Source organism: Candidatus Limnocylindria bacterium (assembly GCA_036523395.1).
Lineage (GTDB): Bacteria > Chloroflexota > Limnocylindria > P2-11E > P2-11E > CF-39.
Genome location: DATDEH010000122.1, coordinates 1 through 115,343 on the forward strand (window position 1 = coordinate 1; position 115,343 = coordinate 115,343).

The 115,343-nt window shown below is 68.0% G+C and carries 112 protein-coding genes, 3 tRNA genes, 1 pseudogene and 2 riboswitches (1 of these 118 running past the window's edge); of the genes and pseudogenes, 71 read left to right on the plus strand and 45 right to left on the minus strand.

Annotation, left to right across the window (positions count from 1 at the left end; translation table 11 throughout):
• Window positions 1-178: 178 nt before the first annotated feature.
• The 5 genes from VI056_14970 to VI056_14990 all read right to left on the minus strand — a co-directional run bounded on the left by VI056_14970 (window position 179) and on the right by VI056_14990 (window position 5,617).
• Complete coding sequence (locus VI056_14970; protein HEY6204323.1) at window positions 179-1,864, minus strand: S8 family peptidase; 1,686 nt, start codon at window positions 1,862-1,864, stop codon at window positions 179-181.
• 217 nt (window positions 1,865-2,081) lie between these two features.
• The gene (locus tag VI056_14975) at window positions 2,082-3,092 is read right to left on the minus strand and encodes an inorganic phosphate transporter (protein ID HEY6204324.1); all 1,011 of its coding nucleotides are present in this window, start codon (window positions 3,090-3,092) and stop codon (window positions 2,082-2,084) included.
• A gap of 12 nt (window positions 3,093-3,104) precedes the next feature.
• Window positions 3,105-3,722 (minus strand): DUF47 family protein, encoded by a 618-nt coding sequence (locus VI056_14980; GenBank protein HEY6204325.1) that lies wholly within the window; start codon window positions 3,720-3,722, stop codon window positions 3,105-3,107.
• Window positions 3,723-3,827: 105 nt separating this feature from the next.
• Window positions 3,828-4,898, minus strand: a complete 1,071-nt coding sequence (locus tag VI056_14985; GenBank protein ID HEY6204326.1) for an ABC transporter permease — start codon at window positions 4,896-4,898, stop codon at window positions 3,828-3,830.
• Entirely contained in the window at window positions 4,898-5,617 is a 720-nt protein-coding gene (locus tag VI056_14990) for an ABC transporter ATP-binding protein (GenBank protein HEY6204327.1), read from the minus strand. The genes VI056_14985 and VI056_14990 overlap by 1 nt, the downstream gene beginning before the upstream one ends.
• 193 nt (window positions 5,618-5,810) lie before the next feature.
• Between VI056_14990 and VI056_14995 the strand changes: the two genes are divergently transcribed.
• Window positions 5,811-6,002, plus strand: coding sequence for a hypothetical protein (locus VI056_14995; protein HEY6204328.1), 192 nt, complete (start codon window positions 5,811-5,813; stop codon window positions 6,000-6,002).
• A gap of 82 nt (window positions 6,003-6,084) precedes the next feature.
• Here VI056_14995 and VI056_15000 read toward each other — a convergent pair whose 3' ends face one another.
• On the minus strand, window positions 6,085-6,537 hold the full coding sequence (locus tag VI056_15000) for a hypothetical protein (GenBank protein HEY6204329.1): 453 nt from the start codon (window positions 6,535-6,537) through the stop codon (window positions 6,085-6,087).
• Between the two features lie 46 nt (window positions 6,538-6,583).
• Here VI056_15000 and VI056_15005 point away from each other — a divergent pair, with 46 nt between their 5' ends.
• The 6 genes from VI056_15005 to VI056_15030 all read left to right on the plus strand — a co-directional run bounded on the left by VI056_15005 (window position 6,584) and on the right by VI056_15030 (window position 12,108).
• Window positions 6,584-7,606, plus strand: coding sequence for a gluconeogenesis factor YvcK family protein (locus VI056_15005; GenBank protein HEY6204330.1), 1,023 nt, complete (start codon window positions 6,584-6,586; stop codon window positions 7,604-7,606).
• 5 nt (window positions 7,607-7,611) lie between these two features.
• Complete coding sequence (argF, locus tag VI056_15010; protein HEY6204331.1) at window positions 7,612-8,547, plus strand: ornithine carbamoyltransferase; 936 nt, start codon at window positions 7,612-7,614, stop codon at window positions 8,545-8,547.
• Window positions 8,544-9,005, plus strand: coding sequence for a hypothetical protein (locus VI056_15015; GenBank protein HEY6204332.1), 462 nt, complete (start codon window positions 8,544-8,546; stop codon window positions 9,003-9,005). The genes argF and VI056_15015 overlap by 4 nt, the downstream gene beginning before the upstream one ends.
• A 106-nt stretch (window positions 9,006-9,111) precedes the next feature.
• Window positions 9,112-10,170, plus strand: a complete 1,059-nt coding sequence (locus VI056_15020) for a FecR family protein (protein ID HEY6204333.1) — start codon at window positions 9,112-9,114, stop codon at window positions 10,168-10,170.
• A gap of 77 nt (window positions 10,171-10,247) precedes the next feature.
• A tRNA-His gene (locus VI056_15025) sits at window positions 10,248-10,318 on the plus strand.
• A gap of 155 nt (window positions 10,319-10,473) precedes the next feature.
• The gene (locus VI056_15030; GenBank protein HEY6204334.1) at window positions 10,474-12,108 is read left to right on the plus strand and encodes a FecR family protein; all 1,635 of its coding nucleotides are present in this window, start codon (window positions 10,474-10,476) and stop codon (window positions 12,106-12,108) included.
• 4 nt (window positions 12,109-12,112) lie between these two features.
• On the opposite strand, the gene VI056_15035 is transcribed toward VI056_15030, so the two are convergent.
• The 8 genes from VI056_15035 to ccmA form a co-directional block, all read right to left on the minus strand.
• The gene (locus VI056_15035; protein ID HEY6204335.1) at window positions 12,113-12,916 is read right to left on the minus strand and encodes a tetratricopeptide repeat protein; all 804 of its coding nucleotides are present in this window, start codon (window positions 12,914-12,916) and stop codon (window positions 12,113-12,115) included.
• Window positions 12,913-13,395, minus strand: coding sequence for a cytochrome c-type biogenesis protein CcmH (locus VI056_15040; protein ID HEY6204336.1), 483 nt, complete (start codon window positions 13,393-13,395; stop codon window positions 12,913-12,915). The genes VI056_15035 and VI056_15040 overlap by 4 nt, the downstream gene beginning before the upstream one ends.
• Complete coding sequence (locus VI056_15045) at window positions 13,392-13,925, minus strand: TlpA disulfide reductase family protein (GenBank protein ID HEY6204337.1); 534 nt, start codon at window positions 13,923-13,925, stop codon at window positions 13,392-13,394. Before VI056_15045 ends, VI056_15040 begins: the two co-directional genes overlap by 4 nt.
• A complete protein-coding gene (locus VI056_15050) occupies window positions 13,925-15,931 on the minus strand; it encodes a heme lyase CcmF/NrfE family subunit (GenBank protein ID HEY6204338.1) in 2,007 nt (668 codons plus the stop codon). The genes VI056_15045 and VI056_15050 overlap by 1 nt, the downstream gene beginning before the upstream one ends.
• Window positions 15,928-16,344 (minus strand): cytochrome c maturation protein CcmE, encoded by a 417-nt coding sequence (locus VI056_15055; GenBank protein ID HEY6204339.1) that lies wholly within the window; start codon window positions 16,342-16,344, stop codon window positions 15,928-15,930. The genes VI056_15050 and VI056_15055 overlap by 4 nt, the downstream gene beginning before the upstream one ends.
• A gap of 99 nt (window positions 16,345-16,443) precedes the next feature.
• The gene (gene ccsA / locus VI056_15060) at window positions 16,444-17,145 is read right to left on the minus strand and encodes a cytochrome c biogenesis protein CcsA (GenBank protein ID HEY6204340.1); all 702 of its coding nucleotides are present in this window, start codon (window positions 17,143-17,145) and stop codon (window positions 16,444-16,446) included.
• Window positions 17,142-17,810, minus strand: a complete 669-nt coding sequence (locus VI056_15065) for a heme exporter protein CcmB (protein ID HEY6204341.1) — start codon at window positions 17,808-17,810, stop codon at window positions 17,142-17,144. Before VI056_15065 ends, ccsA begins: the two co-directional genes overlap by 4 nt.
• 72 nt (window positions 17,811-17,882) lie before the next feature.
• Window positions 17,883-18,503 (minus strand): heme ABC exporter ATP-binding protein CcmA, encoded by a 621-nt coding sequence (ccmA, locus tag VI056_15070; GenBank protein HEY6204342.1) that lies wholly within the window; start codon window positions 18,501-18,503, stop codon window positions 17,883-17,885.
• Window positions 18,504-18,510: 7 nt separating this feature from the next.
• On the opposite strand from ccmA, the gene VI056_15075 reads away from it, so the two are divergent.
• The 5 genes from VI056_15075 (at window position 18,511) to VI056_15095 (ending at window position 24,273) form a co-directional block, all read left to right on the plus strand.
• Window positions 18,511-18,885, plus strand: a complete 375-nt coding sequence (locus VI056_15075; protein ID HEY6204343.1) for a cytochrome c — start codon at window positions 18,511-18,513, stop codon at window positions 18,883-18,885.
• Between the two features lie 3 nt (window positions 18,886-18,888).
• Window positions 18,889-19,482: an RNA polymerase sigma factor gene (locus VI056_15080; protein ID HEY6204344.1), complete on the plus strand. Its 594-nt coding sequence runs from the start codon at window positions 18,889-18,891 to the stop codon at window positions 19,480-19,482.
• A complete protein-coding gene (locus VI056_15085) occupies window positions 19,479-20,219 on the plus strand; it encodes a DUF5667 domain-containing protein (protein HEY6204345.1) in 741 nt (246 codons plus the stop codon). The genes VI056_15080 and VI056_15085 overlap by 4 nt, the downstream gene beginning before the upstream one ends.
• 352 nt (window positions 20,220-20,571) lie before the next feature.
• The gene (locus tag VI056_15090; protein ID HEY6204346.1) at window positions 20,572-20,958 is read left to right on the plus strand and encodes a response regulator; all 387 of its coding nucleotides are present in this window, start codon (window positions 20,572-20,574) and stop codon (window positions 20,956-20,958) included.
• A 9-nt stretch (window positions 20,959-20,967) separates the two neighbouring features.
• Window positions 20,968-24,273: an AAA family ATPase gene (locus VI056_15095; GenBank protein HEY6204347.1), complete on the plus strand. Its 3,306-nt coding sequence runs from the start codon at window positions 20,968-20,970 to the stop codon at window positions 24,271-24,273.
• Here VI056_15095 and dxs read toward each other — a convergent pair.
• Window positions 24,270-26,168 (minus strand): 1-deoxy-D-xylulose-5-phosphate synthase, encoded by a 1,899-nt coding sequence (gene dxs, locus VI056_15100; protein ID HEY6204348.1) that lies wholly within the window; start codon window positions 26,166-26,168, stop codon window positions 24,270-24,272. The two genes, VI056_15095 and dxs, sit on opposite strands and share 4 nt — an antisense overlap.
• Window positions 26,169-26,188: 20 nt before the next feature.
• Here dxs and VI056_15105 point away from each other — a divergent pair, with 20 nt between their 5' ends.
• Together VI056_15105 and VI056_15110 are read left to right on the plus strand one after the other, a co-directional pair.
• On the plus strand, window positions 26,189-26,911 hold the full coding sequence (locus VI056_15105) for an SDR family NAD(P)-dependent oxidoreductase (protein ID HEY6204349.1): 723 nt from the start codon (window positions 26,189-26,191) through the stop codon (window positions 26,909-26,911).
• Between the two features lie 10 nt (window positions 26,912-26,921).
• A complete protein-coding gene (locus VI056_15110) occupies window positions 26,922-27,374 on the plus strand; it encodes a DUF2269 family protein (protein HEY6204350.1) in 453 nt (150 codons plus the stop codon).
• On the opposite strand, the gene VI056_15115 is transcribed toward VI056_15110, so the two are convergent.
• Window positions 27,355-27,966 carry an SGNH/GDSL hydrolase family protein gene (locus tag VI056_15115; protein HEY6204351.1) on the minus strand — a complete coding sequence of 204 codons (612 nt, stop codon included), beginning with the start codon at window positions 27,964-27,966 and terminating at the stop codon, window positions 27,355-27,357. The two genes, VI056_15110 and VI056_15115, sit on opposite strands and share 20 nt — an antisense overlap.
• A 52-nt stretch (window positions 27,967-28,018) precedes the next feature.
• On the opposite strand from VI056_15115, the gene VI056_15120 reads away from it, so the two are divergent.
• Entirely contained in the window at window positions 28,019-29,341 is a 1,323-nt protein-coding gene (locus tag VI056_15120; protein HEY6204352.1) for an FAD-dependent oxidoreductase, read from the plus strand.
• A 16-nt stretch (window positions 29,342-29,357) separates the two neighbouring features.
• Here VI056_15120 and VI056_15125 read toward each other — a convergent pair whose 3' ends face one another.
• The 3 genes from VI056_15125 to VI056_15135 all read right to left on the minus strand — a co-directional run bounded on the left by VI056_15125 (window position 29,358) and on the right by VI056_15135 (window position 32,011).
• Entirely contained in the window at window positions 29,358-29,756 is a 399-nt protein-coding gene (locus VI056_15125; GenBank protein ID HEY6204353.1) for a response regulator, read from the minus strand.
• A 141-nt stretch (window positions 29,757-29,897) separates the two neighbouring features.
• Complete coding sequence (locus VI056_15130; GenBank protein ID HEY6204354.1) at window positions 29,898-30,290, minus strand: response regulator; 393 nt, start codon at window positions 30,288-30,290, stop codon at window positions 29,898-29,900.
• Window positions 30,290-32,011: an NYN domain-containing protein gene (locus tag VI056_15135; protein HEY6204355.1), complete on the minus strand. Its 1,722-nt coding sequence runs from the start codon at window positions 32,009-32,011 to the stop codon at window positions 30,290-30,292. Before VI056_15135 ends, VI056_15130 begins: the two co-directional genes overlap by 1 nt.
• 300 nt (window positions 32,012-32,311) lie before the next feature.
• Here VI056_15135 and VI056_15140 point away from each other — a divergent pair, with 300 nt between their 5' ends.
• The 5 genes from VI056_15140 (at window position 32,312) to VI056_15160 (ending at window position 37,109) form a co-directional block, all read left to right on the plus strand.
• Window positions 32,312-33,748, plus strand: a complete 1,437-nt coding sequence (locus VI056_15140; protein ID HEY6204356.1) for a TldD/PmbA family protein — start codon at window positions 32,312-32,314, stop codon at window positions 33,746-33,748.
• A complete protein-coding gene (locus tag VI056_15145; protein ID HEY6204357.1) occupies window positions 33,745-35,109 on the plus strand; it encodes a TldD/PmbA family protein in 1,365 nt (454 codons plus the stop codon). The genes VI056_15140 and VI056_15145 overlap by 4 nt, the downstream gene beginning before the upstream one ends.
• A gap of 124 nt (window positions 35,110-35,233) precedes the next feature.
• Window positions 35,234-35,977 carry a hypothetical protein gene (locus tag VI056_15150; protein ID HEY6204358.1) on the plus strand — a complete coding sequence of 248 codons (744 nt, stop codon included), beginning with the start codon at window positions 35,234-35,236 and terminating at the stop codon, window positions 35,975-35,977.
• A 72-nt stretch (window positions 35,978-36,049) separates the two neighbouring features.
• Complete coding sequence (locus VI056_15155; protein ID HEY6204359.1) at window positions 36,050-36,604, plus strand: hypothetical protein; 555 nt, start codon at window positions 36,050-36,052, stop codon at window positions 36,602-36,604.
• 97 nt (window positions 36,605-36,701) lie between these two features.
• Window positions 36,702-37,109, plus strand: coding sequence for a cytochrome c (locus tag VI056_15160; GenBank protein HEY6204360.1), 408 nt, complete (start codon window positions 36,702-36,704; stop codon window positions 37,107-37,109).
• Window positions 37,110-37,149: 40 nt separating this feature from the next.
• On the opposite strand, the gene VI056_15165 is transcribed toward VI056_15160, so the two are convergent.
• Together VI056_15165 and VI056_15170 are read right to left on the minus strand one after the other, a co-directional pair.
• Window positions 37,150-37,689, minus strand: coding sequence for a cytochrome c (locus tag VI056_15165; GenBank protein ID HEY6204361.1), 540 nt, complete (start codon window positions 37,687-37,689; stop codon window positions 37,150-37,152).
• On the minus strand, window positions 37,686-37,859 hold the full coding sequence (locus VI056_15170) for a hypothetical protein (protein ID HEY6204362.1): 174 nt from the start codon (window positions 37,857-37,859) through the stop codon (window positions 37,686-37,688). Before VI056_15170 ends, VI056_15165 begins: the two co-directional genes overlap by 4 nt.
• Between VI056_15170 and VI056_15175 the strand changes: the two are divergent.
• The 3 genes and pseudogenes from VI056_15175 to VI056_15185 all read left to right on the plus strand — a co-directional run bounded on the left by VI056_15175 (window position 37,843) and on the right by VI056_15185 (window position 39,586).
• Window positions 37,843-38,013, plus strand: a pseudogene (locus VI056_15175) (chromate transporter). The gene VI056_15170 and the pseudogene VI056_15175 sit on opposite strands and share 17 nt — an antisense overlap.
• 226 nt (window positions 38,014-38,239) lie before the next feature.
• Entirely contained in the window at window positions 38,240-38,677 is a 438-nt protein-coding gene (locus VI056_15180) for a chromate resistance protein ChrB domain-containing protein (protein ID HEY6204363.1), read from the plus strand.
• A gap of 189 nt (window positions 38,678-38,866) precedes the next feature.
• Window positions 38,867-39,586: a hypothetical protein gene (locus VI056_15185; protein HEY6204364.1), complete on the plus strand. Its 720-nt coding sequence runs from the start codon at window positions 38,867-38,869 to the stop codon at window positions 39,584-39,586.
• Between the two features lie 6 nt (window positions 39,587-39,592).
• On the opposite strand, the gene VI056_15190 is transcribed toward VI056_15185, so the two are convergent.
• Genes VI056_15190 through VI056_15205 form a run of 4 tightly spaced genes read right to left on the minus strand, consistent with a single transcriptional unit; the run spans window position 39,593 to window position 42,949 of the window.
• On the minus strand, window positions 39,593-41,500 hold the full coding sequence (locus VI056_15190) for a copper resistance protein CopC (protein HEY6204365.1): 1,908 nt from the start codon (window positions 41,498-41,500) through the stop codon (window positions 39,593-39,595).
• Window positions 41,500-42,102 carry a hypothetical protein gene (locus VI056_15195; protein HEY6204366.1) on the minus strand — a complete coding sequence of 201 codons (603 nt, stop codon included), beginning with the start codon at window positions 42,100-42,102 and terminating at the stop codon, window positions 41,500-41,502. The genes VI056_15190 and VI056_15195 overlap by 1 nt, the downstream gene beginning before the upstream one ends.
• Before the next feature lie 58 nt (window positions 42,103-42,160).
• Window positions 42,161-42,526, minus strand: a complete 366-nt coding sequence (locus VI056_15200) for a hypothetical protein (GenBank protein HEY6204367.1) — start codon at window positions 42,524-42,526, stop codon at window positions 42,161-42,163.
• Complete coding sequence (locus tag VI056_15205) at window positions 42,527-42,949, minus strand: Fur family transcriptional regulator (GenBank protein HEY6204368.1); 423 nt, start codon at window positions 42,947-42,949, stop codon at window positions 42,527-42,529.
• A gap of 90 nt (window positions 42,950-43,039) precedes the next feature.
• On the opposite strand from VI056_15205, the gene VI056_15210 reads away from it, so the two are divergent.
• The 7 genes from VI056_15210 (at window position 43,040) to VI056_15240 (ending at window position 48,133) form a co-directional block, all read left to right on the plus strand.
• Entirely contained in the window at window positions 43,040-43,957 is a 918-nt protein-coding gene (locus VI056_15210; protein HEY6204369.1) for a hypothetical protein, read from the plus strand.
• A gap of 24 nt (window positions 43,958-43,981) precedes the next feature.
• Window positions 43,982-44,410, plus strand: coding sequence for a Fur family transcriptional regulator (locus VI056_15215; protein ID HEY6204370.1), 429 nt, complete (start codon window positions 43,982-43,984; stop codon window positions 44,408-44,410).
• Entirely contained in the window at window positions 44,407-45,147 is a 741-nt protein-coding gene (locus VI056_15220) for a ZIP family metal transporter (protein HEY6204371.1), read from the plus strand. The genes VI056_15215 and VI056_15220 overlap by 4 nt, the downstream gene beginning before the upstream one ends.
• 107 nt (window positions 45,148-45,254) lie before the next feature.
• Entirely contained in the window at window positions 45,255-45,632 is a 378-nt protein-coding gene (locus VI056_15225; GenBank protein HEY6204372.1) for a hypothetical protein, read from the plus strand.
• 10 nt (window positions 45,633-45,642) lie between these two features.
• Window positions 45,643-45,810, plus strand: coding sequence for a Trm112 family protein (locus VI056_15230; GenBank protein HEY6204373.1), 168 nt, complete (start codon window positions 45,643-45,645; stop codon window positions 45,808-45,810).
• Window positions 45,811-45,851: 41 nt separating this feature from the next.
• Window positions 45,852-46,871 carry a P-loop NTPase gene (locus tag VI056_15235; GenBank protein ID HEY6204374.1) on the plus strand — a complete coding sequence of 340 codons (1,020 nt, stop codon included), beginning with the start codon at window positions 45,852-45,854 and terminating at the stop codon, window positions 46,869-46,871.
• Window positions 46,872-46,888: 17 nt separating this feature from the next.
• Entirely contained in the window at window positions 46,889-48,133 is a 1,245-nt protein-coding gene (locus VI056_15240; GenBank protein HEY6204375.1) for a hypothetical protein, read from the plus strand.
• On the opposite strand, the gene VI056_15245 is transcribed toward VI056_15240, so the two are convergent.
• Together VI056_15245 and VI056_15250 are read right to left on the minus strand one after the other, a co-directional pair.
• Window positions 48,130-48,780, minus strand: a complete 651-nt coding sequence (locus VI056_15245) for a response regulator transcription factor (protein HEY6204376.1) — start codon at window positions 48,778-48,780, stop codon at window positions 48,130-48,132. The two genes, VI056_15240 and VI056_15245, sit on opposite strands and share 4 nt — an antisense overlap.
• Before the next feature lie 55 nt (window positions 48,781-48,835).
• Window positions 48,836-49,282: a hypothetical protein gene (locus tag VI056_15250; GenBank protein ID HEY6204377.1), complete on the minus strand. Its 447-nt coding sequence runs from the start codon at window positions 49,280-49,282 to the stop codon at window positions 48,836-48,838.
• A 181-nt stretch (window positions 49,283-49,463) separates the two neighbouring features.
• On the opposite strand from VI056_15250, the gene VI056_15255 reads away from it, so the two are divergent.
• The 8 genes from VI056_15255 (at window position 49,464) to VI056_15290 (ending at window position 61,405) form a co-directional block, all read left to right on the plus strand.
• The gene (locus VI056_15255) at window positions 49,464-54,866 is read left to right on the plus strand and encodes a response regulator (protein ID HEY6204378.1); all 5,403 of its coding nucleotides are present in this window, start codon (window positions 49,464-49,466) and stop codon (window positions 54,864-54,866) included.
• Window positions 54,867-54,913: 47 nt separating this feature from the next.
• A complete protein-coding gene (locus VI056_15260; protein ID HEY6204379.1) occupies window positions 54,914-55,303 on the plus strand; it encodes a hypothetical protein in 390 nt (129 codons plus the stop codon).
• Window positions 55,300-55,692: a hypothetical protein gene (locus VI056_15265; protein HEY6204380.1), complete on the plus strand. Its 393-nt coding sequence runs from the start codon at window positions 55,300-55,302 to the stop codon at window positions 55,690-55,692. Before VI056_15260 ends, VI056_15265 begins: the two co-directional genes overlap by 4 nt.
• Window positions 55,689-56,309 (plus strand): hypothetical protein, encoded by a 621-nt coding sequence (locus tag VI056_15270; protein ID HEY6204381.1) that lies wholly within the window; start codon window positions 55,689-55,691, stop codon window positions 56,307-56,309. The genes VI056_15265 and VI056_15270 overlap by 4 nt, the downstream gene beginning before the upstream one ends.
• Before the next feature lie 67 nt (window positions 56,310-56,376).
• Window positions 56,377-56,931: a tetratricopeptide repeat protein gene (locus VI056_15275; GenBank protein ID HEY6204382.1), complete on the plus strand. Its 555-nt coding sequence runs from the start codon at window positions 56,377-56,379 to the stop codon at window positions 56,929-56,931.
• Between the two features lie 110 nt (window positions 56,932-57,041).
• Window positions 57,042-59,075, plus strand: coding sequence for a YfhO family protein (locus VI056_15280; protein ID HEY6204383.1), 2,034 nt, complete (start codon window positions 57,042-57,044; stop codon window positions 59,073-59,075).
• Between the two features lie 129 nt (window positions 59,076-59,204).
• Window positions 59,205-59,279, plus strand: a riboswitch (cyclic di-GMP riboswitch).
• A 13-nt stretch (window positions 59,280-59,292) separates the two neighbouring features.
• Window positions 59,293-60,462 carry a hypothetical protein gene (locus tag VI056_15285; GenBank protein ID HEY6204384.1) on the plus strand — a complete coding sequence of 390 codons (1,170 nt, stop codon included), beginning with the start codon at window positions 59,293-59,295 and terminating at the stop codon, window positions 60,460-60,462.
• Between the two features lie 135 nt (window positions 60,463-60,597).
• Window positions 60,598-60,672: riboswitch (cyclic di-GMP riboswitch) on the plus strand.
• A 13-nt stretch (window positions 60,673-60,685) separates the two neighbouring features.
• Entirely contained in the window at window positions 60,686-61,405 is a 720-nt protein-coding gene (locus tag VI056_15290) for a lytic transglycosylase domain-containing protein (protein ID HEY6204385.1), read from the plus strand.
• A gap of 9 nt (window positions 61,406-61,414) precedes the next feature.
• Here VI056_15290 and VI056_15295 read toward each other — a convergent pair whose 3' ends face one another.
• From VI056_15295 to VI056_15305, 3 genes are read right to left on the minus strand one after another with little or no spacing between them, the layout of a single operon-like run.
• Window positions 61,415-62,095 (minus strand): response regulator transcription factor, encoded by a 681-nt coding sequence (locus VI056_15295; GenBank protein ID HEY6204386.1) that lies wholly within the window; start codon window positions 62,093-62,095, stop codon window positions 61,415-61,417.
• Window positions 62,092-63,759 carry a histidine kinase gene (locus tag VI056_15300; protein HEY6204387.1) on the minus strand — a complete coding sequence of 556 codons (1,668 nt, stop codon included), beginning with the start codon at window positions 63,757-63,759 and terminating at the stop codon, window positions 62,092-62,094. The genes VI056_15295 and VI056_15300 overlap by 4 nt, the downstream gene beginning before the upstream one ends.
• Window positions 63,760-63,775: 16 nt before the next feature.
• The gene (locus tag VI056_15305; protein HEY6204388.1) at window positions 63,776-66,106 is read right to left on the minus strand and encodes a hypothetical protein; all 2,331 of its coding nucleotides are present in this window, start codon (window positions 66,104-66,106) and stop codon (window positions 63,776-63,778) included.
• A gap of 61 nt (window positions 66,107-66,167) precedes the next feature.
• On the opposite strand from VI056_15305, the gene VI056_15310 reads away from it, so the two are divergent.
• From VI056_15310 to VI056_15350, 9 genes are all read left to right on the plus strand, one after another.
• Window positions 66,168-66,773, plus strand: coding sequence for a hypothetical protein (locus VI056_15310; GenBank protein ID HEY6204389.1), 606 nt, complete (start codon window positions 66,168-66,170; stop codon window positions 66,771-66,773).
• A gap of 40 nt (window positions 66,774-66,813) precedes the next feature.
• The gene (locus tag VI056_15315) at window positions 66,814-68,097 is read left to right on the plus strand and encodes an aminotransferase class III-fold pyridoxal phosphate-dependent enzyme (GenBank protein ID HEY6204390.1); all 1,284 of its coding nucleotides are present in this window, start codon (window positions 66,814-66,816) and stop codon (window positions 68,095-68,097) included.
• Window positions 68,098-68,216: 119 nt separating this feature from the next.
• Window positions 68,217-68,921: a response regulator transcription factor gene (locus tag VI056_15320; protein ID HEY6204391.1), complete on the plus strand. Its 705-nt coding sequence runs from the start codon at window positions 68,217-68,219 to the stop codon at window positions 68,919-68,921.
• Window positions 68,922-69,001: 80 nt separating this feature from the next.
• Window positions 69,002-69,601 (plus strand): TadE/TadG family type IV pilus assembly protein, encoded by a 600-nt coding sequence (locus VI056_15325; protein ID HEY6204392.1) that lies wholly within the window; start codon window positions 69,002-69,004, stop codon window positions 69,599-69,601.
• Window positions 69,598-70,203, plus strand: coding sequence for a TadE/TadG family type IV pilus assembly protein (locus VI056_15330; protein ID HEY6204393.1), 606 nt, complete (start codon window positions 69,598-69,600; stop codon window positions 70,201-70,203). The genes VI056_15325 and VI056_15330 overlap by 4 nt, the downstream gene beginning before the upstream one ends.
• Window positions 70,190-71,809, plus strand: coding sequence for a pilus assembly protein TadG-related protein (locus VI056_15335; protein HEY6204394.1), 1,620 nt, complete (start codon window positions 70,190-70,192; stop codon window positions 71,807-71,809). The genes VI056_15330 and VI056_15335 overlap by 14 nt, the downstream gene beginning before the upstream one ends.
• Before the next feature lie 361 nt (window positions 71,810-72,170).
• On the plus strand, window positions 72,171-75,002 hold the full coding sequence (locus VI056_15340; GenBank protein ID HEY6204395.1) for a vitamin B12-dependent ribonucleotide reductase: 2,832 nt from the start codon (window positions 72,171-72,173) through the stop codon (window positions 75,000-75,002).
• Between the two features lie 263 nt (window positions 75,003-75,265).
• A complete protein-coding gene (locus VI056_15345; GenBank protein HEY6204396.1) occupies window positions 75,266-77,083 on the plus strand; it encodes a VanW family protein in 1,818 nt (605 codons plus the stop codon).
• A 137-nt stretch (window positions 77,084-77,220) separates the two neighbouring features.
• Window positions 77,221-78,171 (plus strand): DUF5667 domain-containing protein, encoded by a 951-nt coding sequence (locus VI056_15350; protein HEY6204397.1) that lies wholly within the window; start codon window positions 77,221-77,223, stop codon window positions 78,169-78,171.
• A gap of 203 nt (window positions 78,172-78,374) precedes the next feature.
• Here the strand turns inward: VI056_15350 and VI056_15355 are convergent, their stop codons facing one another.
• Window positions 78,375-79,499, minus strand: coding sequence for a CinA family nicotinamide mononucleotide deamidase-related protein (locus VI056_15355; GenBank protein ID HEY6204398.1), 1,125 nt, complete (start codon window positions 79,497-79,499; stop codon window positions 78,375-78,377).
• A gap of 182 nt (window positions 79,500-79,681) precedes the next feature.
• On the opposite strand from VI056_15355, the gene VI056_15360 reads away from it, so the two are divergent.
• The 9 genes from VI056_15360 to argC all read left to right on the plus strand — a co-directional run bounded on the left by VI056_15360 (window position 79,682) and on the right by argC (window position 86,229).
• On the plus strand, window positions 79,682-79,825 hold the full coding sequence (locus VI056_15360) for a DUF5679 domain-containing protein (GenBank protein HEY6204399.1): 144 nt from the start codon (window positions 79,682-79,684) through the stop codon (window positions 79,823-79,825).
• Window positions 79,826-79,863: 38 nt separating this feature from the next.
• Entirely contained in the window at window positions 79,864-80,307 is a 444-nt protein-coding gene (locus VI056_15365) for a CBS domain-containing protein (GenBank protein ID HEY6204400.1), read from the plus strand.
• An 85-nt stretch (window positions 80,308-80,392) separates the two neighbouring features.
• Window positions 80,393-80,467 (plus strand) — tRNA-Lys (locus tag VI056_15370).
• A 12-nt stretch (window positions 80,468-80,479) separates the two neighbouring features.
• The gene (locus VI056_15375; GenBank protein HEY6204401.1) at window positions 80,480-81,508 is read left to right on the plus strand and encodes an FkbM family methyltransferase; all 1,029 of its coding nucleotides are present in this window, start codon (window positions 80,480-80,482) and stop codon (window positions 81,506-81,508) included.
• A 12-nt stretch (window positions 81,509-81,520) separates the two neighbouring features.
• A complete protein-coding gene (locus VI056_15380) occupies window positions 81,521-81,901 on the plus strand; it encodes a VOC family protein (protein ID HEY6204402.1) in 381 nt (126 codons plus the stop codon).
• 241 nt (window positions 81,902-82,142) lie between these two features.
• Complete coding sequence (locus tag VI056_15385) at window positions 82,143-84,149, plus strand: sensor domain-containing diguanylate cyclase (protein HEY6204403.1); 2,007 nt, start codon at window positions 82,143-82,145, stop codon at window positions 84,147-84,149.
• 40 nt (window positions 84,150-84,189) lie between these two features.
• Complete coding sequence (locus VI056_15390; protein HEY6204404.1) at window positions 84,190-84,354, plus strand: lysine biosynthesis protein LysW; 165 nt, start codon at window positions 84,190-84,192, stop codon at window positions 84,352-84,354.
• Window positions 84,347-85,198: a lysine biosynthesis protein LysX gene (lysX, locus tag VI056_15395; protein HEY6204405.1), complete on the plus strand. Its 852-nt coding sequence runs from the start codon at window positions 84,347-84,349 to the stop codon at window positions 85,196-85,198. The genes VI056_15390 and lysX overlap by 8 nt, the downstream gene beginning before the upstream one ends.
• Window positions 85,195-86,229 carry an N-acetyl-gamma-glutamyl-phosphate reductase gene (argC, locus tag VI056_15400; GenBank protein HEY6204406.1) on the plus strand — a complete coding sequence of 345 codons (1,035 nt, stop codon included), beginning with the start codon at window positions 85,195-85,197 and terminating at the stop codon, window positions 86,227-86,229. The genes lysX and argC overlap by 4 nt, the downstream gene beginning before the upstream one ends.
• Here argC and VI056_15405 read toward each other — a convergent pair.
• Complete coding sequence (locus VI056_15405) at window positions 86,226-86,993, minus strand: hypothetical protein (protein ID HEY6204407.1); 768 nt, start codon at window positions 86,991-86,993, stop codon at window positions 86,226-86,228. The genes argC and VI056_15405 overlap by 4 nt on opposite strands.
• 124 nt (window positions 86,994-87,117) lie before the next feature.
• On the opposite strand from VI056_15405, the gene VI056_15410 reads away from it, so the two are divergent.
• The 7 genes from VI056_15410 to VI056_15440 are packed head-to-tail and all read left to right on the plus strand — an operon-like array spanning window position 87,118 to window position 93,904.
• Window positions 87,118-87,894, plus strand: coding sequence for a [LysW]-aminoadipate kinase (locus VI056_15410; protein HEY6204408.1), 777 nt, complete (start codon window positions 87,118-87,120; stop codon window positions 87,892-87,894).
• 28 nt (window positions 87,895-87,922) lie between these two features.
• Window positions 87,923-88,969: a [LysW]-lysine hydrolase gene (locus tag VI056_15415; protein HEY6204409.1), complete on the plus strand. Its 1,047-nt coding sequence runs from the start codon at window positions 87,923-87,925 to the stop codon at window positions 88,967-88,969.
• A 40-nt stretch (window positions 88,970-89,009) separates the two neighbouring features.
• The gene (locus VI056_15420; GenBank protein ID HEY6204410.1) at window positions 89,010-90,989 is read left to right on the plus strand and encodes an adenylate/guanylate cyclase domain-containing protein; all 1,980 of its coding nucleotides are present in this window, start codon (window positions 89,010-89,012) and stop codon (window positions 90,987-90,989) included.
• A gap of 5 nt (window positions 90,990-90,994) precedes the next feature.
• The gene (locus VI056_15425) at window positions 90,995-91,486 is read left to right on the plus strand and encodes a GAF domain-containing protein (GenBank protein HEY6204411.1); all 492 of its coding nucleotides are present in this window, start codon (window positions 90,995-90,997) and stop codon (window positions 91,484-91,486) included.
• Window positions 91,483-92,712 carry an HD domain-containing phosphohydrolase gene (locus VI056_15430; protein ID HEY6204412.1) on the plus strand — a complete coding sequence of 410 codons (1,230 nt, stop codon included), beginning with the start codon at window positions 91,483-91,485 and terminating at the stop codon, window positions 92,710-92,712. The genes VI056_15425 and VI056_15430 overlap by 4 nt, the downstream gene beginning before the upstream one ends.
• Window positions 92,709-93,539 (plus strand): MBL fold metallo-hydrolase, encoded by an 831-nt coding sequence (locus tag VI056_15435; protein ID HEY6204413.1) that lies wholly within the window; start codon window positions 92,709-92,711, stop codon window positions 93,537-93,539. Before VI056_15430 ends, VI056_15435 begins: the two co-directional genes overlap by 4 nt.
• A gap of 35 nt (window positions 93,540-93,574) precedes the next feature.
• Complete coding sequence (locus tag VI056_15440; protein ID HEY6204414.1) at window positions 93,575-93,904, plus strand: sporulation protein; 330 nt, start codon at window positions 93,575-93,577, stop codon at window positions 93,902-93,904.
• On the opposite strand, the gene VI056_15445 is transcribed toward VI056_15440, so the two are convergent.
• The 7 genes from VI056_15445 to VI056_15475 form a co-directional block, all read right to left on the minus strand.
• Window positions 93,879-94,832 carry a response regulator gene (locus VI056_15445; protein ID HEY6204415.1) on the minus strand — a complete coding sequence of 318 codons (954 nt, stop codon included), beginning with the start codon at window positions 94,830-94,832 and terminating at the stop codon, window positions 93,879-93,881. The two genes, VI056_15440 and VI056_15445, sit on opposite strands and share 26 nt — an antisense overlap.
• Before the next feature lie 226 nt (window positions 94,833-95,058).
• On the minus strand, window positions 95,059-95,217 hold the full coding sequence (locus tag VI056_15450; GenBank protein HEY6204416.1) for a hypothetical protein: 159 nt from the start codon (window positions 95,215-95,217) through the stop codon (window positions 95,059-95,061).
• A gap of 83 nt (window positions 95,218-95,300) precedes the next feature.
• Window positions 95,301-95,621: a hypothetical protein gene (locus VI056_15455; protein ID HEY6204417.1), complete on the minus strand. Its 321-nt coding sequence runs from the start codon at window positions 95,619-95,621 to the stop codon at window positions 95,301-95,303.
• 49 nt (window positions 95,622-95,670) lie between these two features.
• Window positions 95,671-95,754: transfer RNA gene (locus VI056_15460), tRNA-Leu, on the minus strand.
• A 31-nt stretch (window positions 95,755-95,785) separates the two neighbouring features.
• A complete protein-coding gene (locus tag VI056_15465) occupies window positions 95,786-96,427 on the minus strand; it encodes a DinB family protein (GenBank protein HEY6204418.1) in 642 nt (213 codons plus the stop codon).
• A gap of 125 nt (window positions 96,428-96,552) precedes the next feature.
• Entirely contained in the window at window positions 96,553-97,452 is a 900-nt protein-coding gene (locus VI056_15470) for an NAD(P)-dependent oxidoreductase (protein HEY6204419.1), read from the minus strand.
• Window positions 97,452-97,802, minus strand: a complete 351-nt coding sequence (locus tag VI056_15475) for a hypothetical protein (GenBank protein HEY6204420.1) — start codon at window positions 97,800-97,802, stop codon at window positions 97,452-97,454. Before VI056_15475 ends, VI056_15470 begins: the two co-directional genes overlap by 1 nt.
• 23 nt (window positions 97,803-97,825) lie before the next feature.
• Here VI056_15475 and tig point away from each other — a divergent pair, with 23 nt between their 5' ends.
• The gene (tig, locus tag VI056_15480; protein HEY6204421.1) at window positions 97,826-99,286 is read left to right on the plus strand and encodes a trigger factor; all 1,461 of its coding nucleotides are present in this window, start codon (window positions 97,826-97,828) and stop codon (window positions 99,284-99,286) included.
• A gap of 12 nt (window positions 99,287-99,298) precedes the next feature.
• On the opposite strand, the gene VI056_15485 is transcribed toward tig, so the two are convergent.
• Genes VI056_15485 through VI056_15500 form a run of 4 tightly spaced genes read right to left on the minus strand, consistent with a single transcriptional unit; the run spans window position 99,299 to window position 105,343 of the window.
• A complete protein-coding gene (locus VI056_15485) occupies window positions 99,299-100,294 on the minus strand; it encodes a dienelactone hydrolase family protein (protein HEY6204422.1) in 996 nt (331 codons plus the stop codon).
• Between the two features lie 55 nt (window positions 100,295-100,349).
• On the minus strand, window positions 100,350-101,789 hold the full coding sequence (locus VI056_15490; GenBank protein HEY6204423.1) for a response regulator: 1,440 nt from the start codon (window positions 101,787-101,789) through the stop codon (window positions 100,350-100,352).
• Window positions 101,677-102,816, minus strand: coding sequence for a response regulator (locus VI056_15495; GenBank protein ID HEY6204424.1), 1,140 nt, complete (start codon window positions 102,814-102,816; stop codon window positions 101,677-101,679). Before VI056_15495 ends, VI056_15490 begins: the two co-directional genes overlap by 113 nt.
• A 25-nt stretch (window positions 102,817-102,841) precedes the next feature.
• On the minus strand, window positions 102,842-105,343 hold the full coding sequence (locus tag VI056_15500; protein ID HEY6204425.1) for a GAF domain-containing protein: 2,502 nt from the start codon (window positions 105,341-105,343) through the stop codon (window positions 102,842-102,844).
• A gap of 118 nt (window positions 105,344-105,461) precedes the next feature.
• On the opposite strand from VI056_15500, the gene VI056_15505 reads away from it, so the two are divergent.
• From VI056_15505 to VI056_15525, 5 genes are all read left to right on the plus strand, one after another.
• Window positions 105,462-106,124 (plus strand): ATP-dependent Clp protease proteolytic subunit, encoded by a 663-nt coding sequence (locus VI056_15505; GenBank protein ID HEY6204426.1) that lies wholly within the window; start codon window positions 105,462-105,464, stop codon window positions 106,122-106,124.
• 3 nt (window positions 106,125-106,127) lie between these two features.
• A complete protein-coding gene (gene clpX, locus VI056_15510; GenBank protein HEY6204427.1) occupies window positions 106,128-107,399 on the plus strand; it encodes an ATP-dependent Clp protease ATP-binding subunit ClpX in 1,272 nt (423 codons plus the stop codon).
• Between the two features lie 10 nt (window positions 107,400-107,409).
• Window positions 107,410-107,775: a cupin domain-containing protein gene (locus tag VI056_15515; GenBank protein ID HEY6204428.1), complete on the plus strand. Its 366-nt coding sequence runs from the start codon at window positions 107,410-107,412 to the stop codon at window positions 107,773-107,775.
• A 184-nt stretch (window positions 107,776-107,959) separates the two neighbouring features.
• Window positions 107,960-109,150 (plus strand): glycosyltransferase family 87 protein, encoded by a 1,191-nt coding sequence (locus tag VI056_15520; protein ID HEY6204429.1) that lies wholly within the window; start codon window positions 107,960-107,962, stop codon window positions 109,148-109,150.
• Window positions 109,147-109,689: a class I SAM-dependent methyltransferase gene (locus tag VI056_15525; GenBank protein ID HEY6204430.1), complete on the plus strand. Its 543-nt coding sequence runs from the start codon at window positions 109,147-109,149 to the stop codon at window positions 109,687-109,689. Before VI056_15520 ends, VI056_15525 begins: the two co-directional genes overlap by 4 nt.
• A 9-nt stretch (window positions 109,690-109,698) precedes the next feature.
• Here VI056_15525 and VI056_15530 read toward each other — a convergent pair whose 3' ends face one another.
• Window positions 109,699-111,114, minus strand: a complete 1,416-nt coding sequence (locus VI056_15530; GenBank protein HEY6204431.1) for a glycosyltransferase family 39 protein — start codon at window positions 111,112-111,114, stop codon at window positions 109,699-109,701.
• Window positions 111,111-112,280, minus strand: coding sequence for a glycosyltransferase family 87 protein (locus VI056_15535; protein ID HEY6204432.1), 1,170 nt, complete (start codon window positions 112,278-112,280; stop codon window positions 111,111-111,113). Before VI056_15535 ends, VI056_15530 begins: the two co-directional genes overlap by 4 nt.
• 42 nt (window positions 112,281-112,322) lie before the next feature.
• On the opposite strand from VI056_15535, the gene VI056_15540 reads away from it, so the two are divergent.
• Both VI056_15540 and VI056_15545 read left to right on the plus strand, forming a co-directional pair.
• Window positions 112,323-114,035 (plus strand): hypothetical protein, encoded by a 1,713-nt coding sequence (locus VI056_15540; protein HEY6204433.1) that lies wholly within the window; start codon window positions 112,323-112,325, stop codon window positions 114,033-114,035.
• Window positions 114,036-114,097: 62 nt separating this feature from the next.
• Window positions 114,098-115,343, plus strand: the 5' end (the start) of a protein-coding gene (locus VI056_15545) for a GAF domain-containing protein (protein HEY6204434.1). The gene runs 2,387 nt beyond the window's last position; only the first 1,246 of its 3,633 coding nucleotides appear in the window; its start codon is at window positions 114,098-114,100; its stop codon lies off the right edge, out of view.

Sequence of the window (115,343 nt, forward strand, 5' to 3'; positions counted from 1 at the left end):
CAGGAACACCGGCATGCGCTGGGCGGCGGCGGCGAGAGCGATGAGGATCACCAGCATCAGCGGGTCGACGTGCGCGACGTTCAGCGTGCGCAGCGACTGCGCCAGCGCTGCCGCACCCAGCGCGGCGACGAAGAGGACATACGTTTTCATGAGCTGCTTCCGATCCATCGTGCCCCCCTTAATCGACCGGATCCCAGGTCGTGCCGGTTCCTGATAGCGCGCCGCTGGACAGCCAGGTCAGCGTCTCCCAGGTCACGCCTTCCCAGGTCACGCCTTCCCAGGTGAAGCCCTCCCACATGACGTTCTCCCAGGTCACCGCGTCCCATCGCACGGTCTCCCAGGTCACGCCCTCCCAGGTCATGCCACTCGAGTCGACGCCGCCGTTGTATGTCAGGTCGCGCCAGACGAAGGGCTGTCCCAGGATGAACCTCTTCATGTCCTTCGCGAAGGCGTCGCTGACGCGGTCCGGCGAGTACTCCCTACCGACGTCGACCGACTCGGCGGCGCGGTATGCGTTCACCAGACCGGCGCCGCGGTCGAGCGTCGTGCCGAACGCGAGCGGCGTCACCGTCGACTTGAGGCGCTTCTTGATCTGCGCCGGTGAGAGCGTGGGATTGCGCTCGTACATGAGCGCGATCGTTCCGGCGACGACCGGAGCGGCCATCGACGTACCGGAGAGGCGGTAGTAGTCGGCTGACAGCGACCCGGGCACCGTGACCTGCCGATCCGGGAACAGCGAGTCGAGCGTGCTGCCCGGCGAGCGCAGGCTGATCATCCTCCGACCCGGCGCGACGAGGTCCGGCTTCGCGAGCCTGTCGAACGGGGTCTTGCCGCGCGACGAGAACGTGGCCATCAGATCGTCGGCGAGCAGCGGTGTCGCGTTGTCGTCGAGCGCTCCGACGGTGACGACGTATGGGTCGGTGGCCGGCGTCGTGATCGTGCCCGCGAGCGGACCGCTGTTGCCGGCCGAGACGACGACAGTCACGCCGGCGAAGTTGAGGATCTCGGCCGCGGTCGCCATGAGGTCGGACTTGTAGCTGCCGGTCGGCGTCGCGCCGAGCGACATGTTCAGGACCTTGATGTTGTACGTGGCCCGGTTGGCCAAGACCCACTGCAGCCCACGCAGGATGATCGACACGTTCGAGCTGCCATTCGCGTCGATCACGCGGACGTCGATGATGTTCGCGTTCGGAGCGACGCCGGTGTAGAGGCCCGCGGACTGCGTGCCGTCGCCGGCGATCAGGCCCGCGACGTGCGTGCCGTGGCCGCCGAGGTCGTTCAGTGGAATGTTCGAGACCGTCGGTGCGACCGAGGTGAAGTCGATCGCGGCCACGATCCGGCCCGCCAGGTCCGGATGCGGGTAGACGCCGCTGTCCACGACGGCGACGCCGACACCGCGGCCCGTGACGCCGAGCTGTGACCACGCCGTGGGCGCGTCCACCTCGAGGATCCCCGGCGACCCCGCCTTCAGGCTGTCGAGCGCCGGGTCGAACTGCGCCCTGAGCTTCTGATCCTTGACGACGTAGTCGACGTCGTCGTCCCGTGTGAGCTTCAGGATGTGCACGCCCTTGATGCGCGCGGAGATGCCGCCGACGATGCCGAGGACATGCTTGACGCTTCCGCCTTGCTTGGTAACCGACTTCGCCGCCTTCTCGACCCGCCGCTCCGCAGCGCGGCCGGCCCGTCCCTCTTTGTCGAGGGGCACGGAGCGCACGATCACGTCGAAGTCGTCGGTCGGCGCTGACAGGATCTCAGTCAGGAATGACGCGTCGATCTTGGTCGGGTCGAACGAATTAGCCGCGCTCGGTGTCGCTTCGGTCCCGAGCAGCAACGCGACCGTGATCGTCGCGGAAAGCCAACGCATCGCTAGACGCATCACGTTCTCGCTCACTCCCCACACATGCGTGTCGCCACGGCCCACGCCGCAGTAAGGGGGTCAATAGTCCCTTAGGCAATGACTACAGGGACCCAAATGGGGGACCCGATACGTGTCCGAAACGCGCGAGGTTCGCGACTGCGGCGAATTGATGAGAGGGGACTGGCCGTGCGACTGAGAAGGTTACGGACCGTGGCGAGATCCGCTAGGGATGCACTCCGATCGCGCGCATGGCGATCGCGATCACGTAACCGATGACGAAGCAGCCGGGGATCGTCAACACCCAGGCGGTGACGATCCGTCCCGCTATACCCCAGCGCACGGCCGAGAGCCGGCGCGTCGAGCCGACGCCGAGGATCGCGCCCGAGATCGCATGGGTCGTCGAGATCGGGATGCCGAACCGGGTCGCGATCTCGATCACGGTGCCCGCGGTCGTTTCCGCCGCGAATCCCTGGACCGGAGTGAGCTTGGTGATCCGGATGCCCATGGTCCTCATGATCCGCCAGCCGCCGGTCATGGTTCCGATGCCGATCGCAGCGGCGCAGATGACCTTGACCCAATCCGGGATGTAGAAATCCGCGCCAGTGGGCACGACGCCATACGCGGCGAGAGCCAGGGCGATGATGCCCATCGTCTTCTGACCGTCGTTGCCGCCGTGGCTGAACGCCATGTAAGCGCTCGACAGGATCTGGGCACGGCCGAAGAAGCGCTGCACCCAACCGAACGACGTGTTCCGCAGGAGCCAGTAGAGCGACAGCATGAGGAGGTAGCCGACGAGGAACGCGAGCGCGGGCGAGTAGACAACGCCGAAGCTCGTCTTCTGGAGCCCGGCGACTATGACGACATCCGTGCCATGGATCGCGACCGACGCACCGATGATCGAGAAGATCAGCGCGTGGCTCGAGGAGGTCGGCAGGCCGAAATACCAGGTGAGGAGGTCCCACGCGATCGCCGCGATGAGCGCGGCGATCACGAGGTCCTGCGTGACCACCTTCGCGTCGACGATCCCGTTCCCGACGGTCTTCGCGACCGCAACTCCCGAAAGGGCGCCGAGGAGGTTGAGGCTCCCCGCCATGAGCACGGCCTGGCCTGGAGTCAGTACGCGTGTCGCGACTACCGTGGCGATCGCGTTGGCTGCGTCGTGGAAGCCGTTCACGTATTCGAAGATGACGCCGAGGATGACGACGAGCGCGAGGAGGACGAGCGCGTATTCCAAGCTCGGGTTCCCTTAGCTGTGTTTGATCACGATCATCTCGACGATGTTCGCGACGTCCTCACATCGGTCGACGGCCACCTCGATGAGCGAATGGATGTCCTTCCATTTGATTATCTCGATCGGGTCCGTGACGTTCGCGAACAGGTCCCCGACCGCGTCGCGGAAGACCTGGTCGCCCTCGTTCTCGTAGGTGTGGATCCTGATCCAGTGCGGCTCGAGTCCTTTGAGCCCTTCGAGGGCCTTGATCATCGCGACCATCTCGGTCGCCGCGCCGACCAGCGCCTTGGCCTGGCGGGTCGCCTGCGGCCGGACGCTCCGGATCTTGTAGAGCAGAACGAGCTCACTCACGTCGTACGCGACGTCGGCGACATCGTCGAGCTTGGACGCGATCCCGACGATGTCCTCGCGGTCGAGCGGCGTGACGAATGTCTCGTTCAGGCTCTTGAAGATCTCGTGGGTCAGCTCGTCGCCGTAGTGCTCGATCGCGTGGATGTCGCGCACCTTGCGTTCGACTTCGGTGAAATCGGTCAACAAACGCTCGAGCGCGACGGCCGCCTCGAGGCTGTTCGCAGCATGCTTGTCGAACTGGGTGAAGAAGAATCTCTTTTTCGGCATCAGGGACAGCCGCATGGATGTCCTCCTTCTCGGGACATAAAGAGACCGCGCGCCCGCGCGGTCCACTTCGATCGGCTCGGCATTCTGTTGAGGGACTGTAATGGCTCGATCCAGCGTCGGCTACACCACCTCTCGCCTGATCGAGACGACCGCGCCGATGGCCATCACGAGTCCGAAGACGACCAGGACGCCGATGTCGCGCAGCACGAGCGGGTCGGCGAGCTCGTATCCCTTGATCATCACCGAGCGCAGCGCTTCGTTCGCATACGTCAGCGGCAACACCGCGGCGACCGGACGCAGGTAGTCAGGCAGCTGGTCCAACGGAATGAGAAGTCCCGATAGGAACACCTGAGGCAGCAGGACGATCGGCACGAACTGCACTGCCTGCAGCTCGTTGCGCGCCGCAGCCGACACGAGCAATCCGAGCGATACGGCGCCGACGACGAGCACGGCTTCGACGATGAAGATCGTCGCGAGGTTGCCGCGGTAGTGGACCTGCAACACGAAGACGGTGAAGACGAGGATCACGACCGCTTGCAGCAGGGCGAAGAAGCTGAACCCTGCGAGGTAGCCAAGGACGAGCTCGCCGCGGCGGAGGGGAGTGGCCATGAGCCGCTCGAGCGTCCCCGACGTGCGCTCGCGTAGGAACGACACCGCCGAGAGCAGGAAGATGAAGAAGAAGGCGAAGAACGCGACGAGGACCGGGGCGAGATAGTCGAGGATCGAGTAGTCGGGCCCGCCATACAGCTGGTCGATCTTCACGGCCGGTCCGCTCAGCACGAGGTTGCTGCCTGCGATCGCGTCGGTCAGCGCTTTCTGGATGGCACCACCGATCGAACCGCTCTCCAGCGGATCGGCGCCCTCGATCTGGATGCGAAGTGTGGCGCCCTCGAGCCAGACCACCGCGTCGACCTCGCCACTACGCAATTGCCGGAGGCCGTCCTCGAACGTGCCGCGCCGTCCGTGGATCGCGGTCGATGCGGCGAAGCGATCGACGATCGGGGCAGGGAGATTCAAACGGTCTGTCGCGACCACGACCGTCGGGACGCGCTCCGTCGCCGATCCCCACACCGCGCCGACGAGCGAGAGCACCACGACCGGTGCGGCGAACAGAAGACCCAACGAGCGCCGATCGCGCCGGAAGCCGAGGACGATCCGCTGCGCGACGGCGCGGACGCGATGCGGATCCATCAGCGTGCCTCCGCGAGCGCGACGAAAGCGCCTTCGAGATCGCGCGCGCCCGCTCGCGCGACGAGCTCGTTCGCAGTGCCCTCTGCGAGCACGACGCCGCCGCGGATCAGGCCAAGACGATCACACCGTGACGCCTCATCCATGACGTGACTGGACACGAGCATCGTGATCCCGGATGCCGCGAGCATCCGAAAGTGCGACCAGAACTCCTTGCGCAGCAGCGGATCGACTCCGACCGTGGGCTCATCGAGGAGCAGGAGACTCGGACGATGAAGGAGGGTCGCAGCCAGCGACACGCGCGTGCGCATCCCGCCCGATAGCGTGCTCACGACGGAGCGACGGCGCTCGAGGAGGTCGACGGTGCGCAGCGACTCCTCGATCCGGTCGTCCGCGTTGGCGACGCCCTGGAGGGCCGCGAAGAAGCTGAGGTTCTCCTGGACCGACAGCTCTCCGTAGAGCGCCGGCGCCTGGGTCATGTAGCCCACCTGCGCTGCAGTCACCGCTGCTCGGGGGGTGCCTCCGAGGACCGTGAGCGTGCCCCCTTCCGGACGCAACAGTCCGGCAACGCAGCGGATGAAGGTCGTCTTTCCTGATCCATTCGGTCCGAGCAGGCCGTAGATCTCACCGGTGCGGACCCGGACGTCGAGGCCCCGGAGCGCCTCGATCACGCCGAACCGCTTTCGGACGCCCTGAGCGATGACGGCGAAATCAGCTCTCACAGCGAAATCTCACGCGGAACCCTAGTCCAGAACGCCGGCAGGTCACGGTTTACACCGATAGAACGGATCCCGAAGCACGCTTTCCGTCGCGGTCTTCCGCGCCGATCGGCAGTCGAAACCGTGGCACAACAGTTGCTCTTGACCCATGTCAGCAAAGGCTCCGCCCCCAATGCGGCGGGAAAGGACGGCGGTCATGGACGCTTTCCTCGTAGGTCTGGTCTTCGGTGTCGCGTTCGGGATGCTCGTCGTCGGTTTCCTCGCCGTTGGTTCTTACCAGCGCGGGTTCAGCCAGGCACTCGAGCGCCGCAAGGAGTGGCGTGGTGAGCTCGTCGCGCGCCAGGTGGTCGCGCGCCGCGCGCTTGAGCAGCTGCGCAAGGCCAGCTAGCTCGCTCGCGCATCACTCAATAGGTCGTAAGGGGCCGCCGAAGGGCGGCCCTTACGTTTTGTGCGCGACAGCGCAAAGCCCCCTACTTCCCGAACCAGGAACGTCTGAGATCCTCTATCGCCCGCTGCAGCCGGTCGACCAGGCCGGGGATGCCCGTCGGCGCGATCTCGACCTCGCCGGTGGTGCGCGACACCCGCAGCTCGTCCCCCGACTGGACCGCCGCCTTCACCGCCGCGCGGTCAGCCGTGACGGTGAACACGACGCGGTCCTGATCGGCGACGACGCTCGCGACCCGTAAGCGTCCATCCGGCAGGGCCTTGATGACCGCTTTGAGGTCGGCATCGCTCCGCATGTCGGCCTGAGGCTGCGGCGCGACCCGCGCAACGGTCCTCCCGACCTCGTCGAAGAAGTTCTGAGGACCCTTAACAACGCTCCCGATGAGCGCGGCGAACAGGCCGACGGCGAGCAGCACCGCGAACATGCCGATCACGAATTGCAGCGCCCAGATCGGGAGGAACGTACCCGCGCGCTTCACGTGTCCTCAGGCTAGCAAGGGGGTGCATATCTGCGAAGATTCGGCAATGGAGCCTCTGAGGGTCGTCTGCGTTGGCGGCGGGCTTGGCGCGCCGACGGTCATGGCCGGTCTGCGGACATTCACGTCGGACATCACCGGGCTCATCGCCGTCACGGACTCTGGACGGTCGACCGGCAAGGTCCGCATCGCCCTCGATGTGCCCGCGCCCGGCGACATCCGGAACGCGCTCACCGTTCTGGCCGAGGGCGATCCCGTCCTCACCCGCCTCTTCAACCACCGCTTCGAGACGGACAAGAGCGAGGACCTGAACGGCATGGCGTTCGGAAACCTGTTCCTCGCGGCGCTGACGCAGCAGGAGGGGTCGTTCCTCGCCGCGGTCGAAGAGGCATCACGCCTCCTGAAGCTGCGCGGTCGCGTCCTCCCGGTGACCCTCTACAACACGCACCTGTGCGCGGAGCTCACCGATGGAAGCATCGTCGAGACCGAGGTCAACGTGCGCGGGACGGGAAAGGCGCCGATCGCGCGCGTGTTCCTCAAGGACATGCATGTCGGCGCGACGCCGGGAAGTGTCGAGGCAATCGCCTCGGCGGACCTCATCACGCTCGGACCGGGGAGCCTGTACACGACGGTCTGCGCGTGTCTCCTCGTGCCGGACATCGCGCGCGCGATCGCGAGCGCCGACGGGCTTGTCGTGTACGTCGCGAACACGACCCGCCAGCCCGGGCAGACCGACACGCTCTCGCTCTCCGATCACGTGCGCGCGGCGCAGGACTATCTCGGCGGATCCGGCCTCGACGCCGTCCTCGTGAACGACGACCCGCCGCCGGCGCACCTTCGCGTCCACTACGCAGAGAAAGGCTTGGCGCTGCTCGACCCGACTCCCGACGAGCTCGAGCGCATCCGCGCGCTGGGCGTGCGACCGGTCACCGCGCCGATCATCGACAAATGGAGTGGCCCGCGGGACCTGTGGCTCAAGCAGGACACGATCCGCCACGACCCCGAGCGTGTGGCGCGCGCGCTCGTCGACCTCGTCGAGCAGCGCCGGCGTCCTGCGCTCCGCGCACTATGACGGCGGTGCTGTCGCGCGTGCGCCACTTCGTGTCGATCGCGGACCTCGATCCGGGCGGTCTTGGCCGCCTGCTCGAGCGGTCCTCATTGCTCAAGGCGGCGCGCCAGCGTCGCGAGCCGCTGCTCGCCGGTCGCACGCTCGCGCAGATCTTCGAGAAGCCGAGCCTGCGGACCCGGCTCTCCTTCGACGTGGGCATGACCGAGCTCGGCGGTCACTGCGTATATCTCTCGCCGCAGGAGGTCGGTCTCGGTCGGCGTGAGAGCGTCGCCGACGTTGCGCGCGTCGTGAGCCGCATGGTCGATGCCGTCGTGTTGCGCACGAACGCCCACGAGACGATCGAGGAGTTCGCGCGCTTCGCGTCGATCCCCGTGATCAACGGGCTCTCCGACCTCTCGCATCCGTGCCAGGGACTCGCGGACATCCTCACGATCAGCGAGAAGAAAGGGCCCGATCTACGCAACGTCACGGTCGCGTACGTCGGCGACGGGAACAACGTCCTCAACTCGCTCATGCTCGCCGTCGTGCTGCGATCGGCCCGGATGCGCGTCGCCACACCCGCCGGGTTCGATCCCATGCCCAGGTACCGCGAGCTTGCGGAGCGCAAGGCCAGGGAAGCGAACGGCTCGATCGAGTTCGGGAACGATCCCATCGCTGCCGTGCGCGACGCGGATGTCGTCTACACCGACGTCTGGACGAGCATGGGGCAGGAGCAGGAGTACGAGCGACGGCGCCGGGCGTTCATGGGCTACCAGGTCAACGCGCCGCTGCTTCGTCATGCGAAGCCGGACGCGATCGTGATGCACGACCTTCCCGCACACCGCGGCGAGGAGATCACCGACGAGGTCCTCGACGGACCACAGAGCGTCGTGTTCGATCAGGCCGAGAACCGCCTCCACGCGCAGAAGGCGATCCTGTGCTGGCTCCTCCGAGGTGAGGGATGAACGAGCGCGTGATCCTCGCCGACTGCTGCGAGGACTGGATCATCGAGTGGGGCGGCTTCTACAAGCCCGACCGGTCGTTCGGCTGCCCTGAGTGCGCCACCGAGTGGAAGAAGACGGACAACGACACCTACCGGCGCGGCGACGGTCGGATCTTCACACGCCGCACGCGTGTCGGCCCTCAGGCGTCCTTTCCATACCTCGCATCTGCCGACGGCCATCAACCGAACGTCGAGCGCTGCTGCGCGAAGATCCTGCTGGCGCACGGAGAGCGCATGCCTGATGGACCGTTCGTGTGTCCGGTGTGCGGGACCGAGTGGCAGCGCCGCACGGAGCGGCTGCACGGACTCCGCGTCGCGGTGTTCGCGAAGTCCGGCCTCGCTGAGCCGCTCACCATCCAGGCCGGACGCACGCGACCGTTCCTCGTCACTCTTTCGGAGTACTCGCCGCCGCGCGACTAGTACTCGCCGCCCGGTCGCTGGTACTCCTTGTTGTCGCGCTCAGGCCTGTGAGTTCCCCCGAACGGCAGATGAGCGTGTGACACCCGGCGCCATAGGCTCACGCGCGGTGGCAAAGGTGGGTACTCCCGCTGGTGTGGTGGAGATGAGGGGTCGGGCGGACGCGACGCGCCTACGCAGGGTGATCGCGGTCGTCGCTGTCGCGTTCGTCCTGTTCGTGGCGCTCGGAGTGAGTGGGACGTTCGGGGGTCGCGCGCTCGGCGCGGCGACGATCGTCACGATGATCTCCGGGGACGTCCAGGTGCGACATGGCGCGGCTGCGGCCTTCGTGACCGCGACCGACGGCGAGGTCCTGGTCGCCGGCGATACCGTTCGCACCGCCGACGGAGCGCGCGCGGTCCTGACCTACTTCGAAGGCTCGACGGTGAGCGTCGAGCCGAACACCGAGCTCACGATCGAGACCGCGGCGTCATTCACCGATGGCAGCACCGTCGTGGTGATGCAGCAGAACTTCGGCCGGACCTGGCACGTCGTGACGAAGCTCATCACCGGGAACTCCAAGTACGAAGTGAAGACGCCCGCCAGCACCGCGTCGGTGCGCGGCACCGCCTTCCAGGTGGATAGCGACGGCGAGCGGACCACGGTCACGACGACCGAAGGCACCGTCGTCGCTCGTGTGGCGGACCCGGACCATGTCGGCCAGACCGTCGACGTTCCGGTCCCCGCAGGCAAGACGCACGAGCAGAAGAAGAACGCGCGGCCGGCTCCAGCGGCGACGGCGCCCCAGTCGGAGCGCACGCTGACCATGACGCTCGACGACCAGAACTCGCTCGTCATCGACGCAGAGGGGCGCGCGAACGGCATCGACAAGAACGGGAAGAAGCACCTCGAGACGCCCGGCGCGCAGCTCGTGAAGACCAAGGACGGGAAGCTCCAGGTCGTGCTGCAGAACGTGTCGGACGGTCGCCTCGAGGCACAGGTGCGCAAGGCCGGCGGCGGCACCGAGGTCGGCGTGCAGACCACGGTCGAGGACAAGGGCAGCGAGCCGGTCAGGATCGATGGCAAGGTCAAAGCCGACACGACCGGTCAGGGCAGCGTGAGCCTCGACGTGGACCGCAGCGCGGACGGCAAGACGAACCTCAAGCAGTCGAGCGGGAAGAAGCCCTAGCTCAACGCAGCGGAGCGATCCGCGCGTCGCGACCCAACTCCTCGGTACACTTACGAAGCGGAGACCCTCCGCTCATGGCGGCGTTAGCCTAGTGGTAAGGCTCCAGATTGTGGATCTGGCTAGACGGGTTCAATTCCCGTACGCCGCCCAGATCACGCCCTTTCTGTAAGGCGAATGGCTCGCGCGTATCTCCCCGCCTGACACGAATCGCGCGATCTCCGCCGCCATACTTTCGCCCCAAGGTCACTTCGTCTTCCAAAGAGCCGCACCGTTCGGGCGCTGCTACTGCTCGGCCTCACCGCGGTGTTCGCGGTTGTGATGACCGGCGCGCTCGCGCTCATGTTCCCGACGGAGGCGCTGGGATCGTCAAGCACGCTCGAGGTCCTCGACGGCGTCGTCGCTGTGAGTCACGACGGCAACACCTTCGCGATGGGTAAGGACGGCGACACGCTCCAGCAGGGTGACGTCATCCGCACCGGCGAGGGCGCGCACGCGGTGCTCACCTTCTTCGACGGCTCGGTCATCGAGCTCGAGCCCGACAGCGAGATCCGCGTCGAGACACTCCAGGCGTCGAGCGCCGGCGATCTCCTCATGACGATGCAGCAGACCATCGGCCGCAGCTGGCACGTCGTGTCGCGCGCGCTCACGCCGAATTCGAAATACGAGGTGCGGACGCCCGCCGCGACTGCAACGGTGCGCGGCACCGCGTTCCTCGTCAGCGTCTCGCCGCAGGGCGTGTCGAACATCCAGACCACCGACGGCGTCGTCGGGATGATCGGCGGCGGGCAGGAGGTCCTCGTGCCTCCCGGATTCCAGTCGAGCGTCCTGCCGGGTGGCGTGCCGGAATCGCCGACACCCGCGCCGCCGCCGCCGGCTCTCGTGCGCATCGTGCTCGACCCAACGCCGAACGCGGCCGTGGTCGACGCGTTCAAGCGCACGGTGGGCGTGATCAACGGACTGCCCATCCGCTACATACCAGGTTCGACCGTCGCGCTCGTCGATGGAAAGCTCGTGCTCACGATCCCGAATCCGTCTCACGGTCGTCGTCTCGATACGCACATCCAGCCGGCGGATCCGAAAGACCTCAGCGTCGACGTGAACGTTCAGGTCCAGGTCGAAGGTGTCGTCGTCGGCAACGTGATCGATCACCGCTCGGTCGGGGCGAACGGCGTCGCGAAGGGTGGGCTGGTGCTGACGACGACCGGAACGGTGCTCCTGCCCGACTCCGAGGCGAAGACGAGCGAGGAACCGCGGATCGGACGCTTGCCACCGCCACCGCCGAGTGGCCCGAGCCTCGTCGCGCGACCGACAGCCGGTCCGACGATGGTCGTCACGCCGCCTCCGAGCTTCGTGTCGCGCATCGACTTCGACCCGCGCGTGAGCCTCGCGACATCGACGCCCACACCGGCGCCGACGGCGAGCCTGGTCTTCAACGGTGCGTACCAGCCGTACGCGACGAAGCTGGAGCCGAGCGCGACGCCGGCGCCGAACTCGAGTCTCATCGTGTTCACAAGCTCGACGGAAACGTTGAAGCTCGTGGCCTCGCCGACGCCCGCGCCGACGCCGGAGCCGACGTTCCTTCTGCTCCGCACGCTGGATCCGATCTGCTGTTTGATCGCGCCGACGGTGACGCCGACACCCGCCGCGACGCTCATCCTGCGAACGCTGGATCCGATCTGCTGCCTCATCGCGCCGACCCCGACGCCAACGGCCGCACCGATCATCATCTGCTGCCTGTCGACGATCGCGCCGACGCCGACTCCTGCACCGGGTCTGATCTTGCGGACGATCTCACCGATCCTCCTGCCCACGCCGACACCAACGCCGGCGCCCACGCTCATCCTGCGCACGATCGACCCGATCCTGCTGCCGACGCCCACGCCCACGCCGTCCCCGCTCCGCACGATCATCCGCTGCATCCCAGGGCTGACCTGCTAGTCGGCTAGAGACCCGCTTTCTTCCTCGCGTCCTGATAGAGAGGACGCACCATCTCCGCCGCGGGATGGAACTCGCCGACGTCGAGGAAGACCGTCCACGTGTCGACCGCGCCGCGCCAGTCCTCACCGCGGTACTGGATCAGCCCTTTCAGGAAGAGCGCATCCGCGTCACGCGGGCGCAGCGCCAGCACGCGATCGGCCGCGAGACGCGCGCCGGTCATCTCGCCGGAGCGGAACAGCATGAAGCCGATCCCGTTGAGCGCCGCGACGCTGTCCCTGTCGATCGCGAGGACCGCCTGATACGTCGCGACGGCGTCGGTCACGCGGCCTTCGGTCACGTACGCGTCGGCCAGGGCTAGCAGCGTCGGCACGTCGCGCGGGCTCGCCTTCGCGCGCGATTCGAGCTCGGGGAGAGTCGCCGTTGCTGGTGCCGTGCCGGTGATCGGCTCGCCGGGCGCGCGGTCGCCGGTCGCGCGCGGCAGCTCGATGATGACGAGCACCACCGCGATGCCCGCGATGACTGACGCGAGCGCGAGCGTCCGCCACGGCGCGGGCGTCGGTGGCGTCTCGCGCTCCTTCACGAACGCGCTGCGCTCGAGGAGGCCGCGCAGCCGCTCGTGGTCGGCCGGCGCGATCGTGCCGGCGGCACGCGCGAACTCGAGATCGCGCAGCGAGCTCACCGCGCGCGATATGTCGTCGCGCGCGTCGGGCGTTTCGACCGGCCACGCGACTTCGCGACGCGCAAGCAGCGGTCGCACGGCGAGTGCGAGACCGACGAGGAAGAGCGTCGTAAAGAGGAGGTAGCTCATTCGGCACCGTCCGCCTGCGGCAGATCGAGCGCCTCCTCGCGCGCGACGCGTTCGCGGAGCACGGCGAGTTCGCGTGCCGAAGGTGCGGCAGCACTCGGCGCGCCGCGACGCATCCGCCCGAGCGCGACGACCAGCCCTGCGGCGAGCGCGACGAGCGGCACGAGCCAGATGAGACCGTTCCAGGACAGAGCTGGTGGCGAAAGCAGCACCCAGTCGCCGTACGACGCGCGGAACTCGTCGCGGATCTCCTCATCCGTCCGGCCCTCGGCGACGCGCTGCACCACCAGATCGCGCATCTGGCGCGCGCTCGCCGCGGGCGAATCCTTCACCGAGAGCCCTTGGCAGGTCACGCAGCGCAGCTCGCTCGTGATCCGGTCCACGCGCTCCGCAGCGGTCGCGTCGTGTGGTCGCGCGCTCCAGGCGACCGCTCCGAGGATCGCGATGAGCGCCACCAGGATGAGCGTTCGCTCGCGCGTCATCGTGTCGCCTTCGGTCTAAGGCCGTCGATGGCCGTGACGAGGGTCGCCTCGTCTATCGGACCGATGTGCCGTCCGGCGATGATGCCGTCGGGTGCGATGAAGTACGTCTCGGGCGGTCCGAAGACGCCGTACGAGAACGCGATACGACCATCCTCGTCCTGCACGGTAGGCCACGTGACGCCGTTCGTGCTCACGTACGCACGTGCCTTCTCCGTCGAATCGCCGTAGACGATGCCGATGAAGATCACGTCGCTGGTGCGATACCGCTCCCAGACGCGCACGAGGGCGGGGTTCTCCTCTTTGCAGGGCGGGCACCACGAGGCGAAGAAGTTGAGGACCACCACCTTGCCTGCGTAATCCTTGAGCGAGAGCGAGCCGGTCCCGTCGAGCTTGTCCGCGGTGAACGCCGCGGCCGGCTTGTTCACGGTGCCGGTGCGGATGTCGTGCGGATCGCGCCTGAACGAGAGCATGAGCACGACGACGAGCGCGGCGATGCCGAGCACGACCCCGTAGCGAAGCCAGCGAGGCATCAGTCGCCGACCGTCGCAGGAGCTTCGACCAGCGGATGCGTGACCTCACGGCGCCTCGGCTGTGGCAGCGCGGCGATCACCGCGCCGAGCCCGACGACAGCGCCGCCGAGCCAGAGCCACGAGACGAGAGGGATGACGAGGATGCGGATCGTCGCCCACGAGCTCCCGGTGGTGTCGTACGCGGCGAGGATCGTGTACACGTCATCGCGGAGTCCCGCGGAGATACCTGGCGACCCGACCGCCTGCGTCGCGTTGGGAAAGAACACGAGCGACGGCCGCAGGTGCAGGTCGGCGCCGTTTCCCGTGATGGCGAGGTCCGCGACGAGCAGGTCGCGCTGCGGCTCGCTCACGTTCCGCAGTCCGCCGAACGCGACCGTGTACCCAGCGACATCGAAGTGCTCGCCCGCACGGACCGTGCGCTCGACCTCGACGGTCTTCGATTGGCTCGTCGCCACCGCGACCGCGACCAGGACGATTCCGAGATGCACGACATACCCGCCGTATCGGCGGCCGCTGCGCCGCAGCAGGTTCGCGAATGCGGTGCTTGCGCTCTCGCCGTGCAGCGTCCGCCGTGCGCGGATGCCGCGCGCGAACTCCTGCACGACGGTCGCGGCCACGAATGCCGCGAGCGCGTACGTGAGGACGGCGAACGCACCGCCGAGACCCGTCGCGACCGCGAGGAGCGCGCCGCCCGCGGCGGCGACGATCGGGGCCGTGAACTGACGCTCGAGCGTGGCGCGCGACGCGCCATGCCATGGCAGCTGCGGCCCGATGCCCATGAGGAACAGCAGCGCGAGGGCGAGCGGTACCTCGACGCGGTCGAAGTAGGGCCGTCCGATCGACAGCTGATCCCCGCTGATCGCCTCGGCGATGAGCGGGTAGAGCGTGCCGAGCAGGACGGTCAGCGTCGCGGCGACGAAGACGACGTTCTGGAAGAGAAAGATCGCCTCGCGCGACAGCGGCGCGCCTACCGTTCCGGCGTCGCGCAGCATCGGCATACGCCACAGCAGCAGGCCCACGGACAGCACGACGATCGCGACGAGGTAGCCGAGCAGCAGTGGCCCGATGGCGGACTGCGTGAAGGCGTGCACCGAATTCACGACGCCGCTGCGCGTGAGGAACGTGCCGAGGATCGTGAGCGCGAAGGTCGCGATGACGAGCGACAGGTTCCAGCTACGCAGGAGGCGCCGTTTCTCCTCGACCATGACCGAGTGGAGGTACGCGGTCGCGACGAGCCAGGGCATGATCGCGGCGTTCTCCACCGGGTCCCACGCCCAGTACCCGCCCCAGCCGAGCACCGCATACGACCACCACGAGCCAGCGACGATGCCGACGCCGAGGAGACCCCACGAGACGAGCGCGAAGCGGCGCGTCGCGACGAGCCAGCGGTCCCCGCCCTCGCCGAGGATCAGCGACGCGATCGCGTAGGCGAACGGTACCGAGAACAGCACGTAGCCGAGATAGAGGAGCGGGGGATGCAGCGCCATGAGCGGATGGTTCTGCAGCAGCGGGTTCGGGCCGTTCCCGTTGAGCGGCACGATCTCGCTGCGCACGAATGGATCTGCCGCGGGCGTCGTCACGAGCATGAGGAAGAACGCGAGCATCGCGAACAGGATCGCGAGCGCGGTCGTCGCGAGACGGGGCAGCGCGGGCGTCCCGCGCCACGCGACGTATGCCGCCGCGCCCGCGAGGATCGCGGTCCAGAGCAGGATCGAGCCTTCGAGCGCCGCCCACAGCGAGATGACGGTGAAGAAGAGCGGCGTCTCGAGCGCGTTGTTGCGCGCGACGTACGCGACGGAGAAGTCGTGCGTGACCAGCGCGCCGACCATCGCGAGCGCGGCGAGCACGACCAGCAGCAACGTGATGAGCGCGGACCAGCGCGCGCTCGCGAGCGCGCGGCCGTCACGTTTCGCGGCGGCGTAGGCCGCGGCGCCGACGCCCCAGATCGCGAGCGGCAGCGCCGCGCGCAGCGCGCCGGTGCCGAGGTCGGCGAAGGTGAGGTTCAAGGCGTCTGGTGGCTCGGGGTCGCGCCCGGCGACGGAGGCGCGTACTGCTCGTCGTGTTTCGCGATGACCTGCGTCGCGCGGAACGTGCCGTCGGATGCGAACGACCCCTCGACGACCGCGCCCGCTCCCTCCCGCAGCAGCGACGGCGGTGCGCCCGTGCCGATGACCGTCACACGCGCGGTGCCGTCCGTGAGCGTGAAACGCAGGTCGCGTGTCTGCGGGTCGTAGCGAAGGCTTCCGGCTTCGACCTGTCCCCCAAGCCGCGCGGCCGTGCCGGCCGCGATATGCCGGTCGCGTGCCTCGGTCGGCGTGAGGTAATACACGGCCGAGCTCGCGAGGTTCTGCACCGCGACGAAGCCGATCAGGACCGCGGCGGCGAGCACCGCGATCAGCAGGACGCGGCGCGCTCCCATGCGCTCAACTCCCACGGCGCCGGCGCAGAGAGATGAGGTACACGAGGGTGCCGCCCCACACGAGGGCGTACGCCGCGACGATGAAGCCGAGGTTCTCCGTCACGCGCGGGCCTCGAATATCCGGCGCTGGCGGTCGAGCTCGATCGACATCCGTTCGGCAAGGAACGCGAAGTACACGAGCGTGAACGCGATGACGCAGATGCCGAGCGTCATGCCCATCGCCGCGTCGAGCGCCGGGCTGCCGCCGGCGCGAAGCACCGTGGGGAGCTGATGGAGCGAGTTCATCCAGAGCACCGACAGATGCACGATCGGGATATCGATGACCGCGATGACACCGAGCACCGCCGCGCGCGTCGCGCGCCGCGAGAAATCGGTCGAGAGCGACCGCAGCAGCAGATAGCCGACATACATCATGAACATGACCGCCGTCGTCACGAGGCGCGGATCCCACGTCCACCACACGCCCCACGTCGGCTTCGCCCAGATGGATCCCGCGACGATGAACATGCCGGTGAAGAGGACGCCGACCTCCGCTGAAGCGACCGCAAGCGCGTCGAACCATGGGCGTTTCGTCCATAGCCAGCCGAGGCTCGCGAGGAAGACCACGAAGAACGCGAGATAGGCGAGCCAGGCGAGCGGGACGTGCACGTAGATGATCCGGTACACGTCGCCCTGCACCGCGTCGGTCGGCGCCCACACGAGCGCCATGAAGGTCGCGACGAGCGAGCCGGCGATGGCGAGTCGACCCAGCCAGGGCCGGACGCGGATGGTGGGGAAGGGCGCCGCAGTCGTTTCGATCATTCGATGGCCGCAGGAACGATGGTAAGGCCGAGGACCCCGTAGACGAGCGCGAAGGCCGCGAGGATCCCGGCCCATCCGAGAGCGCCCGACGCGTCGCCGGTCATCGCCGCTGCCGCGCCTTGCGTGCATGCGACCAGCTGCGGCATGAGGATCGGGAACGAGAGGATCGGCACGAGCGCGACGCGCGCGCGCACGCGCAGCGTGAGAAGCGTCGTGAGAGCGATGACCGGTGGCAGCGCGAGGATGCCGAGAGCGCCGATGAGCACGAGGTGTCCGGGGAGCGCGACGCCCGGATCGAGGAGAACGAGCGAAAGGACGCCTGCCGCGAACCCGACGACCATTAGCACGACCCAGAGCGCGACGAGCTTTCCCGCATAGAGCGCGTCGCGCCCGCCATCCAGCACGAGGACCGCGTCGATCGCGTCGTCCTCGAGTTCGCGGTCGAACGACCGTGACGCCACCAGCGTCGCGGCGAAGAGGATCGCGATCCAGTAGAGGGCGCTCGCGACGCCGGGCTGGCGCGCCTGGCCCGGTCCGAACGCGAGACTCTCCATCAGCACGAGCAGGCCCGTGAACGTCAGCGCCGCGACGAGGCCGTCCGGATGTCGACGTTCGGCAGCGAGCTCGCGGGCCGCGACGAGCAGCGCGCGATCGAGCGCGTTCACAGGCTAGCGAGGACGAGGCCGGAAGCCGCAGCTTCCGGGTGAGGACGAGTGACGACTGTACGTGCGCTGCACCTATACCTCGCGCAGCGCGCCGTCGTCCAGGACGTAGCGGTGTGTCGCGTCCTGGTCGAGCTCGTGATGCATGTGTGTCGCCATGAGGACCGCTTGCCCTCGCACGAGCGCCGTGTTGATCGCGGCGCGCAGGCGGACGAGCGCGTCCGAGTCGAGGTCAGCGAACGGCTCGTCGAGCAGCACGAGCGGCATCTGCTCCGTTTCGATCCGCGCGAGCGACGCGCGCCGTCGCTGTCCCGCCGAGAGCCGCTCCACCGGGCGGTCCATCTCGGCGCCCAGGCCCCATTTGCGGAGCGCGTCCGCGACGTCGCTCGCGACGAGGCCGCGGAACGCGGCAAGGAACGCGAGGTTCTCGCGCGCGGTGAGGCCCCGAAGCAGCATCGGGCGATGGCCGATGAACAGCGGCGGGCCACCAGGCACGCTGCGACGGCCGCGCGCGAGTGGCGCGAGGCCCGCGAATGCGCGCAGCAGCGTGGTCTTGCCGGCGCCGTTCGGCCCGCGAAGGATCACGAGACCGGGCGCGAGCTCGAGCGATATCCCCCGAAGGATCGTCCGGTCGTCCAGGACGACCGTGACATCGTTGAGCGATGCGTTCTCGCGGTGTGACCCGTCCTGTGGCACGCGCCGCATGATGGGGCGGCTGCTATGCCTCTGCAGCCTCGCCATCGTCGTTGTCGCGATCGCCTGCGCGCCGGAGCCTCCTGCGACCGATCCGATAGCACGGGGCCGGCAGGTGTACCGCGCCCTGGGCTGCGCCAGCTGTCACGAGGGGAGTCTTTTCAACCTCTTCCGCCCCGTCGGGCCGCCCCTGGGTGAGATCGGGCTGGTCGGCCGGAAGCGCGTTCCCGGCGTCAGCGCCGAGGACTACATCCTCCAGTCGGTCACCGATCCGGGGGCCTTTGTGGTACCGGGGTACCCGGACTCCATGCCCAGGGGCCTCTCCAAGGACCTCTCAGCCGAGGATCTGGCCGCTCTGGTTGCCTATCTGGGCTCGTTGAAGTGACAGATGGCTCCTAACGACCCCCTCCCGCAGACCGTTACGCCTGGTGGAAAGGACGAGGATGCCGCGCTGGCCGTACGAGCCTCAAAGGGTGACCCGGCAGCGTTCGGAACGCTCTACGACCGGCATGTCAGCGCCGTCTACCGCTACGTGTACTACCGAGTGCGGGACGACGCCGAAGCGGAAGACCTCACCAGTGATGTGTTCATGAAGGCCCTGCGAGCGATCCCGCGTTACGAGCCGCGTCAGGCGTTCCTCGCCTGGCTCTACCGGATCGCGCGCAACGCCGTCATCGACAACGTCCGTCGCGGCGGCCGCCAGGTCTCATTCGAAGATGCGCTCCTGCACCCTGAGGTGCACAACGTGGTCGATCCCGACCTCGAGGTCCTCGCCGGGTCCGACAAGGACACGCTTCGCACCGCGCTCGGACAGCTCACGCCGCTCCAGCAGGAGGTCATCGTTCTGCGCTTCCTCGAGGGTTACTCGACCGACGAGATCGCGAAGCTCATCGGCAAGCGCGAGGGCACCGTGCGCGGGATCCAATTCCGCGCCCTCGGCGCGCTGCGACAGCTGATCCCTTCACGCGAGGCACTGGGTTGAGCGAGCGCCGGCTCCCCGAACCACGCCTTCGCGACGAGTTCCGTCGCGAGCTGCGCGCGCGCCTCATGCAGGAGGCCGCCGTCGCGCTCGCTCCGAAGCGCCGTGACACCGCATGGACGGCGTGGCTGCGTCCCGCGTTCGCCGCCGGTCTCGCCGCGTTGGTCTTGATCGTCGGCACCGGATCGGCTGCGGCGAACAGCCTCCCCGGCGATGCGGCCTTCCCGCTAAAGCGCGCGATCGAAGAGGTCCGCGTCGCGCTGACATTCGACGATGTCGAACGCGTCCGCGTGCTCGCAGAGCTCGCAGACCAGCGTCTGAGCGAGCTGGAGCAGGTCGCCAGTCGCGACGACAAGGCCCCTACCGCGTCGGACGAATACGCGCAGGCCGTGGCTCGTTTCCGCGCCGCGGTCGACGCCCTGCAGCAGGCCGCGCCGGAAGACAAGAGCGAGGCAGCGCAGGATGTCGCGGACGCCGCGCGCGACAAGCACGAGTTCGTGCTCGAGCAGCTGAAGGACCGCCTGTCGGAGAAGGCAAAGGACAACGTGGACCGCGCGACCGAGGAAGAGCAGCGCGACACGCCGCAGATCACCAAAGACAAAGACAAGAAAGACAAAGACAAGCAGGACAAGAAGGACAGGGGTGAGGAACAGGGCGTGCCCGGCACCAACAACGCCTCGCCGCGTGGCAGCGAGCGCACCAGCGCTCCGCGCACGTCGTCGCCGACGCGCCGTCCCTAGAGCTAACTAGGCGGAGGTCCCGCGCTTCGCGGCACCTCGCCGCGACGCGGTTCGCGTCGCAGATCGATCGCCGGTATAGGCCCGTGCGGTGGCCCAGGCTGCGGCGGTGGCACGGGCGGCAGATCCTCTTCCGCCGACTCGAAGCTCCAGCGCGCCACCGCACCGACACGACTTCCGATCCAACGGAACGCGGACGCGACAGCGCCGAGCACGCCTCCGCTCCTCATGCCCGTTTGCCAGAGCAGCGGGCATGCCAGGTGGCACGGCGGGTGCATGGAAGGGCGTTCATGTGCAGCTGTAAAGCCTGCGTCAGCAAACGCCTCTTCCTTCGCATCATGGCACTGCTCGTAGCGTGAGACGCGTCCTCGTCGCAGAGGACGAGCCGGATATCGCCGATGCACTGCGCCAGTCCCTGACCGAACGGCTCGATGTCGAGCTCGACATCGTCGCGAACGGAGCGTTGGTGATGGACTCTGTCGCGGCGCATCGTCCAGACCTTCTGATCCTCGACGTCGCTCTCCCCGGGCTGAGCGGGCTCGATGTGTTCGACCTGCTCCGCGGCGATCCGCGGCTGCAGGGCGTGCCCGTCCTCTTTCTCACCGGCCTTCCAGAGCGGGCTGAGACCGCGAAAGCGGCGACCGGCGTTCATGAGGTCCTCGCGAAGCCGTTCGATGTGAACGAGCTGGTCGCGCGTGCCGAGGACCTCATGGGGCGCAGCAAGAGCGAGGTCGCCGCCTAGAATCGCGGCGTGCCGCGCGCGCGATCATCACGAACACAGCGTAAGAGGTCGGCGCCCGCGATCACGCGGGCGTTCCTTTTTTCGGACCTCCGCGATTACACGAGCTTTGTCGAGGCGAAAGGCGACGCTGCCGCGGCGCGCCTTCTGAAGGACTACCGCACCCTCGTGCGCCGCGAAGTCGCAAGGCACGAGGGCGCGGAGGTGAAGACCGAGGGCGACTCCTTTTATGTCGTCTTCGAGGCGCCTTCGGCAGCTCTCGATTGTGCCGTTGAGATCCTGCGCGCCGCCGACATCCGGAACGGTCGAGATCCAACCTCGCCGCTCCGCATCGGCATCGGGCTCCACGCCGGAGAAACGATCGCCTACGACGACCAGTTCGTTGGCAGCGCCGTGAACATCGCGAGTCGGATCGCCGGCAGAGCCGGGGCCGGCGAGCTCCTGATCAGCGACACGCTGCGCGGTCTGGTGCGTACCAGCCGGAGCATCGGCATGTCCGACCGCGGCGCGCTGGACCTCAAGGGCGTGACCGAGCCGATCCGCGCGTGGATCGTCGATTGGCACGCGGCGCAGCCCGCGACCGCGGCGGACGAGGTGGCGCCTGGCCCGAGCCGCGAGCGGGCTCCGGCACCATCGGGCCAGTTCCTGTGTCCGGTCGTCGTCGGTCGCGTCGCGGAGTTCGGTCGTTTCGTGACTTCGTTGGCATCGGCAAAGGTGGGCAAGGGCCAGACGGTGGTGCTGGGCGGCGAAGCCGGCGTTGGGAAGAGTGCCTTCGTCCGCGGTGCGGACGAGCTGGCGACGGCGGACGGATTCCGCATCCTCATCGGACTTACTCACCAGTCCGACGCGGGACTGCCGTACGCCCCATTCATCTCCGCGGTCCGATCTGGCTTCCGTGGCCTCGACCGCGACGAGCTCGGTCGCGTGCTACAGCGCAGCGCACCTGACCTCGCTCAGCTCTTTCCCGAACTTGGCCGCCTTGGCGGGGCAGATGCTCCGACTGGGATCGAACGCCATCGTCTCGCCGTGGCATTCCAGCATCTGTTCCGCGCCTTCGCTCGCGAAGCTCCGGTGCTGCTGGTCCTCGAGGACATGCACTGGGCGGACGAGGCAAGCCTGGAGCTCGTGCGGCACGTGGCGCGGGAGCTGCGGGACGCTCGGGTCGTGATCCTCGCGACCTACCGAAGCGACGAGATGCACCGCCGCCATCCGCTGGTGCGCGCGCTCGCGGAGCTGCAGCGCGAGCGCGTGACCACCGAGATACTGCTGAAACGGCTCACCCCTGACGAGACCAGGGAGGTGATCCGCGCGACCTTCGCCCAGAGCGATCCGAACGTGAAGATCAGCGACGAGTTTCGTGACGCGATCCAGGCGCGCTCTGAGGGCAACCCGTTCTTCACCGAAGAGCTTCTCAAGGCGGTGGTCGAGTCCGGTGGCGTCTACTTCGACACGCAGTCCGGCTGGCAGCGGAAGCCGATCGACCAGCTGGAGATCCCGGGCTCGATCCGAGAAGCCGTCCGCTCGCGCATCGATCGCCTCGGCGATGAAGAGCGACAGACGCTCGCAGCGGCCAGCGTCGTCGGGCAGCGATTCGCCTTCGATGTCCTGCGCACGGTGCGCGGCGTCGATGACACCGCGCTCGAGACCCACATCCGCCAGCTCATCGACGAGCAGCTCGCGAACGAAGTCGACGGCGGACGTGACGAGTACGCGTTCCGCCATGCGCTCACGCGCGAGGTTGTTTACGACGATCTGCTCGTTCGGGAGCGCAAGCGTCTTCACCGCGCTGTCGCCGACGCGCTGTCGTCAGCGCGGGACACGCCGCCCGCGATCCTCGCGCATCACCTGCTCGAGGCCGGCGACCTCGCGCTCGCGGTTCCGGCGCTCGTAAAAGCCGGCGATCACGCGATGCGCGCGGATGCGCCGCGCGAGGCGGCCGCGCACTACGCGCGCGCGGTCGAGATCGGACTCCCCGAAGCAGAGCTCGCCTCGGTCATCGAGCGACAGGCGGAGGCATACCAGCCCTTCGACACAGCGCTGTCCATCAAGACAGCGCAGGAGGCGCTCGCCTTGTACCGGCAGCTCGGCGACCGCCGCGGGCAGTCACGGATGCTCCGCCTCGAAGGTCGCGGACACTTCTACGAGGCGCGGCAGGAGCTATCCGAGGAGCGAACGCGGGAGGCGATCGACGTTCTCGCGGGTGAGCCGTGCATCGAGCTCGCGCGCGCGACCGCCGCGCTGGCCGGACTGCTGATGACGCGGAGCGCTATGGTCGAAGCGATCCCTCTTGCCGAACGAGCGATCGACATGGGCGAGCGCGTCGGCGACGCGTGGACCCTCGCGAACGCGCTCATCACGCTGGGCAGCGCACTCCGTGGGCAGCCGGGTGTGCCATACCTCCGTCGCGGCCTGGACGTCGCACTGCGCGAAGGGGTCCACGAAGCCGCCCAGCGCGGGTACAACAACATCCAGATCTCACTGATCGAGCTCGCCGCGAGTGCGTCCGAGCGTTCCGCACTGGTCGCGGAAGGACTCGACCACGCGCGGCGGCACGGGCACGAGGAGGCTGGTCTCTCCTATCTCTTGTCGATCAAGAGCGGTCTCGAGTTCGGCTCCGGTGACTGGGACACGATGCTCGCGACCCTCGGCCGCATGCACGACGCTTCGGTGGTGTTCCGCTCGGCGCTGATCTACCGCGCGTGGGTCGCCGCGGCGCGCCGCGGTCCGGCCGCGGCTCTTCCGATATTCGCCGACCTCGCCGGCCGCACCACCGGAGACACGCTCGCGTTCATCGCCAGCAGAGCCGCAGTCGCCGCCGGCTTCGCCGAAGCCGACCGGCCCCTGGAAGCGGGCACGCAACTCGCGGCTCTCGCCGAGCTGATCGCTCCCTATCGCGTCGGCGCCGGAGAGCTCGACACGCCGCGCACGATCCTCGGCGGACCAGCGCTGAGCGACACGCTCATCGCCGCGATGGTCCTACGCGACCCACGCTGGATCGACATCGCCGAGGCCGAGATCAGGAGCGCGGCACTCGCCGCAGCCAACCGCAGCGCGGTCGCCGCCGCGCGCGCCGTGCTCGCGGGGGAGCCCGAAACGTGCCTCCGTGCGCTCGAGGCTCACTACCCGTTGTTCGCGCACGTCGGCTTCGCGGGCAATGCCCACAGGTTCGCGATCGCGTGCGTTCGTATCGCCTCGACCCGCGGGCTGGATCTCCGCGGCGTCGCCGAAGCAGGACCGCTCGCGACGCGGATCCGTTCGTTCGCAGAGCGCGCGGGTGCGAAGTGGTGGATCACGGTGCTGGAGGAAGCCGGCCTCTAGCCCGCGCTCTGCGTCGGCTCGTGCGACCGCACGAGCTGCGGCCAGCGCCCGCGTACCGCGGCGGCGATGCCCTCGGCGTCCAACCCGTAGTGGCGCCGCCAGAGCTTCTGCGCGCCGTGGTCCACGTGCTCGTCGGGGATGCCGAGCATCTCCAGCTCGACGCGCGCGCCACGCTCGTGCAGAAGCTCCGCAACGGCGGAACCGAAGCCACCCGCGACGACGTGCTCCTCGACGGTGACGAAACGCGGCGTGCGCGCGGCGAGCGCGAGAAACCGTTCGGCATCGAGCGGCTTCGCGAAGCGCGCGTTCACCACGGTGGCTTGCAGCCCTTCACGCGCGAGGATCTCAGCGGCCTCGACCGCGGCGTTCACCGGCTGCCCGTATGCCAGGATCACGATGTCATCGCCTTCGCGCAGCGTCTCGGCGACGCCGATGGGGATCTCGCGCGGCGACGCGGACATGGCGACGCCGAAACCGGTCCCGCGCGGGAAGCGGACGCCGACGGGGCCGCGCTGGGCCGCGGCGTGACGGTGAGCGGTCCACAGCATGTCGCGTAGCTCCGCCTCGTCCTTCGGCGCCATGAGCGTGAAGCCCGGCAGCGGTCGCAGGTACGCGATGTCGTAGAGGCCCTGGTGCGTGCGGCCGTCGTCGCCGACGATGCCGGCGCGGTCCATCGCGAAGACGACCGAAAGGTCCTGCACGGCGACGTCGTGCAGCACCTGGTCGAACCCGCGCTGAAGGAACGTCGAGTAGATCGCGACGATCGGGACGATGCCCTGCGTCGCAAGACCCGCGGCCATCGTCACCGCATGCTGCTCGCAGATGCCGACGTCGATGAGCCGCTGCGGGAACTCGGTGAACAGAGGCAGGAGACCGGTGCCGCCCGGCATCGCCGCGGTGATCGCGACCGTGTGGTCGTCGCTCTTCAGGATCTCGCGCACCGCGTCCGCGAAGACCGCCGTGTACTGCGGCGCTGTCGCTTTGGCAGATCCCGTCGCGGACACGCCGTGCCACTTCACGTTGTCGTCCTCGGCCGGCCCGTAGCCGTGTCCCTTCTGGGTGTGCACGTGCACGAACACCGGTCCGTCGCGGAAATCGCGCGCCTTCGCGAGGATGCTCTCGACCGCGAAGAGATCGTGGCCGTCGACCGGGCCGAAGTACGTGAACCCGAGCTGTTCGAACAGCAGATTCGGGATGAGCAGTGCTTTGAGGCTGTTGAAGATGCGGCGCCGCGCCTCCTCGGCGAGCTCGCCCGCGGGCAGATGGTCGAGTACCTGCCGGACGACGTGTTTCGCTCCCCGGTACGGGCTCGCGGTCCGGACGGCCTCCAGCATCCGCGAGACCGCGCCGACGTTCGGGGCGATGCTCATGCCGTTGTCGTTCAGCACGACGATCACGCGGCGGTGATCGTGCCCGACGTTGTTGAGGCCCTCGAACGCAAGGCCCGCGGTGAGCGCGCCGTCGCCGATGACGGCGACGACGCTGAAGTCCTCGCCTTTGATGTCACGCGCGAGCGCCATTCCGTGCGCCGCTGAGATCGACGTCCCAGCGTGGCCGGCACCGAACTGATCGTGCTCCGATTCCGTCCGCACGAGGAACCCGGAGATGCCGCCGAGCTGCCGCAGCGTGTCGAAGCGTTCGCGGCGACCGGTGAGCATCTTGTGCACGTAAGCCTGATGGCCGGTGTCCCACACCAGCTTGTCGCGCGGAGACTCGAAGACCCGATGGAGCGCCACCGTGAGCTCGACGGTGCCGAGGCTGGAGGAGAGGTGGCCACCGGTGCGCTGGACCATGTCGACCGTGTACTCGCGTATCTCGCGGCAGAGCTGCAGGAGCTCGTCCTTCGTGAGCACGCGAATGTCGCGCGGATCGTTGACGCGCTCGAGCACCGACATCGTGCCCATACTACGGGCGCGTGCTCGATCTTTCGTCTCACGCGGCGGTCATCACCGGCGCTACCGGAAATCTCGGACTCGCGGTCGTGCGCGCGTATCTCACACGTGGTACGCACGTCGCCGCCGCCGTTCGCGATGTCGCGAAGGGCAGGGCGCTCCGGTCCGCGCTGGCTGACGTCGCGGGCGACGACGCCGATCCGCGGCTACTCGTGATCGACGCCGATCCGGCCGACGCGACAGCGATGGACGCGCTCGTGGAGCAAGTGCTGCGCGCGTGGGGGCGGATCGACATCCTCAACAACCTCGCGGGTCTCTTCAAAAGCGGTCCGGCGCTCGATACCGGTCTCATGCGCGAGCTGTGGGACAGCAACGTCTTGACCGCGGTGACGGCCGGCGCGGCATGTCTACGCCCGATGCGCGCGCGTGGCTACGGCCGGGTGGTGAGCGTGTCCGCCCTCGGTGCGCTCAAGGGTGGACGCAACAACGCCGCGTATGCGATGTCGAAGAGCGCTCTCATCCGCTGGACGGAGTCTCTCGCGGCCGAAGTGAAGGGCGAGGGCATCACCGTCAACGCCGTCATGCCGACGACGATCGACCATCCCGTCAATCGCGCCCAGATGCCGAAGGCCGACCCCAAGCTCTGGCCGTCGCCCGAGGAAGTGGCGAACGTCATCCTCTTCCTCTCGTCGCGTGAGGCGAGCGGCGTGAACGGCGCGGCCATCCCGATCACCGCGCGCACGTAGGAGGTAGCCGATGGACTTCCAGCTCATCAAGTTCGTCCACGTGCTGCTCGCGATCGTCGCGGTCGGCTTCAACGCGTCCTACGGGATCTGGCTCGCGCGCTCCGCGAACGCGCCACAGGCGACGCAGAGCCACGTGCTGCGCACGATCAAGTTCCTCGACGACCGGATCGCGAATCCCGCCTATGGCCTTCTGCTGCTGACGGGCCTGTTGATGATCTTCAGCGCGGGTATCCCGGTGCGGCTGTGGATCGCGCTCGCGATCGCTCTCTGGCTCGTTCTCGTCGTCGTCGGCCTCGGTATGTACACGCCCACGCTCCGCGATCAGATCCGCGTGCTCGAGAGCGAAGGACTAGGTAGCGGCGAATACCAGCGTCTCGCCGCGCGCGGGCGCACCCTAGGGATCGTCCTGGGGATCATCGTGGTCGTGATCGTGTTCCTGATGGTCACAAAACCAGCGGGCTAGCGATGAGCCGGTCGCGGAGGGCCTCGGCCCACTCGGCGTAGGCGGCCGCGGACGGGTGCAGGCCGTCGGGCGCGATCATCCCGCGGCGCATCTGCTCGCGCATGAGCGGGAAGAGGTCGACATAGCTCGCGCCGGCGCGCACCGCCTCCTCGCGCGCGATGGCGTTGAAGCGCTCGATGCGCGCGGCGAGCGTGGCGGGCACGCCGAACGACGCGCCGGCGCGCGACAGCGACCAGTCCGGCTGCGGGAGCGCGTACACGGCGGCGTCCGGCGCTCCCGCGCGAACGTGTGCGTGGATCACGCGCAGACGCTCGCGATACCGGTCGTCCGCGGATGCGGCCACGATGTCGTTCGCGCCGATGAGGACTGTCACGAGAGTCGGCTGGAACTGCGCGACGAGAGGAAGCTCCTCCGCGATGAGATCGTCGGTGCGGTAGCCATTCACCGCGGGGTTGCGGAGCTCGACCGGCCGTCCGCGCTCCGCCCACATGCGTGTCAGGACAGCCGGGAACGAACGATCCGGCGTCGTGCCCGTTCCGATCGTGAACGAATCACCGAGGGCAAGCCAGCGCTCTGTCGACGGAATGCCGATGGAATGCTCCGCTGTTCTAGTCTGTGGAAGCTCTTCCCAGAAAGGACTCTTCTTGGCCGACTACGACCTCATCATCGTCGGCGGTGGCCCCGCCGGATTGACCGCCGGACTGTACGCCGCACGGGCGAACATGAGCGCCGTGCTGCTCGAGGGCAAGGACGTCGGCGGAGAGATCCTCAACACCGACCTGATCGAGGACTACCCGGGGTTCGAGTCGGTGACCGGAGCCGAGCTTGCCCAGAAGATGGCGGACCATGCACGCAAATTCGGTCTCAAGATCGAGACCTACGCGCGCGTCAAGCAGATCCGCGTCGACGGCGACCGGAAGGTCGTCGAGCTCGAGGACGGCACCATCCACCGCGCGTACGTGGTCATCGTCACCGTGGGCGGCGAGCCCACGAAGCTCGGCGTTCCCGGCGAAGCCGAGTACCACGGCCGTGGGGTCTCCTACTGCGCAGTGTGCGACGGCGCCTTCTTCAAGGGGAACGATCTCGCGGTCGTCGGCGGCGGCGACAGCGCGTTCCAGGAGGGTCTCTTCCTCACGCGCTTCGCGAAGAACCTGCACGTCGTGCACCGGCGCAGCGAGTTCAAGGCGCAGGCGATCCTGCAGGACCGTCTGCTCGCAAAGGATCTGGTCCACGCCGTGACTCCGGCGACGGTCAAGGAGATCGGCGGCGACGGCACAGCCGTGCGGTGGATGGACGTCGAACGCGCCGGAAAGGTCGAGCGCATCCCGGTCGAAGGCGTGTTCATCTTCATCGGCTTCAAGCCGGTCGGCCGCGAGCTCTTCAAGGATCACATCGACCACGACAAGAACGGCTACCTCATCACCGACCAGTACATGCAGACGAGCATTCCCGGCGTGTATGCCGCGGGCGACACGCGCGCGCAGCTCGCAAAACAGATCACGACCGCGGTCGGTGACGCGACGACGGCGGTGCTCCATGCGGAGCGTTACATCGAGGAGCTGAAGGACATGGAGCGCGTCTTCCCCCAGGCCCCGCGCGAGGTCGTGGCCGAGACGGCAACGCATATGCGGATCCTCACGTTCCCGCCGGGCGCGGCGGTCATCCGCGAAGGAGAGCGATCGGATCGGTTTTACGTCATCGCGAAGGGCGAGGCCGTCGTCGTCCAGCGCGGTCCGGATGGTGCCGAGCGCACCTTGAACACGCTGCACACCGGCGACTACTTCGGCGAGGTCGGGCTCCTGAGCGGGCACAAGCGCAACGCGACCGTTCGAGCCAAGACATCCCTTGAGGTCCTCGCGCTCGAGGACGACGCCTTCCGAAAGCTCGTGGCGAGCTCGCAAGCCACGGGTGATGAGATCGCCCGCGTCGCCGGATCGCGTCGCCACGAGGACGGGGCCGCCGACTAGGCCGCGATCGCGCGGGCTAGGCCGCGATCGGCGGAGCGAGCGCCTTCACGCTGGCGATGAGCTCGTTCAGGTCGAAGGGCTTCTGCAGCACGTTCCGGATGCCCCGCTTGCGGAACTCGGCCCCGTTCTCCTTCGACACCGCTGTCTCGAACATGACCGGCACACTGCGGAGCCGCTCGTCCCGGTGCAGGCGGTCGTACAGCTCGAGGCCGCTCATTCCCGGAAGGCCGACGTCGAGGACGAGGAGATCCGGCTTCACCTGCTCCATCGCATGCAGTGCATCGGTGGGCCGCGTCACATGGATCGCGTGATAACCCTCTTCGTCGTTGATCACGCCCGCAAGCAACTCGCCGATCGGCCTGTCGTCCTCGACGACGATGACGATCCGCGTGCGCGCGTGACCGCTTGCAACCATGCCTTCAAGGCTGCGCACGGCGTGCCACGCCCTGGGATCGCTACGCCGGTAGTGCGTGGTTACTGCAACGGTCGTGTATCGGCGGACAGGGACACTTTGCGCGCGGCGATCATCTCAGCACGAAGATGGCGTGTTTTCGAGTTATCGGTCTTTATGCGTGCGCTTAGCGTGCGGGGGCAGATATTGATCGATCACGGCGCGGAGCTGCTCCGGGTAATACGGCTTCGCGAGGAATCCATCGCACCCCGCGGCGATCGCGCGCTCACGATCCGGTGGTGTCGCGGACGCCGAGACAGCGACCATCCGCAGGTCTTTGCCCCACGTCTCTCTGCGCACAGCGCGCGCGAACGCGTAGCCATCGAGCCGCGGAATGTGCAAGTCGAGGAGGATCAGCTGTGGATGCGTCGCCTGCGCGACCGCGAACGCGGTCTCGCCGTCCATCGTCGTGATGGGCTCGTGGCGGGCCAGCCGCACGATGCGGAGTGCGAGGTCCATGCTCGATGCGTCATCTTCGACGATGAGGATGCGGGCCATCAGTCGGCTGCTTCCGTCCCCGTTCCCGCGGCCGTCGTCTTGTTGCGCCCGCGTCCACCGCGACGCCTTCCGCCGCGCGACCCGCGTCGCGTGCGCTTGCGTGGCAGGGCAGGCGTTCCGTTCGTAACTGGACCACTCGCCGGCGCCGCTAGCGCTGGCGCGGGCTCGCCCTCGTCCTGGTCGTCGGTCTCCGACGCGGCAGTAGTCACCGTCACGACGCGCTCGACAGCATCGCCGTTCAGGCCGCCAAATTCTCCGAGGACGGTACGCGCTTCCGGGTGGTCGCGTGTGACGACGAAGCCGGCCTTCTTGCCGTGGTCCTCGGGCTTCATGATCCCGCGCTCCACGGCGCTGCGGATGTTCGACTCGAGCGCGTCGCCCTCCACTCGCGACAGGAGCTCCGCGAACAATGCGGCATTGACCCAGTCCGCGCGGTCGCCGCGTGCACGTGTCGTGCTGACGAAGTTGAAGAGGTGCGCGATCGCAGCAGCCGGCTGACGTGCGTACATGACGAGCGGATGGTCATCGACGAGCCAGCACATCGTGATCTCGCGCCCATCGCGCTGGACCGACTCGCTCTGGATCGCGCCGCGCTCCTCGGCGATGTTGAAGAGCGTCTCCAGCAGAACGCGACGCTGCGTCCGACCACGCGCGATACCGCCCGGCTGGTCCGCGCGCGAGAGCGGATCGAGGACGGCCTCGACGACCGGTACGCGCTTGGTGTCTTTCGTGACGGTGTTGATGCGACGGAGGAGGCGCACGAAGTGGAAGTAGGTCTCAGCGACGAGCGGGGAGCTGAAGTTCGGCGAGAGCAGCTGCTTCGCCTTTGCGCGCATGCGGCCCTCGAGCTTCGCCTCGATGTGGTGCTGTTCGATCGCCGCGTCGATCCTCTCCTCGAGGACGCTGGACGCTTCCTTCTCGGAGAGCGGCACGACCGAGCGGACGAAGTCGCCGCGGGCCATCGATGAGGCATGAGTCGCCACCAGCTGGTCGAGCAGGAGGACCGCGAGTCGCCGCTGTTCCTTATCGGATTCGGGCGCCGCGGTGGGAACGACGGCCGGCACGACCGGCGGCGTTGCTCGTATCGCGCGCCCTCCGCCACCGCGGCCGCTGCCGCCCCGCCGAGCGCGCGTACGCGCAGCGGCGGGCTCTTCGGGACGCCGCTCTTCCTTCCCGAACTGCGTGTCGTCGGCGCGCAGGCCTCCGCGAGTCCAGCGGGCCTCGGGTATCAGGTCCTCGAGCAGGAACACGTCGTCGCGAAGGTGCGGGGACTCACGGAGCTCGTTGGCGAGAGAAAGATCGCCCGCGACGAGATAGACCTTCTTGTCTTCGTCCTTGAGCGCCTTGCACAGGGCGTTGAGATCGCGGTCACCGGAAACGATGAACCAGACCTCGATGTCCGGACGATCCTTGTAGAGGAGCTTCATCGCGCGCGTGATCAGGACCGCGTCGGACCGGCCTTTGAGGAGCCGGCCGCTCATGCGCTGCGCCACCGGGATCGGCTCCATGCCGGTGAACTCGAGCGCCATGAGCAGCGTCTCGTCCTGCATCGCGACCTCCTGTCCGAAGATCGCGAGCTTCACGCGGACGGGGCCGAATTCGGCGGCTTTCTTGAGGATCGCCTGCAGGATCGCGAGTGATGACGGCAGCGGTCCTGTGGTGTGCTGCCGCAGCGTGTAGTAGACGTTCTCCCAGTCAATGAGGAGAGCGACGTCGGGCAAAGGGGTTCTCCTATGGAGCGCACACGCCGCCCGACCCGTTCGCGGACCCCTCCCGGAGTCACGCGCTAGTTGCTCACCCTCGTCCCAAACGCTCCTTGGCTCACGAGATCCGTGATGCCGAGGCGCGGCCGGTACGCGAGCGCGTCCCTCACGAACGCATTGGTCGTCGCGCGCGCCGTTTTGTTCTGATCCGAAGTGTACCCGAGAGGACCACGGGTCCGCACTCTGTAATCGGGCAGCTCCTGCTGCCCTCATCTGTTTGGCGTGTGGCCTTCGGCCACGCCACAGTAATCTTCGCCGGTGCCCGAGCGCGACTCCCAGCTGTCGGATCTCGTGGAGCTCGGCGCGCGGCGGGGCGCGGCTTACGCCGACGCGCGGCACGTCGAGCGCGAATTCGAGGCCGTCTCCGTGCGCGATGGCGAGGTCGAATCGGTCACGCGATCGGGTGATCGCGGCATCGGCTTCCGAGTCGTGCACCGGGGCGCGTGGGGCTTCGCCGCGACCGATCGCGTCGACGAGTCGTCGCTCCGCACCATCGTTGACGAGGCCTTTGCGCGTGCCGAGGCCGCGGCGAGCACACGGACGCGCCAGGTGACGCTCGCGCCGGTCGCACCGCAGCGCGGCGAGTACCGGACCACGCTCGAGCGTGATCCGTTCGCCGTCCCGGTAGCCGAGCGGATCGCGCTGCTGCGGGCCGCCGACGCCAACCTGAAAGGTCCGCATGCGGTGTCGCGCCGCGGGAGTATCGCCGCGTACCGCACGCGCAAGCATCTCGTGACCAGCGAGGGCACCGACGTGCGGCAGGAGATCGTCGAGTCCGGCGCCGGCGTGAGCGTCACGGCGGTGAAAGCCGGCGCGAAGCCGGCGCAGCGCTACGACGGCCGCCTCACGCGCCAGGCCGGGTGGGAGTTCATCGAGCACCTCGATCTCGCCGGCCGTGCCGCCCGCTATCGCGACGACGCCGAGGCGATGCTCGACGCGCCGCTTGCCGCGGAGCGCCCCACGACGCTCGTCTTCACGCCCGAGTTCCTCGCCCTGCTCGTGCACGAGTCCTGCGGTCATCCGACCGAGGCCGACCGCGTGCTCGAGTACGAGGTCGCGTTCGCGGGCACGACCTTCATGTGGCCGAAGGATCGCGGCGCGCTCCGCTACGGTTCTGAGCACGTGTCGATGACCGCCGACGCGACGGTCCCCGGCGGCATGGGCACGTTCGGGTGGGACGACGACGGCGTCCCGGCGATGCGCACGAAGCTCATCGACCGCGGCACGTTCGTGGGCTATCTCACGTCGCGTGAAACGGCGGCCGCGCTCGGCGTGCCGGTCGCGATCGGATCCGCGCGCGCCGAGGGCTGGCAGCACTTTCCCATCGTGCGCATGGTGAACGTCAGCCTGGACCCCGGGAGGCAGAGCTACGACGCGCTCATCAAAGGGGTGGCGGAAGGCCTGCTGATGGAGTCGCCCGCCTCGTATTCGCTCGACGACAAACGCCAGAACTTCCACTTCTCGACGCAGTCCGCGCGCGTGATCCGGAACGGTGTGCTCGAGGGCTACGCGCGCGGCGTCTCGTTCCAGTCGCTGACTCCCGCGTTCTGGGGACGCTGCGACGGCGTCGCCGACGACTGGGAGCTGCACGGCTTCCTCTCGTGTGCCAAGGGCGAGCCGCTGCAGCTCATGCGCGTCGGGCACGGCGCCGCGCACGCACGCTTTCGCGACGTGCCGATCGAGGTCCGCGGATGACCGCACGCGGCCGCGACGCGATGCTCGCGCCGCTCCAGGACGCGCTGCGCGACGCGAAGGGCGACGAGGCCGAGCTGTGGGTCCATCGCCGCCGCTCGGCGATCACCCGGTACGCGAAGAACGAGATCCACCAGAACGCCGTCGCCGACGAGACGCACGCGCAGGCTCGAGTCATCGTCGGAAAGGCCATGGGGATCGCGAGCGGGAACTCGCTCGACCCCGCTGAGCTGCGGCGTCTCGTTGGCGACGCCGCCGCGGCAGCGCGCGAGAGCGCACCGAACGCCGAGTGGCCCGGCCTCTCCGAGCCCGGCCCGGCGTCGGAGCCGAGGTCGTATGACGCCGACACCGCACGAGCGGATGCGGCGGACCAGGCCGATGCGATCAAGCGCATCACCGCCGCGGCGAAGGCGCGTGGCTTCCGGGCCGCAGGCACGCACCAGATCGAGCTCACTGAGGATTCGCTCGCGAACACGAACGGCGTCGGGAGGTATGCGCCGAGCACGATGGCCTACCTGCGGGCGCTGGTCACGAGCGACACCGGGACGGGTTGGGCGGAGGATCTCGGCTGGAGCACACGCTCGCTCGATGCCGACGGCGTGGCAGCACGCGCGATCGAGAAGGCCGCGCTCAATCGGGACCGCACGCAGCTCCCGCCGGGCGACTACGAAGCGGTGTTCGAGGAGCTCGCGGTCGCGGAGGTCCTGCGTTTCATGTCCTTGACCGGGCTCACCGGGCTGACGCTCAAGGACGGCCGCTCGTTCATGAAGGACCGGTTCGGTGAGCAGGTGACAGGTCAGCGCTTCTCGCTGTGGGACGACGGGCTCGACGACCGAACGCTCGCGATCCCTTTCGACGTCGAGGGCACACCCAGGCAACGCGTCGCACTGGTCGAGACCGGCGTCGCGAAGGGCGTCGTCCATGACCGTCAGTCCGCGAAGTGGTTCAACACGCGTTCCACCGGGCACGCAGCGGATCCGCGGCGTTACGGAGTCGGCGGCCATGCTGGAAATCTGACGATGGCCGGCGGCGACGCGAAGCGCGAGCAGCTGATCCGCGCGGTGAAGCGCGGCGTGCTCATCACCCGCTTCCACTACACGAACACGCCCGACCCCAAGCGTGCGACGATGACGGGGACCACACGCGACGGCACGTTCCTCATCGAAGACGGCCGCATCACGCGCGCCCTTGCGAACGTCCGGTACACCATGAGCGCGCTCGACCTGTTCGCGGGCATCGACCTGCTGGGGCCGCAGCGGCTCGCGCGCGACTGGTGGTCGTCCAACGGGATGGGCTCGATCGTGTGCCTCTGCCCGCCGATGAAGGTGTCGCGCGCGACCATCACTGGCTCGAGCCCGATCTAACGCTCGGCCGTTACTCACTCGCCACGGCCTCGTTGCGGAAGCGCATGACTGGGCTCTAACGCGGCGAGCAGTCGGGCTCCGCGAATGCTCGTACGGCGTCGATTTCCGAGAAGAGGTGTTGACCATGGACGCGATGCTTACCGCATTCCTTCTCGCACTGCCATCGATCGTCGGCGCGCTCCTGCTGCTCGTCATCGGCTGGATCGTCGCCGGCATCGTGGGCGGACTCGTCACGCGACTGCTCCGCAAGGTCGGTCTGGACACGCTCGCCACGAAGGCGGGCATCACCGCCTTCCTGCAACGCGCCAAGATGAAGCTCGACGCCGCCGGACTCGTCGGCGGCATCATCACCTGGTACGTGCGCCTCATCTTCGTGATCATGGCCGCGAACGCGGTCGGGATCACCGCGGTGAGCTCGGTGCTCAACCAGATCATCGGGTTCATTCCGAACCTGCTGGTCGCCCTGTTCATCCTCGGCGTGTTCGCGTGGCTCGCGGGCGTGACCCGCAATCTCGTCAGCGGTGCCGCTGAGAGTGCCGGCGTGCAGAACTCCGGTGCGCTCGCGATGCTCGCATACGCCACAGTGCTCGGCTTCGGCATCGTCGCGGCCGCATCGCAGATCGGCGTCGCCGCGACGCTGATCAACATCCTGTTCACCGGCGTCGTCGCGGCCGTCGCGCTCGCGTTCGCTCTGGCTTTCGGGCTCGGAGGTCGCGATGAGGCCGCGAGGATCCTCCGTGACATGCGGGTCCAGGCGACTTCCGCCACGGAGCGGGTGGACACAGCCGCAGTGCCGGCTGGTGACGGCCACCCAGAATCGATCGCCGCGGAGCGAATGCGCCGCGACGAGCTCATGCGGAGGAGCTGATCGACACAGCGCGCGAGTGGACCGGCAGCGTTGGGCTTGCCGGTCCACTCGGCGCTAGCATCCATGGCGCCCATGCGCCGCGGCGCGATCGTCCTGAGCGCGACGGTCCTCGTGAACTGCGGCGGGGCCGCGTCTATCAACAGCGAGCCAAGTCGGGTTATCGCGCTCGACATGAGCGACTTCTTCTTCTCTCCAGCGGTGGCAGAAGTGCGCCCCGGCGAGCGCATCACGTTCGCGCTGAGGAACTTCGGGCTCTACGAGCATGAATTCATGGCCGGGCGCGAAGCTGTGCCGGGGAAGGGCTACGCCGCGGACTGGCTCGCGGCGGGAAGCGCGGACGCCGCAAGCGGTCACGAGATGGGTCACCCGGGCCTCGGCGTCCGCGTCGCCCCGAATGGGACGGCGACGGTCACGGTCGTCGTGCCGGCGGATGTCGGCGAGTTCGAGTTCGGCTGCTTCATCGCGGGGCATTACGAGAGCGGCATGAAGGGGAAGCTCGTCGTGGTGTCGAATCGCGGTCCTGTTACGCCGGCGACCGGCGCGCCCTCGAAGAGCGGGGCACCCACGCCGAGCGCGACGCTCCATCCGATGGGATCGATGGGGGCTGACGACGGCGAAGGCCATTAGCGCCGGATGCCGCGATGACTGAGCTGTCGCTCCCGTTCCTGGACGTTCGCTGAGCCGCTCGACCATCGCGGGTTTCGGAGCCGGACTGGGTCTCATCGTGCTTTTTGGCGGTCTCTGGCTGAGCCTGGGCTCGCCGATCACGTGGCCGAGCGCGGTGCGCTTGGCGCTACAGGAGCGGCGAGGAGAGCAGATCTACAACGCCAACTGCCTCAGCTGTCACCTCGGTCCGACCGGTGGGACCATCGAGGACGACCCGCCCCGTCATAACGCCAACGGGCATACCTGGCACCACCCGGATTGCGCGCTGAGACGGATGGTCCGCGAGGGTTCGGCCGGGATATCCGAAGTCGGCAGGCCGGCCGTGCCGATGCAGCCATTCAAAGATCGCCTGTCGTCCGAGGACATCGATGCCGTGCTCGCGTATATCAAGACGATGTGGCTGCCTTGGCAGCAGCAGGCCCAGGCGACTTTCACGCACGAGATGTGCTTCGAAACTGGCGCCTGAGCGCTTCGTGCGGCATCCCGCCGCGCACGAGCAGCGAAACCTAACGATCCACCGTGCCGGTCGCGAGAGCCTGCAGATAGCGGACGACCTCCCAGCGCTGCGTCTCCGATAGCGTGTCCTTCCACGCCGGCATGCCCGTGCCGGCAACTCCGTTGGTGATCCAGTAGTAGACCTCGCCGGGCGCGTGCTGCGGGACGTGCAGCTGCAAATTGACCGGCTTCGGATTCAGCACGAACGCCTGCGGACCATCGCCGAGCGCACGCGGTCCGTGGCAGATCGCACAGTTCGCCTGGAACGCCGCACGTCCTGAGTCGATCGACTGACGAGTGTCCGGCGTGGGGTTCTGCACGAAGCGCGCGGTGAATGGGACTGCCGGAGTTGGGATGTTCGGCGCGACCGTGAACGCAAGCGCGTACGACACGACGACGAGCACACCCAGTACGCCGGCACTGATGGCGAAGCGCCGCCACTCTCCGCCGCGGTAGCGCATGACGAGCGCGAGCACGACGAAGACCACGGCGCCACCGATGAGGAACTGAGCGATGTCCTGCAGACCCTGACGAGAGATCGGGAAGATCACTTGCTCTTCTCCTTCGGCTTACGCGAGGACCACACGTACAGGGCGATGAGAATGATGAGCGGCAGCCCGAACTCGAGGATCTCGTCGAGCCAGGTGCCGGTCGCACCGTGGGGAAGAACAGAGAGCACGACGACGCGATAATGCCGGACGCCGATCGTGGACGGACGCAAGGCATCGAACCGCGACCTCGTCGCCTACTTCCTGCGGCTTGGGACGCTCGGCTTCGACGGCCCGGTCGCGCTCGCAGGCGCCATGTACCGCGAGCTCGTGGAGCGCAGAGGCTGGATCACGCAGGACGAGTACGAGCTGTCGCTCGCTGCCGCGACGGGCGCTATCGCGGGAGCCGTCGTCCTCCTGGGGCAGCGAGCGATCGTGGATCTCGCCACAGCGACTGTCGGGATCGTCACATTCGGCGTGCTCTGGCGCTTCCGGCCACCGGACGCTGGTCATCGTCGCGTCGGCGGCCATCGGGCTGGCTCTGGCCGTGAGAGCCCCCGTTCCTTGAATTGCGCGCATGGTATAGAAGACACCGCGCACAGGGAGGACTTCGATGAAGTGGATCACCCGCGAACACCCGCGCGTGGATCGCGTCGCGTGTCCGTGGCTCATCGAACGGTTCGTCGACAAGAAGGCGGAGTTCGTCTACGTACCCGCTGACCAGGTCGCGGCGGAAGCGAAGCGGCGCGACGCCACGCCGTACGACATCAAGGACGTCGAGCTCGGGCATCATGGGGCGGAGTGCAGCTTCGACGCCTTCGTGCACAAGTACGCTCTCGACAAGGATCCCGCGATGATCTACATGGCCAGGGTCATACGCGGCGCCGACACCGCCGACAAGACCATCACGCCGGAGTCACAAGGGGTCGAGGCCTTGCTCGACGGGGTGCGTCGTCTCCATTACTCCGACGACCAGAAGCAGCGGGAGGCTTCACGACCGCTCCTCGACGCGCTCTACGCGTACTGCAGGGAGAAGGCCGGGAAGAAGTGACGCTGCGTCGCCTCGCCTTCGTCGAGGTGCCGCGGGGCGCGAAGCCCGGCTTCGATCACGCGGACGTTCTCGTCGCGCCCGCGGGAAGCCGCATGTACGTCGCGCACACCGGTGACGACCGGGTCGACGTCTTTGACTGCGGCGAAATGCGTACCTCCGCGCTCTTGCGGGACACCCAGGCGTGGCTGGGTGCTGGTCGACGCGGAGCGCGATCTGCTGCTGACGACGGATCGGGGCTGCGCGCGACTGTCGATCTGCCGGGCCTCCGACGAGAAACTACTAGGTCAGGTCCCCGTCGGAGAGCGGCCGAACGGTGTCGCGTTCGATTTCCAGCAGAGCCACGCGTACACGTTCGATCTCGGCGACCTGCCCGGCGTCGGATGCACGTCCACGATCGTCGATATCGCAACGCGCACCGTCATCGGCCGCGTTGCCCTTCCCGGACGGCCGCGGTGGGCGCTGTACGACCCGGTGTCACTCGCGGTCTACGCGAACATCAGCGACCCGCCGTGCATCGTCGTGATCGAGACCAATGAGCGGAAGATCGGCCGGGTGATCGACGTCCCGTCTGCCGGACCGCATGGTCTCGCACTCGTCGACCACTCGCTGTTCTGCGCGACCGACGCCGGCGAGCTGATCGTCGTCGCCCGCGACGGCCGCCTTCGCGCACGGCTGAAGCTCGCCGCCGCGCCCGACGTCGTGATGTTCGATCGTGGCCTGAGGCGGCTTTACGTCGCGACCGGCTCTCCGGGCCTGGTGCAGTCGTTCGACACCACAGACCTTCGGCTGATCGAGACGATCGAGACCGAGGAGGGAGCGCACACGATCGGCTGGGATCCAGACCTGCGCCGCCTCCGGGTGTTCGCGCCTACGTCGTGCGGAGCATTCGTCTATGAGGACGCGGCATGACGTGGATCAGCGGCTCACTTCGAGGTCGTACACCCCGCTGCCGGCGTCGCTCACGCTCAGCGTGATCTTCCACGAGCCGGCGTCCAGGCCGGGTACCGTGAACCGGTAACGGCCCGGGCCGAGCTCTGCGCCGTTCTCGACGCCGTCCAGTGGCGCCTGCGTGCCGGGCCCGCTGAATGTCGCGTGCACTTTCCTCCCGGTCACCGGATCGCCTTTCGAGTCAGTCACGACGACATTGAGAGTGAGGGGTGCGCCGGCCTGCGGCTGGAACGGCTCCGAGAACACGATGAGCTGGTAGGGCGGGATCGCGACGATCTTCGTCGTCGCACCCTGGCCCTCGGGCTGGGATACCGGCACCGTGAACAGCGTGTGGATGTCGGCGCGGCCGGACAGACGCACGATCGTCTCGACCTTCCACGTGCCGAGCATCGCTGTCGGGCTGCCTTCGGCGACGTACTCGCCAGGAGCGCGCTCGGTCGCGACGAGCTCCTGCTCGCCCATGTCGTGCTCGACCATCGTGAAGCGCAGCGTGACCTTCTCCGCACCACTGATCGGCGTGAGTCCCTGCTGCACCCTGACCGCGAAGCGGTTGCGCCCCGGCAGCGTCGTCGATGTCAGGAGCTCGATGCGGATGCCGCTGACGTGCTTGGTCTCGTCGAACGCGGCGCCGTTCGCCCGCGCCGGCGGTGCGAAGGCGGTGAGGAATGAAGCGGCCACGAGCACGCCGGCGAAGAGCGCGGATTCGGAGACGACGCCGCGCCGGAACTGCGCGCTTGCTGCGAGGCCGCGCCGCATACGCGGTCCCCACACCAGCAGGTTGAGCGCGCCGAGACCGACGAGGCCGACGAGGAGCACGATCTTCGCGAGCAGCGCGATGCCGTAGGGCGTCTCGATGAGATCCTCGAGGAGGACGAGACGGTCGAGCGACTGCAGCGTGCCCGTCGTGATGATGACCGCGACGGCCACGAGTGCGGTTAGTGAGAACCGCCAGATCGTCCGGCCGAGCGCGTGCGGGTCGTCGGATCGCGCTGACGGCATCGCGACGTACGCGAACGCCACGACACCGCCGAGCCAGATCGAGATCGCGATGATGTGGAGATAGTCGAGCGCGACGTAGCGGAGGTCGCCGCTCGCCGCAGCATGCGAGACCAGCGTCGCGGTGAGTCCCGCCGCAAGCCCGAAGAACGCGGTCGCCTCGCGGCGAGCGTCGGCGGGTAGCAGACGCAGCGGCACGGCCAGCGACGCGACGGCTGCGACGCCGGCGAGCGCGCGCAATACCAGGAGCAGGAGGAGACGCTGCGGAATGGTCGTGCCTAGATTCAAGAAGAGCAGGGCGCTGCCGATGACGAGAGCCGCGCCGCCGACGGTCACGAGGCGCAGCTCGCGCCGCATCTCGGCCCCACCCGTCGGGACGCGGATGAACATCGTGAAGAACGCGAGACCCGTGAGCAGCGCCGTCCCCGCGTAGGACAACACGCGTCCAGCGATCTCGAGAGCGGTCGGAGGCGGGGCGGACGGCGCGAAGTCCTTCGTGAACTGCGGAAGCGGAGCGTTGACCGCGAACGCGAACGCTCCCTTCGTCTCGTGGCCGTCGACAGCCGAGACCGCCGTCCACGAAACGAGGTAGCCGCCGTCACCGATGGTGCCGAGCGACACGCGCAGCGTGTTCGCTTCGTCGGTCACCAGCGTGACGTCGCGGTTGTCGAGGCGCTTGCCACTGGTGTCGAGCACCGCGACGTCACTGCCGCGCGCGTCCGGCGTTTCGCTGAACGTGACGCGCACCTCTGCCGGCGGCTTGGTGAGCCGCGCATCGGACGCGGGGTTCGACTTCACGTAATTCGCGTGCGCTGCCGCCGCGCCGCCCATCAGGATGAGGATGGACGCGGCGACGAGCGCCGCGAGGAGACCGCGCACTAGGCGCGGCGCCGTGACATCGCGAAGGAGGCGCCGAGAGCGACGATCCCGACGACGACGGCTACCGCCGATAGCAGCCGTGTCTGGTCGATGCCGCTCTGCAGATCGCCCAGGCGCCTGGTGAGATCGTCCGCCGCGGGAACGTTGTTCGGGTATTGGAGGGCCGTCGTCGACTCGATGTCGCCGAACCGGCCCGGCCCGGACTCGAACTTCTCGTTGACGTCCTGCGACTCGATCTTCCCCTTGATCGTGAATGTGTACGTGCCGGTCGCGGTCGGCATCACGTATCCGTTGTATGCGCCCGGCGTCCCGAAGCGGGCAGTGATCGTGAGCGGAAGCGACGCGAGGCCACCGGTCTGCAGGTCGACCGTGATCGTCTTCTCGAGACCCTCGACGGCTTTTGCGGGATTGACACGCGTGTCGCTCACGCGCAGGTCGAGACTGTTCACGAGACCGACGTAGGCGGGCTCGTTCAGCCAGCCCACGACGAATTGGTAAGGCCCCACCATCCGGCGCTCGTGTGCCGACGCGGTGCCGCCGTAGATCGCGAAGCTCGAAACGACGACGAGCGTCGCCGTCGCGAGCGAGATGAGCCGCGTCATGTGACCCTCCAAGGTCTTTCGTGCCCGGCGTTCCCCAGGCCGCTCGGTCGCGGGAGGGTCAGGCGCGCGGCGGTCCAAGGACAAGCACAGGTCGCCACTGCGCGCCGGCGATGTGCACGGGCGAGAGCTCTGCGACCGGACGTAGTGCAGGTCGCGGCAGTCGCGGCCATGCGAAGACCAGCAGTGCCAGCACGAATGAGTACGTCGCGACGTCGACGAGATGCTCGCTGAGCACGCCCTGCCGCGGGTCGAAGCGCGCCTGCATGTTGGCGAGGAAGATCGGCAGGCGGTACGCCGCGAGGACGTGGTCGTGATACTTCGGCGTCCCCGGCGGGTCGACGTGTGGCGCGACGACGAGCCCGGAGCCAGCGAGGGTGGCGCCGGTGACGGCGAGCGCGAAGACACAGGTCGCGAGGAGGCGCATCTAGACAGAGGATACGTTCGAGCAGGCCTTGCAGATACCGACGATCGCCGAGTGCGCCAGGTCGGCGCGGAAACCGTGTTCGTCCCGTAGCCGGCGCGCGAGAGGCTCGAGCAGGCCGATGGGAAGCTCCTGCTCGGCCCCACAGCTCCGGCAGACGAGGTGGCCGTGGCGCTGGGCGTCGGCGCGGTGCCAGCGCGTGACGCGGTCGTCGAAGTGGGTGTGGGTGACGTAGCCGAGCGCCTCGAGCGCTTCGAGGTTCCGGTACACCGTCGACGGGTCGATCTGCGGGTGGCGCGCCCGGATGCGCGTCGCGATGTCCTCCGCGGTGACATGGTGGCGCGCGCGCTGGAGCGCCTCCAAGACCAGGCGGCGCTGGACGGTGATGCGCATCCCACTCGCGCGCAGTCGCTCGTCGATCTCCATCGCGCAAGCGTCGCGCAAACGCGAGCATGTTGCAACAGACCACTATTGCGGTTGTTTGCGATAAGCCAGGTCGCTCGGTAGGCTGCGGCGGTGGATCTCAGCGTCGTCGTACTCCTTCTCGGCATGGTCGCGCTCGGCTTCCGCCACGGCTTTGATTGGGATCACATCGCCGCGATCACGGACATCACCAGCACGACGACATCAGGGCACGCCGAGGTCGACGTGCCGGCCGCGTCGCCGGTGACGCCGCACGGCCACGACGCGGGCGAGATGCGCGCTCATGTGCACAAGCACGCGGCGAGCGGACCGAGCGCGGCGCACGCGTTCGGCGAGTCGCGCTTCGCGCACGAGCAGCGCCACGCGATCGGGCTCGCGTCGCTCTACGCGCTGGGCCACGCGTCGGTCGTCCTGGTCCTCGGCGTTCTCGCCCTGACGCTCGGGGCGGTCCTACCGGGCTGGGTCGATCCGATCCTGGAGAAGGTCGTCGGCGTGACGCTCGTTCTGCTCGGTGCGTGGGTGATCTATTCGGTGGTGCAGTACGTGCGCGGCAAAGGTGAGTTCCGGATGCGCAGTCGCTGGATGCTCGTCTTCGATCTCGCACGCAACGGCTGGGACGCGCTCCAGGCGCGCATCCACGGACACGAGCACCGCCCGTCGGCGCACTCGACGCAGTACGGTCCACGCACCGCGTTCGGGGTCGGGATGATCCACGGCGTCGGCGCGGAGACGGGCTCGCAGGCCCTGCTTCTCGCGGGGATCGCCGGCGTCACCGGGACGACCGGCATAGTGATCCTCCTCGCGTTCGTCGTGGGCCTGCTCCTGTCGAACACGCTCGTCGCGGTCGTGAGCGCGAGCGGCTTCATCGGAGCTCAGCGCATGCGGACTGTTTACGTGATCGTGGGCGCCTTCGCGGGCGTGGCGAGCCTCGTCATCGGCGCGCTGTTCATCTTCGGTCTCGGTACGGCGCTGCCCGATCTGCAGCAGCTCCTCTTCGGTGGCGAGAGCTAGACAAACTGATACTCTGTCTCAGTTGTGGTCGCTACCGCCAGCGCGATCCTCACGCAGCTTGGTCATTCGGGCCGCCGCCGCACGTCGCCGCGGCGCGAGGTCATCGCGGCAGCGCTGCGACGTCGTGAACCCTTCGCGGCTCGGCAGCTCATCGGTGAGTTAGCACGCCGGGGTGTCGGCCGGGCTACCGTCTTCCGCACCTTGGATCTCCTTGTCTCCCTCGGCGCGCTGTCGCGCCTCCACGGGGTCGAAGGTGGGGTGCGGTGCGTGCGCTATACGCCGTGCGCACCGTCCCATCACCACCACCTCGTCTGTCAGGCGTGCGGTCGGGTCGAGGAACTCGCGCCGAAGGTCCTGGACCAGCGGATCACCGCGATGGCCCGGTCGCGCGGCTTCGAACCGCTCGGACACACCGTCGAGATCGTTGGGCTTTGTCCCGAGTGCCGAGCATGACGCCGTTCGTCTTACTCCTCGGCTTCGCAGCGGCCCTCGGGGACCTCATCGGCGGCGCGATCGTCGCCACGCCCCGACACATCTCCGATCGAACGCTGACGCTGTTGATGGCGCTCGGCGCCGGCAACCTTCTCGGCGTGTCGGTCATCGAGCTCATCCCCGAGTCAATCAAGGAAGTCGGTGAGTCCGCGCCCCTCTACATCCTCGGCGGCTACCTCCTCATCCATTTCTTCGAGCATGTTTTCGCGCCGCATTTGCACTTCGGGGAAGAGACGCACGCGGACAGCGTCATCGACACGCACGTCTCCAGCACGGCGATCCTTGGCCTTGCCCTGCACGCCTTCATGGACGGCGTGGCGATCGGGTCGGCGTTCATAGCCAGCCCGGCCCTCGGGGTGATCGTGTTCGCAGCGATCATGCTGCACAAGCTCCCCGAGGGGTTCACGATCGCGTCGGTCATGAAGGCGACCGGGGCCGGTCGTCGCGGAACGCTGGCGGCGGCCGGACTTCTGTCGATCGCGACCTTCGGTGGCGTCCTCGCGACAGGACTGCTCAGCAATTTCGCTGGCCCTGCGCTAGCGGTCGCCACTGGTTCGGTCCTGTACGTCGGTGCGACCGACCTGATGGCCGAGGCCAACAAAGAGTTCGGCATTCTGAATCCGATCATGGTGTTCATCGGGATCGGCATGTTCTTCGCGCTCATTGGTGCGGCGCGCCTGGCGGGCGTCGAGGTCTGATCCTGCGAGTCTCGCTCGCAGCAGCGATCCTTGCGAGTCTCGCACTGGTGGCATGCTCGACGCGACCCCTCGCAGTTGATCGGATCGCGACGCCGGGAATCATCGTCGTGCCCACCGAACTGCCGAACGGCCGTGTCGAGATCGCGATGCGACCGAGCTACGTGCTCGGAGCAGGGATGCAGGTGAGCGTCACGATCGTCGCGACGAAAGGAACGATCGCGGGCCCGACCGACGCGCGCGTGATGGCGAGCGGCATCAACGAGGGTGGCTCGCCGGCGGAGGTGCTCGTTCGTCGTCTCGACGCGAAGGTGCAAACGGTCCGGGCGGGTGGGCGGGCGACCGCGACTCTGACGTGGAACGGCGAGGACGAGTTCGGTGTGCGCGTGCCCGCGGATGCGTATGTGCTGCTGGTCGAGTTCGAGGCGGACGACGGCACGCGCACGCAGACGATCCGTGCAGCGGCGACGCTGCAGATGAACGACTAACATCGAATGCGTGCCCGTCGATAAGCAGCTCCTCGACATCCTTGTGTGTCCCGCGGACCACGGTCCGCTCAGCGAGGAAGGCGACCGCCTTGTCTGCGGCCGCTGCCGCCGCCGGTATCCGGTCCGCGATGGCATCCCCGTGATGCTCATCGAAGAGGCCGAGCAGCCCGCGTCCTAGGACGGAAGGAGTCCCCTCTGGCCACTCAGATCACACCGAACATGACCATCGCCTCGGTCGTCGACCGTTGGCCCGACTCGGCGCGCATCTTCGCGCGCTACACCCTCGGCTGTGCGTCATGTGCGATCAGCAAGAGCGAGACGATCGCGCAGGCTGCGGCCGGCCACGGCGCTGGCCGAGTGAAGCTCGACGACCTCATCAGCGAGCTCAACGTATTCGCCGACACGGGCAAGCTGCCCGAAGGTGCGCCGCCCGCGCCGTCACTCGCCGCGAAGGGCGTGCCGCGCGGCATGGCGGAGCAGAAGGGCATCAAGCACGTCATCGCGGTCATGTCCGGCAAGGGCGGAGTGGGGAAGTCGCTCGTCGCCGGTCTGCTCGCCGTCGGCCTGAAGCGACGCGGATTCAGCGTCGGCGTCCTGGACGGCGATATCACCGGTCCCTCCATCCCGCGGATGTTCGGCGTCCACGAGAAGCCGATGTCGGCGGATGGCAAGACGCTCGTGCCGCCGAAGTCGCGCGGCGGCATCCCGATCATGTCGATGAATCTCATCCTGCCGAGCGAAGAGGAAGCGGTCATCTGGCGCGGCCCGATGGTGTCGGGCGCGATCCGCCAGTTCTTCAGCGACGTGCAGTGGGGCGAGCTCGACTACCTCATCGTCGATCTCCCGCCTGGCACGAGCGACGCGCCGCTCACGGTCATGCAGGCGCTGCCCGTCGACGGCGTCGTACTCGTGACCACACCGCAGGCGCTCGCGACCATGGTGGTCACCAAGGCCGTGAAGCTAGTCAAGCAGCTCGGCGGCGACATCATCGGCGTCGTCGAGAACATGGCCTACGTGACGCTTCCCGACGGCGGCCGCCTCGAGGTGTTCGGCCCGTCGCAGGGCCTCAAGCTCGTCATCGCGTCGAACGCGCCGCTCATGGGAAAGCTGCCGATCGATCCCGCGATCGCGCGCGACGCCGACAACGGCGACATCGAGAACTACACCTCGCCTGAGGCGGACGAACTCGTCGAGAACTTCATGCTCGTCGCGCCGCTCAAGGAGCCGGTCCGGGCCTAGGTCGCTAACCTTCGCGGATGCTCGCACGCGCGCGGGAACATTCCGGCGGCCTCTATCTGTTCGTCGCGTCGTCCGTCGCGAACGTCCTCGGCTTCGGCTACCAGATCGTCATGGCGCGGCTCCTCCGACCCGAGGAGTACGCCGTGCTCACCGCGCTGTTCGGCATCCTGATCCTCGAGTCGATCTCGAGCCAGGTGATCCAGTCGGCGACCGCCAAGCTCGCCGCGCAGTACCGCGCCCGCGACGAGGAGGCCGCCCTTCACGCGTTCGTGCGCCGCTGGGCCGTGCGCGTCGGTGGCGGCGCCGCCGCCGTCGGGCTGCTTGTCGCGGCGCTCTCTGGCGTGATCGCGGGGGCGCTCGCGCTGCCCGCGCTATCCGTCGCGCTCCTCGGCCTGACGCTGTTCCTCGCGCTCGTCTTCACCTTCGGCCTCGGACTGCTCCAGGGTCTCGCGCGTTTCGTGTGGATGGGGTCTGCGCTTATCGCGCAGGCCGGCGGCCGTCTCGCTGTGGGCGTCGCCCTCGTTCTCGCGGGCCTCGGTGTAGATGGAGCGTTCACGGGCGCGACCGCGGCGATCGCGATCAGCCTCGTGGTCGTGGCGGTGCCGCTCGTCCCGCTGTTCCGCGCCGCCCGTGGGAGCACCGCGATACACGAGCTCGGGCCGGCGGAGACGCGCTTCTTCGCGCTTTCGGCGGTCGTGTTGCTCGCGTACGCGGCGCTCACGAACATCGACGCGGTCCTGGCGCGTTCGCTGCTGCGGCCGGAGGACGCCGGCGCCTACGCCGGCGCCATCACGATGGGGAAGATCGTCCTCTTCGCGCCGATCGCGATCGGCTTCCTGCTCCTCGAACGCACCGCGCGCACGCACGCGCGCGGCGAGGACACGGACCGTGCCCTGTATCTCGCGCTCGCGTTCGTGCTCGCCACGAGCGGCTTCGTCGCCGTTGCGTACATCCTTGTGCCGGAGTTGCTCGTGCCGCTCGTCGTGGGCACGCAGTACCCAGAGACCGCGAAGATCGTCGGCACATATGGGGTCGCCGCGCTCGCGAACGCCCTGCTCAACCTGTGGATCTCGTACTTCATCGGGCGCGGTGAGATGCGGGTCGGACTGCTGCTGGCCGCCGCGGTCGTCGCGGAGCTCGTGCTGTTGCTGACGAACGCGACCGATCCGCTCGCTATGGCGCGCATCGTTCTCGTCGTCGCGCTCGCGACACAGGCCGCTGCGGTGGCGACGTTCGTCGTGAGGAAGGCGCGCGCGGGCTAGAGTGCGGTCGCGTCCACCAAGCCGTTGCGCACGGCGTAGATCGCGGCCTGCGTGCGGTCCGAGACGTTCAGCTTTTCGAGGATCGCCGCGACGTGGCTCTTCACCGTTTCCGGTGAGAGCACGAGCTTGTCCGCGATCTCGCGGTTGGAAAGACCTTCGGCCACGAGTCCGAGGATCTCGCGCTCGCGCTTCGTGAGATTCTTCGCCGCGGAAGGCACGGGGCCCGCAGGCTTCATCTCGCTCAGCATGCCGCGAAGCAGCTTGGACTCGATGAACGCGCCGCCGGTGGAGACCTGACGGATCGCGTCGACGAGCTCTTCCTTTGAAACGTCCTTCAGGAGGTAGCCGGCAGCGCCGGCGCGCACGGCGTCACGAAGGTAGGAGGGGTTGTCGTGCATGGTGACCATGATCACCGCGGTGCGCGGTCGCTCCTCTTTGATGCGCTTGGTGGCCTCGAGGCCGTCCATGTCCGGCATGCGAACGTCCATGAGGACGACGTCGGGCAGATCCCGGCGCGTGGCCTCGACGGCCTCGCGGCCGGTGCGCGCTTCACCGACGACCTCGATACCGTCGGCGTTGAGGAGCATTGCCGCGACGCCCTGTCGGACCAGCTCGTGGTCGTCGACCAGCAGTACACGTGTGGCCACGGGCTGATTGTACGGTCCTCGGACGATGGAGCTCACCGCCGACACTCGATGGTGGTCAATACAGCGCGAGCCAGATGAGATAGATCACGAGCAGGATCCCCGCGAGCCCGAACAGAACCACAACGACAGTACCGAGCGTGCCGAGCGCTAACTGCGAGTTGGGGCTGCCCACAACGCCGTCGATCATCTTCGCGAACTCCGCCGCGGTCGCGTCCTTGCGCAGCCATCCGCGCCCCTCGGGTAGCCGTCGCAGAAGTGCGCGGCCGTCGGACTCCGTACCCGACAACACCAGGGTCGGTGTGCCGAGGTGGATGTTGGCGCGTCCCGTCAACAGCGTGCCGTCGATGAGCGCGACGTTGGGACGCCAGTCGCGGATCGCGGCAGCCTCGGCAGCGCTCGCGACACGCCGCACGTCATAACGCTGCTCGAGTCGCAGCAGGGTTTCGATGCCCGATCCGATGACGGGGTGAGCGACGACCAGAAGAACCCGTGTTTGGGCCAACGACGCTATTCAACGGCACGGCGGCAGCCCCTGGCGCGGTTTAAGTAGGAGCATCCCCCGAGCGAGCGACTGAGCTGTCGGTGCTCTGTCGACCTTGTCGCGGATCGCGACAGAGCTCTCCTACCTTTCTCACACCAGCGACCGATAGCCACAAATCGGCCAAAACCCGAGGCTATCGCTCATGCCAACCAGGGTTCTCGTAGCCGACGACCACCTCGCGATCCGCGAGGGCATCAGGTCGCTGCTTGCGCCGGACGACGAGCTGCTCGTTGTCGGCGAGGCCGCCGACGGCATCCAGGCCGGCCGTATGGCCCTGGAGCTCAAGCCGGACATGATCCTTCTCGACAACTCCATGCCGGGCAAGACCGGCCTCGAGGTCGCGCGCGAGCTGAAGCCGCTCCTGCCCGACGCCTCGATCGTCTTCCTGACGCTCGACCCCGGGATCCGCGATCTCGCGCTCGCCGTTGGCGCGGCCGCCCATATCTCCAAGGACACCGCTCCACAGGAGACACTCCGCATCCTTCGCCAGGTCGCGCAGCAGCACGCCAAGGCGAAACCCGCCGAACTTAAGCCGATCGAGCGCACGCTCGCCGACGCGCTGGTCGCCGAGCACCTGTTCACGAACGAGCAGATGGCCCGCCTCATCGCGACGCGCGGAGCGCGCGAGTCTCTTTCGGCGGCACTGATCCGCACCGGCCTCATCCCGGACGCACGCGCTGCGCAGGTCCTGTCGCGCGTGAGCGGCCGTCCGCTCGTGACGCTTACGCCGTACCACGACACCGGCGTCGCGCGTCTGGCTCGCGGCCGCCGAAGCCTCATCGACCCGATCGATCCGACGGTCGCGGCGCAGCTCGCGAAGCGACTGTGCGAGCAGCGTCACGTGGTCCTCGTCGCGCTCGGTCGCAGCGAAGCGACGCTCGCGATGGCCGACCCACTCGACGACCAGACTCCGAACGACGTCAGCGTGCTTCTCGGCAACGTTCCGGTCACGATCGTGACCGCGAGCGCCGGCGAGATCGCCGCCGCGATCGCGCGCGGCTTCGTCAACGCGGCGCCCAAGGTCGCGCCGATGCCCGTCATCGAGCGCGCCGCCGCGCGCGAGCGCTCACGACGCCCGCTACTTGTCGTCGCTGCGGTGCTCGCGGCGCTTCTGCTGTTCGTCACTGGTTCGGCTGTGATCCTCGGCCCGGCCGCGAGCGCGGTGCAGGCGCGGGCGAATGTCACGATCTTCCAGGGCAATGTTGACGTCCGCACCGGCAGTGGTGCATACGCGCCGGTCGGGACCGGCTATGTCGTTCGCCAGGGCGACACGATCCGCACGCGGTCGCTCGCGAACGCAGCGCTGACATTCTTCGACGAATCGGTCGTCGTTCTGGAGCCGGGTACTGAACTTGAGATCGTCGAGCTTCACGCACTGTCGAACGGATCGATCGCCGCGACGCTGCGGCAGACCGCCGGTGCGACATGGCACGTTGTTACGCACCAGTCGTCGAGCCGCTACGCGGTCACGACGCCGACAACGACGGCGTCGGTCACCGGCACAGCCTTCACGGTCCGGGTCGATCCGTCGGGTTCGACGACGGTCGGTACGACCGAAGGTTCGGTAGACGTTCGCGGCGTCGATGGCGCTGCGAACTCGAGCGTGTCGGTTGGCGCCGGCTTCACGACCACGGTGGCGTCGAAGGGCAGCGCGCCCTCGGCGCCCACAGCGATCGCGCAGAACACCGTGACGTTCGTCCTCGAAGACTCGCGCGATGCCGTCATCGTCGACCGCACCGGTCGCGCCGCGGGAGTTAGCAACGGCGAGCTCGTGCGCTACATCCCAGGCTCGATGGTGAACCGCGTTGACTCGAGCGTGGTCGTGACGATTCCGAACAACGACGGTGATCGCTTCGGATCGGTGGTGTCTCCGCTGCAGAGCAGCGACGACACCGTCAGCGTGACTGCTGAAGCGCATAGCTCCAGCGGTGCGGTGGTCGGGCAGATCGCCGACACACGGCCGGTGGTCGACGGCGTCGCGCTCGGCGGCGTTCGCGTGAGCGGCAAGGATGTCGTTGCGCTCAGCGCCGACGTCGTGCGCACTCTTCCGGCGCCGGTCACTGCAAGCGTGCCGGCGAACACTGGCTTCGACATCTTCGTGTTCCTGCGCCGTGAGCCGACGAGCATCGCCGGCAACGCGGGTCCCGCTGGAACGGATGGAACGCAGGGACCTGCCGGGCCGCCTGGTCCGCAGGGTCCGACAGGGCCCACTGGCGCCGACGGTGCTGCGGGCGCTCCTGGTGCGAATGGTCTGAATGGCGCGGCTGGTGCGACCGGCGCGCAGGGTCCTGCTGGCGCGAACGGTATTGACGGCGCAGCTGGTCCGGCTGGTCCCGCTGGAGCACAAGGTCCCGCGGGCCCCGCCGGTGGTGGTCCTGCCGGCCCCGCGGGTCCGACGGGGCCCACCGGTCCTGCTGGTGCTAGCGGCACGAACGGCGTCGACGGCGCGACCGGTGCCACAGGGGCAACTGGTGCAACAGGCGCGACTGGACCCACAGGACCGACTGGTCCCACCGGCCCGACCGGAGCCACAGGCGCAACTGGTGACACAGGCGCGACGGGTGCAACAGGCGCGACTGGACCCACAGGTCCTACGGGACCGACTGGTGCGACTGGTGCGACTGGTGCGACTGGTGCGACTGGTGCGACTGGTGCGACTGGTGCGACTGGTGCGACTGGTGCGACTGGTGCGACTGGTGCGACTGGTCCCACAGGACCGACTGGTCCCACCGGCCCGACCGGAGCCACAGGTGCCACAGGTGCAACTGGTGCAACTGGTGACACAGGCGCACCGGGTGCGACCGGCGCAACAGGCGCAACGGGTGCGACCGGCGCAACAGGTCCTACAGGACCGACCGGTCCAACGGGCCCAACCGGCGCCACGGGTGCAACTGGCGCAACTGGCGCAACTGGCGCAACAGGTCCGACAGGACCGACGGGTCCAACGGGACCGACCGGCGCGACCGGTGCGACTGGCGCTACCGGATCGACGGGCAACACCGGTGCCACGGGTGCTACCGGCGCCACTGGTGCCACAGGTACCACTGGCGCGACCGGCGCGACTGGACCCACTGGATCAACGGGCGCGACGGGTGCCACGGGCGCGACAGGACCGACGGGCGACACAGGCGCGACCGGTGCAACCGGCGCAACCGGTGCGTCCGGCCCCACAGGTCCTACAGGACCAACCGGTCCAACCGGTCCAACCGGCCCGACCGGTGCCACCGGTGCCACAGGCGCGACCGGCGCAAGTGGCGCAACTGGTGCGACCGGCCCCACAGGTCCTACAGGACCGACCGGTCCAACCGGCCCGACCGGCGCGACCGGCGCGACTGGACCCACAGGTCCCACAGGATCGACGGGCGCTACGGGCGCGACTGGGCCGACGGGCGCCACCGGTGACACGGGCGCAACTGGTGCGACTGGTGCAACAGGTGCAACAGGTGCAACAGGTGCGACTGGTCCGACTGGTCCGACGGGTGCGACGGGCGCCACCGGCGCAACGGGCGCCACAGGTGCCACCGGCACAACGGGCGCGACAGGTGCGACAGGTGCGACAGGTGCGACAGGTGCGACGGGTACGGTCGGATCCATTACCGATGGCACGACCACCGCGACGAATCCGTCCTCGGTGAACTTCACGAACGGCTTCGTGGTCACGCAGCCTGGCGGCGCGGGGACCGCGGCGACGGTCGATGGCTCGGGCTTCGTTCACATCGCGGGTACTGAGACCATCACCGGCGACAAGACCTTCAGCGGCACGACGGTCGTGGGCAACACGTCGGTCTCGAGCGGCAAGACGCTCACGGCCGGCGCCGGCACGACGACGGGAACAGCTGTAAACGTCGCGACGGGCAACGGTCTCGCCGGCGGTACCGCGTTGAACGTCGACACGGGTACGTCCGCCTTCAGCGGCAGCGCCGTGAACGTCCAGAGCTCCGGCAACTTCACCGGCACGCTGGTGAACCTGACGGGCAACTCGACGACCGCGGGCACGATCCTCGGCATCAACGCGACGAGCCTCAACACTGGCTCCGCGATCAATGTGAACCTGGGCACCGCGAACTACACGAACGTCGCGGGCGCCTTCCGCCTCACCGCCAACACTGCTTCTACTGGCACGCTGATGAACGTGTCGGGCACGACGCTCGGCGCGAACAATGGTGTCGCCGCGAGCTTCGCGACCGGCACGCCCACGGGACCTGAGGTCACGGCGAGCAAGGCCGTCCGGGTCGCGCTCGGGACCGTTGGCATCGGTTACTACGCGAACGCAGCGACGGGGTACACCGGCAACTTCATCGAGCTGCAGGTGAACGGGTCGACGGTGTACGCCGTGAGCGGCAGCACGCAGACGACATCGCTGAACTTCAGCCAGACCGGTGCCGCGACCTTCAGCACCGGCACGGGCGCCGTCTCGCTCAATGGCGACACGACGATCGCCTCGGGCAAGAACTTCTCGCAGACTGGTGCCGGAACGTTCAGCACCGGGACGGGCGCTGTCTCGCTCAACGGCGACACGACGATCGCCTCGGGCAAGAACTTCTCGCAGACTGGTGCCGGAACGTTCAGCACCGGGACAGGCAACATCTCCCTGAACGGCAACATAGTCACGAACATCACGCAGACCGGTGCGACGAACCTGAGCACGGGTACGGGGGCGGTCTCGCTGAACGCGACCACGACGCTTGCGGCGGGTAAGAACTTGACCGCCGCCGCTGGCACCGGCGCCGTCGACTTCTCGCTCGCCACCGGTACGTTCAAGACGAGCACGGGCGCCGTGTCCCTGAACGGTGACGTGACCGTGGCTTCGGGCAAGAACTTCTCGCAGGCGGGCGCCGGAACGTTCAGCACGGGCACGGGCAACCTGTCCTTCAACGGCAACATCGTCACGAACATCGCGCAGACGGGTGCGACGACCTTCAGCACCGGCACGGGCGCGGTCACGCTGAACGGCGCCACCACGATCAGCGGCGCGAACACCTTCGCGACCGGCACCGGCAACATCTCGCTGAACGGCAATATCGTCACGAACATCGCGCAGACTGGTGCGACGACCTTCAGCACGGGCACGGGCGCCGTGACGTTGAACGGCGCGGTCACGATCAGCGGCGCGAACACCTTCGCGACCGGCACCGGCAACCTGTCCTTCAACGGCAACATCGTCACGAACATCACACAGACCGGCGCCACGACGCTCAGCACCGGTACCGGCGCGGTCACCTTGAACGGGAACACGTCGGTCGTCAACGGGAAGACGCTTTCGGTTGGTACCGGAACGGGTAGCCCCGTGGCGATCAAGGCGATCGAGTTGGGGACGTGCACTGAGGGCACCGGCGCCACGCAATTCACGTGTGGCGCGGGTCAGGTGGCGAACATCACGGTCGCCAACCTCGTCGCGACCGACGGAATCTTCCTCAGCGGTCAGGGCGCGCTGGCGGGCGCGTGCACTGTGCAAAACATCAACGCTGGCACGAGCTTCAGCATCCGCTGCACGACAGCTCCAGCCAGCGGCACCGTCTTCAACGTGCTCATCGTCCGCCGCTAGGTGGCGAAGCACCGCGACTCGCGGCGGACCCGCTAGCCTTTCACGCGATGCGTAGCCGCGGCCCGCTCGTAGCGCGGATCCTGGCGGTCTTGCTCCTCGTCGCCGCGACGTTCCTCTTCGTTCGCTGGTGGGACTTCACGCTGCCGTCGTTCGGCGCGCGCTATCAGGCGGTCTTTCTCGCGAATGGTCAGACGTACTTCGGCCACTACCTCGACCGTCTCGGTCCGTATGTAAAGGTCGAAAACGCGTTCTACATCACGCAGGAGCCGACCGTCGAGGAAGGCCAGACGCCGGAGTCCCGCATCATCCGCCGTGGCAGCGAGCTCCATCAGCCGCTGCCGTTCGTGCTGATCCCGAAGTCGGCGATCCTCTTCGTCGAGGATCTGCGAGCGGACTCGCAGGTCGGCCTGTTCATGGATCGAGAGCTCGGCAAGTGACGCTGGTTCGCGCGCTCATCGTAGCGGGCGCGATCGCGGGTGGCGTGTTCCTTGGCGCGGGGCTCGACGTGCAAGCCCTGCCCTTTGTCGGATCGGAGCGTCTCTCGGCTGTGTTCCTCCTCGATGGCCAGGCCTACTTCGGTCACCTCGAGGACACACCCTGGTCGGGGACGATCGTCCTTCGCGACGTCTATTACATCAACGACGCGTCGAAGGTCACGACTGACCTGCCAGTCGGACTGCTGAAGCGCGGGAGCGAGCTGCATCAGCCAGTCGACGTGATGTACATCCGCCGCGACAAGGTGCTCGCGATCGAGCGGGTAACGCCGGCATCTCCGGTCGGACTGGCGATCGCGAGCCAGCGCGCACTGGATCGGGGCGCGAAATGACGCAGCGGGGGACCGTCGACGTGGGGGTCCGCATCTCGGGCCGCACCATGCGAATCGGCGCTGCCGTCGGCGCGGCGCTGCTCGCGCTCGTCGTGATCGTCGGCATCGCGGCGGCTGCGCGCGCCAACGAGCCGGTGACCGTCGCGAGCGCGGCAGAGCTGAAGATCCAACAGGGCGCTGTCGAACGCGACGTCGAGCGTTCGTACGAGCAGGCCGTGCAGCAGGTCACCAAAGTGCGCGCCCTCAACCTCGCCATCACCGCGGCGCAGGCGGACCAGATCGCGGCCAAAGCATTGACCGACCTGCGCGCCCTTCGGCACAGCGCCTTCGTCTCGCTGGCCCAGATCATGAACATGTCCGCCGCCGACGCGGAGGCCTACAGCACGGCGGCGGAGACGCGCTTCGATTCGGCACCCGTGAGCAAACAGACCGCTTCGCCCTCGCCGGTCCTGCTCGCGCCGCGTTACTACACCGTCGTGACACGCATGAGCGAGCTCTCGACCCTTATCGCGGATCAGGCGACCACGCAGCTCACCGCGCCGCCGCCATCGGCCGCACCATCGGCGGCACCGTCGCCGACCGCGCGGCCGTCGGCCTCCCCGTCGCCGACGCGGTGACCTACTGATGACTCCCCCGAAAGTCCGACTGCGCGCGCTATTTGCTCGGCTACCATCCGGCGAGGAAATGGGAAGGCTCGCGCGCGGTCTGTCGAGCGTGCTGCTCTCGTTACTGCTCGTCGGCTGTGGGCTCGGCACCAGCGGGGCCACGCCTGCCCCGGGCTCGACCGGGAGTGATGCGCTAAGCCAGGGCCTTGCGGCCCACACCGCGGGCAAGCTCGACGAAGCGATCCCCCTCTACTTCCAGGCCCTCTCGAAGGATCCGTCGAACAAGTTCGCCCTCTTCAACCTCGGGCAGATCGAGCACACGAAGAATCACCTCGTCTCAGCCGAAGCGTGGTACCGCCTCGCGCTTCAGAGCGACAACGCGATGCCGTCGGCGCTCTACAACCTCGCTCTCGTCCGTCAGGCCGTCGGTGACTCGATCGAATCGGCGAGTCTGTTGCGTAGCCTCATCCGGATCGATCCGAACAACGCCCTGGCGCATTACAACCTGGGTATCTCACTCCGCTCGCTCGGCCAGAACGCCGACGCGACGACCGAGTTCGCGACGGCGCAGCGCCTAGACGCGCGCCTTGTCACTCCGACCGGATCGCCGGCGCGGCCCTCTCCCACACGCTGACACTCTCGCGCCTTCGCGGCTTAGACCCGCAGCGGTACCTCCTCCTCGCGATCGTCCTCGCCGTCGTCCTCTTCGACGCGATCACGCTCTTTCCAGAGGTCGTCGTACCTGTGCCGAGCAACAACGACGACGCGTTCCACTTCCTCTTCGTCCAGCGCGCGTCCGACGCGCTCGCGCGCGGCGCGAACCCGCTCGATTTCTGGACACCGCAGCTCGAGCTGGGCTTCGCGAGCTTCGTGCACTACCAGAACCTCGCACACCTCGCCGTTGTCGCGCTCCATCGCGCGCTGTTCGGCCTGGTCGACATCTTCACGCTCTTCAACCTGATCCGGTATCTGCTGCTGGTGCTCTTCCCGCTCACCGTGCTGTGGTCGCTGCTCCGCATGGGCTTCACGTTCGCTCAGGCAGCGCTCGGCGCTGCCGCGTCGTCGCTTCTCGCGACACCGTTCCTGTACGGCCTCGACTACGCCTCGTACATCTGGCGCGGGTTCGGGACGTACACGCAGCTCTGGGCGATGCACCTATCGTTCATCAGCCTCGCTGCGGCGCACACCGTGATCACGCGCGGCCGGGGTCATGTTCTGGCGATCGTCGCCCTCGCGGCTTTGGTGCTCGTGCACCTGCTCTACGCGTACATGCTCGCGATCAGCGTCGGCGTGCTGTTCGTGGTGTCGCTTCGCCGCGCGTCCTGGCGCAGCCAGGTGCTCGGCATGGGCGCCGTCGGGCTCCTTGCGCTCGTGATCACCTCGTACATGTGGCTGCCGTACCTGCAGACCGCCGCGTACCTGAACGTGAGCCCCTATCTGCAGCCGGAGAAGTACGACGGCCTCGGCGCCGGTCAGGTCCTGCGTTACCTCGTGACCGGAGAGCTGTTCGACGGCGGGCGGCTGCCGATCCTGTCGCTCTTCGTTGGCCTGGGCATCGTGAGCGTCGCGTTCCAGCGGACACGGCTCGCCATCACGGCACTCGTGCTCTTCGCGGTCTGGCTCGTCCTGTACTTCGGCCGGCCGACGCTCGGCGGCCTCATCGATCTCCTTCCGCTGCACCAGACCCTCTTCATCCATCGCTTCAGCGGCGCGGTCCACCTCGCGGGCATCCTGCTGATCGGCCTGGGCGCCGGGTGGCTCTGGGATCTGGCGGCCAGACGATCCCGGCGACCGTGGTTGCCACTCGCACTCGTCGCGGTCGCCTTCCTCGCGCTCGTGCCGGCGATGCGGGAGCGCTACGCCTTCTACGTGCAGAACCTCGACTGGATGCAGCAGACCCGAATCGCCATCGGCTCGGACGGCGACGCGAGGTCGATCGTCGATCAGCTGCGTACGCTTCCGGCGGGCCGCGTCTTCGCGGGTCTGCGCACCGACTACGGACCCGCGATGAACTTCGCGATCCCGTTCAATTCCGTGCGCTTCAGCGATGTGCTCACGTTCAGCGCGATCGATACGGTCTCGCCGCCGTACAACTCACTGTCACTCTCGAGCGACATGCTCTGGGACTTCGACTACCGACGCGCTGAGGATTACGACCTCTTTAACGTGCGGTACGTCGTCGCACCGGCGACGCTGCCCGCACCGTCCTTTCTCTCGGTACTGAGAAGGACCGCGCGATACACGCTGTATCAGGCGCCCACGAGCGGCTACGGCGAGTACGTCATGGTCACGCGCCGGCAGGCCGTCGCAACATCGGGCGACCTCGTGCGCGCGAACCGACCGTGGCTGCTCGACGCCGCTCGCTCACAGCGCGACTTCACGGAGTGGGATTACCCAGCGGTGACGACACAGGGCGACCTCCCCGTATCAGGTTGCACGGGGAGCGAAGTGTCTGAGGTCCACGTTGCCGCGGAGCGGCTCGACCTCGCTACTTCGTGTGACAGCTCAGGCACCCTGCTCATCAAGGTCACGTACGACCCGGGCTGGCGCGTGACGGTGGACGGGTCGTCAGTCGCGACGTTCATGTTGTCGCCGGCCTACCTCGGTGCCGCGATCCCCGCCGGGACGCACAACGTCACGGCGCAGTACATCGGCACTCCGGCCAAGATGCCGCTCTTCGTCATCGGACTCGTGGTGCTCGTGGGACTCGCGCTGGTGCCGCGTCGGAATTGGTGGGCAGCGCGATTGACGCGCACGGCGGCTCCCCCGGTCGGGTGAGGAAGCCTGGCGGACCCTGCAGGCGCAGTGGTCCCAACAACGCGCCCGCCGGGACTAGGTTGCCCCTCGTTCGGTCACATTCACCGACCTAGATTTGCTGCAAGCCAAGACCGAGAGGTCCTGGTGACCCGAGCGAAACGGCAAACCCGTCGCGAGGCGGGGACGCAAAGCCTCCGGACTCACAGAGTTAGCGGGGTTACCGAAACGAGGATGAGCGATGAAGAGCCTTCTGAAGATCGCGGGCGTGGGCGCCCTCGCACTGCTGGCACTGATGTTCGTCTTCCGTGTTCAGGCCAGCGCGAACGACGGCCCCTCTTGCGCCCCGACGGCCGGTTTCGTCCCCATGTTCTGCGTCAACGTGCCGGTGGGCACGAGCGTGCGTCACGAGACCACCGTCCCTCTGTCGACGGTCCTCACGACCCGCGCCGACGTCCGCGTCGAGTCGGGTATCCCGGCTCCCGAGGTCGTGCGCCTCGCCTCCAGTGTCGACATCGCCATCAGCCGCATCGATCAGGTCTTCGATCGCTCGTTCACGGCCAAGCCGCGGATCCTCGTCTTCGCGACGCGCGTGAGCTTCGCACGTGGCACGCAGGACCTCTTCGGCTACTCGCCCGAGACAGCGGCGAACGTCGCGGCTTCATACGGTGGCGTGTTCGACCCGCAGACGCTCACCATCGCACTGAGCTGGCAGTCGACGGCGGGCTCGAATCTCCCACGTCTTCTCACTCATGAGCTGACGCACCTCGCGACGCGCGAGCTCGTCGGCACCGACGCCGTGCTGCCGGCGTGGTTCGAAGAAGGCCTCGCCGCGGAGATCGAGGCGGGCGATGCCGGCATCGACAAAGACGCGCAGCTCGCGGCGCGCTCGCTTCTCGCCAACGCTCCACGCACGCTCGACACGGTCGGCACGCTTGCCGACTGGCACCGCGAGTATGCGAAGCTCGGGACCGCCCTCTACGCCGTCTCCGCCGAGCTCGTCGGAGCGATGGAAGCGCAGATCGGTCGCGGCACGATGTTCGCCCTCCTCGCCGATGTCGGACACGGGGTGCGTTTCGAGGATGCCTACCGCGCACGAGCGGGTGAAGACCTCGCTGCGCTCCTGGCCCGCTTCACCGCCGGTGCCGCGTTCCAGCCCACGGTCACGGTGGGGACCGTCCCGGACAGCAACGGCAACCTCCGATGGACACTCACTGGATTCGCCCCCAACAGCGAAGTGCGGATCACGATCTCGGGCACGAGCTACGACCTGGGTTACTCGCTCCACACCGACGGGATCGGGATGCACCGCGGCACCTTCGGATCGACTGCGGCACCCGGGTCTTACACCCTGACGGCGAGGAGCACGAGCTTGTACGCGACGGGCACGATCGACACGATGTCGCGCTAGCGAGCGAGCGAGCGGAGTCCCCTTCTCTCATACCTATGGGGTAGTCCCATCGGCAGCCATTCCTGGGACCTCCTCGACCCTCGCGCCGGACCTTCGCGCACCTACGATTGCATGGCCAGAGAACGAAGTCTGGCCCGAGCGAAATGGCAAATCCGCCGCGAGGCGGTGACGCAAAGCCACCGGACTCTTCGGGTCAGCGGGGCTCCCGAAACGAGGATGAGTAATGAGATCTGTTCTTACGGCCGCTGGCGCCGGGATGCTGATGCTCTTCAGTCTGGTCTTCGTCTCGGCCGATCAGGCCAGTGCGAATGACGGTCCCCTCTGCACCACGACCGTCGGCTTCCTACCGACGCTCTGCGTGAGCATCCCGCTCCCCGCAATCGTGCGGCGAGATGACGCGATCCCCACGACCGTCGCGAAGGATCGGACCGTTACGGCGCCGCAGGCTGACATCGCTCCGCGAACTGTCGAGATCGAACCAGGTGCGTCCGATATCCAGAGCGAGCCTGAGCGGGCGCAACCCGAGGCCCGAGCGCTCGAACCTGTATTCGACCTCGATGACCTTCGCGCTTACGCGCGCGACGCAGCCATCAGGCAGGGAATCGACCCCGTCCTCTTCGTGCGTCAGATCGATGCGGAGTCGGCGTTCGACCCGAACGCGGTCTCGAAGGCGGGCGCCGTCGGTATCGCGCAGCTCATGCCGGCACTGCATCCCGCAGTTGACCCCACCGATCCGTACGCGTCGCTGGATTACGCCGCGCGGCTCATGCACGTGTACATCGCGCATTTCGGGAACTGGCGTCTTGCGCTCATCGCCTACAACGCCGGCCCGGGCCGCCTCATGCCTGGGAATCCCGCGTACCTGCCGACCTCGACGCTCCTCTCGAACTCGTTCGGCGGCGGTGAGACGAAGCGCTACGTCGCGAGGGTCCTCGGCCGTTAGCGCGAGCTGCTAGCGGGCGGAGTCCTTCTCGAGCATGCCGCGGTTGTGCACGAACAGCGCGGCCTGCGTCCGATCCGTGAGCTCGAGCTTGCTGAAGATGTTGGAGATGTGCGTCTTCACGGTGCGCTCGCTGATGCCGAGCTGCGCGCCGATCTCCTTGTTCGCCCGACCGCTGGCGACGAGTCGCAGCACCTCACGCTCTCGCGGCGTGAGATCCGAGTACACATCGGTCTCTGACGACGGTGTTCCGCTGCGCAGCTGTCCGAACTCGTCTAAGACGCGGCGCGCGACCGACGGGTAGATGAGCGAGAAGCCGTCGGCCACGGTGCGGATCGAGTTCGTGAGCTGCGTTGCGGTGACTTCCTTTAATAGGTAACCCGACGCACCGGCCCGGATCGACGAGAACACGAGATCGTCCTCGTCGTAGTTCGTCAGCACGATGACACGGGCCGACGGGACGTAATTGCGCACCCGCCGCGTCGCGGTGACGCCGTCCCAGTCGCCCATGTTGATGTCCATCAGCACGACGTCCGGCAGCAGCTCTTGCGCGAGCTCGAGCGCGGCGTGGCCGTCGCCCGCCTCGCCGACCACTTCGATGTCCGGCTCGGTCTCGAGGATCGTGCGGAGACCGCTCCGGACGACGGCGTGGTCGTCGACGATGAGGATCCTGATGCGGCGCTTCTCGTTCATCGACCGAGGAGCCTCGCGAAGAATCCGACCCGCTCCTTCGACTCTTCGACGGCCTCGGTGGGCTCGACGTGGTCGCCCGCCCGACGACCGTAGTTCTGGATCCGCACCGATTCGGTGGCGTACGGGATGCTCGCGCGGACGATGCTGCCCTTGCCGGGCTCGCTGCGGACCACGAGGTGCCCGCTCGCTGCCTCGGCGCGCTCGCGCATGCCGACGACGCCGAAGTGGCCGCGGTCCTCGGCGCCGCGGAACGTCTCCTCGACGTCGAAGCCCTTCCCGTCGTCCTCGACGGTGACGACGACCCCATCCTGGTCGTAGAGGAGAGCGACCTTTGCGGTCGTCGCGCCCGCGTGCTGCGCGACATTGCGGAGCGCCTCGCCGACGATGCGGATGACCGCACGCTCCACGACCGTGTCAAGCTCGCGTGGCTGCCCGCTCTCCTCCATCTGCACCTGTAGACCGGTCTGCCGCCGCAGGTCGTCAACGAGGCGGCCGAGGGTGACGGGGAGATTGAGCCCGCCCGTCACGCTCTGGCGCAGCGCGGTCATGTACTGGCGCACGTCCATGAGCGTCGCGCGCGCGTCGCGCGATGCCTTCGCGAGCTGCGGTCCGAGGAGCGCGGGGTCCTTGTCCAGCGCGCGCTGACAACCTTCGAGCGCGAGCACCACACCGGTGAGCTCCTGCGCGAGACCGTCGTGCAGCTCCTGCGCGATCTTTCGCCGCTCGGCCGACACGCCTTGATCGACGACATCGGTCGACGTCGATCGCTGCAGCAGACCGACGAGATACTCACCGACGCTCACGCTGAAGTCGGCGTCGTCCTCCGAGTACTTCGCGTCCGCGCGTGCGGTCACGAGGACGCCGAGGGCGCCGATCGGTGTCACGAGGAAGTTCGCGCCTTCTGGCGGGGCCCACGCGGGCATCGTTTTGAGCTCGCCGAAGGTGCCACGCGCCGCGCGCTTCTCGCGGAGCACCGTCGCGAGCACGGTGTCCGATTCATCGACGGGCACCTCGGACGTCGCCTTGTCGTAGCCGGTGCCCGCACGAAAGCGCAGTCGATGCTCGGCGAGGGCCCAGATGCCGACCGCGTCGTGACCGAGAGCGCCGGCGAGCATCATCGCCGCGCCCTCGAGATCGCTTTGGACGTCGGTGCCGAGCGTCGCGAGCCGCGAGAGCTCGAACAGCACCATCGCCTGCTTCCGGTCGTCCTCGGCCTGATGCAGGCGTGCTTCGATCTCCTGCGTCTGTTTGCTCGAGCGCCACATCGCGTTCGCCTCAGCGAGCTCGAGGCCCGCGAGCTCCGCGAGTCGCGTGAGCGTCGGGATGTCGGCGTCGCCGATCTCGCGCCCGGCCACGAAGGCTGCGAGCGCGCCTGCGATCTGGTCGCGCCACACGATCGGCGCGGCGAGCAGCGTCTCGGCGTCGCGCCCGTCGCCGAGGTGCAGGGCACCGTTCTGTAGCTGCTCGGTCGATCCGGTCTGTACGACGCGCAGGAGCGCTTCGCCTGCGGCGCCCTCCCACGCGGTCTGCGGGATGTTGTGCGCCGCGTAGGTGGAGAGACCGGACTGGCCTGGGAGAACGATGGCGATCCCGTCGAGCCTGCCGAGCGCCGCGAGGTGGGCGAGGCGCGCCGACCAGAAGTCAGCGCTGTTCCTGCTGCTCAACCTTCCCCCTTCGCGCTCAGGCGATGGACGCTTCGCCCTCGATCCGGAACTCCAGTACGTTGCGGGTGCCGGACACGAGACGCAGCTGCGGCTCGGCGATCACGCGCAGCCCGCTGGCGAACTCCTCCGTCGTCATAGGAGAACGCAGCGCCACTGTCAGTGTCGCTATGCCGCCGCGGAAGTCTCGGACGTACAGAGACCGTACGGTTGGTAGCGACTGGATACGACGCTCGACCTCCACCAGACGGGCGAACGAACGGACCGGCGAGAGCACCAGCTGAAGGTCGGTCGTCGGTGCGCCGGCCTCCACTCTCGCTGGGGGCACTTCGCGACCCTCGAGGGCTCGAAGCGGTGGCGGGACCGGCTGCTGGGCAGCGGCAGCGCGCGCTGCGGCGGCGCGACGCTCGCGCTCGGCCTGAAGCTCGGCGGCGACCTGTTCGGCTGCGGCCTGTTCTGCCATCGCGCGCTCGGCGGCGGCCCGCTCCGCGGCCGCGCGTTCCGTAGCCGCGGCGTGTTCGGCGGCTGCGCGTTCCGCCGCCGCGCGCTCCGCGGCCGCGCGTTCGGCGGCGCGCTGCGCGGCGGCGCTCTCAGCGAGCGCGCGCTCCGCCTCCGCACGTCGCTGCGCCGCGGCACGCTCGGCCTCGGCGCGCTCGTGCGCCGCGCGCTCAGCGGCGGCGTGCTCCGCGGCCGCGCGGAGCTCCTCCTGCGCGCGTCGCTCCTCGGCCGCGCGACGCTCCTCGATCGCGCGGTCCATCGCGGCGCGCTCTGCGACCGCTCGCCGTTCTTCTTCCGCCCTCCGCTCCGCCGAAGCGCGGCGTTCTACCTCGGCGCGTAGCTCGTCCGCGACGCGGCGTTCTTCGGCGGCGCGTTCTTCTTCGAGGCGTCGCTCTGTCGCTGCCTGCTCGGCTGCGGCGCGTTCCGCCGCCGCGTGCTCGGCTGCGGCTCGCTCCTCGTTCGCGCGCTGCTCCTCGTGAGCGCGTCGCTCCTCGGCGGCGATCCGCTCCTGTATCGCGCGCTCCATCGCGGCTGTCTCGGCCGCGGCGCGCTGCTCTTCTTCGGCACGACGCTCTTGCGCGAGCCGTCGCTCTTCCGCGGCGCGCTCCGTCGCCGCGCGATCCTCGGCGGCGTGCCGCTCCTCGATCTCGCGCGCTTCGGCCGCGGCGCGACGGTCTGCCGCAGCTCGTTCGGCGGCCGCGCGCTCTTCAGCGGCGCGGGCCTCTTCTGCTTCACGCTCGATGGCCGCGCGCTCCGCTGCCGCGCGCTCTTCCGAAGCACGGCGCTCTTCTTCCACGCGTCGCGCTTCTGCGGCGCGACGATCTTCAGCGGCGCGCTCTTCAGCGGCGCGCAGCTCTGTAGCGACACGCTCATCTTCGGCGCGACGCGCCTCGTCGGCTACGCGCCGCTCCTCCGCGGCACGCATCTCTGCGGCCTGCCGCGCTTCTTCGACCTGCCGCGCTTCTTCGACCTGCCGCGCTTCTTCGGCGAGTCGTTCTTCTTCGGCGCGCTCCTGCGCGGCACGCTGCTCTTCCTCGATGCGTCGCAGCTCGGCCGCAGCGAGCCGCTCTTCTTCGACGCGCCGGCCTTCCGCAGCGGCTCGTTCCTCTTCCTCGACGCGCCGAGCCTCGGCGGCTTCGTCGATAGCCGGGAAGACCTCTTCGTCCTCGAGTGTCGCGAAGACCTCGTGATCTTCGACGCGGTGCGCCTCCGCGGCAGGCCGCACGTCGTCCTCGAATGGCTGCTCGGCGATCGTCTCCGGGGCGACGACGATCTCTGGTCGAGCGACGGTCTCTGGTGCGGCGGCGACCGGCTCGTCGACCGTCGGCCAGGATTCTTCGATGCGCGGCGCGGCCGGCCGCGCGACGGGGGGAGTGGCGCGCTCGAGCGGTGGGGTCGGCGCGCGGCGGTACTCGTCGATCAGCTCTTCGAACAGACCGCGCAGCGCCTCCGATGCAGCGACGCGCATGTCGGACGGACTGGCGTCGGCGGCGACTGGCCGACCGACAGGCGCGATCGCGCCGCGGCGCTGCTGCGCGATGTCGTCCTGGAGCTGGTCGTGCTCTTCGCGAAGCCGCTCGATCTCCTTCAGGAGCATCCGGCGTTCTTCGCGGGCCTGCTCGAGGATCTGCGAAGCCGTGGTCTCCGCCCGCTCGCGGATCTCGTACGCGGCGCGCAGGGCGCTCGCAAGCGCTTCCTGGGCGGTGGCGTCGTACTCCTCGTAAATGGCCGCTCGGCGCTGGGCGACCTCAAGATCGGCCTGGAGCTGCGTGACGCGCTTGGCGAGCTCCGCCACCCGTGCGGACAGGGCAGCGACGATGTCGTTAGAGCTATTCACGCGGCCTTCGGCCAACGTGGACCGCCTTTCTTCCTCGCCTCTCCCCGCGCGAGGCCCCAGCGTACACAATTCAGCCGTGGCGAAGAAGGACAAGAAGGGCAAGAAGGACCCGGAGGCTCCCGTCGACCTGGCTGCGCGGATCGGCGCTCGTCCCGAGCCGCCGCCGACGGCGATCCCCGCGCAGCCTCCAAAGAAGGCAGAGCCCCCGCAGCCAGCGCGGCTCGATGCTCCGTTACCACCGCGCCGCACCGAAGAGCGGCCGCGTGAGGAGCGTGCGCGCACGACGCCACCGGCTGCGACGCCGCCGGCGCAGGACCCAGGCTCGATGGAGTGGCCGTCGCCGATCCCGCCGCTCGACGCTCGCGTCGAGCCTGCGATCCCATCAACGCGAACGCCACCCGGACCGGGCGAGACTGATCTCGTTGTGACACCTCTCCCCACCCCTGACGACTGGCATCGGTTCGAGCTCGCGCTGCGCCGCGTTCGCGGTGTGGGGCAGCTGAAGACCGAGTACTACCGACACTCGGTGTTGAAAGTGCGCGTCAGCTACAGCGGTGCGGATCGTCTCGCGCACCTGCTTCGCGCCGGCATTCCCGGGTACCGCGTGCGCGTGATCGGCGAAGATCGAAAAACGCTCCAGATCCTCGTCGCATCGGAGTCGGACGAACGCCGACCCGGCTGAGTCGGGCCTGCCGGCCCTGGACAGCCCCTAGACTCGGTCGATGAGCTCAGACCTCGAACGCCGCGCGAAGCGCGTGCTCTCACCACTTCCCGGCCGCTACACCTGGCTGCCGCTCGACCGCGGCGAAGGCAGCTGGCTCATCACCAAGGACGGCCGCCGCGTGCTGGATCTCACCTGCGGCATCGCCGTCACGAATGTCGGCCACGCGCATCCGAAGGTCGTGAAGGCGATCAGCGAGCAGGCCGCGAAGCTCATGCACATATCGACCGGCGTCGCGACGTACGAGTCGAACATCGCGCTCGCCGAGGCGCTCGGCACCGTGACGCCGCGCGGCCTCGACACGGTGTTCTTCGGGAACTCGGGCGCTGAGGCCGTCGAGGCGTCGATCAAGCTCGCGCGCCAGTTCACGAAGCGCCAGGCGATCATCGCGTTCCGCGGCAGCTTCCATGGCCGCACCGCCGGTGCTCTCACCGTGACGACCTCGAAGTCGTCGTATCGCCTCGGCTACGGTGCGATGCTGCCCGAGGTCTACATCGCGCCCTACCCATACGCCTCGACCTGTCCGATCAAGCCGGCGCACGACGCGGCGACGTGCGCGGAGCACTGCCTCGCCGAGCTCGAGACGATGCTCGAGCACGAGGTCCCGCCGGAGCACGTCGCTGCGATCCTCATCGAGCCGGTCCTCGGCGAGGGCGGCTACGTCGCGCCACCCAGCTCGTTCCTCGTTGCGCTACGCGAGCTCGCGACGCGCATCGGCGCATTGCTCGTGATGGATGAGGTCCAGACCGGCTTTGGCCGCACCGGCGCGTGGTTCGCGACGCAGAAGCACGGCGTCGATCCCGACATCCTCGTCCTCGCGAAGGCGCTCGGCGGCGGACTGCCGCTCGGCGCGATCGTGACGTCGCGCGAGATGCAGGAGAAGTGGATCTCCGGCACGCACGGCTCGACATTCGGCGGCAATCCCGTGTCGTGCGCGGCGGGTCTCGCATCGTTCGAGATCATTCGCGACGAGGGCCTCGTCGCGCGCGCGGAGCGACTGGGCGAGCTCATGGTGAAGGAGCTGGCGCCGCTGCGATCCGATCCACGCGTGCGGGAGATCAGGCGATTCGGCGCGATGGTCGCGATGGAGTTCGATACCAAGGCCACCGCGAAGGCCGCGATCGCCGGCGCGCTCGAGCGCGACGTGCTGCTGATCACGTGCGGCGCGCACGACCAGGCCGTCCGCTTCATCCCCGCGCTCAACATCGCGGAGGACGACCTGCGCCTCGGCGTGCGTGCGCTCGTCGCGGCCGCGACCACCTCCAGGACACCGACACCGGCCTGACACCGGGCTGATCCAGCCCGAAGGTCACCTCGTGCTCGGCATTCGGTCCTGATTCAGTCCTGGTTAAGCGTCGTCCTCCGCGTCGCCACGTTGTAAACGTCGAGACGGGGAGGTAGGCGATGCAGACACCCAGCACTGCGTTGCTCGTCGAGGACGATCCCCAGGTCGCGGCGACGCTGCGACGTCATCTGGCGCGCGCGGGCTTTGTCGTGTACGACGCGAGCAATGAGCGAGAGGCCGTTCATCGCGTCGAAGAGATCGCGCCCGATGTCGTCATCCTCGATATCGCGCTCGACAGCGGTGGTGCGGACGCGTGCCGCCGCATCCGCGAGCTTGCGTCCGGTGGCGACGTCCCGATGCTCGTGCTCTCGGCCGCGCAGGACGTGACCACGAAGCTCGCGGCGTTCGAGCTCGGCGCGGACGACTTTGTCATCAACACCTGCGACCCATCAGAGCTGCTGGCCCGCGTGCGCGCGATCCAGCGTCGTGGCGCTGATCGCCGCACGGTGCGGCGCATCGGTCCGCTCCGCATCGCGCTCGCGACCGGCGACGCGTGGCTTGCCGATCATCAGCTCGATCTCACGAACGGAGAGCGCGCCGTGCTGGTCGAGCTCGCTCGCGCGTATCCCGGTCTCACCGCACGCACGGCGCTCGACCGCCGGCCCGACCAGGAGCACGAAGTGAGCTCGAACGTGACCGAAGTACTGGTCGCCCGCCTGCGTCGAAAGATCGCGGCCGCGGGCGGCGGCGTGGAGATCAACGCGGTCCGGCGGTCCGGTTATGTGCTGCGACCGATGGCGACCACCGCAGACATCCCCGTCTAGGAGCCATTCGGGCCAGCACGTTCGTACGGGGGGCCGGTCAGGTCCCGTTCAGGAACCCCGCCTACGGTTCGAACCTGCGCATGGGCGAGTTTTTCGGGGGCCTCGCAAGTGGCGAGCGTTGCGAACGTGGTCAGGCGATCGTCGAGGTCGCTCTGATCCTGCCGCTGCTCGTATTCCTCATCGTCGGGACCATCGAGTTCTCGCTGCTGTTGAACGCACGCAACACCGTGAGCTTCGCCAGCCGCGACGGCTCGATGCTCGCGGCCGAGGGCGGTAGCCGCGCGGGCACCGACTGCGTCGTTCTCCAGGCGGTCGAGCGCGATCTCGTCGCGCCGGCGAGCGCGATCAAGGTCACTCAGATCAAGGTCTATTGGTCCGATCAGAACGGCGACGAGATCGGCAGCAACCACAACCTCTACACGCGCGGTGGCTCGACGACGTGCGATTACGGCGATGGGACCTCGATCACGGTCCCGTACTCACTCACGACCGCGAGCTACATCGAGGACATCCGCTGCGACGTGCTCGCCGGCTGCGGTGGCTCGCACACTTCGCTCGACACCGTCGGCGTCGAGATCACCTACGTCCACCTCTGGCTGACGTCGTTCGGTCGCATCACGGGCGGCACGGGTCTCACCTTCAACGTGGCGAACACCACGCGGATCGAGCCGCAACTGTGAGCCTCTTCCGGCGCGACGAGCGCGGCCAGGCGGTGCTCGAGTTCGCGCTCCTGCTGCCGCCGCTGATCCTCATCCTCGTCTTCGGCATGATCGAGATCGGCTCGGCCTTCAGCCACAACATGTCGATCGCGTCGGCGACGCGCGAGGGCGCGCGGATGGGCAGCAACCTCGCCAACGGCGGCGGTCCGCTGGGGTGTGGGGTGGGGCAGTCGCCGAACGCCGCCAGCGTCGATCCCCGGATCATCGCCGCGGTCGAGAAGATCCTCACCGGCACCGGCACGCTGGTTTCGCTCGCTGATGTGACCGAGATACGGATCTTCAACGCCACGGCCACCGGGGCGGAGAACCCGGGCTTCGTCAACAGCTGGGTCTATACGCCCGGGGCCGGCCCTGTGATCGACGGCGATCCCCTCGACTTCTCGCCGTCCGGCGGGACCGGCTGGGCCGCCTGCGCGCGCAACAACGCCCTTCCGGCGGACAGCCTCGGTGTGACCGTGAGATACACCTACCGAGCGCGCACGCCGCTGCGGAGCTTCATTCCGTTCCTGAACACGATCCCGATGGTCGACAAGACCGTGATGACGCTCAATGCGACGCGGTAAGCCGGTCGCCATCACCGCGGACCGTCTGCGCGAGGCATGGCGTGAGGAGCGTGGTCAGAGCTTCGTCATCGTCGCGGTGATGCTCACGGTGCTGCTCGGGTTCATGGGCATCGTGATCGATATCGGCTGGTATGAGGTCAACCTCATCCGCGTGCAGCGCGCAGCGGACGCCGCCGCGCTTGCCGGCGTCGTCTACCTGCCGGGACAACCTGCGACCGCGACGACCGCCGCCCGCAACGAGGCCACGAAGAACGGCTACACGCATCTCACAGGTGGCGTGGTCGTGACGGCCACGCAGGATCCGATCAACAACCGGATCATGCTCACGACGGTCAGCGCCCCGGTGCAGACCTTCTTCGCGAGACTCTTCGGCATCACCTCGCTGACCGCGATGCGCAACGCGCGCGCCGAGTTCATCCTGCCGGTGCCAATGGGGAGCCCGCAGGATTACTACGGCATCTACCAGCTCTGCCAGAGCGGCGGGACGTGCGCCGCGGTGCATGCGGCGCCCGACAGCGGCAGCGGTCCCATCCTTTCTTCCCAGGGCTTCTGGGGCGCGGTCATCACCAAGGGCGGTCAGCGCTCGAACGGCGACGCGTACTCGCCGGCGTTCAACGGCGGCACGAGCCCCAACGCTAGCTACGACCCCAACGGATACAGCTACAGCGTCGAGTTCGGGCCGTCCACGGCGAACGGCGAGGTCTGGCTCTTCGATCCCACGTTCTGCGCGGTCGGTCACGGCACGAGCGGCTCGTATCTCGGCACCGGTGATCACTGGATCGGTAGCGGCGGCGTGCCCGTCACGACCGACTACCGGCTCTGGGACACGAACGGCACTCCGTATGCGACCTCGGACGACACCCTGCTCGCGAGTCAGTCGTTCTCGTCCGAGAACCAGGTCGACAAGGGTTCGACTTACCGAGGCGACCAGAGGTACTCCGATGGGGGCTACAACGGCTCGGGCTCGAGCAACTGCCAGGGCGATCCGTATCACAACAACTGGTTCCGCCTGGGAACCGGTCTCGGCGCGGGTCTCTTTCGCTTGCAGGTCACCACCAGCAGCTCCAGCAACGACAGCACCAGCGCCGAGAACATGTTCGGTATCCAGGTAAAGTCGAACGGCCCGGTCGGAGGCCGGGTGTACGGGCAAAGCCGCATGGCCGCGTACGCGAACGTGAACGCAGGCGCGTCCCTCTTCTACCTCGCGCAGGTGGATGCCGTGCACGCCGGAAAGACGCTCGAGATCCGACTCTTCGACCCGGGCGACGTCGGCGGTACCGCGACGCTTCGCATCAAGAAGCCAACGCCGACGGGGTACGTGAACGCCACCTTCAACTACACGGCGAACGGCGGCGCCGGCTCACAGAGCGGCACGAACGTGTCGTCGCTCCTCACCGCGAACAGCGGCGCGTCGCAGTACCAGAACGCGTGGGTCACGATCACGATCCCGCTGCCCGCGAACTACGGCGTCGGTGGACTGACGCCGCCGGGGGAGACCGAACCAGGCTGGTGGAAGATCGAATACACGATCACAGCGGCCGGCAACGACACGACGACGTGGGAAGTGAATATCCGCGGCAACCCCGTGCATCTCGTCATCCCTTAGCGCCGCAGAGTCAACTCGAGCGCGACGACTTTCGGTATCGCCTCGTCGCTTGGCTGGATGACGGCTCGCCAGCCGCCTGGGCCAACAGCACTTGTCCGACTTTTGTTCTTGACAGCCCTGCGATGCCGAGTAGTGTTCGCAGCCTGCGCTGGTTACCAGATGTTGTATCTGCCGGGGCGGCGGGGGCGACATCTAGTACGCAAGGGCACTGAGGATGAAGGAGAGGGTCAGGATGAGCTTCCGTCTGCGCACCTTTACAGCGTCCAAGGCGATCGGGGACCCACTCCTTCTTCTACGTGGCGCCAAGCGTGGCGCCAAACGAGCCGTCTCGGTCGCCGCAGCTCACTAGGGGAGTCCAGACATGGCAATCGCAGAGATACCGCAACAGACCGTCCCCGGCGTGGCGTCGGTCGCTCCCGCACCCAAGAAGGGCGTGCGCCTCGAGCGCTATTTCACGCAGGAAGGCGTCCACCCCTATGACGAGGTCGAGTGGGAGCTGCGCGACGCTGTCATCCCCGGCGAGGGCGGGAACGTCTTCGAGCAGCGGGGCGTCGAAGTGCCGAAGTTCTGGTCCGCGACGGCCACGAACGTCGTCGCCTCGAAGTATTTCCGCGGCAAGCTGACCTCGCCGGAGCGCGAGTGGAGCGTGAAGCAGATGGTCGACCGCGTCGTCGACCGCATCACCCGGTGGGGGACCGAGGGCGGCTATTTCCTGAGTGAGGCCGACGCCCAGGTCTTCAACCACGAGCTGAAGTACCTCATGGTCCACCAGCACGCGTCGTTCAACTCGCCGGTGTGGTTCAACATCGGCGTCGAGGGCGTGCCCCAGCAGGCTTCGGCCTGCTTCATCCTGTCGGTCGACGACGACATGCACTCGATCCTCGACTGGTTCAAGAACGAGGGTGTGATCTTCAAGGGCGGCTCGGGTTCCGGGATCAACGTGTCCCGCATCCGCTCGAGCAAAGAGCAGCTCTCCGGCGGCGGCTACGCCTCCGGACCCGTGTCGTTCATGCGCGGCGCCGACTCGGTCGCGGGGTCAATCAAGTCCGGTGGCACGACGCGGCGGGCGGCGAAGATGGTCGTGCTCGACAGCGACCACCCCGACATCCACGACTTCATCTGGTGCAAGGCGAAGGAAGAGAAGAAGGCCTGGGCCCTGGGCGAGATGGGCTACGACATGAGCCTCAACGGCGAGGCGTGGCAGTCCATCCAGTTCCAGAACGCCAACAACTCCGTGCGCGCGACCGATGACTTCATGGAGAGCGCCGTTGCCGGCGAGGCGTGGAACCTCACGGCCCGCACGGACGGGCAGGTGCTCGAGACCGTGCCCGGCCGCGACCTGCTCCGCGAGATCGCGGAAGCCACATGGCAATGCGGCGATCCCGGGATGCAGTTCGACACCACCATCAACGATTGGCACACGACGCCGGTGTCGGGTCGCATCAACGGCTCGAACCCATGCAGCGAGTACATGAGCATCGACGACTCGGCCTGCAACCTCGCCTCACTGAACCTCATGCGCTTCCTGCACGCCGACGGCGAGTTCGATGTGGCGCGCTTCGCGCGCGCCGTCGATGTCGTCTTCACCGCGCAGGAGATCCTCGTCGGCTTCTCCGACTACCCGACGCCTGCGATCACCGTGAACGCGAAGAGCCACCGCCAGCTCGGCATCGGCTACGCGAACCTCGGCGCGCTGCTCATGCAGCGTGGTCTTGCGTACGACTCGAACGAGGGTCGCGCATATGCGGCGTCGATCACTGCGCTCATGACCGGCGAGGCCTACGCGCAGTCGGCGCGGATGGCCGGCGCGGTCGGACCGTACGAGGCATACCCGAAGAACAAGAGCGGTCACGACCGCGTCATGGACAAGCACCGGGCCGCGGCGTACCGGATCATCGCCGACCTCGTACCGCCGACGTTGCTGTCGGCGGCGCGTCAGTCATGGGATGACGCGGTGAGCCTTGGCAAGATCCACGGGTATCGCAACGCACAGGCCTCGGTGCTGGCACCGACCGGCACGATCAGTTTCATGATGGACTGCGATACGACCGGTGTTGAGCCGGACATCGCCCTCGTGAAGTACAAGCGCCTGGTCGGCGGCGGGATGCTGAAGCTCGTCAACGGCACCGTTCCCGCCGCGCTGCGACGCCTCGGCTACACCGAGACCGCCGGCTCCGCGATCACCACGTACATCGAACAGCAGGGCACGATCGAAGGAGCGCCGGGTCTTCGTGACGAGCACCTCGCGGTGTTCGACTGCGCATTCAAGCCACAGAACGGCGAGCGATCGATCAGCCACATGGGTCACATCAAGATGATGGGCGCGGTCCAGCCCTTCATCTCCGGCGCGATCAGCAAGACGGTGAACCTCCCCGAGACAGCGAGCGTCGAGGACGTCGCCGAGGCGTACCTCGAGGCCTGGAAGCACGGCGTGAAGGCGATCGCGATCTATCGCGACGGCAGCAAGAAGGTCCAGCCGCTCTCTGTGAATGCCGACGCGAGCAACACCAAGACCGCCGCGGCCCCGGCGGTGGTGACGATCGAGAAGATCGTCGAGGTCAACCGGCCGCAGCGGCGCCGGCTCGCCGACACGCGCGACTCGGTCACACACAAGTTCTCCATCGAGGGCCATGAGGGCTACATCACCGTCGGCAAGTTCGAGGACGGCACGCCCGGCGAGCTGTTCGTGACGATGGCGAAAGAGGGCTCGACGCTCTCCGGGATGATGGACGCCTTCGCGACGAGCGTGTCGCTGCTCTTCCAGTACGGCGTTCCGCTCTCGCACCTCGTCGAGAAGTTCGGCTACATGCGCTTCGAACCGTCAGGCTGGACGGGGAACCCCGAGATCGGGATGGCCAAGTCGATCGTGGACTACGTGTTCCGCTGGCTCGGTCACCGCTTCCTCTCGGCCGACGAGAAGAGCTACATGGGCCTGACACGCACGACGGAGATCGTGGCCGACCCAGCGGCGGAACAGCAGCGTCTCGAGCACGCCGTCTCGATCACGCCGCCGCCGATCACCGAGAACTTCACTATCGCGAGTCCGTCCCCCGTGCACGCGTCACCCGTCCAGGGGATGCGACTCAACTCGACACCCGATGCGCCGCCGTGCCTTCGCTGTGGCTGGCTCACCGTGCGCAACGGCACCTGCCACAAATGCGAGAACTGCGGGGAAACGACCGGGTGCTCATAACTCCCTAGACAGGCTCTGGCCGGCCCGCCCGCTGGCCAGTCCGCCTCGATGGCCCGGCACTCCCTGCTCCCCTGGGGTGCCGGGCCTTCTTTTTGCGTATTTGTCACGCAACTGTCATCTGGACCACAAATTGCGTACGAGTTCTTGGTTACAAATCTGACGCGGATTGAAAGGAACGATGGGACGCTTTCGTTCGTCTCAGATGCAGTGCTCAGAATGATTGGCGCGGTGCAGGTGGGCACCCGATGGGGAGGCCGTTCCGCATGGCAGTAGCGACCCGGGAAGGCGAGCGCGGCGAACGACGCAGCCGGGGTCTCTCCCTGAAGTTCGTTGTCTTCCCTCTTACCGTCATCGCCGCCGCGGTGGCGATCATGTTCGCGGCGCCGCTCATCTACGCCGAACGCGCGCTGCCCGGTGTGGCGATCGCGGGCGTACAGGTCGGCTCGCTCGATAGCGCAGCGATCGAGGAGCGCCTCGACCGCGAGCTCACGCAGCCGTGGTCCGCGCGAGCCGTCGTTGCTGTGTATGACGGGCAGACCTGGCGTACGACGAACGGTGACCTCGCCGTCTCGCCCGACGTCGACACTGCCGTCGCGGCTGCCCTCGCGTATGGCAAGGACGGGACGCCGCTCGAGCGCGCCAGCGCCTGGATCGACGCCATCCGTGGACAGGCCCAGATACCGCTCACGCTGCGCGCCCAGGGAAGCGCTCTCGACGGCTGGGTCGCGAGCCTGGGGACCGCGATCGACCGGCGCGCTGTCTCCGGAGAGATCGCGCTATCGGCGAAGGGCCTGACCCTGACCGAGCCGGTCCTCGGCCGCGAGCTCGACCGTGTCTCGGCCACCGCGTCGGTGCTGGCCGCGCCAACGCTCGACGACCGCGAGATCGACCTGCACGTTCGCGCGATCTACCCGGCGGTGGACGAGTCCGGCTATCGCGACGCGGTTACCCGCGCGACCGCGGTCATCACGCCTCTCGAGGTGACGGTCGAGGATCGACGCATCGCCGAGGACACCGTCGCTCTCACGACGCTGCTCTCGATCGACCGCGTCGCCGCGCGACCCAACGAGCTGCCCGCGCTCCCCGTCGACGCGATCGCTCCCGCGACGCGCTACCGCTACGTCGTGTCCCTGAAGCAGGATCGGCTGACGGATTGGGTGACCGCCGTCGCGGCGAAGCTCGATCGCCCAGCGGTCAGCGCGAAGTTCGCCGTGAACCCCGACGGCATCCCGTCGATCGTCGCCGGCGCGACCGGGATCCGCGTCGCGCAGGACAAGCTCATCGCGCAGCTCAGTACCGACCTGCTGCGGCCGGCCGTCGGGCCGCGCAACGTCGCGGCGCCCGCGGCGGTCGAGACGCCGCCGTTCTCGACGGAGCAGGCGAATGCGTGGCTGCCGAAGATCTCGCGCACATCGGAGTTCACGACCTACTACCCGCCGAGCGCGGCCCGCCACGCGAACATCTCGACCGGATCGTCGCAGTTCGACGGCGTGGTCGTCCTGCCGGGCCAGACCTTCTCGTTCTGGGAGCTGCTCGGCCCGGTCACCGTTGAGCGCGGCTACGCGTTCGCCGGCGCGATCATCAACAACCGCTCCGACGAGAACGTCATCGGTGGCGGCCTCTGCCAGGTCTCGACGACGATGTTCAACGCCGTCTCGAGGCTGGGCTACGAGATCGTCGAGCGGCACGCCCACGGTTATTACATCGATCGGTATCCGATCGGCCTCGACGCGGCGGTGTTCGAGCCGGGCGTCGACTTCAAGTGGAAGAACGACACCGACGCGCCGGTCTTCCTGTGGTCGTGGAACGACGCGACGAGCCTCACGTTCGACGTGTGGAGCGTGCCGACGGGTCGAACGGTGACCTTCAGCGCCGCGGCGCAGAGTCGATTCGTCGATGTTCCCGCGGACCAACCCGCTGATCCCGCATTCATCCCGGGCTCGAAGGTCATGGGCCGCGACGTCCTTCGCACGCGCACGGTGATCGCGGACGGCAAGGTCCTGCATCAGGACACGTTCTTCAGTCGCTACGTACCGGTGTGGGGTGGACCCGCGCTCGCGCCAGCAACGCCCGCACCCTAATCCGGACGCGCATCTCTTAGCCGGTATCACTTGGACCGCGGTGCCCTAGACGTCACCCGCGCGGGTGAGCACCCGAGATAACGGGCTGTCAGGCAAGCCGTTAGACGACCATGGTGAGAGCAGGCGGCCCGGAGACGTTGGATCGCCTCATCGAGAGCGTCGCACGTGGGGAGCGCGGACTGGCATCGATCCGTGACGCGAAACTTCGGGAGGCCGTGCGCGTTGCGCTTCGTATGCACAAGTACGCCCCGAACGGTCTCGATGCGCTTGCGCGTGAGCGCATGCGGGACCGCGTGCTGGGTTCGGTGCGACCGCGCCGACCGACGCTCGCCGATCGCGCTGCCATCGCGTTCGTGATGCTCGCGAAACCCGCTCCATATGCGGTGCGCGCCATCGCCGTCGGCGCGATCTGCGTCGCGACTGTCGCGGGCGCGACCGTCGCGGGTGCGGACACGCTTCCGAACGACGCGCTCTACTCGCTGAAGCTTGCGGGTGAAGATCTGCGTCTCACACTCGCCGTGAGTGCGGGCGATCGCGCCGCGGTACAGCTTTCCATCGCGGAACACCGCCTCGCAGAAGCCGAGGCGCTCGCGGCGAGCGGCAGGGACGAGGATGCGCTCGTCGCATCGAGTGCGTACTCACAGCAGATCGCGCAGTCCGCCGCCGAGCTCGCCGAGCTCGAGGAGCTGCAACCTGAAGTGGTAGCGCTCGTGGCCCAGCTTGACGACCGTTTCAACGAGCAGCGCTCCCGCGTACAGCTGCTCGCGACCAAGCTGTCCGCGGACCCGAGCACCCAGCGGGCGTCCGAGATCATGGCCGTCGTGGCCGCCCCCACGCTGGCGCCGGGCCTCGTGGGGGTGCAGCGGATCGCCGAGACAGCCGCTGGCGTGGCGGAGGACCTGGCGTCCCAGACGGCCCTTCCAGCCGCTCCGCGGGCAAGCCCGCTGCCCAGGGCGTCGCGAGCGGCGGAAGTCGTGCGCCGCAACGCCGACGCCGCGCGCGCCGCGGCTGACCGCGCCAAGGCGAAGGGCGGTAAGAACAAGAACGCCGGCGACAGGCGCTACGACGACTACGGGGAGCGCGACTAGAGCTCGGCCAGGAGCGGTGAGGCGTCCGGTCAGCGGCCGCACACCTCTCGCTCGCAGCTGGCTACGCCGGCCCGCTGTTCACCTGGCGCGCGCCGGTCGGGCCGGCTGGGCGCAGATGCTCGCTCGAGGAGTGCGTCCGCCGTCCGGACGCCTGGGCTGCTGTCAGCTCGCGCGCCGTCGCTCGCTCCTGCCGCCGCTCTTGTTCATTCTTGATTCAGGGAACGGCGGAGCAGGTCGAGCGCGCTGAGCAGCGCGCGGCGGCGTCCTTCTACGGACGAGCCGAATCGGATCGTCGCCGTGCGCGGGCGGTCGGGTGTCCAGATCTTGAGCTCCGCGCTTTGCTCGCCGTACGGGACGACCAGACGCACCTCAGGTGGGGGACTGAGTTCATCGAGCAGGTGCGTGAGCTCTTCCGCATCGGCCATCGGCCGGACGACTCCGCTCGCATACCAGGACGCAGACCCGGGCGCGTCAGCGAGGATGCGCGCGACATCACCACCTGAGAGCGACTCGGCTGTCGCGAGCCGCCAGCCACGCGCCTCCAGGCCGCGACCGATGACCGAGCCGAGCGTGTCATCGTCGGTGCCCCACACGTATTGACCGAGTCGTTCGCGGACGATGGCCTCCATACGCGCGATGCGCACGTCCATCCTCGCGGCGTCAGAGTCCTTGTCGGTGATGCGCACGTGCACGCCGTCGTTCTTCGCTTTCGTCACGACCGTCGGCGCGGTCGACCGCACGAGTTCTGCGAGTGCCTCCTCCGCCATCGATTCGCCGACGCCGAGCATCTTCAGCGTGCGCGAGCGGAGCACGGCGCCGGCGACGAGCGTCGGCTCGACGTGGTGTTCCCACATATAGGTCATCTCGCGCGGCACGCCCGGCATCGCGACGATCCGCTTTCCGCCCCTCCGCACATCCCAACCCGGTGCGGTGCCGTTCGGGTTCGGAAGCGCAAGCGCCGATGGGATGAGCCACGCCTGCTTGCGATTCCTCTCCGGCATGGGACTACCTCGCGCGGCGAACCACTCGCGCAGCTCTCGCTCAAGGGTGGGATCGATGACCGGCTCCTCGCCCAGAACGGCGGCGATCGTCTCACGCGTCAGGTCGTCCTCGGTCGGCCCCAGACCACCGGTCGTTATGACGAGGTCCGAACGACCGAGCGCACGGTCCAGAGTCTCGCGGCACCGTGCCGGGTTGTCCCCGACGGTCGAGATGTAGAGGCAGTCGATGCCGAGATCCGCCAGGCGCGCGGCGAGGTACTGCGCGTTCGTGTCGACGATCTGGCCGAGGAGCAGCTCGGTCCCGATGGAGAGGATCTCGGCGCGCACTGGCTGACCTCCTCGCTGCCTGGCTGGCACGCCACTTGCACTCGCCACCATCGACAAAAAGAAATCCCAACCCTTCCCTTCCTCACCACGAGACCCCGCCGAAAGGCGGGGTTTTGTGGCTCTAGGGGGTCGGGAGGCCTAGGGTACGATGCCCGGGTCCGAGACCGGCGTGGAGGTGAGTCGTGGCGAACGGCTATTGCGTCAAGTGCAAGGCCTCGCGCGAGATCAAGGACGCGAAGGCGATCACCATGAAGAACGGGAGGCCCGCCACCCAGGGGTCCTGCCCGGTCTGCGGCACCAAGATCTTCAAGATCGGCGCGGCGTAGTTCCTGCTGCCGACCTAGGGGTCGGAGGTGCAAGCGCAATGAAGGTCAAGGATCTGATGACACCAGGCCCAACGGTCTGCCGGCCGGAGGACACCGCATCCCAGGTCGCAACGCTGATGAAGCAGAAGGACTGCGGAGCGATCCCCGTCGTCAAGGACGGCGGAAAGCTCGTCGGCATCATCACGGACCGCGACATCGTCGTCCGTGTGGTGGCCGCCGGAAAGGACCCCCGCACCACGCCTGTATCGGCGGTGATGAGCGCCGACCCGGCCACGCTCGCGCCCGACGCGGACGCGGATGCGGCGGAGAAGCTCATGGCCGACCGCCAGGTCCGGCGGTTGCCGGTCGTCGATGACGGACATCTCGTCGGCATCCTCGTGACCGCGCAGCTGGCGCGGCGCGGCAATGCGAAAGAGGTCGGCGAGACGATCAAGGGGATCAGCGAAGCAAAGAGCGGACGAGGTTCGCACGCGCGCGGCTGATCTATCGCGAAGTTCTCCACATATCCACATCGCGAGCAACATTTCCTCGTTGGTCACGAGGGCTGCTGGTCATTAACATTCGAGTGGGCCAGTAGCTCAGCGGTAGAGCAGGGGACTCTTAATCCCTTGGTCGTGGGTTCGAATCCCTCCTGGCTCACCAGAGGAGTTGGGGATGCGGATAAGCGGTCTCGTGCGGTCCGCCCTCAGGCCCCTGCTTCGGCGCCCAGCCTTTCTTCTCGCCGAGCCTTGGAAGATCCCGCAGAGCCCTGCGACGGGGGAGGACATCTTCTTTTGCTTCCGTCTCTTGCTCGGGCGGCCGCCGAACCAAGAGGAGTGGGGCGGGCACTTCGCGCAGGCCGGCGGTGACCTTGACGCTCTCGTCCGCTCGTACATGACCTCCTTCGAGTTCTCGAAGCGCGCCGACACGTTGCTCCGGCATGGAACGGACGGCCGCGTGTCTCTCGCGACGTCGAACCGGTTCTCCATCTACGTGCAGGAGGCCGACGCCCAGGTCAGCGAGCATGTGAAACGCGACGCGTACGAGCCCAACGTGACCGCGGTCTTCCTCGAACGTTTGCGACCGGGCATGCATGTTCTCGACATCGGGGCGAACATCGGCTGGTACACGATGCTTTCCGCATCGCTCGTCGGGTCGTCAGGCAGCGTGACGGCGATCGAACCGAACCCGGACAGCGCGAAGCTGCTGGAGGCGAGCCGGCGTGCCAACGCGTTCGACAACGTGACCGTGCTTCAGGTCGCGGCCGGTCGCGAGCCCGGACTCCTCGTCCTGCACGGCTCGTACGGCGACGCGATGACGCTGGCGACACCCGACGACGCGGCTGCGCTGACGAGCGCGACGACCGTGCCGAGCTTCAAGGTGGACGACCTCATCCCGCGCGACATGAAGATCGATCTCGTGAAGATCGACGTCCAGGGCGCGGAATACAACGCCCTGCTCGGAGCGTCGGAGCTCATCAAGCGCTGTCACCCGACGATCGTGAGCGAATTCAGCCCCAACATGATGCCCGGCATCTCAGGCGTCGACGGTCGCGAGTACTTACGTTTCCTGCTTGGCTTTGGGTACAAGATCGCGGTCATCGAAGGCGACGGCACGCTCAGAGACTGCGGGACCGACGCCGAGCGCGTGATGGCCGCCTATCTCGCTGGCGGCGTCGATCACATCGACATCCTTCTGGACTGAAAGGAGCAATTCATGTTCAAGGACGCCAAGGCCTTCTCCGGTTTCTCTGTCAACGATCTCGACGCAGCCAAGGCCTTCTACGGCGGGAAGCTCGGGCTCGACGTGCGTTCGGGCCCGATGGGAAGCCTCGAGCTCCACCTCGGCACCGGCACGACGGTGTTCGTCTACGCAAAGAAGGACCATGTCCCCGCGACGTACACGATGCTCAACTTTCCCGTCGCCGACGTCGAGGCCGCGGTGGACCAGCTCGCGAAGGCCGGGATCAAGATGGAGCGCTATCCGAACATGGGTCAGGACGCGAAGGGCATCCTGCGTGGCAACGGCCCCGACATGGCGTGGTTCAAGGATCCGTCGGGCAATGTCCTCTCGGTGCTCAAGACCGGCGGACGCTAGCGAGCAGGGCTGCGATGGCCTACACCCATCGCGCCTGGTGAACGGGGCGTGAACGCGATCGCCTACGTGAATGCGGTCCCGACCGAAACGTGACGCGGCTGGTCTCGCCCGTACGGGTGAACCGGGTATTAGACGGGCCTCATTTGGCCCAGCAGAGGTAGTACGCGCGGCTCGTACGGCGGCATACAGGGTGGGAGATGCGGGCCTATGAGCGCCTCTTTTGATGACTAGCCTCTCATCTGTGAGCGATCTCAGTCCTCTCGGTCGGGCTCTGGCACTCCGGTCGTGGCGTGCGGCCCTCCTCGCCATCGCCGGCGCGTTCCTGGTCTTCGGACTCGAACAGCTCGCGCCGACGGGTTGGCCACGCGGCGCGCTCGCGTCGGGCGCATGGCTCGCATTCGGTCTGGGCGCGATGGTCGCCGCGGCGCGCGCGGCGGAGACCACACCGGGCCGCGACCGGCTGCCGTGGGTCTTCGTCGCGATAGCCGTCGGCGCGTGGACGGTCGGCATGATCGTGCGCAGCGCGTTCCTCGTCGCCGATGTCGCGATCCCGACGCCCGGCCTCGACGATGCCACGCACCTCGGCGCGGCCTCCCTGCTGATCCTCGGGTTCGTCGCGATGGTGCGCGGCCGGCGCCTCGCGGTCTACGCGCTGGTGCTCGACTCCGGGGCGGTGGTGCTGCTTCTTCTCGCCGCGCTCGCGCTCCTCCTCTCGAGCGCGCTCGCGAGCGAGATGAAGCAGGAACCGGTCGCCACGACGGTGATCCTTCTGTACGCGGTGTTGTGGTCCGGCGCGACGGGCGCTGCACTCTCGGCCCTCTGGGGTTCGCCGATCGAGCAGCCGCGTCGTGCCTACGCGATCCTCGCGCTCGGCATTGCGCTCAACGCGCTCGCGTTCACGCTCAGCCTGCCGACGTTCCTCTTCGGTCGATTCCAAGCCGGGACGGGCCTCGACCTGTTGTGGATGCTCGGCATGATCGCGATCGGCGCCGCGGCGGGCACCTGGATCGAGGACCGCAGGGCCGAGCCGAGGCGGCTGTTCTCTCGCGACGTGATCGAGCTCTCGCGCCTCGTTCTTCCGGCACTGACCGCCGTCCTCGCCGCCGGACTCGTTGTGGTCGCGAACCTCATCGACTCGGACGTCGAGCTGTTCATCGACTCCGCCGTCGCCGCGACCATGGTCATCCTCGCGCTGCGCGCCGGCCTGGCCCTGTTCGCGAACTGGCGCCTCAGCGAAACGGAGCGGCGCCGCGCGGTGCAGTTCGAGGCCCTCTACGAGGTCGGACTCGCGGCCGCCGGCGAGCGTTCGCTCGAGGAGCTCGCGAAGCTCGTCGTCGAGCAGGCCACGCAGCTGTCCCGCACCGACGGCGCCATGTTCGCGCTCGCGGAGCCCGGCAACGGCCTCATCATTCGCGCGCTGCGGCCGAACCCCCAGCTCGGCCTTCGCGACTCGGTCGGGGAGCCGCTCGCCGGCATCTCGCTCGCGACGATCGCGACGCGCGACATGGTGGTCGCGCCGAAGTACGCCGAGCACCCCTCGAGCACGAAGCCACTTCACGCGACGATCGCTTCCGCCATCGCGGTCCCGCTGATCGCTCATGGCGAGCTCGTCGGCACCCTCGCGATGTACTCGGCGACGCCGCGCGAGTTCTCGAGCGACACGCAGCGCCTCGTTCGCCTGTACGCAGCACAGGCCGCTATCGCCATCGCCAACGCGCGCCTGCTGGCCGAGACACGCCGGCTCGCCCGCGACGACGACCTCACCGGCGTCATGAACCGCCGTAGCCTGATGGAGCGCCTCGACGGTGAGATGGCCGAAGCCGCTCGGCACGGCGACATCTTCGCGGTCGTGCTCTGTGACGTGGACGGCCTGAAGGCCGTGAACGACACCGCGGGTCACCTTGCCGGCAACGAGGTCCTGACAAAGGTCGCGCACCTCATGCGCGAGACGATCCGCGCCGAGGACGTCGTGGCGCGCTTCGGGGGTGACGAGTTCGTGCTGCTCCTGCCGCGCACCGGACTGCTGCCCGCGCAGGCGCTGGTGGGTCGGATCGAATCGCGCCTCCGCGAGGAGACCTATCACTGGGCCGGCCGCGATCATCCGCTGCCCAGCGTCTCGTTCGGCATCGCGTGGTTCCCCGAGGACGGGCGCACCGACGACGCGCTGCTCGCCTGTGCCGACGAGCGCATGTACGAGGACAAGGTGCGGTCGCGAGCGCCGCGCGCTGGTGCGTCCGAGGCCGATTAGCGTTTAGGCTGCTCCTGCCATATCAGGCGGGAGGGGATCCGTGGCCAAGTGTCCCGAGTGCGACGGCGAGGTGACCGTCGGCGGCGATGCCGTGAAGGGCGAGATCGTTTCGTGCCCCGACTGCGGCGCGGAGCTCGAGGTGACCGAGACAAAGCCACTCGCGCTCGCGCTCGCTCCGGAGGCCGAAGAAGACTGGGGTGAATAGCCCCACCGTCGGCGTGCTCCTCTCACGCGTTCGTGTGGAGGAGAAGCTCCTCCTCGAGGAGCTCGAATCGCGGCACGTTCCGACGAAGGTCATCGACGACCGCGAGGTGATCTTCGTGCTCGAACAGAAGCCGGATATCGGCGTGGACGTCGTGCTCGAGCGCTGCATCCAGCACAGCCGCGCGCTGTACGCGCTGTGGGTCTTCGGCATCTGGGGCATCCCGACGGTCAACACCTTCGAGGTCGCCGACATCTGCGGGAACAAGCTGCTCACGACGATGCGGCTCATCCGCGACGGGGTGCCGTCGCCGCGCACGCGCATCGCGTTCACGCCCGAGTCCGCGCTCGTGGCCGCCGAGGAGCTCGGCTACCCCGTGGTGATGAAGCCGCTCGTCGGCAGCTGGGGCCGCCTCATCTCGAAGGTCAACGATCGCGAGGCAGCCGAGGCGATCCTCGAGCACAAGGACGTGCTCGGGACCTACATGCACTCCATCTATTACGTGCAGGAGTACGTGCCCAAGCCGGGACGCGACATCCGCGCGTTCGTCGTCGGCGACGAGACGATCGCGGCGATCTACCGCTACTCCGACCACTGGATCACGAACACCGCGCGCGGCGGCAAGGCGACGAAATGCGTAGTGACGCCCGAGCTGAACGACGTCTGTGTGCGGGCGGCCCGCGCGGTCGGCGGCGGCGTCGTCGCCATCGACGTGCTCGAAGGCGCCGAGGGGCTTCTCGTGAACGAGGTCAACTACACGATGGAGTTCCGCAATTCGATCGACACGACCGGCGTGAACATCCCGGCGAAGATGATCGACTACGTGCTCGCCGCGGCCGCGCGGTGAAGGCCGGCATCGTCGGCGCCGGCGGCTACGCCGGTGGTGAGCTCCTGCGCCTTCTCCTCGGCCACCCGGAGATCAGTGAGGTCGTCGCCGGCAGCGAGTCGCTCGCGGGCAAGCCGGTCACGGCCGCGCACCCGAATCTCCGAAAGCGCACCGACCTGCAGTTCGTGAGATACGAGGACGTGTCGGCCTGCGATGTGCTCTTCCTCAGCCTGCCGAACGGCACGCACCGCGCCGATGAATTCGAGGGGCGCGCCGATCTGATCATCGATCTGTCGAGCGACCACCGGCTGAGCGATCCCGCCGACTACCAGCGCTGGTACGGCGAGCCGCATCCGCATCCGAACGCGATCGGCCGCTGGGTCTACGGGATCCCCGAGCTGCATCGCGATCGCATCAGAGGTGCGAAGCGCGTGACCGGGGCGGGCTGCAACGCGACCGCCGCGATCCTGGCACTGCTACCGCTATTCGCCGCCGACGTCGTCGATCGCACGCGTCCGGTGGTCGTGGAATGCAAGGTCGGCTCGAGCGAGGGCGGCCGCGAGCCGTCCGAGGACTCGCACCATCCGGAGCGCGTCGGCGTCGTGCGGTCGTTCCGGCCGGTGGGGCACCGGCACACCGCGGAGATCGAGCAAGAGCTGACGCTCGGCGGCGATCGGCCGCGTGTCGATCTCTCGGTGACGGCGGTCGAGCTCGTGCGCGGCGTGCTCGCCACCGCGCACGTCTACGTGAAGACCGCGCTCGAGGACAAGGACCTGTGGAAGATCTACCGGCAGCGCTACGGCGCGGAGCCGTTCGTTCGCATCGTCAAGGAGCGCGCCGGCATCTTCCGTTACCCCGAACCGAAGCTCCTCGCCGGGACGAACTTCGCCGACGTCGGATTCGCTGCGGATCCGCGCGGCGAGCGGGTCGTCGCGATCTGCGCGATCGACAACCTCGTGAAGGGCGCGGCAGGGAACGGCGTGCAGGCGATGAACGTCGCCCGCGGGTTCGACGAACAGGCGGGTCTGGGCTTCTCCGGCCTACATCCCTAGCTCGTCGTTACCGCCAGCGAGCCGAACGCCATCGACACGTCGATCGTCAGCAGCGGGCGCTTGCCTTCGAGCGCCGGCAGCGTGTAGCTGGTGTCGCCCTTTTCGATGAAGCCGGTCGTGCGCTTCGCGGCCGCGAACGCCTTCGTCCGCACCGCAGCGGCGGTCGTCGATGGGACGGCAATGTCAATTGAACCGAGTCCCGAGTCGATGCGCGCGTTCGCGTCGCTGCGGAGCTCTCCCGAGAAGTCGAGGGCGCAGGCCGCGATGCCGCCGCTCATCTGGAGCGTCGTGAAGGCGGCGTTGGTGAGGTGCTTCGCCGTGAAGGCACCGGCTCCGGTGGCGAGTTCCATGAACGACATGGCGACCGGGTTGGGCCGCGAGAAATCGACATCGAACCGGCCCGCGCCGGCCTTGATCGCGAGCCGCTCCAGGGGCAGGCCTCCGAGATCGAAGGCCGTCTCGCTCGCACCGGCGTTGATCTCCAGCTGGAATGGGCGCGTCCGTCCGATCGCGAGCTCCAGATGGGGCAGCTCGGCACGACTCCATGCCGGAAGGTCGAAGCGCTGCGCGATATAGGTCGTCTCTCCGGCTCGCACTTCGATGGGTAGCGCTCCGGTCGGATCTTCATACGTGCCGGTGATCCACATCGGTCCGTCCGATGGTGTGAAGTGCATGTGGCACGGGCCAAGGCGCAACAGGAGCGACACCTTCGCAGTGTCCGGGTAGGCGATCTCGATCTTCGTCTGCAAAGCGGTCGCGGTCACGGCTCGTCTCCTTTAGATCTGTCTCCGCGAGTGTGGGTGCCTTCCCGGTCGGGGCGCAGGCGGGAGACGGTCAGTTCCACGTGCGGCCGTGCCCCACAGCGGGGCTTTGTCTAGGCTGACGCAGATGCTCCGGGCAGTGATCAAGGCAGGTGGCTCAAGCGGCGTGGACCGCGACGCGGTCGCAACGCTCGTCGCGGAGGTCGCGCGGCTCGACGAGATCGTCCTGGTCCACGGCGCATCGGCGGAGACCGACCGCATCGCCAGCGCCCTCGGCGTGCCGCAGGAGACGATCACCTCGCCGTCGGGCCACACCAGCCGCCGCACCGATCGCCGCACGCTCGAGGTGTTCGCGATGGCCGCGCTCGGGGTCGAGAACTTCCTCTACGTCGAGAAGCTCCAGCAGCGCGGCGTCGACGCCGTTGGACTCTCTGGCATCTCTGGCCGCCTGCTCATCGCGAAGCGGAAGGACGTGCGCGCGGTGAAGGACGGGAAGACGATCCTGCTCCGCGATGACTACACGGGGACCGTCGAGGCCGTGAACCTTCCGCTCCTCACGCAGTTCATCGGACCCGGCCGCGTCCCCGTCGTCGCTCCGCTGGCGCTCTCGACCGACAACGAGGCGCTCAACGTGGACGGCGACCGCGTCGCGGCGCGCATCGCGGTCGCGATCGATGCCGACGCGCTGTTGATCCTCACCAACGTGCCTGGCTTGCTACGGGACCCGAGCGACCCGGCGTCCCTGGTCGCCGAGACCACGCTCGATGAGGCCGAGGCGCTCGCGCAGGGCCGCATGAAGAAGAAGGTGCTCGCGGCGCGTGAGGCGATCGAGGGCGGCGTCGACGAGGTCGTCATCCGGAGCGCGTCGGGCGATCCACAGGTCCGCACCGTGATCCGCGGATGACGGTGCCGGCATAGAACCCGACATCGAGCTGGTCCGCGGGCTCGTCGCGATCCCGAGTACCAGCCGGCGCGAAGGAGAAGCGGTCGCGTGGCTCGTCGCGCGAATGGCCGAGCGTGGCTTCCGCGCGACGGTCGACGACGCCGGCAACGCGGTCGGCGAGATCGGTGACGGACCAGTGCACGTCGTGCTGCTCGGCCACATCGACACGGTCCCCGGAGCGATCGACGTGCGCATCGAGGCGGGGGAGCTCGTCGGGCGTGGCGCGGTAGACGCGAAGGGTCCGCTCGCGGCGTTCGTCGCGGCGGCGACGAAGCGCGTCACCGGCCTGCGCGTCACGGTCGTCGGCGCGGTCGAAGAGGAATCGCCCACGAGCGCGGGCGCGCGATATCGCGCCACGCTCGCGTCGCCCGACTGGTGCGTCATCGGCGAGCCGTCGGGTTGGGACGCCGTGACGATCGCGTACAAGGGACGACTCGCGCTGCGCGTCTCGCTGTCACGCCCGGCACGGCACGGTGCCGCCCCGGGCATGACGTGCAGTGAGGAAGCGCTCGCGCTGTGGTCGACCGTGCGTGCCGCTGCGGATCGGCGCACGCGAGGGACCGATGGATTCGCGAGGCTCGACTGCCGGCTCGAGGGAATGAGCGGCGGACCCGACGACGGCCTCGTCGAGCGGGCGGAGCTGCGCGTCGGCTATCGCGTCCCGCCCGGGATCACGACCGCGGAGCTCGAACATGAGATCCGCGCTCTCGCGACGGAGCACGTGGGAGAAGCGAGCGTTGAGATCGAGCGGATCGGGGCCGAGGAGCCGGCGCGGACCGCGCGCACGACACCACTCGCACGCGCCTTCGTCGGCGCGATCGCCGACGCGGGCGGCAAGGTGACCTTCAAGGTGAAGAGCGGAACGAGCGACATGAACGTTCTCGCACCGGCGTGGGGCTGCCCGATGGTGGCATACGGTCCGGGCGACTCCCGCTACGACCACACGCCGATGGAACGTCTGAATCTGTCCGATTACGAACGGTCCATCCGTGTCCTGGAAAGCGTGCTCGCACGCGCCGGCCACCCCATAATCTGACCGCGACCCGCCGCGGCGGGCTGGAGAGGGGCGTGGAAGGGTGTTTTCGAAGCGCCAGAGGCGTCAGCGCGCCGTCGTCGCCGGGCTTGCGGCGCTCGCGGTGCTGTTCGGCGCTTTCGCGCTCCTGACGGAGGCCTTCGACACCACGCTCCAGACCGCCGTCTACGACAAGGCGATCGAGATCTCGCCCGCCCAGGTGAAGAACCAGATGACGATCGTCGCGGTCGACGACCTCACCATCGCGAAGTACGACGTCTACCCGCTGCCACGTCGTGCGTACGCCGATCTCATCCGTGCCCTTCGAGCGCAGAACCCGACGGTGATCGCGATGGACGTCAGCTTCTACGACCGCTCGCCGAGCCCCGAGGACGACGCGCTTCTCGCGTCGGCGATCAAGGACGCCGGCAACGTGATCCTCGCGATGCAGGGCGCAGGCGATGGCGTCCTCACCGATCACTCGACGAAGTTCGCGCTCGTGCAGCTCCCGATCGCGCAGCTGAGCGCGGCGGCAGCCGGGCTCGGCTCGGTGAACGTCACAGCCGATCCTGACGGACACGTTCGCGACGCGCAGATGCGCATCGAGGGGCCTGACGGAAAGACGTACTACGCCCTGCCGCTCGTCGCCGCGGCTCGCCAGGTGCGCGCGGACCTCAGCAAGGCAAAGCTCTCCGGTGACCGGCTCGTCGTGCCCGCTCCGCTCGGCGAACGGGTGCTTCCGCTCAACGAGCGCGGCGGGATGGCCGTGTACTACGCCGCGAAGCCCGCGACGTCCACCAGCGAGCAGCAGTCGCTGGGCTTCTGCAAGACGTCGGGCGAGTTCTGCGTCGTGTCGATGAAGGACGTCATCGCGGGCGCGGTCCCGCGCGAGCTGATCCTCGGCCGCACGGTGTTCGTGGGCTTCCACTCCGTGTCGGCTGTGCCGGACGACTATCCGGTCCCGAACAGCGTCGGGCGCAAGATGTTCGGCGTCGAGATCTGGGCGAACACAGCGCAGTCGATCTTCACCAACCGGTATCCCGTACTGAAGCAGGGCTTCTTCACGACGCTCGCGCAGCTCCTCATCCTGACCCTGGTCGGCATGCTCCTCGTGGTGCGCTGGCGCCTGTGGGGCTTCCTTACGGCGCTGGGCGTGCTCCTCGCGTACATCGCCGGCGCCTACGTGCTGTTCACGCTCCAGACGCAGGGCGACATCGGCAACGGGCCGGTCGAAGTCCCGTCGATGGGCTACGTCATCCCGGCCGCGTTCTGGTGGGTCATCGCCCTGGGTTACCTGCTCTTTGAGGAGCAACTCGCCCTGTCGCGAACGCAGAACACATTCGGGCGGTTCGTCACGCCAGCGGTCGCGCGAACGATCATGGACCGCGAAGAGACCGGCCAGCTCGCCCTGGGTGGGGAGGATCGGCGCGTGACGGTGCTCTTCGGCGACATCCGCGGCTTCACTGCGATCTCGGAGGGAATGACCCCGGGGATCCTTCTGGGCCACCTCAACCGCTACTTCGACGGTATGGTGAACATCGTGAACCGCTATGAGGGGACCGTGAACAAGTACAACGGTGACAACATCATGGTCATCTGGGGCGCCCCGATCGAGGTCGCCGACGAGGCGCGCAAGGCGGTCGAGTGCGCGCTCGAGATGCAGAAGTGGATCCAAGCGGAGCGTGCGAAGGGCGGGCCTGACGTGTCATTCGGCTTCGGCATCAACACCGGGCACGTCGTCGCAGGGTTTCTCGGCGCGATGGGCCGAATGGAGTACACGGTCATCGGCGACACCGCGAACGTCGCATCGCGCCTCACCTCGGCGGACATCGCCCGCCGCGATCAGGTCGCATGCAGCGCCGAGACGCTCAGCGAGCTCGGGAGCGATGTCGATTACGTCGACCTCGGCGCGATCCTGGTGAAAGGTCGCGCGGAGCCGGTCGCGTGCTACCAGATCGACCGCATCGGTGCGCTCGCGAACCCCAACGCTGCACCTGCGCCGCAGATCAGGGTCGGCGCCGCGGCCGTGGCCGGATTCCATTGATCGACATGCTGGACGACAAGGTCGCGCTCATCCTCGTGAAGCTTGGACACCTGTCCGTGCAGCGGGACCGCGAGGCGTACCTGCGCGGCCTCGTCGAGCTGTGCTCGCAGGCGGTCGATGCCGAGCGCTGCACCTTCTACGTCGTCGACCAGCAGAAGAAGGAGATCTGGGCGCGGGTCGCGCAGCGCACCACGACGGAGATCCGCATGCCGCTCGGTCAGGGCCTCGCCGGGCAATCCGCTCTCAGCGGCGAGACGATCAACGTGCCCGACGCATACGGCGATTCGCGCTTCGACCGCAAGGTCGACATGCGCACGGGATTCCGCACGCTCAATGTGCTCGTCGTCCCGGTGTGGGGGAGCAAGGGAAAGCCCGTCGCCGTCATTCAGGTCCTCAACAAGCGGACCGGGACCTTCGAGCGTCGCGATCAGATGCTCCTCGAGCAGATCGCCGAGACGATCGCGCCGGTAGCCGAGCGGATCACCTCGGCGGAATGAGCGGCGCGCCGGCCGAGCGCCGGGCCGGGGAGCGCCGGCGGAACGCCGGGCACCGGCTCGAGGTCATCCTGGATGTGACCCGTCGTCTTATGTCAGTGACGGATCTCACCTCGTTGCTGCAGCTGATGGCCGAGGCGACGCGCGAGCTCCTGGCGTCCGACCGAGCGACGATCTTCATCGTCGATCCCGATCGCGGCGAGCTCTGGTCGCGCATCGCGCTCGGCACGAGCGAGATCCGCATCCCGATCGGAACCGGCATCGCCGGCACCGTCGCGCAGACGGGCGAGGTCATCAACATCCCCGACGCCTACGCGGATCCCCGCTTCAATCCCGAGCCCGACCAGCAGAGCGGCTACCAGACCAAGAGTCTCCTGACGTTCCCCATGACCGGCCAGGAAGGGCGCGTGATCGGCGTGTTCCAGGCGGTGAACAAGAACGGCGGCGGCGCCTTCACCAGCGCCGACGAGGACACGCTCGCGTCGCTCGCGGCATCCGCGGCCGTCGCGGTCGAGAACGCGCAGCTCGTGGCAGAGCAGAAGCAGCTGTGGCAGACGCTCATCGAGACGCTCGCTATGACCATCGACGCGCGCGACCAGCAGACGGCCGGGCACAGCCAGCGGGTCACGCGCTACGCGGACGTCATCGGGCGCGCGATGGGCCTCAAGGGGAAGGATCTCGAGAAGCTCCGCGCGGCGGCGCTGCTCCACGACTACGGGAAGATCGCGGTCCGCGACAAGTTCCTGCAGAAGCCCGGAAAGCTCGACGAGGCCGAATTCGCCTACATGAAGGCGCACGCGGAGAAGACGTTCGAGTTCCTGGCGCACCTCGAGTTCCCGCGCGACATGCGCGAGGTGCCGGTGATCGCGTCGCAGCACCACGAGCGCATGGACGGCAAGGGCTATCCGAGAGGACTCGCGGCAGACTCGATCGTGCTCGGCGCGCGGATCGTCGCGGCGGCGGATGTCTTCGACGCGCTCACGTCGCCGCGCTACTACAAGCCCGCGTATCCGCTCGACAAGACGCTGGAGATCATGGACGGCATGGCCGGAGACCATCTCGATCCGAAGGTGATGGCCGCCGTGCAGTTGGCGAAGCCGCATCTGGAGGCCGCTGTCGTCGCCTTGAAACATACCTGGCCGAAGCCGGGTGACGAGGGAATGGGGACGATCCAGGAGGCGGCGGGCATCTCCGAGCGCGACGAGGCCGCGGCGAAAGCATCGTCATGAGGATTCGCTTCTGGGGCACCCGCGGCTCCATCCCGACGCCCGGACCGAACACGGTGCGGTACGGCGGCAACACCGCCTGCGTCGAGGTGCGCGACTCGAGCGGCGCCCTCTTGGTCCTCGATGCCGGCACCGGTCTGCGCGAGCTTGGGATCGCGATGATGAACGGCGGCAGCAAGACCCCGTTCGAGGTCGACCTCCTGCTCTCGCATCTCCACTGGGATCACATCCAGGGCATCCCGTTCTTCCGCCCCGCGTTCGACCCGAGGAACCGCCTGCGCATCATCGGTCCTAAGCAGTCGCGCTCGATGAAGGACCTGCTTGGCCTGGGCATGGACGATCCGTTCTTCCCGGTGGACATCGACGACCTGCCGGTCCAGCTGACGATCGACGAGATGAGCGACGGTTCGAATGAACGCTTCGGACCCTTCCGCGTGCGGTCGGCGACGATCTTCCATCCCGCGCCTGCGCTCGCGTACCGGATCGAGGCCGACGGGCGCTCGGTCGTCTACGCGACGGACACCGAGGACGCGTTCACGGGCAAGCCAAACCCGGTGATCCCGCTTTCCGTCGACGCGAACACGCTGATCCATGATGCGCAGTACCTGCCAAGCGACTTCAAGCCGACCTGGGGCCACTCCACCGTCGACGCGGCGATCGACATCGCGGTGAAGGCCCGCGTCGGGCGGCTCGTGCTGTATCACCACGACCCCGACCGCGGCGACGATGCGCTCGATCGGATCGGCCGCGATGCGCAGCGCGCCGCGAGCGAGCGCCGTCCGGGGCTCGAGGTCGTCGTCGCGCGCGAGGGCCTCGAGCTCACGATCTAGCGTTATCGTCGGACAGGCAAAGGGGAGGTCAGACGATGAACGCCCTCGACACGGTCAACCAGGTGCGCGACGCGATCACGGTGCGTCGTGTGTACGGCGAGCCCTATCAAGAAGACGGCGTCACGATCATCCCGGCCGCGCATGTCATGGGTGGCGGAGGCGGCGGAGGGGACACCATCGGCAACGGCGGCAGCGGCTTCGGGCTGTCGGCTCGTCCGGTCGGCGCGTGGGTCATCAAGGACGGCGATGCGACATGGCGTCCAGCGCTCGACCTCAACCGCGCGATCATGATGGGTCAGCTCGTCGCGATCGTGATGTTCCTCTCGCTGCGGTCGATCGTCACGGCGTGGGCGAAGCGACGCTAGCGCTGTCGCGGCGGCGGTCGATCGCGTAGCCCGATCCCGACCGGCGCTTCGCGACCTCCTTCATCTCGGCTGCGGCGCGCGCGACCTCGGTCGCGCCGGCGAATCGCTCCGGACGCAGCGGGACGACGCCGATCGAGACCGTCACGAACGGAACCTTGCGCGTGCGCCCGCGGCGATCGGGCGACTCGACCCAACCGCGCGAGCGATCCTCGGTGTCGTAGAGCGTGGGGATGGTGGCGTCGAAGCGCGCGACGATCTGGCCGGCCAGCTCCTCGGCCCGATCACCCGGCACCAGCACGACGAAGTCGTCACCGCCGACGTGACCCGTGAACGTGTCGTCGCCGATCTCGCCGACGGTCTGGCTCAGCAGCTCGGCGAGGTGGGCGATGAGCCGGTCGCCACGGGTGAATCCGTGGTGGTCGTTGAAGTCTTTGAAGTGATCGACGTCGACGTAGAGGCACGCCTGGTCGCTGCCGTCCGCGAGACGCGCGTCGATCTCGTGCGCGATGCTGAGGTTGCCGGGGAGGCCCGAGAGCGGATTGAGCGAGCGGAGCTCCGCCGCGCGGCGAAGGGCCGACGCGATGCGGGCCACGAGCTCGTCGACATCGAAGGGCTTCGCGATGTAGTCGTCGGCGCCGTTCCGCAGCCGCGCGGCCATCTCGGCCGTCGTACGCTTGGCGGTCACGAAGACCACCGGGATGTAACGCGTGCGCGGATCGCGCCGTAGCTCGCGATGTACCTCGTCGCCGGTCATGAGCGGCATGCCGACGTCCAGCACGACGAGATCCGGGCGGATCGCACGCGCCTGGTCGATCGCGGACTGGCCGTCGGCGGCCAGGACACAGTCGTACCCGGCCTCCTGGAGGGCCATGTCGATCAGGGCCCGCGTCGAAGGGTCGTCGTCCGCGACCAGAACGCGGCTCTTCACTCGCTCAGGCATAGCGATGCTCGACAGCAAGAACAATGAGAAAACGGTACCGGCAGGCCACCGCTGGTCCTGTCGTCGAGCGAGGAAGCGAGCGAGCGCCGGGACCCTGTTTACCGGGCGTTCACCCTACGCCGACAGATCAAGAAGGCTGCCAAACCAGGCGAATCTTGCAGCGACCGAAATTCGCTGAACGAACCCGACGGGACTTTGAGCGCAGTCGTGACGGCTAGTTGCGTCGCTCGCGCCCAAACGGAAGTCCAATTTCAGCGTCTTCATCGTCAAGGTCGAGGAGTTCGATGAGGTGAACCGCGCTGCGGACCTCTGTTAGATCGACCGCGCTGCGGACATCGGCCTCTTCTCTGTCTGGATCGACCTGCACCGTCACGTCTTCCGCTTTGAACGCGCCCCAGCCGCGTGGGAGCACTCGTAGTCGAGTGACGTGCAGGCGGGAGATCTCGCTGCGCCTCGTCACTTCTCGGGGACGATGCAAGCATCTGGTGTAAAGCTCCATCGGAACGCGATGAGCGCGGCTTCCGGCAGCGAGGCAAGCAACTCGCGCGGCACAACGGCTTCGGCTGTCGTTGCCATCAACTGTTCCGGCGGCTTCGACCGCAATGAGCCGTCAGGGGCAACGCACTTCTCACGCAGATTGCGCACGCTGTCGGGAAAGTCCGCGCCGAACGCGTTCTCGGCGGGGTCGATCAGGTCAACTCGGCAGTTCGCCACACCGGAGTAATCCGATCCACCACGTTTGAGTGTGGCTGCAACTGGCTTGATTTCGAACAACATTCGGCCCACGTTGCACCTCAGATGCGGGTCTTGTCCAAAACGACAGCTGTGGGCGAGGAGGGACTCGAACCCTCACGCTCTTGCGAGCACGAGCTCCTAAAGCTCGCGCGTCTGCCAACTTCGCCACTCGCCCACGCAAGGGTAGCCGTCGCGCGTCGCCAGGACTAGACCCCGACGGCGTCGGCCCGTGCGATGAGCGCCGCGTCGAGCGCGTCGAGCGTCGCGCGCGGCGAGCGGCGCTCGTGCGCGCCGCGCATCGCGCCGATGGCGCGGACGACCGCCCGCGCGTCGTTCAGCGTGACGCCGAGAGACTCCATCGTCTTCTCGCACTGCACGGTGTGCTCGACGATGTGCGACGCGAAGCGATGCAGCCGGAAGCGAACGTCGATCTGATGCATCACCTCGTACGGACCCCACTGCGACGGCCGGACGAGCTGTGCCGCTTCGAGACCGGCGAGCGCCGCGTCGGTCTCGGCGCGTCGGGTCGCGAACGCGGCGAGGATGTCGACGACGCCCCCGGCCGTGTCCGCCGGGTCGGGCGTCGGGCGTCGTTCGGCGGGCAGCCTGAGCGGCTCGTCGTCACGACGCACCAGTGCGTGCTGCGTGTTCGCGCGATAGGAGCGCTCGACGCTGATGGCGTGGACCATGGTCTCGCGCACGCTCCACTCGCCTTCGGCTGGTGCGCGGTCGAGGAGGTCGTCGTCGAGCGCGGCGAGCAGACCACGAAGGCGGCCGAACTCGACCTGCGCGAGCGTCAGGACGCGCGACGCCTCGTCGCCGTCCGGTGCGAGCGCCGTGACCGCCATCTGCTCTTCCTCGAGCGCGTTGAACAGTGCGTACGCGGCATCGGCTGGTGGATCGACGCCGCGCCAGCGCCACGGGACGGTCGGGTCGGTGATCCGCGCGAGTCGCGCTAGCGCGCGGTCAAAGGTCAGGACCGTACGCGCGCCTCGATCTTCGAAAGGCGTTCGATGACCCTGATGAGCGCGTGATTCCCCTCGCGGCCGCCGCCGTCCTTCTGCAGCGCGTTGTAGAGCTCGTGCACGAGTGCGGCGCCCGGAAGGGAGATGTGGTCGGCGAAGGCGTTGTCGAGGACGAGACGCAGGTCCTTCTGCTGCAGGTCGATCATGAAACCCGCGCGGAAGTCGCCGGCGAGCATCTTCGGCGCGTAGTTGTTCATCGCCCACGACGACCCCGCGCCGCCGGCGATGACCTGGCGCGTCTTCTCCAGGTCGATGCCCTGCGAGGCGGCGAACACGAGCGCTTCGGACACGCCGAGGTTGTTGATGGCGACGGCGATCTGATTCGCGAGCTTGCAGGCCTGTCCTGCGCCGTGATCGCCGATGTGGACGATGGTCTTGCCCAGCGCCTCGAAGAGCGGCGTCGCGCGCTTCACGTCCGCGGCGTCCCCGCCGATCATGATCGACAGGCGGGCCTCGATCGCACCGATCTCGCCGCCGGAGACCGGGGCGTCCAGCGTGTGGAACGGCGGCCGGTTCTTCGCGCCGCGTTCCGCGATCTCGCGTGTCGCCGTGGGCGAGATCGTGCTCATGTCGATGAGGAGCAGTCCCTCGCGCGCACCCGCTGCGACGCCGTCGGGACCGAACACGGCCGCCTCGACGTGCGGCGTGTTGGGGACCATCGTGACCACGATGTCCGAGCGCTCGGCGACCTCGCGGGGCGTCTTCACGACCGTCGCGCCGTCCTTCGCGAGCGGCTCCGCGCGGGGGAGGGTTCGGTTCGTCACCGTGACCGGGAAGCCCGCCTTCAGCGCGTTCCGGGCCATCGGTGCGCCCATGATGCCGGTCCCCACGAAGCCGACCCGCTCCACTACTCGTCGTGCTCCTCTTCGCCGTTGTGGGGCTCGCCGTTCTCCTCGCGCGACATGAAGAGGGTGCGTGTGTCGCCTTCCTCGGTGAGGAGGTAGGTGTTCTCCTCCGTTTCGTCGACGTTCACCGAGGCCACGAGAAGTTGGTCGGTGACGTGCGTGAAGCCGCCCGACCGCTGCAGCTCGTTTGCGATGGCTTCCGCGAGCGAGTCCTCCTCGTAGGAGTCCATCACGAGCGCACGCGCCTTCTTCACGAGCTCGAAGAAGTCAAAAGGCTCGATCCGCTCCTCATGCGCGAGGAGGACGGCGGCGCCGACTTCCTCGTCGCCCTCGTGTATCTCGTAGAAGTGCATTCGCAATACACTATGTCCGTCCCATGTCCGATGCTCCCACCACCTCCGCGCCCGCCGAACGCTCGTTCCGCCACACCATCCGACGCGACGCGGGATCGAAGGTCTCGCTCGACGTCGAGGTCGACGCCGAGCGTCTGACGCGTCAGGCCGACCGCGTCTTCGAGCGCCACAACCAGAAAGCGAAGATCCCCGGGTTCCGGCCCGGCAAAGCGCCGCGCGCGATGTACGAGCGCAGCTACGGCGCCGAGCACCTGTGGGCCGAGGCGGCCGAGGACCTCGTCGATCAGACCTATCGCGAGATCGTCGAGATCGAGGACCTGTCGCCGCTCGATGATCCCAAGGTCGACCTGACTCAGCTCGAGCCCGGCAAGCCGATGAGGTGGAGCGCCACGGTGACGGTGCGCCCCGACGTCACGCTCGGCGACTACGCCGCGCACGGGGTCACGATCGAGCCGGCACCGCCGAGCGACGAAGAGATCGACAAGACGATCGCGGCGATGCGCGAGTCCCACGCGCAGCTCCAGCCGGTCGCCCGGCCCGCGAAAGAGGGCGACATCCTCATGGTCGACATCGACGTGACGGTCGACGGAAAAGCGCTGCCGCCGTTCGCCCGCAACGCGCACGTCGAGGCCGGCCGCGCGACGTCGATCGACGGGCTCGGCGAGGCCTTCGTCGGTATGAAGGCGGGCGACAGCAAGACGGTCGAGCTCGAGTTCTCATCCGAGTCAGCGACGGAGGAGCTGCGCGGCAAGAAGGGCACGTTCTCCATCAGGTCGAGCCAGGTCGCCGAGAAGGTGCTGCCCGCGCTTGACGACGAGTTCGCGAAGAGCGTCGGGGTCGCCACCATCGCGGATCTCCGCCGCGAGGTGAAGAACGAGCTCGCGCATTCCGCGTTCCATGAAGCCCGCGACGCGGCGGCGGACAAGATGCTCGATCACGCCGTCGAGACGGCGAGCGTCGAAGTTCCAGGGGTCCTGGTGGAGGACGAGCTCGACCACATGGTCGCCGACCTGAAGGCCCGCGTGCGAGAGCAGGGGATCACGTTCGAGCAGTTCCTGCTACAGGCGCGCAAGACCGAAGACGAGATCCGCGTCGAGTGGAAGCCCGTGGCGGAGAAGCGCGCGAAGTCGATCCTCGTCCTCGACGCGATCGCGAAGAAGGAAGGCATCACCGTCACGTCGAACGAGCTGGCCGCGCAGGTCGCGATGACACCGCTGGCGCAGCAGGACCCACGTGCGCTCCGCGATCCCCTCGTGCTCGCGTCGTTCGCGCGGTCCATCCGCAACCGCAAGACCGTCGACAAGCTCATCGGCCTCGAGTCGCCCGACGCCGAGGCGGAGGCCATCAAGAGGGCCGGCGGGGATGCGACGAACTTCCACGGCGGGCCGCCGAAGCCAGAGGAGCCGAAGATCATCGTCCCCGAGAAGTCCAACGCGACTCCCGAGGGGCGCGAGGCGCTCCGCGCGATGCTGGATAAGAAGTGATCGGGCCGCGTCTTACACCAGGTACTTCCTGAACCACTCCACCGTCGCGACCCAGGCCTTCTGTGCCTGCACCGCGTTATAGCGGTCACCAGCAGCATTGGTGTCGTTGTGGAAAGCGTGGTTGACGCCGGGATAGATCGTGATCTGGTAAGGCACGCCGGCCTGCTTCAGCACCTGTTCCATCTGCATTGAGCTTGTCGTGATGCGGGTGTCGAGCTCGGCATAGACCGCGGAGACCGCGGCCTTCGTCTTCGCCATGTCGAGGTAGTTGGTGGGCTGCGGGCCGTAGAACGGGACGGCAGCCTTTACGTCAGCGCCTGCGGCGAGGATGCTCCAGACCTCTCCGCCGCCGAAGCAGAATCCCGTGACCCCGACCGATCCGCTCGATTGGGTCTTAAGGAACGCGATCGTCGCGTTGTGATCGGCGATCTTGGCCGCCGTGTCGCGCTTGGCGAGCGCGGCGTTATAGGCGGCCTGGTCGGTGAGCTTGGCAGCACCGCCGTCGCGCGCCGCAAGATCGATGTTGATGCCGACGAATCCGGCCGTCGCGACGCGTCGCACGACGTCCTTGATGTGCTCGGTCTGGCCTCGGTTCTCGTGAATGACGACGACACCCGGCACCCGTGCATTCGTCTTCGGCTTCGCCATGTAGGCCATGAGTGAGGCGCCGTCAGACGCCTTGACCTCCGGCGTCGAAACGCTGATGCGAGCGTCGGTCTCCTTCACGGTCACGCCGTCGGGCACCGGAGCGGCGGGTGGGGTGGCGTACGCCTGCGGGACGAAGGCCGTCGCTGCCGCAGAGGGCGCGGAGCTCTGAGTCGCCACGCCGCCGCCGGCGGGGCTTGGCGCCGGTGTTCCGCATGCCGCAACGATCGTCGCCGCGAGCGCGGCGCTGCCGGAGATGAGCGTGACCCGACGAAGGAGCTCGCGTCGTGGAATGAGCCCGTCCATGTAGTCCTCGATGTGCTCGTCGATGAAGTAGCGCTGGGTCTCATTCAGCTCGCCCACGGTCTTCCCCCTTTGGCGCTTATCACCGCTTATACGGTCGACCCGCCCGCTGGGGTCACGCCCGACGGGCAGCACCACGCGCGAGCCAGGAGCGTACCCGAGCCCGGACCTGGGGCAAGGCGAATGGCTTGCGGATGTAATCGGTGATCCCGGCGTCGAAGGCGGCGGCCATGTCGTCCTGCCGCGTGCGCGCGGTGAGCACGACGAACGGCGTGTCGCGATAACCGTCGAGCGATCGCAGTCGCTTGCACGCGGAGAGGCCGTCCAGGTTCGGCATCTGGATATCGACGAGCACGAGGTCGTAGCGGGCCGCCGCGGCCTTGCTCAGCAGCTCCTCGCCGTCGAACGCGACGTCGACGTCGTAGCCGTCGCCGCGCAGCACCGCCTCGAGGATGCGCACGAGCGCGACGTCATCGTCGGCGACGAGGATGCGAGCGCGGTCCGGCATCGCGGCGGGAGCGGGTTCGACATCCGTCGTCCGCGCGTACGGCCCCTCGGCGAGCGTGAGCTCTTCGCCCTCGGCCGCGGCGACGATGCGCAGCGGTCGCTTTGAGGCCACGGCGCGGCTCGCCGCGACGGCGGTGAGGTCGTCGACGCCGCCGTCGTCACGATCGGGGTCGTGATGGAAGAGCACCAGCGTCTTCGCGCGGGCTGCGAGCGCTATGTCGACCGCGTACTCGACGGTGCTGTGGCCCCACCCGGACTTCGTCGGATAGTCCGCGCTGCTGTACTGCGCGTCGTGAACGACAACGTCGGCCGCGGTCAGGAACGAAGCGTGACGCGTGTCGCCGGTGTGCGCGAGGAGCGCCGGGTCGAAGGCGTCCGCGCTGCGATCGGCGCGCCAGTGCGGAGTGCTATGTGCTTCGTGATCCGTCGCGTACACGAAGGTGGCGTGTCCCGCCGTGACGCGATAGCCGATGCACGGCGCGGTGTGATTCATGAACTGCGTGCGGAGCTTGATGCCTCCGATCGAGAACTCGGTCTCGCCGAGTTCGACGAAATCGACCTTCGCGGGTAGCGACTCGAGCGCGACGGGGAAGTAGGCGTAGTCCATCGTCCCGCCGACCGCGGTGGTGAGGCGCCGGTCCATGCCGGACGGCCCGTAGATGGTGATGTGGCTCCCGGGGGTGAACGCGGGCAGGAAGAACGGCAGGCCCTGGATGTGGTCGGCGTGCGTGTGCGACAGGAGCAGATGGAGGCGGAGCGGTCCCTTGTTCGCGAGCGCGAGGCCCAGCTTGCGCGCGCCGGTGCCGCAGTCAAAGACGAGCAGCGTCCCGTCGTCGGTCGCGACCTCGACGCAGGTCGTGTTGCCGCCGTAGCGCAGCGTTTCGGGGCCGGCTGCCGAGATGGAACCGCGCGTGCCCCAGAAACGGATCCGGATCTCAGCGCCCCGCCGGCGCCAGCACGGTGAGGCGTGCGGCGAGATCGCGCAGCTGCTTCGATGACGCGTTGTCCGGATGCAGCACGATGATCGGGCGGCCGCGGTCCGCCGCATCGTCGAACGCCGGCGTGAACGGGATGACGATGTCGGGGCGCCGGTTGAAGAAACGCGCGACCTCGTCGGTCTCGAGGCCGGACTGCGACGTCCGGTTCACCGCGAGAAGGATCCGCTCCTTCGGGAACGAGAGCTTCTCGAGGACGTCGAGGCAGTCGTGTCCGGCCTTCATCGACGCGACGTGCGGCTCGCACACGACGCACGCGCCGTCGGCGGTGTCGATCGCGGCGAGTGTGTGCTGCGTGAACGAGGCCGGCGTATCGACCATGAGGTAGTCGCTGCCGCGCCGCAGTCGCTCGATGCTCTGCTGGACGGCGCCCACGGTCACGAGCTCCGCGCGCTCAGGCGCGTTCGAGCCGACGCAGACCTGGACCCCACTGCGGTCCTGGGCGATGAACGTCGCGAAAGTGGCGTCGTCGAGCTGATCCGGCTGTGTCCCGGCGAGATCGGCGAGCGTGTGTTGTGGTTTGAGGTTGAGGTGCGAAGCCACGTTGCCGAACTCGAGGCTGAGGTCGAGGACCGCGGTCTTGTACATCTTCGTCTCGGCCAGCGCCACCGCACTGTTCACCGCGAGCGTTGTCGCCCCGGCGCCGCCCTTCCCGCGGATGAAGACGATGACGCGGCCGCGCTTGATCACCTCGCCGGCCGTGGCCTTCATGCGCTTGATGAGGACCTCGATCTTCGCGGTGAGCACCGCCATCTCGATCGGCTTCGCGATGTATTCGTCGGCGCCCTCGGCGTAGCCGGTGAGGATGTCATCGGCCTGCTTGCGAGCCGACAGCATCACGATCGGAACGCGCGCGGTACGGTGGTCCGCGCGCAGGCGTCGTGTGAGCTCGAAGCCGTTCATGTTCGGCATGTTCACGTCGGTGACGATCAGGTCGGGAATCCTCGCGCGGAGCTGGCGCAGCGCCTCGATGCCATCGGAGGCGACCGCGACGTCGTAGCCGCGACGCTGGAGCGATGCCTCGAGAAGCTTGCGGATCTGCTCCTCGTCGTCGACGAGGAGGATGTGGCCGGCGCTCAAACGGTCTGGTCCGGCATCGGCGCGCTCAAGCCTCCACCCGCTTGCCCGCGCCCGCAAGCGGGAGGGTGACATGGAACACCGAGCCGCGGCCCAGCTCGCTCTCGGCCCACACCCTGCCGCCGTGGAGCTGAACGATCTGCCGGACGATCGGCAGGCCGAGGCCGGTGCCGGGGATGTCCTTGGTCGCCTGTGAGTCAACACGCGAATACCGCTCGAAGATCGTCTCGAGCGCCTCGGGCGGGATCCCCAGACCTTCGTCGCGCACTTCGATACGGACCCCCTCACCCTCGGCGCGCGTCTTCACGGTGATGCGTCCGCCCGTCGGCGAGTACTTCACCGCGTTGCTCAGGAGGTTGGATGCGACCTGCGTGAGGCGATCGCGATCCGCGTCGATCGACGGCAGGTCGGACTGGAGGTCGAGCGAAAGCGTGTGGTTCGGTGCGTTCGGCCGAACGCGGTTGACCGCTTCGTCCAGTACGGCGTTCAGGTCCATGCGCTCGGGGTGGATCGTCATCCGGCCCGACTCCATGCGGTCGAGGTCGAGCATCTCGTCGATCATCCGATTGAGCCGCTGCGAGTCCTTGTTGATATCCCCGGCGTACTCGCGCATCTCTTCGAGCGAGAGCTCCTCGTCGCGCATCATCTCGCTGAAGCCCTGGATGCCGGTGAGCGGCGTGCGGAACTCGTGGCTGACGATGGAGACGAACTCGCTCTTGGCCCGGTTGAGGCGCTCGAGCTGCTCGACCGCCTGGCGCTGCCGGGCGAACGCCTCGACGGTCGTGAGAGCCGCAGCCGCTTGATCCGCGAACAGCCCGAGCATGCGGCCGTCGTCTTCGGTGTACACGACCGTCGGATCGTAGGACCGGATACCGAGGGCGCCGAGCACACGGCCGCTTCGCAGCAGCGGCACCGCGAGGCAGGCGCGGAGTCCCGTCTGCTGGCCGACCGCAGTGCGTCCGTCCCAGGTCTGGTAGTCCGCGACGACGAGCGGCGCACGGGTCATGAACACGCGACCGACGACACCCTCGCCCGGCTGAAGCACGGAGTCGTCCGCCACCCGACCAGAGGGATCGAAGTTCTCCGCCAGCCGGAGCACGCCGGCCTCTTCGTCCCAGGTGTAGAGCGATGCGCTGCCTTGACCGAACAGCTGCACCGCGCTGCGCAGGATCATGTCGAAGACCTCATGCGGATCGGTGCGTGCCGCGAGCGTCGCGCCCGCGCGCTGCAACGCGAGGAGCCGTTCGTTCTCGCGCTGACGCGCCTGGAAAAGCCGGGCGGTCTCCATCGAAACGCGGAGCTCACGTGCGACCTCTTCCACGAGGCGCACCTCATCGGTCGTCCAATCGCGTGGCGCGGTCGCCTGGTTCAGCGAAAGCGTCCCTGCTAACTCGCCCGCGACGAGGATGGGCGTTGCGACCACCGAGCGAACCCTGGCGTCGACGGTGCCTTCCGCGATCCGGGCGTCCGCGAGGACGTCCCGCACGACGATGGTCCGCCCTGTCTCGGCCGCGAGCCGCGCGGCAGGTAGCGTGCGCTTTCCCACGCCGATCGCCGCGACGCCGGTGGAGTCCCACTCGTACGTGACCAGGAGCGCGTCCGGCGTCGAACCCGTCGTGGCGAGCACCCGATCGACCTTGAGCGCACGGCCAAGCTCCTCGACCGTATTGCGAAGCACCTCGTTCGGATCGAGCGAGGCTCGCGCGCGGCGCGAGATGCGGCTCACCAGCTCCTCCCGGTCCCCGCGAGACTGCGCCTCACTCAGCGAGAGCGAGGTGCGGATCGCTCCGGCGACGAACTGACCAAGGACGAGGACGAGCTGCAGCCGATCGGCGGTGAGCGAGCCCGCCCGCTCCCCGCCGGCCACGACCGCGCCGACGAGTCGCTCCTGGGAGATGAGCGGCATCGCTGCGAACGAGTGGATCCAGCTCGCGTTCGGAAGATCACGCGCGAGGAGACGCCACTGCTCGCCGCCACCACTGGTGTCCGGCAGGACGAGCGACTGACGATGATCGAACACACGCGCACGCATCGCGGTGGGCAGCGCCGACGCCGAGTACACCTTCGCGAGGAGCTCGCCACTTCGCGGGCCCTCCTCGGCGACGAGGCGGAACGCCTCGGCGACATCGTCGTGCACGAGCAGGCCGAGGGTGACGCGTTCATCGAGCCCGCGGCGCGCGCTCCGTAGGTACTGACCGGAGATCTCGGCGAGGTCGAGCGAGCCGGAGAGGGCTTGGCTCAGTGCGAAGATCGAGCCGATCTCGGCGTCGCGGACCGCGTTGTTGCCGCGCGCGCCCTCGAGCGCGATCGAGAGCCGGTAGAGCGCCATCCCAGCGATGACGCTGATACCAAGCCAGATGACGAAGGAGACGGTGTCGATCGAGCCGATGAGGGCTCCGGGATCCGGGATGGCGAGGCCGACGCGGCCCAGCTCGACTCCGTAGACCGCATGGACAGCGACAAAGACGATCGCGGCGTAGATCGTCGAGGCCGCGATGTAAAAGCTCAGCGACCGTGGGAACCGCCGCATGTTGTCCCTGCCTTCGTACGAACTTTAGCGGGCCGACACCGTCAAGACCCCCCTTTTGCCGTGATTGGTGGGTACACTGGGAGCCGAGACTGCGCGAGGAGGGATGACTGTGCCGGCGATGAATTTCGTGCCGATGGTCATCGAGCAATCCGGGCGAGGCGAGCGCGCCTACGACATCTTCTCGCGCCTGCTGAAAGAGCGGATCATCTTCATCGGGGACGCCGTCGAGGACACGATGGCGAACCTCATCATCGCCCAGCTGCTGTTCCTCGAGTCGGAGGATCCCGAGCGCGACATCTACCTCTACGTCAACTCGCCCGGCGGCGTCGTGACCGCCGGCCTCGCGATCTACGACACGATGCAGTACCTGAAGGCTCCGGTGAGCACGATCTGCGTCGGGCAGGCGGCGTCGATGGCCGCCGTCCTGGTGTCGGCGGGTGCGAAGGGGAAGCGCTATGCGCTTCCGAACTCGCGGATCATGATCCACCAGGGCTCCGGTGGATTCCGCGGTAACACGCCCGACGTGCTCATCCAGGTGAAAGAGCTCGAGACGCTCGTCGACAAGCTCACGCGCATCCTCGCGCATCACACCGGTCAGGATGTCGAGAAGGTCCGTCGCGACTCGGAGCGCGACCGCTTCATGAGCGCAGAGGAGGCGAAAGCCTACGGGATCATCGACGAGATCTTCGTCGGCAAGGATTCGCTCATCTCCATCGCCAAGGCGGCGGAAGAGAAGGAACCGAAGGAAACCAAGGAGCGCGTCCCGGTGGCGGCCCGCTAGGTCATGACGACCACCGCCAAGGGCGGCAAACCTTATCGCTGCTCTTTCTGCGGAAAGAGCCAGGACCAGGTGCGCAAGCTCATCGCCGGCCAGGGCGTCTACATCTGCGATGAGTGCATCACCCTCTGCCGCGAGATCGTCGACGAGGAGTTCATGGAGGCGCCGAAGGCGCGGACCCTCGGTCAGAAGATCCCCAGCCCCCGGCGCATCAACGAGATCCTCGACCAGTACGTCATCGGTCAGGACCGCGCAAAGAAGGTCCTGTCGGTTGCCGTGTATAACCACTACAAGCGCGTTTCCGCTGGCCACCGCGTGGACGACGTCGAGCTCGGCAAGTCCAACGTCATGCTCATCGGACCGACCGGCTGCGGAAAGACGCTGCTCGCGCAGACGCTCGCCCGGATCCTCGACGTGCCGTTCTCGATCGCCGACGCGACGAGCCTCACCGAGGCTGGCTACGTCGGCGAGGACGTCGAGAACATCCTCCTGCGTCTCATCCAGGCCGCGGACTTCGACCTCAACCGCGCGCAGCGCGGGATCATCTACATCGACGAGATCGACAAGATCGCGCGCAAGGGCGACAACCCGTCGATCACGCGCGACGTCTCGGGTGAGGGTGTCCAGCAGGCACTCCTCAAGATCCTCGAGGGAACCGTCGCCAACGTGCCGCCGCAGGGCGGCCGCAAGCATCCGCACCAGGATTTCATCCAGATCGACACGACGAACATCCTGTTCATCGTCGGCGGCGCCTTCGAGGGGCTCGAGAAGATCGTCGAGTCGCGCGTCGGCAAGAAGACCATGGGCTTCGGCGCTTCGCTCCGCGACAACACCAAGGAGACAAGTGCCATCCTTCAGCAGGTCATGCCAGACGACCTCCTGAAGTACGGTCTCATCCCGGAGTTCGTCGGCCGTTTGCCGGTGATCGTGCCGCTGATGGCGCTCGACGAGAACGACCTCATGCGCATCCTCACCGAGCCGAAGAACGCGATCGTGAAGCAGTACCAGAAGTTCCTCGCCCTCGACAAGGTGGAGCTCCAGCTCACGCAGGAAGCCCTGCAGGCCGCCGCGGCGGGCGCCGCGAAACGCAAGACCGGCGCGCGGGGCCTTCGGACGATCATCGAAGAGGTCCTGCTGGAGGTCATGTACGAGATCCCGTCCCGCACGGACGTCCGCCGGGTCGTCGTCACGCCGGAATCGATCAACAGCGGCGCGCGGCCACTGCTCCTGTCTAAGAACGAGCAGCTTGTGCTCGAGGGTGACGAAGCGACGGCCTAGCCTCGCTGTTATGCCCAAGCTCTACTACGCCAGCCCCCGTGACCTCCCGCTCATCGAGCCTGCGGCTGGGCTCAAGGGCCGTGTCGTGCAGGCCGATCACGCGACGATGGTGATCTACGACCTCGCTCCGAAGACCATCGTCGAATCGCACAAGCACGAGATGGAGCAGTTCGGCGTCGTCGTGAAGGGCAGCCTCGCGATGATCGTCGCTGGCGAGCAGCGCATCCTCACACCCGGCGACACCTATCGCATCCCGCCCGGTGCGGCGCACGGGGCGCGCGTGTTCGAGGAGCCGACGCAGGTCATCGACGTGTGGGCGCCGCAGCGCACCGACCTGCTCAAGCCCGCGGCCTCTTCGGAGAAGAGCTCGGCCTAGGCGCGAGCGGACCGCGATCGCAGCGCCCGCGTACCCAGTGAGACCAACGCCGACCGCCGTGTAGAGGCCGATCGCGATCCACCGTACATGTCACATCCACCTCTCGGACCGTGACCCATCGCGTCGCATCGCTCGACCGCCGCGGGCAGCGAGCGCGACGATGGAGCCGGTACCCTTGCGCGGCATGACGAGTGAGCGACGTGCCGAGCTCGCGTACTGGACGGCGGTCGCCATCGGCGTCGTGTTCATCTTCGTCGCAGGACCCCTCGCCAGCCGGCTCGAGCTCGTGCGTATGAACGACTTCTCCGGCGTGTGGTCGGGCGCGCGCGCCATCGTCCTCGGCGTGAATCCCTGGGATCCGACGCAGTACCACGGCTTCGCGGTCGACATGGCAACGAAGACGCCCGACGCGCTCGTCTACGACTACATGCCGTGGGTCGCGTTCGCGGTCGCTCCGCTCGCGATGGTGACACTCGAGACCGCGGGCTGGATCTGGATGCTTGCCAGCATGGTGTGCGCCGCGCTCGCGCTGCGCGGGATGCTGCGCGCCTTCATTCCCGCGCGGCCCGTCACGCACGGAGCCTTCGGCCTCGCGCTGTTCCTCGCCCAGCCCTCGTTCCACGCGATCGTGCTGGGCCAGTGGAGCCTGCTGCTCATGTCCGCGGTCGCCGCGACGGTCCTGGCGCTGCGCGCGGCGCGTTCGCTGCTCGCGACGGTGCCGTCCCTCCTCTTCCTCGCGAAGCCGCAGCTCGTCGTATTCACCGCGATCGGATTCGCGTACGGCGCGATCCGCCAGCCCGTGTTCCGGCGCTATGTGCTGTACGGGCTGTTGCTCGCCGGGGCGGTCGTCGCCGTCGCATGGATCGCCGCGCCGCGCGATTGGTCCTCGGCCTGGCTCGAAGACATCCCAGGGCGGCGCACGCTGCGCTCGGCCGTCCTGCCCTCCGCACTGAACCAGCTCATCGGTCCATCCGGGCGCTTCATCGCGTACGTGCTCATCGGCGTGGGCGCGCTTCTCGCGGCACGCTTCCGTCCCGGCAGCGACGCGTCGCTGTCCGCGTGGATCACGCTCTCGAACGCCGGCGCGATCTACCGCTGGTCATACGACCAGGTGCTGCTCTTCGTGCCCGCCGTGATCACCGCCGGCATCCTCACGCGCCGGTCCGAGGGAGCGGGCCGCCGCTTCGCTCTCGCCGCGGCCGGGACGCTGCTCGTCGTTTCGCCGGTGCTGTACGGGATCGCCGTGTTGCGACACGACGAGACATTCAGCGTTCTCGTCCCGCTCGGCTTCTTCATCGCGATCGTGCTGCTGCTCTGGCGCGAGCAGGCCGCTGGCGACCGGACCGTTGCTGCCGCGCAGGCGGTGGCTGCGTGACACCGCTCGACCGTTTCATACAGCGGCTGCGCATCCGTAAGGCGCTGCCACACATCCCCGCTGGCGGGCGGCTGCTCGACATCGGCTGCGCGGACGGCACGCTCATCCGCGCCGCCGCCGGTCGCGTGCGCGATGCCGTGGGCATCGACCCTGATGCGCCGGCCGGGTCGGCGCTCATCCGTGGCAGCTTCCCGCAGGACCTGCACGACAAGGGGCCCTATGACGTCATCGCGCTACTGGCGGTCTTCGAACACGTCCACGATGAAGATCGTCCCGCGTTCGTCGCGGCGTGCCGCGCGCTGCTGCGCCGCGGCGGTCGTGTCGTCGTCACGGTCCCGGCGCCGCTCGTCGACCGGATCGTGGACGTGCTGCGGAGGCTGCACCTGCTGCATGGGATGGACATCGAGGCGCACCACGGCTATCAGCCGGAGCGGACGCCGATGTACTTCGCGGATGCCGGGATGCGGCTCGTGACCCACGAGCGCTTCGAGCTCGGCTTGAATCACCTCTTCGTGTTCGAGCTGCCTGCCGCCACCTGACGCCCGACGTCAGCGGGGCTCGAGGTCGTACGCGACGAGCGTGATCCCGGTCCCGACATCGCCCCAACGGAGGACATCGCCGTCGTTGTCGAGCCTGACGCCCTCAGGCAGCGGCCCTGCGAGCGCGCCGAACACGACGACCGTCGTCGGCGACGCGATCCGGATCTCCTTCGCGGTGCTCGACAGCACTTCCGGATCGGTGCCGTAGAACAGCACGCGGTACTCGGGTAGGTAATAGCGGGCGGTCAGGTACTCCGACTGCGCGATGATCACCGTCGCGGCCGGCGGGAACGTGCCGCGCACGAACGCGATGCGCTGATCGAGCGAGCGGTCGTGGCGCGCGATCGCCGCTGCGGAGAACGGCGCGCCTGAGACCACGAACACTCCGACGTTGAGCGCGACGAGTAGGGCGGCGAAGGCGAGGGCCGCGCGCTGCGCCTTCGCTGCGACCGGGGCGAGAAGCGCAGCGCACGCGACGTACAGACCGGGCAGCACCGACATGAGGTAGCCCGGATCGCCGAGGTGGATCGTGACGTACACGAGCGCGGCCGGCACGACCCATAGCGCGAAGAAGGCCGCGTCCTCCGAGCGCCGTATCCGCGGCCGAAGCCGAACGACGATCCCGGCGACCAGCAGCAACGCGAAGCCAAGGAGACCCCAGAACAGCGCGTACACCGTGAGCAGCGTGTTGCGCACGAGCGCGTCGCCGCCCGCGGCTGGCGAGAGCTCGCTCACACGTGTGGCCTGTCCACCCAGGCTCGCGAGATACGCGGTCAGTCCACCCGACAGCGCCGCGCTCGGGAGGAACCACGCCAGTGCCGCGCCGCCTACCGCGACGATGCACAGAGCGCGCTCGCGCCAGGGCCGCGCCGCGAGCATCCAGAGCCACAGCGGACCGAGCAGCAGCAGTACGTCCTGCCGGAATCCCGCGGCGAGGCCGAGACCCGCTGAGGCGACGAGCGCGGCCGGCCACGGTCGCGCGCGCGCGCCCTGGAGCATCAGAGCGAGCGCGATGCTCAGCAGACCGAGGATCGCGTACGGCATGGCGACCTCGCCGTAGGTCCACGCCAGCGGCGCTGTCGCCGCGCCGAGCGCGACGATGATGGCGACCGCGCGGTCTGCGTATCTGCGACACAGCAGATAGACCGCGGCAGCCGTCAGCGCGGACGCGAGCACGCTGATCACGACGAGCGCCGCATTGCTGTCGCGGGTGAGGAACCTCGCCGCCGCCGCGCTCCCGACGTAGAACAGGTACCCGGGTGGATGCGGCCGCTGATCCGCGAGGTCCGCACCGACATGGAAGCCCTGCTCGAGCGCGCGCGCGTAAAGCACCGAGTCCCAGGCCCAGAGCGTCTGCGCGGCGAAGGGTATGCGAATGACCAGCACCAGCGCAGCCAGCACTATCGCGATCGCGCGGTCGCTCACGCCGGTACGCGCGCGGCGACTGTCTCGGAGACGGTCTTCCGTCTCGCGAACACGAGCACCGCGAGTGCGACGGCCAAAAGCAGCAAGAGTCCGAGAAAGTGCGCCGCGATCTGCGTGATGTCGTCCTGCCGGCCGACCAACTGCATGAGCGACCAGCTGAACCCGAGCGCCGTGATGAGCAACGCGCGGGTCTGCCGGCGTGGCTGGAACAATGCGCGGTGAAGGGTGCTCGCCAGAAGCGGGAGCGCGAAGATGAGGTAGGGAAGCCAAAGCAGACCGAAGGGCGCGAGGTACGGCGCGAACGCGAGGGCGAGATGATGGAAATGAGTCTCGTCCTGGCGATCCCTGCGCGCCGCGAGCCCGCCGACCGTCGCGGTAGCCACGGACACCACCGCCAAGAGGGGGGCGCCCAGTGGCGAGTTAAGGAGCGCGGCGAGGTCCGCGGGCGTCGCTCTCGCGATGAACTCGGCCGCCCAGTGGCTGTCCTTGAACGCGATCAGCATCGCGACGTAGGCCGGAAAGTCGCGCGCGAAGACAAGAGCCGTCGCCAACAGCCCGGCGGCACCAACGGCGAGCGTCCAGGCGACGATGCGGCCGCGTCCGGCAGCGAGGTAGAAGAGGATGAGCGTGAGCGGCAGCAGCTTCGTTCCGATCGCGACTGCGAGAAGCGTCCCCGCGACCGACGGCCGCGCGCGCTGCGACCACGCGAGAAGGCAGAGCGCGAGCGTAAGCACATTCAGATTGCCCAGCGAGATCTCGAGGATCGTCGGCAGGAAGAAGACGAAGGCGGCTGCCGCCCATGGCCGTGCATCGCGCGGCAGCGGACGGATCAGGTGAACGCCGATCGCAGCCGCGAGTCCGGTGTTCAGGCCGATCCACACCGCATTGGCCAGCGCGAACGGGAGCGGCGTGAGGAGCACGAACGGGACCGCGACGATGGGTGCGTAGTGGTACTCGCCCAGCGGCCCGGCCGGCACCTGCGGCTGAGGTGGGTACAGCGGCTCGCCGCTGAGAATGTGCCGCGCCGCGAGGACATAGGCCCAGAGGTCGAATCCGTACGGTTGTTTCTCGATGAAGATGCCGAGCCCAGCGAGCCCGGCCAGCACCATCACGGCGACGCCGACCGCCCACACCAGACGCGGGGGGTGGGCGGCGTCGGCCTTCACGCCCTGCGAGTCTATGGGCGCGAGATATAGCCTCCGCAGCGAATGCGCGAGCCAAAGCTGGCCGGGGCGCTCCGCCGGAGTCCCGAAGTGACGGTCGAGCGCCGCTCCGATCCGCGCCTAGGTCTGGCGCTGCGCGTCGGCCTTGCACTCACCGCGACGGGGATCGCGTCCGCCGGCCTGGGCCGTCGCGCGTTGAGCGGGTCCAGCGCGGACGTGCCGCTCGCGATCGCGTTCGGTTGCTTCGTGGTCCTGCTCGTTCTTGCGACACTTCAGCGGCCGCCGCGTCTTTCGGTATGGGTCGGTCTCGTCATGACGGCAGGGCTCTACATCGCGACCGCAGTCGCGCTCGCCGGCGCACCGCTTGGCATGGCGGCGTACTTCGCCGCCGCCGCGTTCGCGGCGTGGCGCACGCCGCCGCATCTGCGCGCGTTCACCGTCGCCGCGTTCGCGCTGTGGACACCTGCCCTCGGTATCTTCGCCTCACCCGGGGTCACGGTGCTGCCCGCGCCAGTGTTCGCGGCGGCGATGTTCGCGCTCGCGTACACGGTCGCGGTGCTCGTCGACCCGTCCCGCGTCCATCCGTCGGATCGCCTGCGTCGGGTCGGCTTCGGCGTCGTCGCGATCGCGACCATGACCGCGGTCTTCGATAGACACCTCGCCGTGGGCTCCGCCGGTCTCGCGCCCGACGATCAGCTGGCGATCGTGGTCGCCTTCGGGTTGCCGCTCCTCGCGCACCTGCGGGTCCGGCCGTCGACGCGCGATGCGATCGCGAGTGGCCTGGTGCTCACGACTTTCGCGCTGGTCGGCCTCGCGTGCATTGTCGCGGTGCCGTATCACGCCGATGCCGTCGCCGCGCTGCATCGGGCTTCCGAGCTCTTCGTCGCGGGCCAGGATCCGTACAGCGTCTTCGATCTGCCCGAAGCTCTCGCGCGTTTCGACATGGACCCGCAGCTTGTCACGCATCTCCAGGGCGGCGGCTCCGTCCACACCTATAACTACCCGGCGCTCTCCTTCCTCGTCGTCGCGCCGTTCGTCGCTCTTGGCCTGGGCGACGTGCGGTGGGCGTTCCTCGTGGAGGTGCTCGTTCTCGGGATCCTCGCCACGTCTCGCATTCGACTGGCGTGGCGACCGATGGTGCTCTCCACGATCGTCGGCAACGCGATCGTGATCCGGCAGCAGATCCTCGCGGGGATCGATCCGTCATGGGTGCTGCTCATGGTCGCGTCGTGGCTCGCGATCGGCCGGACGTGGCTCTCGCCGGTCCTGCTCGGGTTCGCGTTCGCGGCGCGGCAGACAGCATGGTTCGTAGCGCCGTTCTACGTCGCACTCGTCTGGCAGCGGTGGGGCTGGCGCGAAGCGGTCCGGCGCGCGGTCATCACCGGAGCGGTCGCGCTCGCGGTGAATCTGCCGTTCATCATCGGCGCGCCGGATCGATTCATCGAGGGAGTGAGCGCGCCGATCCTCGGACCACTCGAGCCGGACGGTGTGGGGCTGGTGCGCTTTGGCGTCGCGGGAATAGGGCCGCTGTTCCCGCGCTGGGCCTACGGAGCGATCGCGCTCCTCCTGTTCGTGGCCCTGCTCGCGGCCGTCGTGCGTTGGCGGCGCGCCGTCACAAGTGCGCCGATGGTGTGGCCGTACGTGCCGGTGTACTTCGCATGGCGTTCGCTGCAGAACTACTTCGTGCTCGCGCCGCTGTTCATCTTCATCGCGGACGACGAGGTCGCGCCAGAAGTACCACGACCCGTAACGGACTAGGAGCGCTCCCCGCCACCGTCCCGATACCCGCTGCACTCCCGGCTGTCCAACAGTGGTCGCGAATGCGCCGCTTCTTCCCCCGTGACGTCCTTCTGATCGCGCGATTGCTGGCGGTCGCGGGCGCGCTGGCCTGGATCCTGATCGGCGGGCAAGCCACGCTCGCGTACGCGTTCATCGCGCTCGGCTTCCTGCTCGGGACCTCCGTCCTCGTCTGGCGCGTGGACGTCCGCCGCGGCGGCGTGCCTGCGCCGCTCTCCGAGACTCCCGGCGTCGTCGTGGTCGGCGATCTCGGCGCTGCCGCGCTGTGGATGATCGCGAGCGCGCCGAACGAGCGCAGCGTCGCGTTCGTTGTGGTCGTCGCGATCGGCGCTCTCGCGATGTACCGGCTCGGGAAGCATGGCGTGACCGCGACCGCAGCGGCCTACCTCATCGGTCGGATCGGTCAGGAGATCGTCCGCGTCAGCCTCGGGATACCGACACCGATCCCGCAGATCTTCGGCGAGACCATGGTCGTGATCCTTGTACTCATCATCCTCAGCGCGACCGTCGCCCACTACCGGGACGAGCAGCGCTCGGGTGCTCGCGCCCTGCGGCTCGCGCGCAGCCTGGAGCGCGTCGCGACGGACATCGGTCAGGAGACGACGCCGGAAGGACTGTTCCGTTCGATCACGCGCAACGCGCTGCTGCTGGTCGATGCGCACCACGCCACGATCAACCGACGCCGGGGTGACGAGTTCACGATCGTGGCCGGCGCGGGGACCGGGGAGCGTGCCGTCGGTGTTCGGGCGTCGGCACGCGCCGGCATCGTCGGCGCCGTCCTCCGCTCGCGGCGTGCGGTCGTGTTCGCCGACTACGCGGCCGATGCGACGGCGGTGCCCGCGATCAAGGAGATCGGCGTGCGGTCGATCGTCGGCGTGCCGATCGTCGTGCAGGGTGAGATCGCCGCGACGCTCACCGTCGGCCGGCTTCAGGTGCGACCGTTCGACGAGAACGACGTGTCTGCGCTCGAGGGCCTCGCATCGCACGCGTCGATCGCGCTACGCAACGCGCGCATCATCGAGCAGGCGCGCCGGGTCGAGACCGTGTCGCGCGAGCTGGCCGCGGAGACCGGTGCAACGTCAGATGTGATCCGCCGCATCGCGCAGGAGATGCACGAGGCGTACGACACCGAGTTCGTGCTGGTCACCGAGCTACGCGGCGAGATGGCGGTCGATCTCGCGGGCATCGGCCTCGCCGCTCCGCTCACCGCGCCGCAGGAGGTCGGGCCGCTCGTGCGGCGCGTGGTCAAGCGTCGCGAGGTCGTCAGCG

Bases quoted from the DNA above. Each gene is read 5' to 3' on its own strand.
- VI056_15125 (HEY6204353.1), bottom strand. From the start codon at position 29,756: ATGGTTGCAAGCGGTCACGCGCGCACGCGGATCGTCATCGTCGTCGAG.
- VI056_15240 (HEY6204375.1), top strand. From the start codon at position 46,889: ATGCTCGCACGCGCGCGGGAACATTCCGGCGGCCTCTATCTGTTCGTC.
- VI056_15045 (HEY6204337.1), bottom strand. From the start codon at position 13,925: ATGCCTCGCTGGCTTCGCTACGGGGTCGTGCTCGGCATCGCCGCGCTC.
- VI056_15075 (HEY6204343.1), top strand. From the start codon at position 18,511: ATGATGGGGCGGCTGCTATGCCTCTGCAGCCTCGCCATCGTCGTTGTC.
- VI056_15205 (HEY6204368.1), bottom strand. From the start codon at position 42,949: ATGGAGATCGACGAGCGACTGCGCGCGAGTGGGATGCGCATCACCGTC.
- VI056_15380 (HEY6204402.1), top strand. From the start codon at position 81,521: ATGTTCAAGGACGCCAAGGCCTTCTCCGGTTTCTCTGTCAACGATCTC.
- VI056_15110 (HEY6204350.1), top strand. From the start codon at position 26,922: ATGGACTTCCAGCTCATCAAGTTCGTCCACGTGCTGCTCGCGATCGTC.
- VI056_15295 (HEY6204386.1), bottom strand. From the start codon at position 62,095: ATGAACGAGAAGCGCCGCATCAGGATCCTCATCGTCGACGACCACGCC.
- VI056_15155 (HEY6204359.1), top strand. From the start codon at position 36,050: ATGCGCCGCGGCGCGATCGTCCTGAGCGCGACGGTCCTCGTGAACTGC.
- VI056_15475 (HEY6204420.1), bottom strand. From the start codon at position 97,802: ATGCACTTCTACGAGATACACGAGGGCGACGAGGAAGTCGGCGCCGCC.
- VI056_15500 (HEY6204425.1), bottom strand. From the start codon at position 105,343: ATGCGGCGGTTCCCACGGTCGCTGAGCTTTTACATCGCGGCCTCGACG.
- VI056_15320 (HEY6204391.1), top strand. From the start codon at position 68,217: ATGCAGACACCCAGCACTGCGTTGCTCGTCGAGGACGATCCCCAGGTC.
- VI056_15410 (HEY6204408.1), top strand. From the start codon at position 87,118: ATGCTCCGGGCAGTGATCAAGGCAGGTGGCTCAAGCGGCGTGGACCGC.
- VI056_15035 (HEY6204335.1), bottom strand. From the start codon at position 12,916: ATGAGCTACCTCCTCTTTACGACGCTCTTCCTCGTCGGTCTCGCACTC.
- VI056_15365 (HEY6204400.1), top strand. From the start codon at position 79,864: ATGAAGGTCAAGGATCTGATGACACCAGGCCCAACGGTCTGCCGGCCG.
- VI056_15425 (HEY6204411.1), top strand. From the start codon at position 90,995: ATGCTGGACGACAAGGTCGCGCTCATCCTCGTGAAGCTTGGACACCTG.
- VI056_15235 (HEY6204374.1), top strand. From the start codon at position 45,852: ATGACCATCGCCTCGGTCGTCGACCGTTGGCCCGACTCGGCGCGCATC.
- VI056_15435 (HEY6204413.1), top strand. From the start codon at position 92,709: ATGAGGATTCGCTTCTGGGGCACCCGCGGCTCCATCCCGACGCCCGGA.
- VI056_15465 (HEY6204418.1), bottom strand. From the start codon at position 96,427: ATGGCGGTCACGGCGCTCGCACCGGACGGCGACGAGGCGTCGCGCGTC.
- VI056_15290 (HEY6204385.1), top strand. From the start codon at position 60,686: ATGAGATCTGTTCTTACGGCCGCTGGCGCCGGGATGCTGATGCTCTTC.
- VI056_15345 (HEY6204396.1), top strand. From the start codon at position 75,266: ATGGCAGTAGCGACCCGGGAAGGCGAGCGCGGCGAACGACGCAGCCGG.
- VI056_15430 (HEY6204412.1), top strand. From the start codon at position 91,483: ATGAGCGGCGCGCCGGCCGAGCGCCGGGCCGGGGAGCGCCGGCGGAAC.
- VI056_15315 (HEY6204390.1), top strand. From the start codon at position 66,814: ATGAGCTCAGACCTCGAACGCCGCGCGAAGCGCGTGCTCTCACCACTT.
- VI056_15490 (HEY6204423.1), bottom strand. From the start codon at position 101,789: ATGCGGCGGACCGCGGCCGCCCGATCATCGTGCTGCATCCGGACAACG.
- VI056_15505 (HEY6204426.1), top strand. From the start codon at position 105,462: ATGAATTTCGTGCCGATGGTCATCGAGCAATCCGGGCGAGGCGAGCGC.
- VI056_15055 (HEY6204339.1), bottom strand. From the start codon at position 16,344: ATGGGAGCGCGCCGCGTCCTGCTGATCGCGGTGCTCGCCGCCGCGGTC.
- dxs (HEY6204348.1), bottom strand. From the start codon at position 26,168: ATGTCGGTGCTCGAGCGCGTCAACGATCCGCGCGACATTCGCGTGCTC.
- VI056_15130 (HEY6204354.1), bottom strand. From the start codon at position 30,290: ATGGCCCGCATCCTCATCGTCGAAGATGACGCATCGAGCATGGACCTC.
- VI056_15275 (HEY6204382.1), top strand. From the start codon at position 56,377: ATGGGAAGGCTCGCGCGCGGTCTGTCGAGCGTGCTGCTCTCGTTACTG.
- VI056_15220 (HEY6204371.1), top strand. From the start codon at position 44,407: ATGACGCCGTTCGTCTTACTCCTCGGCTTCGCAGCGGCCCTCGGGGAC.
- VI056_15180 (HEY6204363.1), top strand. From the start codon at position 38,240: ATGAAGTGGATCACCCGCGAACACCCGCGCGTGGATCGCGTCGCGTGT.
- VI056_15145 (HEY6204357.1), top strand. From the start codon at position 33,745: ATGACCGCACGCGGCCGCGACGCGATGCTCGCGCCGCTCCAGGACGCG.
- ccsA (HEY6204340.1), bottom strand. From the start codon at position 17,145: ATGATCGAAACGACTGCGGCGCCCTTCCCCACCATCCGCGTCCGGCCC.
- VI056_15335 (HEY6204394.1), top strand. From the start codon at position 70,190: ATGCGACGCGGTAAGCCGGTCGCCATCACCGCGGACCGTCTGCGCGAG.
- VI056_15285 (HEY6204384.1), top strand. From the start codon at position 59,293: ATGAAGAGCCTTCTGAAGATCGCGGGCGTGGGCGCCCTCGCACTGCTG.
- VI056_14970 (HEY6204323.1), bottom strand. From the start codon at position 1,864: ATGCGTTGGCTTTCCGCGACGATCACGGTCGCGTTGCTGCTCGGGACC.
- clpX (HEY6204427.1), top strand. From the start codon at position 106,128: ATGACGACCACCGCCAAGGGCGGCAAACCTTATCGCTGCTCTTTCTGC.
- VI056_14985 (HEY6204326.1), bottom strand. From the start codon at position 4,898: ATGGATCCGCATCGCGTCCGCGCCGTCGCGCAGCGGATCGTCCTCGGC.
- VI056_15255 (HEY6204378.1), top strand. From the start codon at position 49,464: ATGCCAACCAGGGTTCTCGTAGCCGACGACCACCTCGCGATCCGCGAG.
- VI056_15260 (HEY6204379.1), top strand. From the start codon at position 54,914: ATGCGTAGCCGCGGCCCGCTCGTAGCGCGGATCCTGGCGGTCTTGCTC.
- VI056_14995 (HEY6204328.1), top strand. From the start codon at position 5,811: ATGGACGCTTTCCTCGTAGGTCTGGTCTTCGGTGTCGCGTTCGGGATG.
- VI056_15340 (HEY6204395.1), top strand. From the start codon at position 72,171: ATGGCAATCGCAGAGATACCGCAACAGACCGTCCCCGGCGTGGCGTCG.
- tig (HEY6204421.1), top strand. From the start codon at position 97,826: ATGTCCGATGCTCCCACCACCTCCGCGCCCGCCGAACGCTCGTTCCGC.
- VI056_15455 (HEY6204417.1), bottom strand. From the start codon at position 95,621: ATGTTGTTCGAAATCAAGCCAGTTGCAGCCACACTCAAACGTGGTGGA.
- VI056_15375 (HEY6204401.1), top strand. From the start codon at position 80,480: ATGCGGATAAGCGGTCTCGTGCGGTCCGCCCTCAGGCCCCTGCTTCGG.
- VI056_15200 (HEY6204367.1), bottom strand. From the start codon at position 42,526: ATGCGCCTCCTCGCGACCTGTGTCTTCGCGCTCGCCGTCACCGGCGCC.
- VI056_15270 (HEY6204381.1), top strand. From the start codon at position 55,689: ATGACGCAGCGGGGGACCGTCGACGTGGGGGTCCGCATCTCGGGCCGC.
- VI056_15080 (HEY6204344.1), top strand. From the start codon at position 18,889: ATGGCTCCTAACGACCCCCTCCCGCAGACCGTTACGCCTGGTGGAAAG.
- VI056_15150 (HEY6204358.1), top strand. From the start codon at position 35,234: ATGGACGCGATGCTTACCGCATTCCTTCTCGCACTGCCATCGATCGTC.
- VI056_15520 (HEY6204429.1), top strand. From the start codon at position 107,960: ATGACGAGTGAGCGACGTGCCGAGCTCGCGTACTGGACGGCGGTCGCC.
- VI056_15325 (HEY6204392.1), top strand. From the start codon at position 69,002: ATGGGCGAGTTTTTCGGGGGCCTCGCAAGTGGCGAGCGTTGCGAACGT.
- VI056_15540 (HEY6204433.1), top strand. From the start codon at position 112,323: ATGCGCGAGCCAAAGCTGGCCGGGGCGCTCCGCCGGAGTCCCGAAGTG.
- VI056_15440 (HEY6204414.1), top strand. From the start codon at position 93,575: ATGAACGCCCTCGACACGGTCAACCAGGTGCGCGACGCGATCACGGTG.
- VI056_14980 (HEY6204325.1), bottom strand. From the start codon at position 3,722: ATGCGGCTGTCCCTGATGCCGAAAAAGAGATTCTTCTTCACCCAGTTC.
- VI056_15515 (HEY6204428.1), top strand. From the start codon at position 107,410: ATGCCCAAGCTCTACTACGCCAGCCCCCGTGACCTCCCGCTCATCGAG.
- VI056_15040 (HEY6204336.1), bottom strand. From the start codon at position 13,395: ATGACGCGCGAGCGAACGCTCATCCTGGTGGCGCTCATCGCGATCCTC.
- VI056_15015 (HEY6204332.1), top strand. From the start codon at position 8,544: ATGAACGAGCGCGTGATCCTCGCCGACTGCTGCGAGGACTGGATCATC.
- VI056_15195 (HEY6204366.1), bottom strand. From the start codon at position 42,102: ATGACGCGGCTCATCTCGCTCGCGACGGCGACGCTCGTCGTCGTTTCG.
- VI056_15005 (HEY6204330.1), top strand. From the start codon at position 6,584: ATGGAGCCTCTGAGGGTCGTCTGCGTTGGCGGCGGGCTTGGCGCGCCG.